This window comes from Janthinobacterium goodfellowi, assembly GCF_051380695.1.
Lineage (GTDB): Bacteria > Pseudomonadota > Gammaproteobacteria > Burkholderiales > Burkholderiaceae_D > Janthinobacterium.
This window is the reverse complement of sequence record NZ_JBNYXN010000001.1, coordinates 652,410-767,752: the sequence shown is the minus strand read 5'-3', so window position 1 is coordinate 767,752 and position 115,343 is coordinate 652,410. Positions and strand designations below refer to the sequence as shown.

Genomic DNA, 115,343 nt, shown 5'->3' with positions numbered 1-115,343 from the left:
CTGTTCCAGCGCGCGGCCGCGGTAATCGACGCCCGCGTCGACGTTGATCACGTCGAGCTTGTCCTTGAGCAGCGCGATGGTCGGCAGCATGCGGTCGCGGTGCAGGCCGTCCGGATACAGCAGGTCCGGATCGTAATTCGAAGTCATGATGAAGGACACGCCATTGGCGAACAGGGCCGACAGCAGGTTGTACAGGATCATCGCGTCGGCGATGTCCGAGACGTGGAATTCATCGAAACAGATGAGCCGGTATTTCTTGGCGATGCGCTTGGCCACCTCGTCGAGCGGGTCGGCCACGCCTTTCAATTCATCGAGCTGCTGGTGCACACCGCGCATGAATTCGTGGAAGTGCAGGCGCGTCTTGCGCACCAGGGGCACGACCGAGTAAAAACTGTCCATCAGGAACGATTTGCCGCGCCCCACCCCACCCCACATGTACACGCCTTTCGGCACGGCGGGACGGTTCAGCAGGCGCTTGAAGGTGCTCGAGCGCTGGCCCTTGTAGGCCACCCACTCGTCATAGCACAGCTGCAGGCGGTCGACCGCGCGCCGTTGGGCGGCATCGGCCTTGAAATCACGCTTCTGCAACGCGTGCTGGTAAAACTCTTCTACGTTCATGGGATTCGCTTTAACGCACAAGGGCGCCGGCGGAAAAAATCCGCGAGCGCCCCTGCTGGACTAACTACAATTAAAAGTTCAACGTACGCTTGTCAACAGCCAGTGCCGCTTCCTTGGTCGCTTCGGACAGCGATGGGTGAGCGTGGCAGATGCGCGCGATGTCTTCGGCCGAAGCCTTGAATTCCATCGCCACGACGGCTTCGGAAATCAGTTCGGACGCCATCGGGCCGACGATGTGCACGCCGAGGATTTCATCGGTCGTCGCATCGGCCAGGAATTTCACCATGCCCGAGGTGTCGCCCAGCGCGCGCGCACGGCCGTTGGCCATGAACGGGAAGGTGCCGGCCTTGTAGGCGATGCCTTCCGCCTTCAGGGTTTGCTCGGTCTTGCCGACCCACGCGATTTCCGGCGAGGTGTAGATCACCCAAGGAATCGTGTTGAAGTTGGTGTGGCCATGCTGGCCGGCGATACGCTCGGCCACGGCAACGCCTTCTTCTTCGGCCTTGTGTGCCAGCATCGGACCGCGCACGACGTCGCCCACTGCCCAGACGTTCGGCAGGTTGGTCTTGCAGTCGCCGTCGACGGCGATGAAGCCGCGCTCGTCCAGCTGCAGGCCGACCTTGTCGGCACCCAGGCCGTTCGTGTTCGGCGTGCGGCCGATCGAGATGATCAGCTTGTCGAACACGGCTTTTTGCGCTTCGCCCTTGGCGTCCACGAATTCCACGGTGACGTCTTTCTTGCCTGGCGTGATCGCACCGATCTTGCAACCGAGGTTGATCTTCAAGCCTTGCTTGGTGAACAGCTTCGACGCTTCCTTGGCGATCTGCTCGTCGACGGCGCCCAGGAAGACCGGCAGGCCTTCCAGCACGGTGACGTCGGAACCCAGGCGGCGCCAGACGCTGCCCATTTCCAGGCCGATCACGCCGGCACCGATGACGCCCAGCTTGGCGGGTACGGCGTCGATGGCCAGCGCGCCCGTGTTCGACAGGATCAGTTTCTCGTCGAATGGTGCGCCCGGCAGTTCGCGTGCGTTCGAACCCGTGGCGATGACCACGTGCTTGGCGCTCAGGGTTTCATTGGCTTCGCCCGTCACGCTGATCTCGTACGCGCCAGCGGCGGCGGCGGCAAAAGCGGCGCGACCGTGGAAGAAGGCGATCTTGTTCTTCTTGAACAGATACAGGATGCCGTCGTTGTTTTGCTTGACGACGGTGTCCTTGCGCTTGAGCATCTGGCCCAGGTTCAGCTTCAGGCCGGCGACGTCGATACCGTGCTCGGCGAAGCTGTGGCCCGCGTGTTCGAAATGCTCGGACGATTGCAGCAGCGCTTTCGACGGGATGCAGCCGACGTTGGTGCAGGTACCGCCAGGAGCGGCGCCGCCCTTGGCGTTCGACCACTCGTCGACGCAAGCGACGGAAAAGCCCAGCTGCGCTGCGCGGATGGCGGCGATGTAGCCGCCAGGGCCCGCGCCGATGACAACTACGTCAAATTGTTTAGTACTCATGTTTTGTTATTCCAATCTCTTCGTCTGGTACGAAAATCCACAATAGAAGGTAAATCACCACGCCGAAGCCGAAGGTCAATGTAAACAGGACGAAGACGAGGCGCCAGATCCACGCTTCCATGCCGGAAGCGCGGCCCAGGCCGCCGCAGACGCCGCCGAGCCAGCGGTCGTTGCGCGAACGGCGCAGGCGGTTGAATTCCTGCACCAGGTCGTTCGACGGGCCGGAGGCGGCACCGGCGCCGGACGTGCTGTCCGGCTTGTCCAGGTTGATACTGCTCAGGAGCTTGGCTTTCGCTTGCGCGAATTCCGCGTCGCTCAGGGCGCCCGCCAGGTGCAACTCGTGCAGACGCTTGATTTCTTCAGAGACGTTCATGGGAATCCTCTTTCATTGAGATCAGCCAGCTGCGTCTTCTGGCAAGGGGTATCAGCTACATTGCCCCGGCGGCTACGCCGGGGGACTACAGTGCTTACAGGTCCAGCAGCAGGCGTGCAGGATCTTCCAGCGCTTCTTTCATCGCCACCAGGCCCAGGACGGCTTCACGGCCGTCGATGATGCGGTGGTCGTAGGACATGGCCAGGTAGTTCATCGGACGTACCACGATCTGGCCGTTTTCGACGACGGCGCGGTCCTTGGTCGCATGCACGCCCAGGATGGCCGATTGCGGCGGGTTGATGATCGGGGTCGACAGCATGGAGCCGAAGGTGCCGCCGTTCGAGATCGAGAACGTGCCGCCCGTCAGGTCGTCCAGGGTCAGCTTGCCTTCCTTGGCTTTCGCGCCGAATTCACCGATTTTTTTCTCGATGTCGGCGATCGACAGCTGGTCCGCGTTGCGGATGATAGGCACGACCAGGCCGCGCGGCGAACCGACAGCGATACCGATGTCGAAGTAGCCGTGGTAGACGATGTCGTTGCCGTCAACGGAGGCATTGATGATCGGGTACTTTTTCAGGGCGGCGACGGCGGCCTTGACGAAGAAGGACATGAAGCCCAGCTTGACGCCGTGCTCTTTCTCGAACTTGTCCTTGTACTTGTTGCGCAGGTCGATGACCGGCTGCATGTTCACTTCATTGAACGTGGTCAGGATGGCGTTCGTCGATTGCGATTGCAGCAGGCGCTCGGCGATACGTGCGCGCAGGCGGCTCATCGGCACGCGCTCTTCAGGGCGGTCGCCCAGGCTGGCGGCCGACGGCGTGGCAACTTGCTGCAGCGCTGGCTTGGCAGCGGCTGGCGCCAGTGGCGCGACAGCTGGCTTGGCGGAAGCGGCCAGGGCGTCGCCCTTGGTCACGCGGCCGTCCTTGCCCGAACCGGCGACGTCGCCAGCGGACAGGCCTTTTTCGGACAGGATCTTGGCGGCGGCAGGCATGGCGACATCGCCTTTGCTCGCAGCGGCTGGCGCCGAAGCGCTGGCGGTATCCTGGGCAGCGGCAGCCAGGGCTGGCGCAGGCACGGCCGACACTTCCATCGGGCTGACCTTGGCCGAGCCGTCGGTGTCGATGATGGCGATGACTTCGCCGGCGACGACGGTGGCGCCGTTATCCTTGATGATCTGCACGATCACGCCAGCGGCGGGCGCCGGCAGTTCCAGCACGACTTTATCGGTTTCGATATCGATCATGTTTTCGTCGCGCGCAACTGCTTCGCCGACTTTCTTGTGCCATGCCAGCAGGGTCGCTTCCGCGACCGATTCCGACAACTGGGGAACTTTGACTTCGATTTGTGCCATGTAAAACTCCGTTTATTTTGTTATTGCGGCGCCGCCCCTGCGTAGCAAAGGCGGCGCTCCGTCATGATGTATGCGAGCAGGCGCCATGCACTCGCATGGCGCCCCTTATCGAGCCAATTACTTGGTCAGGATAAAACCCTTCAGCTTCGAGAATGCCGTTTCCAGCAGGTCTTTTTGCTGGGCGTAGTGCTTGTCATAGTAACCGACAGCAGGCGACGCCGAAGCAGGACGGCCGGCGTAGGCCAGACGCTGACCCGATTCCAGGCCTTCGAAGATGTTGTGCTGGATCTGGAACCAGGCGCCCTGGTTTTGCGGCTCGTCCTGTGCCCAGACGACTTCGACCAGGTTCGGGAACTTCTTCAGTTCGGCAGCGAACGACTTGTGCGGGAACGGATACAGCTGTTCCAGGCGCACGATGGCCGTGTCGGTCTGGCCGCGGGTCTTGCGTGCGTTGACCAGGTCGTAGTAGACCTTGCCCGAGCAGGCGATGACGCGCTTGACCTTCTTGACGTCGATTTTGTCGTCGACTTCGCCGATGACGGTCTGGAAGCCGCCCTTGGCCAGGTCGGTCAGCGGCGAACCGGCATCCTTGTTGCGCAACAGCGACTTCGGCGTCAGGATGACCAGCGGCTTGCGGAACTGGCGCACCATCTGGCGGCGCAGCAAATGGAAGATCTGCGAAGCCGTCGTCGGCTGCACCACTTGCATGTTGTTGTCTGCGCACAGCTGCAGGAAACGCTCGGGACGCGCGGACGAGTGCTCAGGACCCTGGCCTTCGTAACCGTGCGGCAGCATCATGACCAGGCCCGAAGCGCGGCCCCACTTCACTTCGCCGGAGCTGATGAATTGGTCGATCACCACTTGCGCGCCGTTGGCGAAGTCGCCGAACTGGGCTTCCCAGATCGTCAGCGTGTTCGGTTCAGCGGTCGAGTAGCCGTATTCGAAGGCCAGTACGGCTTCTTCGGACAGCACCGAGTCGATGACGGTGAACGGCGCCTGGTTGTCCGACACGTTTTGCAGCGGAATGTAGGTACCTGCATCCCAACGCTCGCGGTTCTGGTCATGCAGCACGGCGTGGCGGTGCACGAAGGTGCCGCGGCCGGCATCCTGGCCCGTCAGGCGGATGGCGTAGCCGGACGATACCAGCGATGCGTAGGCCAGGTGTTCGCCCATGCCCCAGTCCAGGTTCATTTCGCCGCGGCCCATGGTGGCGCGGTCGCCCAGGACTTTTTCCACCAGCGAGTGGACCTTGAAGTCTTCCGGCACGGTGGTGATGCGGGTGGCCAGGCGCTTCAGTTCCGTCATCGGCACGGCGGTGTCGGCCGAATCGGTCCATTTCTTGTTCAGGAACGGCAGCCAGTCGACGGCGTACTTGTTCTTGAAGTTCGAGATGACCGGATCGACGGTGTGCTTGCCGGCGTCCATGGCGTCGCGGAACGCGGCCACCATCTTGTCGCCGCCATCGGCAGGGATCACGCCTTGCGCCACCAGCTTGTCCGCGTACAGCTTGCGGGTGCCTGGATGCTGGCCGATCTTCTTGTACATCAGCGGCTGCGTCAGTGCCGGCGTATCTTGCTCGTTGTGGCCCAGCTTGCGGTAGCAGATGATGTCGAGGACGATGTCCTTCTTGAATTCCATGCGGTAGTCGAGCGCGATCTGCGTCGCCAGCACCACGGCTTCCGGATCATCGGCATTGATGTGCAGGACCGGTGCTTCGATCATCTTGACGACGTCCGAGCAGTACAGGGTCGAGCGTGCATCGCGCGGGTCCGACGTGGTGAAACCGATCTGGTTGTTGATCACGATATGCACCGTGCCGCCGGTATGGTAGCCGCGGGTTTGCGCCAGATTCAGCGTTTCCATGACCACGCCCTGGCCGGCGAAAGCGGCATCGCCGTGCACCAGGATAGGCAGCACTTGCGCGCCCTGCGCGTCGCCGCGGCGGTCCATGCGGGCCTTGACGGAACCTTCGACCACAGGGTTGACGATTTCCAGGTGCGACGGGTTGAACGCCAGCGACAGGTGGACCGGGCCGCCTGCGGTGGAGATGTCCGACGAAAAGCCTTGATGGTATTTCACGTCGCCGGCAGGCAGGTCGTCGCCATGCTTGCCTTCGAATTCTTCGAACAGTTCCTGCGGCGCCTTGCCCAGGGTGTTCACCAGCACGTTCAGGCGGCCGCGGTGGGCCATGCCGATCACGATTTCCTGCACGCCTTTTTCGCCGGCGCGCTGGATGGTTTCATCCATCGAGGCGATGAAGGTTTCGCCGCCTTCCAGGGAGAAGCGCTTCTGGCCCACGTAGCGGGTGTGCAGATAGCGTTCCAGGCCTTCAGCCGCGGTCAGGCGGTCGAGGATGTGGATTTTTTTCTCTGGGGTGAAATTCGGGGTGGAGCGGATCGATTCCAGTTTCTCTTGCAGCCAGCGCTTTTCGGCCGGATCGGAGATGTACATGAATTCGGCGCCGATCGAACGCGTGTAGGTATCGCGCAGATAGTTGAGCAGATCGCGCAGAGTGGCGGTCTCGGGGCCAAAATAGGTATTGCTGATGTTGAACACGGTGTCCATGTCCGCATCGGTGAAACCGTAGAAGCTCGGCTCGAGCTCAGGGATCATCGGACGCTCCTGGCGTTGCAGCGGATCCAGGTTGGCCCAGTGCGAACCGAGGTAGCGGTAAGCGGCGATCAGCTGCGTGGCGGCGACGCGCTTGCGGCCCATTTCAGCATCGAAGGAAGCGGTCACTGTGCGGATCGGACCTGCTTTTGCGCGCTCGGCGAACGAGGCGACGACGGAGGCATGCGCCACGTCAGGCTTGTTGGTGCCATCGACGGCAGGCACGTGCTGCATTGCGTCGAAGTAGGAACGCCAGTTATCGGGTACCGAGCCTGGATTGTTCAGATACGCCTCGTACAGGTCTTCCACGTACGGAGCATTCCCACCGAACAGGTAGGAGTTGGTCGTTAATTGCTGCATATATTGCTCACCTTTCTTCGCGCTTCGCGAGGAATTAGCGGGTTAATCTAACCTTCCGCGACACGGCCTGACCGGTTAGCGGATTGCACATCAAGTTGTGGGGAAGGGCTTTTTTATTGCACCAGCATTCTGCATACCGTCATTTAGAATAGCACGCGGTATTGTAACGCAACAACTGCAAGTTGAATTTTATTTGGCAAGCAAATGTAAGCTGTGTTGTTGATTTTCCCGGGCTTGCAAGCCTGTCACTGTTGTGCTTACGGCACATCGGCGGCCCTGCCGGCATGCCGCTTGCGCCCGACTGGTCTGCCCGGCAACGGCCCCGCCGCGATCGCCGCCAGCCAATCGGGATCGCCGGCAAACCACTCCACCAGAAAGTCGAGCATGGTGCGCAGCAGCGGCGACATGTGCTGGCGCGAAGTGTAGACACCATAGATGCCCATGTCCTGCGGCACGTAGGCAGGCAGCAGTTCCACCAGCTGCCCGCTGGCGATCAGCGGCGCGGCCGAATAGCGCGGCTGCATGGCGATGCCCGCCCCCGCCACCGTGGCCACCAGCAGGACCAGCGACTCATTCGCCGACAAACGGCCGCTGACGGGGACAGTGAGCGCTTCCCCGTCATGCGTAAATTGCCACAGGCTCTTGCCGAAATACGTATAGGTCAGGCAGTTGTGCAGGGCCAGGTCTTGCGCCCGGCGCGGCGTGCCGTGCGCCGCCAGGTACGATGGTGCGGCGCACACCACCGACGCGCAGCTGGCCAACTGGCGCGCGATCAGGTTCGGCTCGAGCGCGTTCGTGATGCGGATCGCCAGGTCGATGCGCTGCTCCACCAGGTTGACGGCGCGGTTCTCCATCTGCAGGTCGACGGCGGCGCGCGGGTAACGCCGCAGGTAAGCGGTCACTGCGCCAGCGAGGGCCGTCTGCGCCAGCGATTGCGAGCAGGTAATGCGCAGCAAGCCATGCGGCGTGTCGAGGCCCTCGGGCGAAGCGACGGCCATGGCGCCGGCCACGTCCAGCATCTGCCGGCAGCGCGCCAGGGTGGCCTCGCCCGCATCCGTCAGGCTCAGCCGGCGCGTGGTGCGATGCAACAGGCGCGCCCCCGCCCACTGCTCCATCTCGGCCAGGTAGCGCGTCACCATCGCGCGCGACATGTCGAGCGCCTCGCTGGCGGCCACCATGCTGCCCCGCTCGGCGATGGCGACGAATACTTGTGCGGCGGTGATACGGTCCATGCGCTACTCCCTCGATTCATCCGATCCATGCAACTAAGTATTGCAATCTACCCTATTTGTCGCGCCTGGTCGAAAGGATAATATGCGACATGAGCATCTAATGCAGAAAGAATAATATGTTTGCACGCGCAGCCCGTCCCTCCCGCACCCTGGAAACCTTCCAGCTGGATGTGCTGGGCTGCGCACCGTCCACCTCTCTGCTGCTGAGCGGCGTGGCCGATGCCATCCTCGTCAATGCCCAGTTCCTGCGCGACGATGCGGCGCAGTTAGTGCGCACCATCGCCGCCAGCGGCAAGCGCCTGACCACCATCTATATCAGCGCGGCCGAACCGCAAGCCTATTTCGGCCTGGGCGTGCTGCGGCAAGCCTTTCCGCAAGCCCGCATCCTCGCCAGCGGCGCCACGGTCGAGGCGATCCGCCGCCAGGCCGGCGCCAGGGTCGCCCACTGGGGCGGCATCCTCAAGCACAATGCGCCGCGCTGCATCGTCATGCCCCAGCCCTATGAGGGCAGCAGCCTGCAGCTGGAGGGGCGGCAGGTCGCGCTGCGCCAGCTGGAAGCGGCCTTGAACTGAGGCCGCACCGGCCGGCTCTACAACGCGGCCAGGAAGCGCTCATACTCTTGCGCGCTGCGCGCCAGCCGCTCGGCATAGCCCGTTTCCTTCGGCCCGTCTTCCGCGCCATAGAAGGCAAAGAAGCGACGGTTATCGGCGCCGATATACGCCAGGGTGACATCGAACGGCGCCAGCAGCTGCGCCAGGGTGACGTTCCACTTGCCTTGCGGCGTGAAGTCTTCCTGGCGGATGCCGGCCGTGACGCCCAGCGCCACCTTGCGGCCCTTGAAGGCATCGCCGCCCGTGCCATAGGCCCAGCCATACGCCAGCACCTCGTCGAGCCATTGCTTGAGCAAGGGCGGGCAGTTGAACCAGTACACGGGGAACTGCAAGACCACGTGGGCGTGCGCCGCCACCAGCGCCTGCTCGCGCGCCACATCGATCTTTCCGTCAGGATAAGCCTGGTACACGTCGTGGATGGTATAGCGGTCCGGATACCGCGCCAGCTCCTGCAGCCAGCGCTTGTTGGCCACCGACGTGGCGATGGAGGGATGGAAGACGATCACAAGGGTTTTCATCATGCTGCTTTCCTGAAAATGAGAGGGACGCACCGGCCCCGCCTTCTCAGGAAAGCAGGCAAGCCGATGCCCTGCCCCATGGCGCGCCGCACGTGGCCGCGCGCTTCCAAGGGCAGAAACAGCATAGCCATGCTGGGTACTTTTCACAAGTACGCACATTAACTGCTCATACCATACAAAAAGTAAGCTACTAGACTATGGAAAAGCGCCTTGCCATGTGCATCGGTATCAGACTGGCTGGTGCCGCTCGCCCCACTCGCACAGGGTATGCAGCACAGGGATCAGCGAGTCACCCTTGCTGGAGAGCGAGTATTCCACCTTGGGCGGCACTTGCGGATATTCCCGGCGGACGATCAGCGCGTCCGCCTCCAGCTCCTTCAGCACGACGCTGAGGGTCTTGAAGGCGATGCCGCCCAGATGGCGCTTGAGTTCGTTATGCCGCAGCACCTTGTTTTCCGCCAGCGCGTACAGGATCAGCATCTTGTATTTCCCGCCGATCAGCGACAAGGTGTAGCCAAATGCAGTATCGCCGAGGGCCACGCCGCTGGGGGCGCAGGTTTCTTCATTCATCGCGTTGTGCTTCCTGTTGGTCAGAGTGCAAGCATAACAGCCCGGCGGCCCCGGCTTGCGTCGAGCACGCGCATAAAAAAACGGGCCGAAGCCCGTTTTTTTGTTTGCGCGATACCGCTCTGGATTAACGCTTGTCCAGGGGCAGTACTTCACGCGTGGTCGAACCGACGAACAGCTGGCGCGGACGGCCGATCTTTTGCTCTGGGTCGGCGATCATTTCGTTCCACTGGGCGATCCAGCCGATCGTACGGGCCATAGCGAAGATACCGGTGAACAGCGACACAGGGATGCCCAGCGCCGATTGCACGATGCCCGAGTAGAAGTCGACGTTCGGGTACAGTTTGCGCGACACGAAGTATTCGTCGTTCAGCGCAATCTTTTCCAGTTCCATCGCCAGCTTGAACAGCGGATCGTCTTGCAGACCCAGTTCTTGCAGCACTTCGTAGCAGGTTTCACGCATCAGCTTGGCGCGTGGATCGAAGTTCTTGTACACGCGGTGGCCAAAGCCCATCAGCTTGACGCCCGAGTTCTTGTCCTTGACTTGCGCGATGAAGGCAGGGATGTTCTCGACGGTGCCGATTTCTTTCAGCATGTTCAGTGCCGCTTCGTTGGCGCCGCCGTGGGCAGGGCCCCACAGGCAGGCGATACCGGCAGCGATACAGGCGAACGGGTTGGCGCCCGACGAACCGGCCAGACGGACGGTCGAAGTCGATGCGTTTTGCTCGTGGTCCGCGTGCAGGATCAGGATGCGGTCCAGGGCGCGCACCAGCACGTCGTTGACCTTGTACTCTTCGCACGGGTTGGCGAACATCATGTGCATGAAGTTGGCGCTGTACGACAGGTCGTTGCGTGGGTACACGAACGGCTGGCCGACCGAGTACTTGTAGGTCATGGCGACCAGGGTCGGCATCTTGGCGATCAGGCGGATGGCCGACACTTCGCGGTGACGCGGGTCGTTGATGTCCAGCGAGTCATGGTAGAACGATGCCAGCGCGCCGACGGTGCCCACCAGGACCGACATCGGATGCGCGTCGCGGCGGAAGCCGCGGAAGAAGAATTGCATCTGTTCGTGCACCATCGTGTGCTTGGTGACGGTGTCGACGAACTTGGCCTTCTGCGCCGCGTTCGGCAGTTCGCCGTTCAGCAGCAGGTAGCACGATTCCATGAAGTCGGCGTTGACGGCCAACTGTTCGATCGGGTAACCACGGTACAGCAGCTCGCCCTTGTCGCCGTCGATGTAGGTGATCGACGAATTGCAGGCGGCCGTCGACATAAAGCCTGGGTCGTAGGTGAACTTGCCGCTACCGGCGTACAGTTTGCGGATGTCGATGACGTCCGGGCCAACCGTGCCTTTGTAGATTGGAAATTCAAGCGATGGGCTGCCATCGGAGAACGACAGGGTAGCTTTTGTGTCAGAGATATTCATGGGCTCTTCCTTCTCGGGAGTGAGTCGAAATTAAAATCAAAAATTCTGGCTGCAATTCGCACCGCATTCGGCAGTGCTACAGCGCGCCACTCGCACCGTTTGCAATATATCGCCCAGGCGTCTAGGCAATGCGCAGTCGTTGCAGCAGTGCGCGCACATGCGGCAGATCGACTTCGCCTTCCGGCTCTTTACGGGCCAGTACCAGATCCATTAACGCATTGTCCGATAAATCCAGCAAACGCGTCAGCGCGTCAACTTCTTCATCGGTCAATTCGGTTTCATACGCATCGAGAAAACGGGTCAGGATAATGTCGTTTTCCAGCAGGCCACGGCGTGAACGCCAGCGCAGGCGGGCGCGGTTGGCCGGGTCGGCCTGATGCGAGGACAAAATTGATTCTGTCATTTGGTTTACCACTTTACGTGTGCCTCGCGGCACGGTGCTGCTTTGCAGGCGCCGCCTGCAGGCAAGAGAGGATACCCTCTTCCGGCAAACGGCGCCCGGCGGACGCGATCAGGAGGATCAGATCGCGCGGCGGACCATCAATTCCTTGATCTTGCCGATCGCCTTGTTCGGGTTCAACCCTTTCGGGCAGACGTCGACGCAGTTCATGATCGAATGGCAACGGAACAGGCGATACGGGTCTTCCAGATTGTCCAGACGCGCGCCGGTGGCTTCGTCGCGCGAATCGGCGATGAAGCGGTAGGCTTGCAGCAGGCCGGCCGGGCCGACGAACTTGTCCGGATTCCACCAGAACGACGGGCACGACGTGGAGCAGCATGCGCACAGGATGCACTCGTACAGGCCATCGAGTTCTTCGCGCTGTTCCGGCGACTGCAGGCGCTCTTTTTCAGGCGGGATCGAATCGTTGATCAGGAAAGGCTTGATCGAATCGTATTGCTTGAAAAATTGCGTCATGTCGACGATCAGGTCGCGGATGACCGGCAAGCCTGGCAACGGGCGCAGCACGATAGGCTCCGACAGTTCGTTCAGGTTGGTGGTGCATGCCAGGCCGTTCTTGCCGTTGATGTTCATCGCGTCCGAACCGCACACGCCTTCGCGGCACGAGCGGCGCAGGGCCAGCGAGTCATCGACGTCCGCCTTGATGCGCTGCAGTGCGTCGAGCAGCATCTTGTCGGTGTCTTTCAGTTCGACCGTCAGGTCTTGCATGTACGGCTTGGCATCCTGGTCAGGATCGTAGCGGTAGATTTTGAATTTAAGAGTGCGTGCCATGGTATAGCCTTAGAAAGTACGTGGTTTCGGTTTGAAGGTATCAACCGTCAGCGGCTTGGTCACGACTGGCTTGTATTCCAGTCGGTTGCCTTCCGAATACCACAGAGTATGCTTCATCCAGTTCTCGTCGTCGCGTTGCGGATGGTCGTCCTGAGCGTGCGCGCCGCGCGATTCCTTGCGGGCCGCTGCCGAAACGATGGTCGCTTTCGCCGTTTCGATCAGGTTGTCCAGCTCCAGCGCTTCCACGCGGGCCGTGTTGAAGACCATCGATTTATCCTTGAAGGAGACGTGCTTGCGGCGCTCGTCGAGCTTCATGATTTCTTCGACGCCCTTGTTCAGCATCTCGTCGGTACGGAACACGCCGCAGTACTTCTGCATCGTTGCGCGGATGTCGTTCGCCACGCCCTGCACGGTTTCCGTGCCGGTCGAGTTTTCCAGGCGCGCCAGGCGGCCCATGGCAAAATCGGCAGCATCGGCTGGCAAAGGCTTGTTTTCCTTGGCTTTCAGGCCGCTGTTGACGATGTGGTTGCCGGCCGCGCGGCCGAAGACCACCAGGTCGAGCAGCGAGTTCGTGCCCAGGCGGTTGGCGCCGTGCACGGAGACGCAGGCGCATTCGCCGATCGCGTACAGGCCGTTGACGACTTTCGCCGAATTGTCCGGACCGGTCGGGGTGACGACCTGGCCGTGGATGTTCGTCGGGATGCCGCCCATCTGGTAGTGAATCGTCGGCACGACAGGGATCGGTTCCTTGGTGGCGTCGACGTTAGCGAACTTGTGGCCGATTTCCAGGATCGACGGCAGGCGCTTGGCGATGGTGTCGGCGCCGATATGGCGCAGGTCCAGCATCACGTGGTCCTTGTTCGGACCGCAGCCGCGGCCTTCCTTGATTTCCTGGTCCATCGAACGCGAGACGAAGTCGCGCGGCGCCAGATCCTTCAGGGTCGGCGCATAGCGCTCCATGAAGCGTTCGCCTTCGCTATTGATCAGGATGCCGCCTTCGCCGCGCACGCCTTCGGTGATCAATACGCCCGCGCCGGCCACGCCGGTCGGGTGGAACTGCCAGAATTCCATGTCCTGCAGCGGCAGGCCGGCGCGTGCCGCCATGCCCATGCCGTCGCCCGTGTTGATGAAGGCGTTGGTCGACGCGGCGAAGATACGGCCTGCGCCGCCCGTTGCCATGACCGTCGTCTTTGCTTCCAGGATCATGCATTCGCCGGTTTCCATTTCCAGCGCAACAACACCGATCACGTCGCCTTCGGCGTCACGGATCAGGTCGAGCGCCATCCATTCGACGAAGAAGTGCGTACGGGCGCGCACGTTGCGCTGGTACAGCGTGTGCAACAGGGCGTGACCGGTACGGTCGGCTGCCGCGCAAGCGCGCTGCACCGGCTTTTCACCGAAGTGGGCCGTGTGGCCGCCGAACGGACGCTGATAGATGGTGCCGTCAGGGTTGCGGTCGAACGGCATGCCGAAGTGTTCCAGTTCGTACACGACCTTCGGTGCTTCGCGGCACATGAATTCGATGGCATCCTGGTCGCCCAGATAGTCGCCGCCCTTGACGGTGTCGAACATGTGCCAGAACCAGTTGTCTTCGGCCATGTTGCCGAGCGACGCGCCGATACCGCCCTGCGCTGCCACGGTGTGCGAGCGGGTCGGGAAGACTTTCGACAGAACTGCGACGTTCAGGCCGGCTTCAGCCAGCTGCAACGACGCGCGCATGCCGGAACCGCCGGCGCCAACGATGACCGCATCAAAGCGGCGGGTAGGGATTGCAGATTTATATGCTGCCACGATTACACACTCCAGAGTATCTGTACCGTCCAGCCGGCACAAGCGATCAACCACAGCATGGTGGCAATTTGCAGGGTCAGACGGAGGCCAGCGCTTTTCACGTAGTCCATCCAGATGTCGCGTACGCCGACCCATGCGTGGTAGAACAGGGCGACGAAGGTCACCAGGCTGAACAATTTAAACCACTGCTGTGCGAACAGACCGGCCCAGCCTTCATAGCTGAAGTTGCTGCCGGTCAGGAAAGAAATAAGCAGGATGGCCACATAAGCCACCATGACGATGGCGGTGACGCGTTGCGCCAGCCAGTCGCGCAAGCCGTAATGGGCACCGACGACGAGGCGTTTCGGTCCGATATTATTGTCTGCCATGTTTAAAATACTCCAAACAGTTTCAAAGCGACCAAGGCCGTCAACACCAGGCTCACGACCAGCACGGACGACGCGGTCTTGCGGGCCGAGTCTTTTTCGATGGCAACGTGCACATCCATGAACAGGTGACGGATACCGGCGCAGAAGTGGTGCAGGAAGGCCCAGACCAGACCCAGGGTGATCAGCTTGACGAACCAGTGCGAGGCGATGCCCTGGAAGTAGGCGTAGGACATTTCGGAACGCAGGCTCAGTTCCAGCATGTACAAGATGCATGGCAGCAAAGCGAAAATGATGAAACCGCTGATGCGATGCAGGATCGAGACGATGGCGCCGACAGCCATGCGATAGTTCGACAATTCGGTAACATGAATGTTACGGAATTGCGGCCGTTCTTTTTTTGGTACTTCTCTTACGGCTTCAGACATAACAAAAACCTCCCCTTTGAATTTCAACTAAATATTGAAGCCGCGATTTTCGCCGATTTTCGCAACCCATACCAATATCTATTGTTACATATAACCAAAATGGTTTTTTACTACAAAATACCGCGCTACTTTCCGTAGTTCACGTAATTTAATTACAGAATCGCCGGCAAAACACGGCCCGCCGGGGCGGGCCATGCTGTCGCTGCGCTTTCCGTTGTCTCCGTTGCCCGCCTTGCGGCAGGCATCTTGCAAGCGATGCACTTCAGCCTTGCCGCTTGTGCGGACACCCGCGGGTGCCCCGCCGCTTCAGCTGAGTTCATTCTGATAATGGTGGCGACTGGTCAGGTACAAGCCCCGGCGCAGTTCGACGGGCTTGTCGCCGTAGGTAAACGACACGCGCTCGGAACTGAGCAAGGGTGTGCCGAGGTCGATATTCAACAGTTGCGCGGCGCCCGCGTCGGCGCACACGGCGCGGATCTGCTCGGACGCGCGTATCATGCGCGTGCCGAATTCCGTTTCGAACAGGCCGTACATGGGGCCCTTGTATTCCACCAGGCGCTCGGCCGTCAGGCCCTTGAAGATCAGGCCCGGCAGCCACAGCTCCTCGACGATGGTCGGCACGCCGTCGAAATACTGCACGCGCTTGATGAAGATGACGGCGTCGCCGGACTTCAGGTCCATCAGGCGCGCCACGTCGGCGGGCGCGCGCACGCGCTTGACTTCGATGAATTTGCTTTCGGGGTAATGCGGCACGCCTTCGTCCGGCACCAGGCGCAGGAAGCGGAAATGCGCGCGCGCCTCATGGTGGGTGGAAACAAAGGTGCCCTTGCCCTGGCGGCGCATGACGAGGTTCTCGGCGGCCAGTTCATCGATGGCCTTGCGCACCGTGCCCTGGCTGACCTTGAAGCGCCCTGCCAGCTCGACTTCGCTGGGAATGAGCTCGCCCGGCTTCCATTCGCCCGATTGCAGGCTTTGCGTGATGAGCGCCTTGATCTGCTGGTACAGGGGACTGAAGGTGGGCGAGGCATTCGCGGCAGGCGCGGCAGTGGTATTCACGCTGGCGCCAGCGGGGGCGGCGGTGCTGGCTGCGGCGGCAACGGGTGTGGCCGGGGTGCCCGCGGTCGGACTGACCGCCCCGCTTGCAGCAGTGGCATTGTTGGTCAGATTGGACGAGGCGGAATTCATAGTCCGACATTTCAACACAAATCACTGCCCGCGTCCAGTAAAACACATGCAGTTATCTGTCTTATATAAGACATAAGATATGATTGACAGATACAGATCGGAGGCCTAAACTGCCTTCGATAAAACTTGTGAGCCAGCGTTTTATGTTGTCGGCCAGCCACTCTGGCCTCGTGCAGCACAAGCGTGACGGCGGCGTACACCAGCAATTCGGTGGCGCGGGCCGGTTTTGGTATCATTATAGTTTTTCCGGATAAGCGTAAGCCCAGCTTCAAGCCCGTTTTCTTTCCCATTTTTGGAGATTCATCATGGCTAAAACCCCAATGCGTGTTGCAGTGACCGGCGCCGCCGGCCAGATCGGCTACGCCCTGTTGTTCCGCATCGCCAATGGCGACATGCTCGGCAAAGACCAGCCTGTCATCTTGCAACTGCTTGAAATCCCGGACGAAAAAGCCCAGAAGGCGCTCAAGGGCGTGATGATGGAAATCGACGACTGCGCCTTCCCGCTGCTGACGGAAATGACCGCCCACTCCGATCCGCTGACCGCCTTCAAGGATGTCGACGTGGCCGTACTGGTTGGCGCGCGCCCACGCGGCCCAGGCATGGAACGCAAGGACCTGCTGGAAGCGAACGCCCAGATCTTCACGGTGCAAGGCAAGGCGCTCGACGCCGTCGCTTCGCGCAATGTCAAAGTGCTGGTGGTCGGCAACCCGGCCAACACCAACGCCTACATCGCCATGAAATCGGCGCCATCGCTGCCGGCGAAAAACTTCACCGCCATGCTGCGCCTGGACCACAACCGCGCGCTGTCGCAAGTCGCTGCCAAAACCGGCACGGCCGTGAAAGACATCGAAAAGCTGACCGTCTGGGGCAACCACTCGCCAACGATGTACGCCGACTACCGCTTCGCCACCGTGAACGGCAAGGCTGTCAAGGACCTGATCAACGACCAGGAATGGAACGCCAACGTGTTCCTGCCAACCGTCGGCAAGCGCGGCGCGGCCATCATCGAAGCGCGCGGCCTGTCGTCGGCAGCGTCGGCAGCGAACGCCGCCATCGACCACATCCATGACTGGATGCTGGGCACGAACGGCAAGTGGACCACCATGGGCGTGCCTTCCGATGGTTCGTACGGCATTCCTGAAGGTACCGTGTTCGGCTTCCCGGTCACCACCGAGAATGGCGAGTACACCATCGTTCAAGGTCTGGAAATCGATGCATTCTCGCAAGAGCGCATCAACCTGACCCTGAAAGAACTGACCGAAGAGCGCGAAGGCGTGAAACACCTGCTGGCATAAAGCCAGTATTGGCGGCGCGGCCAGAGCGCCGCCCGCCAAGAAGGCCGCTCCGCGAGATTCGCGGCGCGGCTGTTTTCTCAAGTAGTTTTTACCTGCAGAAATGCCTTAAGCATGCACCCTTCCGAGGTTTTATTCCAAGGCAAACGCCAGCCGCTGTTGCTCGCCGCTTGCGACCACTACGCCGGCTCTGAAAAGCTGATGCGTAAATCGATTGCTTTGCAACAAGAGCTTGGCCCCCTGTTCGACATCACGTTCGACTGCGAAGACGGCGCCAGCGCCGGCAATGAAGAATCCCACGCCCTGATGATCGCCGGCCTGCTGGCCAGCGACGACAACCAGTTCAACCGCATCGGCGTGCGCGTGCACGACGTCGACAGCCCGTTTTTCGCGCGCGACGTGGAAATCATCTGCACGGCCGCATCGCGCCTGGCCTACATCGCCGTGCCCAAGGTGGCCGGCGTGCAGGACGCCATGCTGGCCATCGACCTGATCAACCTGCACGCGCGCCGCGCCGGCCGCGACAACCTGCCCGTGCATATCCTGATCGAAACGCATGGCGCGCTCCGCGACGCCTATGCGATCGCCGCCCTGCCCCAGGTCGAATGCCTGTCCTTCGGCATCATGGATTTCGTCTCGGCCCACTACGGCGCCATTCCCGCCGCCGCCATGCGCACGCCGGGCCAGTTCACGCACCCGCTGGTGGTGCGCGCCAAGCTCGAAGTGGCCGCCGCCTGCCATGCGCACGGCAAGGTGCCGTCGCACAATGTGACGACCGATGTGCGCGATTCGGCCGTGGTGGCCAATGACGCCCAGCGCGCAACAGCCGAGTTCGGCTACACGCGCATGTGGAGCATCCATCCGGACCAGATCAAGCCCATCATCAAGGCCTTCACGCCGCGCCTGTCCGAAGTCAACGAGGCCAGCAACATCCTCAATGAAGCGCTGCGCGCCAACTGGGGACCGATTGCGCAAAATGGCCGCTTGCACGACCGCGCCAGCTACCGATATTATTGGACCGTTTTGCAACGCGCCAAACTGGCGGGCCTCGGCCTGCCCGAGGCGGCCGCTGCATTACTCAACGCCCCCTCTTCCAGCACCACTGAAAACTGACAGGAATTACACGATGTCCCTCTCCAAATTAGCAATTGCCTGCAGCGTCGCGCTGGGCGCCATGACCCTCACGCTGGCGCCGGCCAGCTTCGCTGCCACGGCAGAGGCAAATCCCAAGGCAGTCAAGGCCAAGCCAAAGGCCAAGGCCAAGACCACCAAGGCGAAACCCGCCGCCAAGGAAGCCCATCCGCTGGCCATGTCGGTCGCCGACAAGGAAGAATCCGACGAGCCGGACACCGCGGGCTCCGCTTCCACCGATTTCAATTGTGAACTTGGTAATAAAATTACCATCTACACCAATGCTACTGACGACAAACACATCGCCCTGCGCTGGAAGAAGCGCCTGCACCGCCTGAGCCGCGTGGGCACCACCACCGGCGCCAACCGCTTCGAGAACCGTTTGTATGGTCTCGTCTGGATCGGTATCCCGGCCAAAGGCATGCTGCTCGATTCCAAGCAGGGCCGCCAGCTGGCCAATGAATGCAAGGATGCGGAGCAAGCCAAGCCGGCGGCAGTGGTGGAAGCCGCGCCATCGCTGGGCGTGCTGCCGGCGACCGGCGGCTGATGTGCGTAGCAAGGGCCTCTTCGGGGGCTCAGTCATGTTTTGTAATTTGAATAATCAATAAGACGATACCCAACAAGGAGAGGTCATGTCCCGCAACACTCTGAACACGCTCAAGGACTTTAATATTTCGGATAGCAAGAAGGGCAAGCTGTACTCCCTGCCTGCGCTGGAAAAAAGCCTGGGCATCAATGTCTCCCGCCTGCCAGTGTCGATTCGCATCGTGCTCGAATCGGTATTGCGCAACTGCGACGGCAAAAAAGTCACCGAAGAACACGTCAAGCAATTGGCGAGCTGGGGCCCGACCGCCGAGCGCACCGACGAGATCCCGTTCGTAGTGGCGCGCGTCGTGCTGCAAGACTTCACCGGCGTACCATTGCTGGCCGACCTGGCCGCGATGCGCAACGTGGCCGCCAAGATGGGCATCAACGCCAAGAAGATCGAACCGCTGGTACCGGTCGACCTGGTGGTCGACCACTCGGTGACCATCGATCACTACCGCGAAAAGAAAGCGCTGGACCTGAACATGAAGCTGGAATTCTCGCGTAACAACGAGCGTTACCAGTTCATGAAATGGGGCATGCAGGCATTCGACACCTTCGGCGTCGTGCCGCCGGGCTTCGGCATCGTCCACCAGGTCAACCTGGAATACCTGGCGCGCGGCGTGCACCACGCAGGCAAGAAAGCCGGCGATGTGTACTACCCTGACACCCTGGTCGGCACCGACTCGCACACCACCATGATCAACGGCATCGGCGTGGTCGGCTGGGGCGTGGGCGGCATCGAGGCGGAAGCCGGCATGCTGGGCCAGCCGGTCTACTTCCTGACGCCTGACGTCATCGGCGTGAACCTGTCGGGCGCGCTGCGCGAAGGCTGCACCGCCACCGACCTGGTACTGACGATTACCGAACTGCTGCGCAAAGAGAAAGTCGTCGGCAAGTTCGTCGAATTCTTCGGCGAAGGCACCGAATCGCTGACCCTGACGGACCGCGCGACGATCGCCAACATGGCACCGGAATACGGCGCGACCATGGGCTTCTTCCCGGTCGACGAAGCGACCATCGATTATTTCAAGGGCACCGGCCGCAGCAAGGCTGAAATCGCCGCGTTCGAAGGCTACTTCAAGGCGCAAAACCTGTTCGGCGTGCCAAAAGCGGGCGACATCGACTACACCCGCGTGGTGGAACTGGACCTGGCATCGGTCGCTCCGTCGCTGGCCGGCCCGAAACGCCCGCAAGACCGTATCGAAATCGGCAACGTCAAGGCCAACTTCGCCGAGCTGTTCGCCAAGCCGACGACCGAAAACGGCTTCAACAAGAATCCTGCCGACCTGGCTGCCGTGTACGAAACGACGAACGGCGTGAAAGTGTCGAACGGCGACGTGCTGATCGCCGCGATCACCTCGTGCACCAACACCTCGAACCCGAGCGTGATGCTGGCTGCAGGCCTGCTGGCCAAGAAAGCCGTGGAAGCTGGCCTGAAGGTCGCTCCGCACATCAAGACCTCGCTGGCTCCCGGCTCGCGCGTCGTCACCGAGTACCTGACCGCTGCCGGCCTGCTGCCGTACCTGGAAAAACTGGGCTTCGGCGTGACCGCCTACGGCTGCACCACCTGTATCGGCAATGCGGGCGACCTGACGCCTGAGCTGAACGCAGCGATTGCCACGCACGACATCGTCGCGTCGGCCGTGCTGTCGGGCAACCGCAACTTCGAAGCGCGCATTCACCCGAACATCCGCTCGAACTTCCTCGCTTCGCCACCGCTGGTCGTCGCCTACGCCATCGCCGGCAACATGACGCGCGACCTGATGACGGAACCTGTCGGCAAGGGCAAGGGCGGCAAGGACGTCTACCTCGGCGACATCTGGCCGACCTCGGCTGAAGTGTCGGCCATGATGAAGTTCGCCATGAATGCCAAGGTATTCAAGGACAACTACGCCGACGTCAAGGGCGCGCCAGGCAAGCTGTGGGAGAAAGTCACCACCGTGTCGGGTCAAGTCTACAACTGGCCGAAATCGACCTACATCGCGGAACCACCGTTCTTCGACAACTTCTCGATGACGCCAGCGGCAGTGGCCACCGGCATCGAAGGCGCGCGCGCACTGGGCGTGTTCGGCGATTCCATCACCACCGACCACATCTCGCCAGCCGGCTCGATCCAGGAAAACGGTCCTGCAGGCAAGTGGCTGAAGGAAAACGGCGTCCTGAAAGCGGACTTCAATTCCTACGGCTCGCGTCGCGGCAACCATGAAATCATGATGCGCGGCACGTTCGCCAACGTGCGTATCAAGAACCGCATGATCCCTGCCAAAGCGGACGGTTCGGCGGTCGAAGGCGGCATCACGATCCACCAGCCTTCCGGCGAACAGATGTCGATCTACGACGCAGCGATGAAATATGTTGCTGAAGGCACGCCAACCATGGTCTTCGGCGGCGAAGAGTACGGTACGGGCTCGTCGCGCGACTGGGCAGCCAAGGGCACCCAGCTGCTGGGCGTGAAAGCCGTGATCACCCGTTCGTTCGAGCGCATCCACCGCTCGAACCTGGTGGGCATGGGCGTGCTGCCGCTGCAATTCATCGGCGACGACAGCGTGCAGACGCTGGGCATCACCGGCAATGAAACCTTCGATCTGAAAGGCCTCGAAGGCGAAATCAAGCCACAACAACTGGCTACCCTGGTGATCCACCGCGCCGACGGCAGCAGCCAGGAAGTCAAAGTCCTGCTGCGCATCGATACGCCGATCGAAGTCGATTACTACAAGCATGGCGGTATCCTGCCATTCGTGCTGCGTCAACTGCTGGCCGAGTAATCAGCCCAGCTGTGAGGCAAGATAAAAGCGCCGGTTCCGACCGGCGCTTTTTTTTCGTCCGCAGCGCCCATTTTTCCTTGAAATTTCGACTATTGGCATGATCTAAGGACAGCTTACGTATTGCGTGCGGCTGAATCCTCTACAATACGGTTATAAGGGTTTATCATTGTTTGACTGATCCATTTTTTTCACTTTCCGAGACTCTTATCCCGCTATGCGTCGTCCTTCCAAAGATTCATCCCATAAACTGACTGCCGACAGCCAGCGCCTGGTCACCTTTGCCCAGGCGATCGTACAGGCAGCCAGCCGTCTCGAAGAGCGGTCCTGGGAACACAGCCTGGATACGCAGCTCCAGAAATTACTCAAAACCGGCCACCAGGACACCATCGACAATACCCTGGGCAGCCTGTTCAAGGAAGACTTGAACGCCTACGACGTGCTGATGGACTGCGTTGAAGCCGTCAGCGAATCGACCGTCATCACGCATGAAGACGTGCGCTACGACGCCCTGCTGGTGGCCGTGCCCATCCTCGCGTGGACGCGCTTTTCCATCGCTTCCGGCCCCATGGCCGGCGACGCGCACGGCGTGCTGTCCGCGCATTTCGCCGCCCACCTGCTGGCCGACGGCACGAAGATGGCCATGGCGCCGACCCTGTATTCGATCGACCAGTTGCCGCGCAGCCACGTCGAAACCTATGCCAAGACGCAGAAGCTGGCGCTGGCCGCCCTGAAAGGCACGGCCGTCAAGCCATCGAGCAAAGAGGCGGAAACGGCACCGTTCCTGGCCGACACGCGCTACCTGCTGGTGGCCGTGGTGGCGCCCGCCGGCGCGCCGCTGTTCCGCTGGCAGACGCCGGCCAGCCAGCTCGACTTCATCGCCGAGCGCAGCGCCGCGCTGGAACAATGGCGCGCGCAGGCCACGCCGACCATCGCCCGCCTGCTGCCTGGCTGCGGCCTGGAATTGCTGCTGCCGGAAGCCTACTACGTGGCTTGCCGCGAAGCGGACAAGCTGATACGCCCCGTCTCCGTGCGCGCGGCCGTGCACTACCTGACGCACACGCTGGCCATCGAGCCGTCGGAATTGCGCGCCGTGATCGCGGGATTCGGCGAGGAAGCGGCCGACGGCCAGGTCGACGAGTACCGCATCGCCTTCACCCTGCGCCAGGCGCCGGACGTCATCTACGGCATCGTCTGGCCCTTGTACGGCCAGGAAGACGAGGATGGCACGCCGATCGAAGGCCTGATCCAGGTCGGCATCGCCGCGCTGGACAAGCAAAAGACGCCCGTCGATGAAATCATCGAACACCTGAACGCCGCCGGCGTGACGCAGATCAAGCGCCACGCGGAACGTTTTGTCGGCGAATACTGCGACGATTGCGGCGCGCCCCTGTTCGCCGACCCGGCCGGCGAGCTGGCGCATGCGGAAATGCCGGAAGATACGCCGCAGGGTACCGAGCATTTCCATTGATCTGATGACACACTCTTCAAACCTACTGCGCAGCCCGCTCTCGGGTCGGCGTTACTCGCTGTACCTTTAGTACAGCTGCGTTACTCAACCCGATATCGGGCTTGCTCGCTACGGTTTGAAGAGGTGTCGATGCAATGGTTGAAAGGCAGGCCGTAGGTCGGATTAGCCGGAACGGCGTAATCCGACAACAGCGTTGGCGCATAAAAAAGGCGGAACTTCGGTTCCGCCTTTTTGCATTGCAAGCCGCGTTTATCGCCTCATCACCACTGCGAGAACGGGTGGCGGATCAGGTTGGCGTTGTAGTAACGCGCATCGCCCGATACTTCCGCGCCTATCCATTCCGGCTTCTCGAAGGGCTGGTCTTCCGAGGCCAGCTCGATCTCGGCCACCACCAGGCCCGCATTGGCGCCGAGGAACTCGTCGACTTCCCACACCATGCCCGCGTGTTCGATGCGGTGGCGGTATTTTTCGATCAGCGGCTGTTCGCACAGGCCGTCGAGCAGTTCGACGGCGTCGGCCAGCGGAATCGGATACTCCCACTCGCCGCGCGTCGCGCCCACGTTGGCGCCCTTGATGGTCAGCATCGCCTGTTCGCCCTCGATGCGCACGCGCACCACGCGCTCGCGCGCGGACGACAGATAGCCCTGGCGCAGCAGCACCGCCTGCCCCAGGCCGCGCCAGGCATCGCCTTGCAGCAGAAATTTACGCTCGATCTCGACGCCCATGATCAACGCCGCTCAATCGAGCGACAGCAGGATAGGCTGCAGCATGGCCGCGCCCAGGGCCGCGCTGCGCGCGCCGTTCCAGCCCACGGCCGGATCCGGCAAGTCGGCATTTTCCTTGAACGGCATTTCCAGCGTCAGTGCCAGGCAGCCGAAGTGGTGGCCGATGTATTTCGACGCCAGGGTCAGCATGTCCGACTTGTACTTGCTGGCCGCATAGCCGAACTTGTCCTGGAAGTCGGGGCTGGCCTGCTTGTAGCGCTCGATGAAGGCTTTCTGGTGCGCCGCTTGCGCCGGCGTGAAGTTTTCCAGCATTTCGTTGCCGGCCACAAAGTTGTACGGCAGCGCTTCGTCGCCGTGGATGTCGAAGAACATGTCGACGCCCGTTTCGTGGATCTTGTTTTTCACGCACAGCACTTCCGGGCTGGACGCCAGCGATGGCGTCATCCATTCGCGGTTCAGGTTGGCGCCTGCCGCATTCGTGCGCAGGTTGCCGCGGATGGAGCCGTCCGGGTTCATGTTCGGCACGATGTGGAACACGGCGCGCTGCAGCAGTTTGCGCGCGATCGGGTTGGCGTCGTCCAGCAGCGCGTCGATGAGGCCTTCGACGAACCATTCGGCCATCGATTCACCCGGATGCTGGCGCGCGATGACCCAGATTTTCTTTTCCGCCTGCGGGTTGCCGATGGTGACCATGTTCATGTCGCGGCCGTCGACCGTGCTGCCCAGGTCGGAGACGCGCGCCAGCGGATGCTCGGCCACTTCGCCCAGCAGGCGCAGATGGCGTTCCCACGAATATGGCTCGAAATAGGCGTAGTACACGCTGTCGAGTTCCGGCGTGTGCGAGATCGTCATGACCTGGCCGTCGAACGTCGTTGGCACGCGGAACCAGTTTTCGCTGTCGTAGCTGGCCACGGCCTGGTAGTCTTCATAGCCGGCGGGATAGGTGGCCTGGCCCGCGTTCAGGAAACGCATCATGCATGCCTGGCCACGCGCGCCCTGCAGGCGGAAGTGGAACCACTGGTGGATGTCGGCGTGGCTATCCTTGCGCAAGTTCAGGTCGATGGCACCGGCGCTGGCCGCGCTCACCACGTCGATGGCGCCCGAGTCGAAGTTCTGGCTGATTTTAATGGTCATGTAATGATCCCGTCCAAATGTAAGTGTTCCGGCGTCGCCTCGCGGGCGGCGGCCGTTGCGCTAAACGCAGTGTAAGCTCTCCCGCTATTTTCCGCCCTTTGGCCCCGTTCGCAAAGCCTGGCCCGGCGATTTATGCACCAATCCGGGGCATCGATGGAAAAGCGGGGGTCAAAAGCGCGAAAAATCGGTCCACTGTCGCATCCACCGGACAAAAAACTGAATTGTAACAATGCCAGACACATTGGCAACGCATCGCCCCCCTATAATTCTTGCTTTCATAGAGTCGCCAGGAAAGAGTCGTGGACAAGAAGCTGACCAATATTCAAGAAAGAAAGTTACGCGAAGCGCAGGCGCGGCGCGAACACATCATCGACGTCGTCAAAGACCTCATCAAGAAGGGCGGCGCGCGCGCCGTCTCCATCCGCAAGGTAGCCGAGGCGGCCGGCTTTTCCACCACCGTCGTGTATGCCCTGTTCCGCGACAAGGCCACGCTGATCGCCCAGGCCATGGACAAGGACTTGCTGGAACTGGTGCGCACCATGCGCACGGCGTGCGCCAGCAGCGATGACCCTTGGCAGCGCATCGGCCTGGTCGGCCGCGCCTACATCGAGTACGGCTTCCAGCATCCCGACGAGTATTCGCTGATCTTCATGGAGTTGCGTCCGCATGCGGAAATCGATGCGGCCCTGGTGGAACACGGCAATATCGAGCAGGACCCGTACGCCTATGCGCTGCACCTGTTCGGCGAACTGGCGCAGGCGGGCCAGGTGCGCCAGGACGAGCCGGCGCTGCACACGATGACGCAAATCTTCTGGCAGTCGCTGCACGGCCTCGTGTCGCTGCGCATCGTCATGGATGCGGGCGACCCGTGGACGCCGCACCCGGAAATGAACGCGCATATCGACGACTTGCTCGCTGTCGTCACGGCAGGCATCCGGCTGCGCTTTGTACCAGCTTCCTGACGTTTGATCCAGCGCAAACTGCGCCAGCAGAAAAGGCGGACAGTGGAGTGAAGCCGCCTGCGCTGGTGCAGCGCGGCCCGCGCGAAGGAGGGCGAGATGAACGAAGCCTATGCCACGGACCTGCTTGACAAACAGCAAAGCGCGAACAATGCTGACCGGATGGAAGCGCGGCTGACAAAACTGGAAACGGACCGGGAGCATGACCGGCTATGGTTCAAGACCCTGGAACAGCATCTTGGCGAAGGCCTGGACAAGGTGCGTATGGAATTGCGCGACGAATCGCAGCTGCTGCGCGCCGACCTGACGCAGTTTCGCGGCGACCTGCGCGGCGACTGCCACGCCCTGCGCACGGAACTGGGCGATATCCGCAAGCACATGCACACCCACTTCCTGTGGTTCATGGGCATCCAGGCCACCACCACGTTTGCCCTGCTGGGCCTGGGCGCCAAGGCGCTGCATATGTACTGAAGAGTGAAAAAGGCAGGCGTGGTGCTGTACCGCCCTGCCCTGTCCTGATGCTGGCGAAGCTTATTCAGCTGCCAGCATGCTCTGCGTTTCCTGGTAGCGCGTATGCCACGACAGCGCCTGTTCCAGGATGTGCGGCGTGTGGCCGCCGCGCTGGCATGCCGCGTCGTAATACGCGCGCAATTGGTCCCGGTAAGCGGGATGGGTGCAGCGCTCGATGATCAGCGGCGCCCGTTCGCGCGGCGCCAAGCCGCGCAAGTCCGCATAGCCCCACTCCGTCACCAGCACGTCGACGTCATGTTCCGTATGGTCCACATGCGACACCATCGGCACGACGCTGGAAATGCGCCCGCCCTTGGCCGCCGATTTCGACACGAACATCGACACTTGCCCATTGCGCGCGAAGTCGCCCGAGCCGCCGATGCCGTTCATCATGTGCGTGCCGCACACGTGCGTGGAATTGACGTTGCCGTAGATATCGAACTCGAGTGCCGTATTCAGGGCGATGATGCCCAGGCGGCGCACGATCTCGGGATGATTGCTGATCTCTTGCGGACGCAGCACGATTTTCGAGCGGTAATGGTCGATATTGTCCATCAGCTTCTGGTGCACGGCGGCCGACAGGGTGATCGACGAGGCCGAAGCAAACGCCAGCTGGCCCGAATCGAGCAACTCGATGGCGCTGTCCTGCAGCACTTCCGAATACATCGTCATGTTCTGGAAGGGCGAACCGATCAGGCCGTGCAGCACGGCGTTGGCGATGGTGCCGATACCCGCCTGCAGCGGCAGCAATTCCGGCCCCATGCGCCCGGCCGCCACTTCGCCTTCGAGGAAGGCAATCACGTGGCCGGCGATCGCCTGTGTTTCCGCGTCGGGCGGCAAGGCGTTCGACGGGCTGTCGGGGCTGTCCGTGATGACGATGGCGGCGATGCGGGCCGGGTCGATGGCGATGGCCGTGCTGCCCAGGCGCTGGTCCACGCGCGTGAGGGGGATCGGCTCGCGGCCCGGCAAGGTTTGCGGAATATAAATGTCGTGCAAGCCTTCCAGCGCCAGCGGCGTGGACAGGTTGATTTCGATGATGACCTGGCTCGCCTGCTGGGCAAAGGCGGCGGAGTTACCTACCGACATGGTCGGGATGATGGCGCCGGCCGCCGTGATGGCCGTCGCTTCGATGACGGCGATGTCGACGGCGGCCAGGTTGCCCGAGCGCAGCTGCTCGGCCGTTTCCGACAGATGCTGGTCGATGAACATGACTTCGCCCTTGTTGATCTTGCCGCGCAGCACAGGGTCGACCTGGAACGGCATGCGGCGCGCCAGCACGCCCGCCTCGGCCATCAAGCCGTCGCTGCCATTGCCCAGCGAAGCGCCCGTGATCAGGGTCAGGCTCAACGGGTCTTGCAAGGCGCGCTCGGCCAGCGCGCGCGGCAGGGCCTTGGCGTCGCCCGCACGGGTGAACCCGCTCATGCCGACACGCATGCCGTTGTGGAACAATTTGGCTGCCTCATCGGCGCTCATGATTTTGCTGAGCAAGCCTGGGTGGCGAATACGGTCCTCGTACATCGTGATGCTCCTGATATTCTTAATATTCTCAAACTGGATGGCTGTCATACACCAGCCCCATAAGTGGTTTCAGTATAAAATCCCGCTTACATGCATGGCATGAATTAATTTCGCCACATCCAGTCGATATTTTCATGTCCTGCCACTGCCGAGCACCCTCTTGGATATCCGTTCCCTGCGCTATTTCGTCGAAACCGTGCGCCTGTCGAGCTTTACGCAGGCGGCCGAATCGCTGCACCTGACCCAGTCGACCATCAGCAAGATGGTGCGCCAGCTGGAAGACGAGGTGGGCGCCCAGTTGCTGGTGCGCGACGGACGCAAGCTGACCCTGACGGACACGGGCCGCATCGTCTACCAGCACGGCCAGGAAATGCTGGCGAACATGCGCCAGCTGACCCTGGAAGTGCGCGACACCCAGGCCTTGCAGCGCGGCAGCCTGACGGTCGGCATCCCGCCCATGATCAATGTGCTGTTTACGCCCGTATTAAAGGCCTTCCGCGCGCGCCATCCCAACATCAGCCTGACCCTGCAGGAAGACACGGGCCAGCAGATCGAGCGCAAGGTGGCGGCCGGCGAACTGGAAATCGGCATGACGGTGCTGCCGGCCGACCCGGAACTCGACCTCGTGGCCGTGGAAGTGGCCAGCTATCCGATCTGGGCCCTGGCCGAGCCGGGCACGTTCCAGAAGCAGCGCACGACACTGCCGTTCAAGGCGCTGGCCGAGCTGCCGCTGGTATTACTCAAGGATGATTTCGCGCTCACGCGCAGCCTGCGCCAGCATTTCGCGCAAGCGGGCTTCGCGCCGACCATCGCGGCGCAGAGCGGCCAGTGGGACTGGCTGGTGGCGATGGCCTCGGCGGGCCTGGGCGTGGCCCTGCTGCCCGAGCCGTTCATCCACCGCCTGGCTGGCGAACCTTTGGCGTCGGTGCGCATCGTCGAGCCCGAGGTGGCGTGGCAGGTGGCGCACGTCTGGAGCGGGCGCTATCTGTCGCACGCGGCGCGCGCCTGGCTCGAAGTGTGCCAGGACGTGCTGGGCACGCAATTCGCGCACTGACGCACGCACTGACATTAAAAAAGGGTGGCCGAGGCCACCCTTTTGATTGATCGCGACAGCGCGGCTTATTTGGCGTCGTCGTTGTACATGCTGGCATACTTCCAGCCGAAGTACAGAATGAAGGTATAGCACAGGGCCGGCACGAGGAAGGACAGCTGCAGGTTGATGTGGTCGGCCAAGAAGCCCTGGATGAACGGCACGATGGCGCCGCCGACGATGGCCATGCACAGGATGCCCGAACCTTGACCCGTTTGCGCGCCCAGCTTGTTCAAGGCCATGCTGAAGATGGTCGGGAACATGATGGAATTGAACAGGCCGACGGCGATCAATGCCCACATGGCCGTGTGGCCGCTGGAGAACACGGCGACGAGGATCAGCGCGATGACGACGGCGGCGTTGAAGGCCAGGGTCTTGCCCGGGCTGACATAGCGCATCACGGCAAAGCCGACGAAGCGGCCCAGCATGGCGCCACCCCAGTAATAGCTGACGAAATAGGCGGCGTCGGCGTGGCTGAGGCCCGCGATATGGCTCTCGCCCAGGAAGTTGATCAGGAAGCTGCCGATGCTCACTTCACCGCCCACATACAGGAAGATGGCCAGCGCGCCCAGCACCAGGTGGCGGTGCGACCAGATCGAGACCTTGTTGCCGTCCTGCGCCAGGGCGGCCGCATCGTCCGCATGCGAAATCTTCGGCAGTTTGGCCAGCGCGAACAGCACGGCCAGGATCACCAAAGTGGCGGCCAGCACCAGGTACGGGCCCTGCACGGAAGCGGCTTCCTTGGCGCGGTAGGCCAGCTGCTCGGCCGCCGGCAGCAGGTCGAACTGCTGCACCGTCAGCACGGTGCCCGACAAAATCAGCATGCCGCCCAAGGCTGGCGCCACGGTGGTGCCCAGCGCATTGAACGCTTGCGTCAGGGTCAATCGGCTCGACGCCGTCTGCGGGTCGCCCAGTTCCGTCACGTAGGGATTGGCCGCTACCTGCAGCACGGTGATGCCGGCCGCCAGAATGAAGAAGGACAAGAGGAACAGCGCATAGCTGCCGGTGGACGCCGGGTAGAACATGGCGCAGCCGGCGGCGGCGATCAGCAAGCCGGCGACGACGCCGCGCTGGTAGCCGATTTTCTTGATCAGCATGCCGGCGGGCAGCGAAACGATGGCGTAGGCGCCAAAGAAGCAGAACTGCACCAGCATCGCCTGGACATAGGTCAAGGTGTAGATCGAGCGCAGATGGGGAATCAGCACATCATTGAGCGAGGTCAGCAGTCCCCACATGAAAAACAGTACCGTGACAATGATCAGGGCGCCTGTATTGTTTTGCGTGCCAGCCTGTGCGGACTGGACGCCCTGGCCTTGCTTTACGTATTCCATACCTTCTCCATTTTTCAATTCCAAGTTGATCTTGCCAGGCATGGAAGCGTTTCCACCCGGGCAGCACCAAGACGCGCAAGCGCCACGCAGATATCAGCGTGGGCCATGACTGCCATCAGCGATACGGGGGCAGGCATGGCGCTTCTTGCGCGCGGCAGGCGCACGGCCGACCGTTTCTCGCCAGAATGATGTCTTGTGAGCGCGGCACGCCTGCGGGCTGCGTCTGAAAACAACATTCGGGGCAAAACAGTCTTGTAGTAAAACTACGATACAGCGCCCGCATTATGCCTTAAAGCCCCGTATTGCGCAGCTTTCCCGCCTGTTATTTCAAAAATGAATAGCTGACATTTGAAATCAAAAGTAGCCTTATAACTTGGAATCGCTATACTTATATTGCAGTGCAGCACAACGCGGCACGCCACTCAAAGGAGTCTGCCATGTCTACCGCATTTACCTACCACACCACGCAAAACAGCAATATCGTCGCCACCCTGGTCCACGCCGCAAAACGCGTCGGCGCCTGGCTGAACCAAAGCAGCGACCGCCGCGAGCGCGCTTACGAAGAAGCCTATCTGGCCGAATCGACCGACCGTTACGATCTGGAATACCGCATGCGCGAACTGGCCCGTGCCAACCCGCAGCCAAGCTGGATGAGCGGTCTGAGCCGTTAAGAGTGCCGCCATACCCGGCCACTCATCGCAGCCCATTATTGGCTGTTGCAACATCGATAGCGCCATCCTGCTCGCCTTGCGCTTGAGCACAGGATGGGCTATACAGGTGGGATGCAAACGCCCATTACCATCCTCGCCATCGCCGGCAGCCTGCGCGCCGCCTCCCTGAACACCGCCCTGCTGCGCGCCATTGCAGGGCTTGCCCCTGCGGACTATGAGATCCGCATCTATCCGGGACTGGGTGAACTGCCGCTGTTCAATCCCGACCTCGACGCCGACAGCCTGCCTGCCGTGACGTCCCTGGGCGACGCCATCCTGGCAGCCGACGTGCTGATCCTGGCCAGCCCCGAGTATGCGCACGGCGTGAGCGGGCCCATGAAGAATGCGCTGGACTGGATGGTGGGAAATGAATCGTTCATCGACAAGCCGCTGGTGCTGCTGAACGCCTCGCCCCGCGCCACGCATGCACAGGCGGCCCTGCGCGAAACGGTGCGTACCATGTCTGCGCGCCTGATCGACGAGGCCTGCATCAGCTTGCCCCTGCTGGGGTCGGGTCTGGATGCGGAAGGCATCGCCGCGGACCCGGCATTGCGCCGGGCCATCCTCGCCATGCTGCAGTGCATCAGGTCATTTTCATGACCGTCTGCACGTTTTACTATCCGTTCATCTAGTTTTACTACGTACTTCTACGGACCGCTCAGTGCGGGATCATGCCGGTGAACACATAGGCCTGCAGCATGGTGATGATGCCGATGATGATGGCAAACAGCAGACTGTGCTTCAAGGTAAAGCGGAACAGGTCCGATTCCTTGCCCACCAGGCCCGTTGCCGCGCAGGCGACGGCGATCGACTGGGGCGAAATCATCTTCGCCGTCACGCCGCCCGTCGTATTGGCCGCCACCAGCAAGGTGTCGGATACGCCGATCTGGTGCGCCGTGGTGTTTTGCAGGGAGCAGAACAAGGCGTTCGAGGACGTGTCGGACCCCGTCAGGAAGACGCCCAGCCAGCCCAGGAAGGGCGAGAAGAACGGGAAGGCGGCGCCGCTGCCGGCCAGCAGCAGGGCCAGGGTGGACGACATGCCCGAGTAGTTGGCGACGAAGGCAAACGCCAGCACCAGGCCGATCGACAGCACGGGACGGCGCAATTCCACCACGGTTTCCACGAAGGCTTTGGCGCCATCGCGCGGCTTCATGCGCAGCATCAGCATCGACAGCACGGCCGTCAGCAGGATCGCCGTGCCCACGGCCGACAGCAGATCGAGCTTGAACACGGCGTCATACGCCTTCGGTTCCGCCACGATGGGCATCGTCTTCATCACCAGTTTATCGAGATAGGGCACGTGAATCTTGATGACCAGGCCAGACAAGGCGCCGCCGGCCGCGAACAGGGCCTTGAAACCGGGCAGGCTCCACACGGTGACGATGGCCGTCAACAGGCCGAACGGCGCCCAGGCGCGCATGGTCTGCGCCGTCGTGTAGGGCGAGGCGGCACGGTTGCCGCCGCCGCGCAGCTCCGTGGCACCGCCCGCGCCGCCGAAACCGGACAGCGCGGCCGTGCCGCCGCCGACGGCATGCGCCACTTTCGCATTCTTCGGCTGCCACACCTTCAGGAACAGGGTCAGCGAGACCAGGCTGACGAGGGCCGAGGTGATGTCCGGCAGTTCAGGGCCGATATGGTTGGACGTGAAGTACTGGGTCACGGCAAAACTCAAGCCCGTCACCAGGGCGGCCGGCCACACTTCGCGCACGCCACGGAAACCATCCATCATGAAGACCAGCCAGAACGGCACCAGCAGCGACAACAGCGGCAGCTGGCGGCCCGCCATGGCGCCGATCAGGAAGGGGTCGATGCCCGTCACCTGGCCCGCCACGATGATGGGAATGCCCATGGCGCCGAAGGCCACGGGCGCCGTATTGGCGATCAGGCACAGGCCCGCCGCATACAGCGGGTTGAAACCCAGGCCCACCAGCAGCGCCGACGTGATGGCCACGGGCGCGCCGAAACCGGCCGCCCCTTCCAGGAAGGCGCCGAAGGCAAAGCCGATCAGCAGCACCTGCAGGCGCTGGTCGTCCGTTACCGACAAGACGGAGGCGCGGATGATCTCGATCTGCCCCGTCTTGACGACGATCTTGTACAGGAAGACGGCCGTGACGATGATCCACGCGATGGGCCACAAGCCATATGCAAAACCGTAGCCGGCCGCCGCCAGCGCCTGCGGCACGGGCATGCCGTACGCGAAAATCGCCACGGCCAGCGCCAGCGCCAGGGTGACGGCAGCCGCCACGTGGCCCTTGATGCGCAGCGCCGCCAGGGCGATGAAGAAGAAAATGATGGGAACGGCTGCCGCCAGCGACGACAGCCACAGGCTGCCGAGCGGGGTGTAAAGTTGGGTCCAGGTTTGCATGTCGGGTCTCCTCCGGTGGATGCGGGTTGAGTGAAAAAAACGGCTTTTGATGTAATTGTGTGTAGCGTGTTTTTTGCGGTGCATCGGTGCTGCCGGGGCGTCGCTATTCTTCCTGCCCGCGTGCGTTGAGCAAGTCGGCCAGGCTGCGCGGCGCCGGCGTCAACGGCTTGCGGTGCTGCGTCCAGCCCAGTTGCGCGCGCGGCGTCAGCATCCGCAGCCGCGTGGCGGCCCAGCGGAACAGGCGGTAGCTGGCGGGGCGCGCAAAGGCGCCGCTCCAGAAGCGCCAGATCAGGCTTTCGCCGCGACTGAACTTGGCGCCCTGGCCGCGCAGCGGATGCGCCACCTGCTCCGCTGGATTGCGGTTCGCCTCCGTGCGCAGGCGCACCAGCAGCTGCGGAATCGGGATGCGCACGGGGCACACTTCGCCGCAGGCGCCGCACAGGCTCGACGCGGTGGCCAGGTCGGCCGTCGCAGCGAGTCCCAGCAAGTGGGGCGAGATGATCTTGCCGATCGGCCCCGGATACGTGGTGCCGTAGGCGTGGCCGCCGATGCGCGTGTAGACGGGGCAGTGGTTCATGCAGGCGCCGCAGCGTATGCATTGCAGGGTGGCGCGCAGCTGTTCGTCGGCATAGGCCTGGCTGCGGCCGTTGTCGAGCAGCACCAGGTGCACTTCGCGCGGGCCATCCTTCTCACCGGCGCGGCGCGGGCCGGAAATCAGGTTGAAATACGTGGTGATGGCCTGCCCCGTCGCCGAGCGCGTCAGGAGGCTCGCCAGCGGCACGATGTGTTCGAGCTTGGCCACCACTTTTTCCATGCCCATGATGGCGATGTGCACGTCCGGCACGGACGTCGTCAGCCGGCCATTGCCCTCGTTTTCCACCAGCCACAGGGTGCCCGTGTCGGCCGCCGCGAAGTTCACGCCCGACAGGCCGATGTCCGCCTCGACGAAGGCCTGGCGCAGGGCGCGCCGGCCCGTCTGGATCAGGCTGTCGACGTCTTCCGTGTAGGGCGCGTCGGGAATGTGCTCGGCGAACAGGCCGGCGATGTCCGCCTTGGTCTTGTGAATCGCCGGCATGACGATGTGCGACGGCTTTTCGCCGGCCAGCTGCACGATGTACTCGCCCATGTCCGACTCCAGGCAGGTCATGCCGCGCGCTTCCAGGTAGTGATTGAGCTCGATTTCCTCGCTGGCCATCGACTTGCCCTTGATGAAGCGCGTCGCCTTGGCCTTTTCCGCGATGGCGTGGATGATGGCGTTGGCCTGCTCGCCATCCTCGGCCCAGTGCACCTGCACGCCGGCCGCCGTCAGCTTGTCTTCCAGTTGCACCAGCAAATCGGGCAGGCGCGCCAGCGCGTGCCGGCGCACGGCTTCGCCGATGTCGCGCAGGCGTTCCAGCTCGTCTCCATCGGGGAACTGGGCGCTGCGCTTGTCCTGTAAAAAATCCATGGCGCCGCGAAAGCTCTGGCGCAGTTTCGGGTCGTCCAGCGCGGCGCGGGCGCGCGCATGGAAGTCCGCCGGCTTGACGAATTGCAGGGGCTTGGCGTTCATGGCTGGCCTCCTTCCTGGACTGACAAGTCATCGATGATCAGCACCCACAACCAGCGCGGGCCGTGCGCGCCATAGGCGAGGGTTTGCTGGATGTCCGACGTTTTCGAGGGCCCCGACACCAGCACCAGATTGGCCGGCATGCCGTCGGCCCAGCGCTCGGCGCGCGCCGCCGCGTGCAAGTCCACGTGCAGGCTGCTCGCATACACGAGGCAGATGTGCAGGGGCGGCGCCAAGGACACCGTGCGCGGCGTGGCCGCGTCGGGCGCGATGACCAGGGTGCCCGTGGCGGCGATGCCCGAACGGGCGACGGTGAAACCGGCGTCGACGGTGTCGAACAGCTCCCCCTTCCACTGCGCCAGCGGACGCGCGAACGCCAGCGCTTCCACGCCCTGTGGCAAGGCGGCGCGCAAGGCCTGCCCTTCGGCGCTGCCCGTATCGAGCAGCAAACGGTGCGCGCCGTGCGCACCGAGGCGCTGCGCCAGCATGGCCGGCCAGGCGTCCGCGCTCACGCAGTCGACCTGCGCGTGCGCGGCGCGCAGGGCGGCCTGCATGGCGGCGATCCTGTCCCGCACCGGCAGCGGGGCTGCGGCGCGGCGCGCCAGGTAGTGATTGTCGATGGCCGTATCGATGAACTCCACCGCTTCGGGCGCCGAAGGCGCGGCGGCGCGCAGGCGTCCCAGCATGCGTTCGCGGGCGGTCAATGCCGTACTCATGCCGCGCCTCCCGTGCGGCGCCACAGGAAGCTGGCCAGGTGCTCGACGGGCAGCGGCGCGCCCTGGTGCTGCGCGGCGTGGCCGATATTGAGCAGGCAGCCGCAGTCGGCCGAGACGAGCCGGTCGCAGCCCGTGGCGCAGGCCGAGGCGATCTTGTCGCTGACCATGGCGCCGGAAATATCCGGGTGTTTCAATGAAAACGTGCCGCCGAAGCCGCAGCATTCCGATTCGCGCTGGTGTTCGATGCGCGTCACGCCGGGCAAGGCGTCGAGCAGCGCCACGCCGTGGGTGCGCGTACCCATTTCGCGGCGCGCCCCGCACGAGGTATGCAGCACCACGTTTTCATCGGCCTGCCCGGGGTTGGCCAGGGCCAGGCCGGCCAGGTCGAGCTGCAGCACGCAGACGAGAAATTCGCTCAGTTCATACACGCGTTCGGCCAGTTCGGCCGCCTTCGGGCCGGCGACGGGATCGTCCTGGAACAGCTGCGGCCAGTGGTGGCGCATCATGCCGGCGCAGGAACCGGACGGCACGATCACGGGCCAGGGCTGCGCAAACAGGTCGAGCTGGGCGCGGGCCACGGCACGCGCCTGTTCCGGGTTGCCGCTGCTGTAGGCGGGCTGGCCGCAGCAGCTCTGGCCGCGCGGATAGTGCACCAGCAAGCCTTCCCGTTCCAGCAGGCGCACCGCGTCGAGCCCCGCCTGCGGCACGAACAGGTCGACCAGGCAGGTGGCGAACAGGTACACCTCGTGTGGTGATGGCGGATAGTGACGTGGCTGGCGCGGGTCTGGCTGCATGAGTGTGTCTCCCCGGCGCTCTGTGTGTTGCTGCGGCGCCGCTGTGTGTTGTTAAGAATGACCGGTTCACGCATAATTCCAGCTTCCGCAAGCCACTTCAAATTGCTCGGACCACTTTAAAACAACACCGGAAGACAGTGATGGCGACAGGCATGCAGACGCGGGGCAGGGTCGAGATGGTGATGCGCAGGCTGGAGACGGCCCTGCTGGACGGCAGCTTGCCGGCGGGCGCGCAATTGCCGGCCGAGCGCCTGCTGGCGCTGCAATATGGGGTCTCGCGCAACACCGTGCGCGAAGCGGTGCAGCGGCTGGCGGCGCGCGGCCTCGTGCGCAGCCGGCGCGGCGCCGGCGTATTTGTGACGGATCAATTACGCACCGGCATGGCGTCGCCGTGGAGCCAGCTGGTGGCCGACCACCCCGCCCTGCGCGACGACATCCTGGAATTTCGCCGCGTACTGGAAGGGGCGACGGCCTACTTTGCCGCGCAGCGGGCCAGCGGCGACGAGCGCGCACAGATCATGGCGCTGCTGGCCGAGCTGGAACAGGCGCGCGCCAGCGACGACAAGCACGGCGAGGCGCAGGCCGACGCGCGCCTGCATGAAACCATCGCGCAGGCCTCGCACAACACCATGTTCTTGCACTTGCACACCAGCATCATCGGCATGCTGCGCGAACACATCACCATCAATGGCACGGGCTTGCGCCAGCAGGACGACGCGACCTCGCTGCAGCTGCTGTCGCAGCACCGTACCCTGTGCGAAGCCATCTGCGCCAGCCAGCCCGAGGAAGCGCGCACGGCCATGCAAAGCCACATCGATTTCGTGCGTACGCGCGTCACCAGCGATGACGATTGAAGCTACTGGTAGGACCAGTGCATGCGCACAGCGGCGGCGAAAACTGCTAACATCGCGCGCCGCCCACTGATCCGTCCTGCCATGACCGTCCTCGCCCACACCCATCCGCTGGTGCTCCAGCTGGAAAACGACTTGCTGCCCCTGTTCCGCGCCGCCCTGCCCGCACTCGCGGCCGCCGCGCCACGGGCGCTCGCCTCCGTATTCGCCTTTTCCAGCGGCACGGCCAGCGCCTTCCACGATTATCATTTCGGTATTTCCTGCCTGCTCGAAGACGTGCCAGACGAGGCGCCGGAAGAAGTCGCGCTGCTGGTCAGCGTCACGGATCTCGATGCCGCCGCCCGTCTCAGCGCCCAGGTCGTCTGGGGCCAGCCATCGGGCCGGGTGGAAATGCAAGCCAACCTGCCTGCGGACGACCTGCAGGCCTTGCATGCTGCCCTGCCCGGCTTGCTGGCCAGCCTGCAACAGGCCGCCTGCCGTGGCGGGCCGCGAATATAACAAGCGCATGTGACAGGCGCATGAAAAAGTGCCGAGAAACAACAACTTACGTTTTCCGTAGCGCAACTTTATTGACTTCCACTAGCGCCAGCCCCTATCCTTTCAGTTACGTTTGGTGAGAATATGTGCCTGTTCCTGCGCGCAGGCAGACAGGTTCGCCTTGCCCCCACAAAAGTCCCTTCCGCATTTTTATCGCAACCATCAGGGCAACGCGCCTGGACGGCCGCTGCCAGCAAATACGGAGCCGACTGCCATGCCATCGCACCACCATTTTCCTGGAATATCCTTGCTGGGCTGCCTCTTCCTGCTGGGCGCCCTGCCCGTGCAGGCGCAGACCGGGGACAGCCCTGCCGCCAGCATCACCGCCAATGCCAGCCTCACCTCGCAATACATTTCGCGCGGCTTTCGCCAGACCTGGGGCAAGCCCGCGCTGCAGGCGGGAGCCGACTACGCGCACCCGAGCGGCTGGTCGCTCGGTACCTGGGCTTCCACCGTCAGCGACCGCTATATCCAGGATGCCACGGTCGAATGGGACCTGTACGGCGGCTACGGCGGCACGGTGGGCGAACTGGGCTACAGCGTGCTCGCGTATTACTACAAGTATCCGGGCGCCGTCTACCGCGCCACTGGCGTCAAGTACGACTATGGCGAACTGTCGCTGGGCCTCAGCTACAAGATGCTGTACGCCAAGTACAACCGTACCGTCACGCGCGACTTCTTCGGCATCACGCATGCGCGCGGCACAGGCTACCTGGACGTGGGCGCGAACGTCGACCTGGGCAATGCCTGGACCTTGAACTTGCACGCCGGCAATGGCCGCGTGGCGGGCACGGGCAATGCGATCTGGAACTGGCGTGACGCCAAGGTGGGCGTCACCCGGGCCTTCGACGGCGGCTGGAGCGCCAGCGCGGCCGTGACGCGCGCCTGGGGCGCCACCGACGCCTACGACCATTACACGCTGGGCATCCCGAATGGGGCCGGCCAGTTCGACACGTCGAACCCGGCCGCGGCCACGCTGGTCGTGGCCATCAGCAAGACGTTCTAGGCGCGCCACCCGCGACGCCCATGGCACCAATACCCATCCCCATCAAGGAACAGCCTCATGCAACTCTCACTGAACAGTAAAATCTGCGTCGCCGCCACCGCGCTCGCCGTCCTCAGCCTCGGCGTCACGGCGGCCGTGATCGGCTACAAGAGCAGCGCCAGCGCCGAAGCGGCCGCTTTGGACCTGGCGCGCACGTCGGCACGCGAAGTGGCGGGAGCGCTGCAGGCGCGCATCGCCAGCAACCTGTCCAGCGTTTCCAGCCTGGCCGGCGCCATGCGCGGCACCAAGAGCGCCAGCCTGCCCCTGCAGCGCGAGCAGATCAATGAACTGACCAAGGCCACCCTGACCAGTTCGGAAGATTTGCTGGGCGCGGCCGTGACCTGGGAGCCGAATGCGCTCGACGGCAAGGATGCGGAGTTCGCCAACCAGAAGCCGAACTACGACGCCAGCGGCCGCTTCATGCCCTACTGGACGCGCGGCGCCGGCGGCAAGCTGCAAGTCGAACCCATCGTCTTCGACCCGAAACCGGGCGCCAACGACTGGTATGACGTGCCCAAGCGCACGGGCAAGACCTACTTTACGGAACCGTACATCTATCCCGTCGATGGCAAGAATGTGCTGATGGCCTCGCTGGTGGCCCCAATCATGATCGACGGCGGCTTCAAGGGCACGGCCAGCGCCGACTTCATGCTCACGCGCCTGGCGAAAATCCTCGCCGACCTGAAGGTGATCGAGGGCGGCAAGCTGGCCCTGATCTCGAACGGCGGCCTGTACGCCAGCCATCCCGTGCCCGAGCGGCTGGGCAAGAAGGCCGACGACGTGCCGGCGGCCGGTCTGGAAAAAGTGCGCCAGGGCCAGCCATACGAGTATGAAGACGGCCAGGGCTACATCCATTTGCTGCAGCCGCTGCAGATCCACCCTGATATCGCGCCGTGGAGCGTGGAACTGAACTTCCCGAAAAGCGTGGCCACCGCCTCGGCGCGCGACCTGATGATCTACACGCTGATCGTCGCCCTGCTGTGCGCGGCGGCCACGGCCGGCATTCTGATCCTCGTCGTCAACCAGCTGACGCGTCCCCTGCGCACCCTGGGCCGCACCATGACGGACCTGTCGAGCGGCGACGCCGACCTGCGCGTCAAGCTCGAAGTCAAGGGCACCGACGAGCTGGCCGTCATCGGCAAGGGTTTCAACGCCTTCGTGGAAAAGATCCACGCCGTGCTGCTGCAAGTACAAGCCAGCGCCGACAACGTGGCCCGTGCCAGCGCGGAAATTGCGCAAGGCAATAACGACCTGTCGGCCCGCACGGAACAGCAAGCCAGTTCGCTGGAAGAAACGGCCGCTTCGGTGGAAGAACTGACGGGCACGGTGAAGGAAAACGCCGACCATGCGCGCCAGGCGAATCAACTGGCCGCTTCCGCATCGAGCGTGGCGCAGAAGAGCGGCGAAGTGGTCGGCAAGGTGATAGCAACGATGACCTCGATCAACGACTCGTCGAACAAGATCGTCGACATCATCAGCGTCATCGACGGCATCGCCTTCCAGACGAATATCCTGGCCCTGAACGCGGCCGTGGAAGCGGCACGCGCGGGCGAACAGGGCCGCGGTTTCGCCGTCGTCGCCACGGAAGTGCGCAACCTGGCGCAGCGCTCGGCGGCGGCCGCCAAGGAAATCAAGCTGCTGATCGACGATTCCGTCGGCAAGGTGGCGGCCGGCAGCAAGCTCGTCGACGAAGCGGGCGCCACCATGGAACAGGTGGTCGACAGCGTGCGCAAGGTGACCGCCATCATGGCCGACATCAGCGTCGCCACCACCGAGCAAAGCGACGGCATCGCCCAGGTCAACCAGGCGCTGGCGCAGATGGATGGCGTGACGCAGCAAAACGCGGCCCTCGTCGAGGAAGCGGCGGCCGCTGCCGAAAGTCTGCAAGACCAGGCCAGCCATCTGGCCGAGGTGGTCAGCGTGTTCAAGCTGGGCGAGCAGGTGCGCCAGACGGCGCCGACAGCAACGCCGGCGGCAGCCGTGGCAACGCCACGCGCCGCGCCGCCAAAGACAGCATCACCGGCCAAGCGCCTGACCGTTGCCAAGCCCCCAGCGGCACAGCACGCGCCGGCCAAGGCACCGGCAGGAGATGACTGGGAAGAGTTTTAAGCCCGCCTTGCCTGGTCATTGCAAGCTATCCTTGATGTAAATCAAGTGGCAAATACATTCGGTGAGAATTGCCCCTGAACCATCCTTTTATACTGTTGCCGCGTCTACGGCACGCATGTTTGCCGGCATAAAAGGATGGGGCATGAAAAAAATCGTGGCAGTATTATTGACATCAAGTACCGCACTGCTGGCTTGCTGCGGCGGTGGCGGCGGCAGCAGTGATACAGGCAATGTCAATGCCGGTTCGACGCTGGCGCCCTACGTCGGCACCTGGCAAGCCCCGTGCGACGAGCATGAACGCCAGACCATGGTCGTCGCAGCCAAGGCCGACGGCAGCGGCGCGATGGAACTGACCTCCACCACCGAAACCTATCTCAAGACGGGCTGCAGCGGCACCTTGCTGGGCACGGAAACCATGAGCGCGAAAATCACGGCGACGCCCGATGGCGTGGCCGACGTTCTCGTCAAGCTGACGGAAAATGGTACCGCGAGCAACGTGCGCATCGACAAGCTGAACCTGTCCATCCCCGCCTATAGCTTCAGCGTCACGGGACCTGGCGTGCAATACGTGAAGAAAGATGGCAAACAGCAATGGTGCATCGAATATGAAGGCGGCTCCACCTGCCTGCTCGACGAAGGCATGCGCCCGGCGCAAACCATCAAGGGCGGCATCCTCTTGCGCGACAACAACCTCTACACCTTCTCGCATAACGGCACCAGCTATGTGCCCGACATGCTGTATGTAAAAAAGTAAGCACATGATTTGCTGCGCGGCCCACGGCCCTGCAGCTTCATGGCCCCGAGTCCGTTAGCGGGGGCAGGTGTAGAATCGGACAGACATTGCAAAAGCACAAAGCCATCCTGTTGAAAAAAGGAGCTTGCCATGTCGATCAATGCCTTCTCCCTGCCGTCCAACGCTGCGCTGGCCACCCTGCTGCAGCCGCAAGACGGCGCTTTTCTTCCCATCGACGGCTTGCGGCGCCTGCGCGACGCGGGACTGGACCAGTTGCCCCTGCCCGGCCACGGCGCCACCCTGCAGCGCTGGCAAATGCTGGCCGCCGTCGCCGCCATCGACCTCTCCCTGCTCAAGCTGTACGAAAGCCATACGGACGCGCTCGCCATCCTGGCGGAAATCGGCGCTCCCGGCGTGCCGGCCGGCAGCCTGTGGGGCGTCTGGAGCGCGGACCTGCCGGGCGCGCGCGTCAGGCTGCGGCAAACGGCCGAGGGCCGCCATGTGCTCGACGGGCGCAAGGCCTGGTGTTCCGGGGCGAAGGGCCTCAGCCATGCCTTGATCAGCTGCTGGAACGACGATCACCAGGCTTGCCTCGCCTCGGTAGCCCTGTCGCAGCCGGGCGTGCACGTCACGGACGAGGGCTGGCAAGCCGTCGGCATGCTCGCCAGCGCCAGCGTCGACGTGACCTTTTCCGCCGCGCGCGCCTTTCCCATGGGCGCACCGGAAACCTATCTGGCCCGCCCCGGCTTCTGGCACGGCGCCGCCGGCATCGCGGCCGCCTGGTATGGCGCCGCCTGCGCCCTCGCCAGCCACCTGCATGCACGCGCGCAGCACGCTGCGCCCGATCCCGTGCGCCTGGCGCAACTGGGGCAGATCGACTGCGCCCTGCGCGCCGTGGCCGCCCTGCTGCGCGAAGGCGCCGCCGAGATCGACCGGCATCCGCAAAGCGATGCGATGGCTCTGGCGCTTCGCCTGCGCCTGGCAACGGAAGACGCGGCCACCCAGGTGCTGCACCTGGCCACGCGCGCGCTGGGGGCCGGCCCCCTGTGCCGCGATGCCCACTTCGCGCGCCTGGCGGCCGACCTGCCCGTGTTCCTGCGCCAGAGCCATGCCGAACGCGACCAGGCCGTGCTGGGCGGCATCGTCGCCGGCGCCGAAGAACATCCGTGGGCGCTGTGACGGCGTGACGGCGCACCGGTAAAAAAAATTGGCTATGTCACCGTCAAATGTGGGAATGCTCCCAGTGTTGCCTTCAATAATGTTTCCGGCGAACAGATGCGCCCGGCGTCGAGTATCCAGCGCCAGCCCAGGTAATTCGGCAGGTAGCGCGTCGCCACGCCGTGAAAGGGGCGTAGCCATTCCCGCAGGCGGCTGTGATAGGCATTGACGTTCTGCACATGCACGGCGCCCTGCACCCGGATGCCTGCGCGCAAATTGACGGCCTGGTGGCTGATCCCCGCTTCACGGGCAAAGGCGCGATAGGCGGCATGGCCATCGGTGACCAACAGGATATCCTTGTCGATCATGGGCAACAAATAATGGCGCACCTGCGCCTTCGTCAGCGCCCCTTTTCCCGTGACGAAATCGAGGGTCTGTCCCGTGCGATCGCGCGCCACCAGGATGCAGACCTGCTCATCGGAAATGCCACGTTTGCTGGCATGACCGCCCCGGCAGCGCGCCGGACGGGTCAGATGTCGCGCTCCCTTTTCCGATTCGAGCACATACAGTTCGTCCGCTTCGGCAATGCCATGCAGGCAATGCGGCCGGTCCGTCTTTGCCAACGATAAAAACCGGTGGCGCCAGCGAAAGGTGGTGTTGCGGTGCACGCCCAGCGCTAACGCCGCCTTGCGCACGGAATCCGATGCCAGCAGGCAATCAGCGTAATCGAGCCACAGTAATTTATGGCGCAAGCGCGCCAGCGGCGTGCCGGTGAGCGCATTGAAAGTGCGGCCGCACGGCACGCAACGGTAGCGCTGCAGTCCGTGCGCATGGCCATGCCGGTGAGCATGATTGCTATTGCAGGCAGGACAGTGCAATCGCTGCCGGGCCACGCTTTCGACTAGTGCCACGGCAGCGTCCTGCGGTGCGCTTCCTCGCAGCAGAGCGATACCCGCCAGACGCTGGCGACGGTTCAGTGCGGCGAACTGGGCGATGAAGGTGTTCCATTGACCGGTCTGCATGGAAGGCTCCCGTTTGTCTGCGATGCACAGTCAGACAGCAAGGACACAGGAAGATTCCCGGACTTCCCCTACTTAGCGGGGACAGAGCCAAAAAAATCGCCGGACCGGAAGTGTTTCCCGGGCCGGCGATCAGGGTTAGCCTGACTGCGTGACTGATTACTTGAGCGGCATGGCGATCCCGAACATCACCGACTGGGTACGACCGCTATCGATATTCAGATTGCTGTTGTAGTCCAGGGTGATGGTCATGCCGTTCGACAGCAGCAATTTGACGCCCAGCCCCGCCGCCCAGTTGCCCGTCTGCTGCGGCACGGTGCGGATCACGTACACGGGGCCGTCGGCCACCAGGTCGGCATATGCTAGGCGCGCATCATCGGCGCCCTGGAACTGGTGACGGTACTCGAGCCGCGCGCGCGGGAACCACGTGCCCAGGCCGCCGACATAGATACCCTCGGCCCGCACGCCCAGCGCGCCGATGCGCGAACGCACGGTCTGCTTGAAGTAGCTCAAGGCATTGATGCCCGTCGCCTTCTCCGTGTACGGGTCGAGCTTGGCCGACATCAGTTCCACGCGGCCATATGGCGACCACATCCAGGTGTCATGGCGCATCTCGATACCGCCCACCAGCGCGCCGAACACCTGTTTGCCGTCGCGTTCGCCCGTGGCGAAACCGCTGCCATCGGACAGGTAGCGCGAAGCGTCGTACTGCAAGGTGCCGTAGCCAAGCACACCGTCGAGGAAGACGCCCTTGCTTGGACGCAGGCTGCCATACACGGCGGCCACGGCGCTGTCGGCCGTGCTGCGGCTGCCGTTCTGGCCCACGTCGCTGCGGTCATGGCTGAAACCGGCGCCCACGCCCAGGGTCGCCAGGTCGCTGAGGCGGTAATCGCCCCCCACGCTGACGCCATTGGTGCGGAAGCGGAAGCCCGTGTCGCGGCCATTCACATAGTGCTGGCCGAAGTCGACCGCGCCACCGAGCCACAACGCCAGCGCCTGCTTCTGCGTGTCCGGCTTCTGCGGCATGTCCGGCAAGCCGCTGGTGGCCTGGCTGACGTCCGCCTGTTGCCGCTCGCTGCTGAAACCACTGTCAGGCTGGCGCAAGGCCGCCTTGCGCATGAACGGTTTCACCGCGGTGCCGAAGACGCGGTCCGCTTCCTGCTCCTGCCAGCGCGCCAGCGCCGCCGTCGGATTGCCGCTGTCGTTCGGCGGCGTCAGGCTCAGGCCAAAGTTCGAGCGTCCCCAGCCATCGCCATGCAGGCTTTCCAGGCGCTGCGTGAAGTTCGACAGCTGCGCGCTGGCAAAGCGCCGCGCCGCATCGGCTTGCGCCGCCTGCAGGCCGACCACTTCCGGATCGACCGACGGGTCGCGGCGCGCCGTCACGGTGACGTTGACCACGCCCGGCTTCGAGGTGGCAAAGGCATTGCTCAGGGTGTAGCTGACGACGGCCGCACCGGAGAACTTGCCCGACGCCGCAAAGCTCAGCTGATACGACGGTTTGCCGGCCGTGCCCGCGTCGCGCACCACCACCTTGCCCGCCTCCGCCGGCGCCACGCTCAGTACATTGGCCGCCGTGAACGGGCCGCCCGTGGCGCCTGCCGTCAGGTCGACCGTCACCGTCAGGCCGGCCACCACCGTGACGCTCTGGCTGACCACTTGCGGCATCGGATTGACGGTGATCGTCGATTTCACCGGCGCCGAGGTGCCGAACACGTTCGACAAGGTGTAGCCGATGCTGACGTCGCCGCTGGTATTGATGCCCGGCGTGTAGACGATGTCCATGCCATTGACGACCGCCGTGCCGCTGGCAGGCGCCGTGGTGATGGCCACTGCCGTGAACGGCCCGCCCGTCGCGCCTTCCGTCACATGCAGGGTCACCGGCGTGCCGGCCAGTACCGTCGCCGTCTTGGCGACAGGTACCGGCACCGGCTGCGGCGCCACCGTCAGGCTGAAGGTGGCCGGCGCCGATACGCCGCCGGGGCCCGTCAGCGTATAGCTGAAGCTGTCAGGACCGAAGTAATCCTTGTTCGGCGTATAGGTGACGATGAAGCGGCTGACAGCAGGGGCTGCTACTGCTGCTGCGACGCCGCGTGCCAGACCTGCCATGCGCGCCGACGAAACGATATCGACCCGTCCATGGCTGGGCGGCGTGACGATGGTCACTGCCGTGATGGGACTGCCGTCGGCCGCATCAATGGTCAGACTCACCTCCTGGTTGGCCGAAGTCGTCCCCGACTCATTGACCACGGGCGGCGGCGCCTGGTTCACCAGCAAGGTCAGCGCTTGCTGCACCGTGAACTGGTGCGCATCTTTCGCTTGCACGGTGAAGCTGAAGCTGCCGAACGCGGTCGGTGTGCCGCTCAGCACGCCACTGGCGGCATCGAGCACGAGGCCGGCCGGCAAGGCGCCGCTGCTCACCGAATACGCATACGGCGCGACGCCGCCGGCCGCCGTGAATGGCTGGCTGTAGGCATCGCCGGCGCGGATGGCGGCCAGGCTGGACGGTGTCAGGCTCAAGGCGGGTGCCGCCACGGCCAGCGTGTAGCTGTTGCTGGCGCTAAACGGCGCCCCCACGCCTGTGCTGCTGTCCGTCACCTTGATGCCGAACGTGAAACTGCCCGCGACATTCGTCGTGCCGGACAGCACGCCGGTGGACGCATTCAGGCTCAGGCCAACTGGCAAGGTACCGCTGCCGACGCTGAACGTGTATGGTGCCGTGCCGCCCGCCGCCGTCAGGGTCGCGCTGTAAGGCGCTTCCGCCGTCGGATTCGGCAAGGTAGCAGGCGTCAGGCTGACCGTGGCCGACGCCACGACCAGGGTATAGCTTTGCGTGCCGGCAAACAGGTGTGCATCTTCCGCCTGCATCGTCACGGTGAAACTGCCGGCCGCCGTCGGCGTGCCACTGAGCAAACCGCTGCTGTTCAAGGTGAGACCGGCAGGCAGGCTGCCGGACGACACGGTGTAGGCATACGGAGCGACGCCGCCGCTGGCCGTCAGTTGCTGGCTGTACGCCGTGGCCACTGTCGCTGCCGGCAAGGTGCCGGGTGTCAGCGCGATGGCCGGTGCGCCGACGCTCAGGGTATAGCTGTTGGTGGCACTGAACGGCGCCCCCGCCCCTGTGCTGCTGTCGGTGACCTTGATGCTGACAGGGAAGCTGCCAGCCACATTCGTCGTGCCGGACAACACGCCGGTGGATGCATTCAGCGTCAAGCCGGCAGGCAGGCTGCCGCTGCTGACGCTGAAGGTGTATGGCGCCGTGCCGCCCGCCGCTGTCAGGGTTGTCGTATAGGCTACCTCAGCCGTGGCATTGGGCAAGGTCGCTGGCGTCAGACCGACATTGGCCGACGACACCACCAGGGTATAGCTTTGCGTGCCGGTGAACTGGTGCGCGTCGGCCGCCTGGACGGTCAAGGTGACGCTGCCGGCCGCCGTTGGCGTACCGCTGAGCAAACCGCTGCCGCTCAAGGTGAGGCCGGCAGGCAGGCTGCCGGACGACACTGTATAGGCATACGGAGCGACACCGCCGCTGGCCGCCAATTGCTGGCTGTACGCCGTGGCCACTTTCGGCGCCGGCAAGGTACCTGGCGTCACCGTGATGGCTGGCGCGCCGACGCTCAGGGTATAGCTGTTGGTGGCGCTGAACGGCGCCCCCGCCCCCGTGCTGCTGTCGGTAACCTTGATGCTGACAGGGAAGCTGCCAGCCACATTCGTCGTGCCGGACAGCACGCCGGTGGACGCATTCAGCGTCAAGCCGGCAGGCAGACTGCCGCTGCTGACGCTGAAGGTGTACGGCGCCGTGCCGCCCGCCGCTGTCAAGGTTGCCGTATAGGCTGCCTCAGCCGTGGCATTGGGCAAAGTCGCTGGCGTCAGACCGACATTGGCCGACGACACCACCAGGGTATAGCTTTGCGTGCCGGTGAACTGGTGCGCGTCGGCCGCCTGCACGGTCAAGGTGACGCTGCCGGCCGCCGTCGGCGTACCGCTGAGCAAACCGCTGCCGCTCAAGGTGAGACCGGCAGGCAGGCTGCCGCCCGATACCGTATAGGCATACGGAGCGACACCGCCGCTGGCCGTCAGTTGCTGGCTGTAAGCCGTGGCCACTTTCGGCGCCGGCAAGGTGCCTGGCGTCAGCGCGATGACGGGGGTAGCGACTGTCAAGGTATAGCTGTTGGTGGCGCTGAACGGCGCCCCAGTCCCCGTGCTGCTGTCGGTGACCTTGATGCTGACAGGGAAGCTGCCAGCCACATTGGTCGTGCCGGACAGCACGCCGGTGGACGCATTCAGCGTCAGGCCGGCAGGCAGGTTGCCGCTGCTGACGCTGAACGTGTACGGCGCCGTACCGCCCGCCGCCGTCAGGGTTGTCGTGTAGGCCGCTTCCGCAGTGGCATTGGGCAAGGTCGCTGGCGTCAGACCGACATTGGCCGACGACACCACCAGAGCGTAGCTTTGCGTGCCGGTGAACTGGTGCGCGTCGGCCGCCTGCACGGTCAAGGTGACGCTGCCGGCCGCCGTTGGCGTACCGCTGAGCAAACCGCTGCCGCTCAAGGTGAGGCCGGCAGGCAGGCTGCCGGACGACACGGTGTAGGCATACGGAGCGACACCGCCGCTGGCCGTCAGTTGCTGGCTGTAAGCCGTGGCCACTGTCGCTGCCGGCAAGGTGCCTGGCGTCACCGTGATGGCCGGCGCGCCGACGCTCAGGGTATAGCTGTTGGTGGCGCTGAACGGCGCCCCCGCCCCCGTGCTGCTGTCGGTGACCTTGATGCCGAACGTGAAACTGCCCGCGACATTCGTCGTGCCGGACAGCACGCCGGTGGACGCATTCAGGCTCAGGCCAACTGGCAAGGTACCGCTGCCGACGCTGAACGTGTATGGTGCCGTGCCGCCCGCCGCTGTCAAGGTTGCCGTATAGGCTGCCTCAGCCGTGGCATTGGGCAAGGTCGCTGGCGTCAGACTGACCGTGGCCGACGCCACGACCAGGGTATAGCTTTGCGTGCCGGCAAACAGGTGCGCATCTTCCGCCTGCATCGTCACGGTGAAACTGCCGGCCGCCGTCGGCGTACCGCTGATCAAGCCGCTGCTGTTCAGCGTGAGGCCGGCAGGCAGGCTGCCGGACGACACGGTGTAGGCATACGGAGCGACACCGCCGCTGGCCGTCAGTTGCTGGCTATACGCCGTGGCCACTGTCGCTGCCGGCAAGGTGCCGGGTGTCACCGCGATGACGGGGGCAGCAACTGTCAAGGTATAGCTGTTGGTGGCGCTGAACGGCGCGCCCGTCCCCGTGCTGCTGTCGGTGACCTTGATGCTGACAGGGAAGCTGCCAGCCACATTCGTCGTGCCGGACAGCACGCCGGTGGATGCATTCAGCGTCAAGCCGGCAGGCAGGCCGCCGCTGCTGATGCTGAAGGTGTATGGCGCCGTGCCGCCCGCCGCCGTCAAGGTTGTCGTGTAAGCCGCTTCCGCTGTCGGATTCGGCAAGGTGGCCGGCGTCAGGCTGATATTGGGGATGCCCACCGTTACCGTCACGGTGGCAGCCGCCGACGTGCCGCTGCCATTGGTGACCGTATAGGTAAAACTATCCGGACCGGCATAGCCGGCCGCTGGCGTGTAAGTGATGCTGGTGCCGTTGGCCGTCGCCGTGCCGTGCGCCGCGGCGGAGGCCACCGCCACCGACGTCGCCGCCCCGCCCGTCAGATTCAGGGGAATCGCAGTGGCGCCGCTGCCGTATGGCACCGTAGCGTTGACATTGCCCGCCACTGGCAGCGCCACCACCACCGTACCGGAATAGGCGCGCGATCCCGTGTAAGGCGAACCCACGCCCGTGCTGCTGTCGGTGGCCGTAACGGTAAAGTTATATGGGCCGACCGCCGTGGGCGTGCCGGACAAGGTGCCGTCCGGCGCCAGGCTCAGGCCCGTGGGCAGGCTGCCGCCGGTGATGGCATAGCTATATGTCGTCGTGCCGCCAGCGGCAGTGATGCCCTGGCTGTAGGCAACGCCGGCTGTCATCGCCGGCAGGGTCGACGGCGCCACCGTAATCGTTGGCGCCCCCACCGTCATCGAGTAAGCGCGCGCACCCACGTACGGGCCATTGCCCGTCGAGCTGTCCGTGGCCCTCACGGTAAAGTTGAAGGTGCCGGCGGCTGTCGGCGTGCCGGACAGCGTACCGCCGCCGGACAGGCTCAGGCCGGCCGGCAAGGCGCCGGCGCTGATCGCATACGTGTACGGCGCCTGGCCGTTCGCGGCGGTGATGCTCTGGCTATAGGCCGCGCCCACGGTAGCGCCGGGCACGGTGGCTGGCGCGACCGTCACGGTCGGCGCACTGACGGTGATCGTCACGGTGGCCGGCGCCGACGTGCCGCTGCCATTGGTGGCCGTGTAGGTAAAGCTGTCGCTGCCGCCATACCCGGCTGTCGGCGTGTAGCTGATGGTGGTGCCGCTGGCCGTCGCCGTGCCATGCGCAGCTGCGGACGCCACGGCCACCGAGGTAGCGGTACCTCCGCTCAAGACCAGGGTGATCGGATTGGCGCTGCTGCCATACGCCACCGTCGCACTGACGGCGCCGGCGACGGGGGCCGCCACATAGGTGAACTGGTCCGCCGCGCTGGTGGCGCTGGTGCCGCCTGCCGTGGTGACGCGCACGTCCACCGTGCCGGCGCTGTGTGCCGGCGCCGTCGCCGTGATCTGCGTGGCGCTGTTGACGGTAAAGCCGGTCGCCGCCGTGGCGCCGAAGGTCACGGCCGTCGTGCCGCTAAAATTCGAACCGGTGATGGTGACGCTGGCGCCGCCGCCTGCAGGACCAAATGTGGGGGAAATACCGCTCACGATCGGTGCGCCCACATACGTGAACTGATCCGCCGCACTGGTAGCGCTGGTGCCGCCTGGCGTGGTGACGCGTACGTCGACCGTGCCGGTGCCGGCAGGCGCCGTCGCCGTGATCTGCGTGGCGCTGTTGACGGTGAAGCCGGTGGCCGCCGTAGCGCCGAAGGTGACCGCCGTAGCGCCGGTAAAGCCCGTGCCGCTGATGGTGACGGTGGTGCCGCCAGTGGCAGGGCCGGCAGTCGGGGAAATGCTCGTCACCGCAGGTGCCGCCACAAAGGTGTACTGGTCCGCCGCGCTGGTGGCGCTGGTGCCGCCCGTCGTGGTGACGCGCACGTCCACCGTGCCAGTGCCGCTTGGTGCCGTCGCCGTGATCTGCGTGGCGCTGTTGACCGTGAAGCCGCTCGCCGCCGTGGCGCCGAAGGTCACCGCCGTCGTGCCGCTAAATCCCGTTCCCGTGATGGTGACCGTGGTGCCGCCGGTTGCCGGACCGGCAGTCGGCGAAATGCTGGTGACCGCCGGTGCCGCGACATAGGTAAATTGGTCGGCGGCGCTGGTGGCACTGGTGCCGCCTGCCGTGGTGACGCGCACGTCCACCGTGCCGGCGCTGTGTGCCGGCGCCGTCGCCGTGATCTGCGTGGCGCTGTTGACGGTAAAGCCGGTCGCCGCCGTGGCGCCGAAGGTCACCGCCGTGGTGCCGCTAAAACCCGTGCCTGTGATGATGACCGTGGTGCCACCAGTGACAGGACCCGAGGTCGGTGAAATGCTGCTCACCGCTGGTGCCGCGACATAGGTAAATTGGTCGGCGGCGCTGGTGGCGCTGGTGCCGCCAATGGTGGTCACGCGTACGTCGACCGTGCCAGTGCCGCTTGGTGCCGTCGCCGTGATCTGCGTGGCGCTGTTGACCGTGAAGCCGGTCGCCGCCGTGGCGCCGAAGGTCACGGCCGTCGTACTGGCAAAACCCGTGCCGGTGATGGTGACGGTGGTGCCGCCAGCGGCCGGGCCGGCAGTCGGGGAAATGCTCGTCACCGTCGGTGACGCCACAAAGGTGTACTGGTCCGCCGCGCTGGTGGCGCTGGTGCCGCCCGTCGTGGTGACGCGCACGTCCACCGTGCCCGTGCCGGCCGGCGCCGTCGCCGTGATCTGCGTGGCGCTGTTGACCGTGAAGCCGCTCGCCGCCGTGGCGCCGAAGGTCACTGCGGTGGCGCCGGTAAAACCAGTGCCCGTGATGGTGACCGTGGTGCCGCCGGCGGAGGGACCCGCCGTGGGAGAAATGCTGGTGACCGTTGGCGCAGGAATGTACGTGAACTGGTTCGCGGCGCCGGTGGCGCTGGTGCCCCCGGTCGCCGTCACGGTCACGTTCACGGTGCCGGCACTACCAGCTGGCGAGGTGGCGGTCATGGTCGTGGAATTGACGACGGTGACGCCGACGCCATTGTTGGCGCCAAACTTCAGCGCCGTGACACCCGTAAAGCCGGTACCCGTGATGGTGACGCTCGTGCCGCCGGCCGTCGGGCCGGACGCGGGCGACACGCCGGTGATGGTCGGCGGCGGCTGGGCGTTGATCACCATCGAATAGCTTCTGGACGTGTTGTACGGCCCATTGCCGCCCGTGACATCCGTCGATTTGATCACAAAGTTATAGGTGTTGATGGCGCTGGGCGTGCCCGATAACAAACCACTGGCCGACAAGGTCACGCCCGGTGGCAAGGACCCCGATTCCACCACATACGTGTAGGGCGCGGTGCCGCCGGAGGTGCTCAGTTGCTGGCTGTAGGGCGCAGACACTCCGCCCGCCGTCAGCGTGGTGGGCGTGATGGACAAGGTGGGTACCGCGATCGACACCGAATAATTCTTGGTAACGGTCAGCGGCGTGCCTGATGTCGAGTCCGTCACCTTGATGGCGAACACATAGGCGCCGGTCGCCGTCACGGTGCCGGAAATCACGCCGCTCGACGACACGGTGATACCTGGCGGCAAGGTGCCGGAATCCAACGCGTAGGTGTAGGGAGCCACGCCGCCGCTGGCCGACATGGCCTGGCTGTACGGCACGCCAATCACGGGCGCCGTCAAACTGCCCGGCGACACGGTAAAGGCCGCCGCGGCAGGCAAGACGGTCACCGTAAACGTCATTGTCTGGCTATCCTCATCCAGCAGGACAAAACTGTCGGACAGCGCCCCGTCGCCATTGTTGATATAGGTCGCGATGCCGGTACCGTTATTGACAAGGCCGGTAATCGTGCCGTGCAACGCCCCCGGGATGTTTTCCGTCAGGCCAAAGCTGCTGCACGCTGACATATCAATCACATAGGAGCCGCCGGAGGCGACGGTAAAACTCTGATTGGGAGGACATTTTATGCTCGGCCCCGCCTGTGCCGGGCCTGCGCCGAACGCCAGCATCAGCAAGCACAGCGAAGCGCACCAGTGCAGGAAACGGCCGGACACTGACGGCCCGTCAGCGGCCCGGTTTGGCAAGCGTTCCTTGTTTTCAGAAAAAAAAGAAAGCAGAAAAGAAAACGCCGGGCGGACGAGGACATCGTTGCTAGTACGCAACATGATTTCTCCAATACACAGTTTTTTAGACAAAAAAGGAACGTGAATTCAGGCTGCAAGCCAGGCCAGTCAAGGCTCTTCTACAGGGCCAACAGATGTTGACGCTTGCCATATGACAACGTATGCTACTCCGAGATTTCAATAAAGTAACTATAACAAAAAGGGTTTTTCAAAAAACAATATTGATTGCAAATGGAAAATATTACCCATTTAGCATTTGATGACATTGCAACCGTGGGAGAGCGACGATGGCTGATGTATATCTGGGACAGATCATGATGAGCGGCTTCAATTTTGCGCCGAGAGGATTTGCAGCATGTAACGGGCAATTGCTGCCCATTACGCAGAATCAGGCGCTGTTTGCACTGTTGGGAACTGCGTATGGCGGCAATGGCACCACCACCTTCGCCTTGCCCAACCTGCAGGGCAGTACTCCTGTCGGTGCAGGCAATTCGGCGGACGGTTCCTGGCAACCCAGTCCCTATCCGATCGGCGCGCGCGCGGGTGCGGAAGCTATCACATTGACATTGACCCAGATTCCCGCGCATACGCATGCACTGAATGCCTCGACCACACCCGGCACCACGAAGAACCCGACCAACACGCTGTACGGCGGCAGCGGCGCGGAAGCCATCTATGGCTCGGCGGGGCCGCAAGTGACCTTGAACAGCCAGACCCTGGCTCAGACAGGCGGCAACCAGGCGCATAACAATATGCAACCATTTCAGGTGCTCAATTTCAGTATCGCCCTGAGCGGTATCTTCCCGTCGCGCAACTAACATGCCAGCCACTTCCCACGGAGCATAGTCATGACCACACCCTATGTCGGCGAAATCCGCCTGTTTTCCTTTCCCCGCATTCCTTCCGGCTGGTTTGCCTGCGACGGCAGCCTGAAACCGATCGCCGATAACGAAGTGCTGTACACCCTGCTGGGTACCACCTACGGCGGCGACGGCGTCAACACCTTTGCCGTACCCGACCTGCGCGGCCAGGTTCCGCTGCACCAGGGCACCGGCCCTGGCCTGTCCAATCGCGTGATGGGGCAAAAAGGCGGCAGCGAAACGGTGACCTTGCAGCAGACCCAGCTGCCCGCGCATACGCACGTGGTCAGTGCGATCAGCTCGCTGGCGACGGTGAATACGCCAGCGGCCAGCACACAACTGGCGGCCCCGGTCAATAACGACAAGATGTACACCAGCAGCCTGGCTGGCCTCACCACCTATGCATTGGCGCCGGCGGCGACGAGTACGATCGGCGGCAGCCAGGCGCATGAAAACACCATGCCAACCCTGACCGCATCATTTTGCATCGCATGGGCAGGCATTTACCCGTCCCAGCCATAGCAGCCGGCACGCAAGCACAGCCCATAAAATCGATCAGGAGAACCTACCGTGACATCACCGTACATTGGCGAAATACAAGTCTTCGGTTTCAATTTCACACCCTACGGGTGGGCCAGCTGTAACGGCGCCACCCTGCAGATACGCCAATACGCCGCGCTGTTTTCATTAATCGGCACGCAATATGGCGGCGATGGGGTCAACACCTTCCAGCTGCCCAACTTCACGGGACGCGCGCCCTGCGGCCAGGGACAAGGACCGGGACTCACCTCGCGCGTGATGGGCGAGACGTTCGGCACCAACACGGTCCAGCTGGACGCCACGCAGATCCCTGCGCACACCCATCAACTGACATTGAGCCGCCAGACCAATGCCAGCCTGCAGCGCAACGTGCCGCAAACGGGCGATGGCCTCACCAGCATCACCGGTACGAACGCCTTCGTGCCGGCGACAACACCCAACGCCACGTTCGCGCCACAGGCCGTCGCTTCGGCGGGCGGCGGGCAGGCGCACGAAAACCGCCAGCCCATGCTGGCGCTGAATTTCTGCATCGCCCTGCAAGGCGAGTTTCCTGCATTTGATTGATACTTGAACGGGTGCATGGGCGGCGCCAGCGTGGCGCCTGCCTGGCCCTGCCTGTCCCCGCGTCTGTGCCCTTCGGCAACACGCTCAGTTGAACACCGCCTGATACAGAAAACCGTCGCTGTCACGCGCCACGGGCACCAGGAAAATGCCCACTTCGCCCAACGCATCATGCTGCAGTTGAAAGATTTTTTGGCTGAAGAGGATGGGGGAACGATTGTGGAACACCAAGCTGAACGGCGCGCGCAGCATGCCCTCCAGCGTGGCGGACTGCAAGGGACGCACCTCCTTCAGGATGAAAGCGGCATTCCCGTCGCTGATCGCGGCAAATGTATCGTTGACGCACGTGGCGAAGTGTTCCAGAGTCAATACATTCATCATTGCAGGTAGTCCATTCCGTGAACGCTGTGATTGAAGCAATGATTTATTCTAATGCAAGCATTGCCGCTCTGGCACAGCTTTTGACATGAACTTCTCCCCACCTGCGCCCGGCAGCAATGCGGCGGCACGGGCCATCAAGCCCGGCCGCCAGCACTGCAACTGCCATGCGGCTTTCGCTACCTAGCGCATCGCCTCCTGCAAGCCCGGCGCAAACTCGGCGCCATGCTTGACCTGCGCGGTGGACGCCTTCAGGGTGGCGCCGATCGGCTCGGCGCGGCCAGCCAGGCATTGGCCCAGGAAGTTTTCCGTCACGGCATTGAAAGCGATATTGTTGACGGGCCGCGCAAAGCCATGGCCCTCGTCGGGGAACAGCACATACGTGACGGGAATATTCTTCGCCGCCATGGCCGCCACGATCTGGTCCGACTCCGCCACGTTGACGCGCGGGTCGTTCGCGCCCTGGCCGATCAGCAGCGGGCGCTGGATGTTCTGCGCAAAGTTCAGCGGCGAGCGTTCCTTCAGCAGCGCCCTGCCCTCTTCCGTGGTCGGGTCGCCCATGCGCTTGTAGAACTGCTGCTTGCCCGCTTCCCAGTACGGCGGTATGGTTTGCAGCAAGGTAAACAGGTTCGACGGGCCGACGATGTCGACGCCGCAGGCAAACGTCGTCGGCGTGAACGCCATGCCAGCCAGGGTGGCGTAGCCGCCGTACGAGCCGCCCATGATGGCCACCTTGTCGGCGCTCGTCACGCCGCTCTGCACGGCCCATTGCACCGCGTCGAGCAAATCGTCATGCATCTTGCGGCCCCACTGCAGGTCGCCGGCCGAGATGAATTGCTTGCCGAAGCCCGTCGAGCCCCGGTAGTTCACCGACAGCACGGCATAGCCGCGATTGGCCAGCCACTGGTGGTAGCCGTTGTAGCCATAGGTGTCGCGCGCCCACGGGCCGCCGTGCACCAGCAGCACCATCGGCACCGCCTGCGTGGCCTTGCCGCCGGCGCCCGCCTTCGACGCCTGCGGCAGGGTCAGGTAAGACACCAGGTTCAGGCCGTCTCGCGCCTTGATCTGCTGCGGATACATGGGCACCAGCGGCGCGCCTTCCAGTTCCGGACGCGTCACGTACAGCTGCGTGAGCTTTTTGGTCTTGCGCTCGTACAGCCAGCTCGATGGCGGCGCCGTGACGGCGTCGACATTCACCAGCCATTTATCGTCGGCATCGGTGCGCGACGTCACCGTGAACTGGCCCTGGGTATTTTTCTTCAGGAAAGCCAGGTCGGCTTTCAGGTCGTCCACCAGCGGCAGATATTCCTGCTGCAGGTAATTGACCGTATAGGCCTGCACCCGGCCCGTGCGCGTGTCGTACAGCGCATCGGCGATGTCGGCGCGCGGGTCTTGCGCCATGACCGTGGTCTTGCCGCTGGCCACGTCCTGCGCCAGCAGCGCCGAGGTATTGCGGCCGCGCGAATCGGTCCAGTACAAGGTCTTGCCGTCGACCGTAAACGCCAGCGGCGCCGTCGTCTGCGAGTCTTCCAGAGCGACTTCGGTCAGCGGCGTGCTCTCGACCTTGCCGTCCGTCAGGCGGAAATACTGCATGCCGCCATCGGCGCGCGCCTTGCTGGCGATACGCAGATTGAGCAATTCATCGGCCAGGTAGCCGCCATAACCATCGTTCTGCTGCACCAGGGTCAGCTTGCCGCTGGCCAGGTCCAGGCTGTACACGTCGTGCCAGCGCGCATCGCGGTTATTGATGCCGACGAGGATGCGGTCCCTGACCTTGCTGCTGATCTGGACGATACGCACGCGCGTCTTCTCGAACGGCGTGTAATTGACCTGCTTGCCGGTCGCCACGTTCACCCCGTACAACAGGAAATTCTCGTCGCCGCCCTTGTCCTGGATGAACAGCAAGGTTGTCGAGTCGGGCGACCAGAAGCTGCCGCGGATGGGCCGTACCTTTTCATCCGTCAGCGGCCGCGCCTGCGCCAGGTCGCCGGCCGGCGCCACCCACACATTGAGCACACCATCGCGCGGCGCGATCCACGACAGCCAACGTCCATCGGGGCTGAGCTTGCCACCGGACTTGCTGGGATTGCCGAACAGCTTGGCCCGCTCGATCAGCGGCGTTTCCTTGACAGGGACTTGGGCATGCGCCGGCAGTACGCTGGCGAACAACAGGGCAGGCAGGACATAGCGAATCATGGACACCTCATGGTTGTTGAATGAAGGGAAAACATAATCATTGTGCACGTGCCAGTCCATCATAGGCGAAAGCCGTGCTGCCAGGTTGACGACAGCGACAGGGGACGACAATCGGGGGACAGGATGGCGAAAACGGGGGATGGCTGGCAGACAGACAAGACCACGGATACCTACATAAGAACGTGATTGCGGATGTTCCAAGATTCCCATGGCATTACCCTTGCTCGGGTATGCCCGCCCTGGACAATCAAACCACAGCAGCGCTGAACGACTCGGGCCGCTGCGCAAGCAAATGAGACAGCCGTTGAAGACCCGCCTGCAAGCGGCCACGGTCCTTGATGCACCCCAAAGAGATCCGGATGGCGTTCACCGATGCACTGCCCGTGGCGAAGGCCTCCGCCGGCGTGACCGCGATGCCGGAGCTGGCGGCTGCGCGCGCGAGCTGCGAGGAGTTCCAATATGCCGGCAACTCGAGCCATACATGCAGGCCGTCGCCACTGCCGCTGTAGCGCCCCGCCAGGATATCGCGCGCCATCCGGTGGCGCAGGCGCGCCTCGTTGCGTACGCCTTCCATCAATCCGTCAGCCGAACCGTCGAGTATCCACTGCGTGGCCAGTGCGGCCGTCAGAGGAGCGACCATCAGCGCAAAGGATCGTAGCGCGACCAGGAAACGTTCGCGTTCAATCGGGTCGCGCATCAGCACGAAGGCGACACGCAAGCCGGGCGTCAGGCATTTCGACAGGGTCGAGATGTAGACCACGTGTTCCGGGGCAAACGTGGCAATGGGCGGCGGCGGGGCATCGGCAAGGAGCCAGTAGGGGTCGTCCTCGACGATGCGTGCATTGCAGCGCTGCGCGACGCCGGCGAGCTCCTTGCGCCGGCGTTCCGGCATGGTGGCGGCGGTCGGGTTCTGCAAGGTCGGATTGAGGTAGATCAGCCCGGGCCGGTGCTGGCGGCACGCTTCCTCGAGCATCCCGGGCAGCATCCCATGCTGATCCGCTTCCACGGCAATGACGTGGCGGCCGAACTGGCTCGCCGCGGCACGCAAGCCGGGATAACTCGTCGGTTCCGCCAGGATCACATCGCCAGGCTCCGTCAGCGCAAGGATCAATGCGGCGATCGCCGCCTGCGCGCCCGGACAGACCACAAGCTGCCGAAAATCCAGGTATCCGAACATCGGTGCCAGCCAATGGGCTCCAGCCTTGCGGTCGGAGTCGCTTCCCCCGCCCAGGTGGTAAGTCATCAGCAATTCATTATCGGCCCGCATCAAGACCTGCGACAAACCTTGTTTCAACATATCGTCGAAGTCCACGCCCTCCGGCGGTGGCGGGGTGTTCATGCTCAGGTCGAGGATAGCGGTCAATTCGACTTTCGGCGCCGCGACATACGTGCCCCGGGCACCGCGTCCCTCCAGCAAGTGGCGGCGCCGGGCTTCGTCGTATGCGCGCGTGATCGTCGTCAGGTCGACGCCCAGCTGTGCTGCCAGCTGGCGCTGCGTCGGCAGGCGCTCACCCGGCTTCACCGATCCGTCTGCCACCGCCGCCTGCAAGGCATCGGCAATCTGCAAGAAACGTGGCCCTTTGTTCCCTGCCAAGCGCGGCAACCAGATAGTCAAATGTTCATCTTGTATGGTTTTCAACTGGGACATTTTGTCTCAATGTATGGAAATTGTTTTCAATTAGTATGCATCATAACGTGCAGCAACACCATCCTTGCATGGCAGTCGCTGACGTTTTCTCCTCTCTCGCGTGCATCATTCGGCAAATCACGGCGCTCGATGCCATGCTTATTTCATAGTAGATATAATGAAAGAGTCAAACAGGATGCCTGGGAGATGGTGTGAACAGAAGCTGCTGAAGCAGCGTGTTGAGGTAGTGCTCCTCACGATAGATAGTGTCAAGTAATAGACTGGAAATACGCAAAATGATCGATTGGACCCCCATAGTCTTCGTGACGTTCAAGGCTCTCGTGCTCGCCACGGGCATGTTCTTCGCCATCAAATGGCATTACGATCAAGGGAAGAAGGATAAGGACAAGGCGAAGCAGAATCGCGCGGTGCTGCGCGCGAGCGGCAAGGTGGTGAGCATCTTCGCGCTATTGCTGCTGGCCCTGGGGATCGTCACCTTCTTCGTCGTCAGGATGGTCGGTCTGGACATGACCCTGCCTTGACGGCAAGGAATACCGGCCGATATCCGCTGATGCGGCAGCAACTCCCCGCTGCGGCTCGGGCAGCTCGCCTGGCGTCCTGACGTCCCGTCATCGCCGCTTCCGCCTTTTGTTTGCCGACACAGCGGCAAGCCGTGGCGATCGCGCGCGCAGTTGGCGTTCTTCAACGCGACAGGCCGATAACGGACATCGGCACGCGGCAATGAAATCATACGTCACGTAAACGGAAAAACCCGGCACCGATATTAGACAATTATCTAATATACAGTGCCGGGTTTTGATACAGCTTGCGCTGTAACTCCTTGAATCTAATGGTCGGGGCGAGAAGATTCGAACTTCCGACCCCATGCACCCCATGCATGTACGCTACCAGGCTGCGCTACGCCCCGACGAGGTGGGAATTATAGCAGACGCTTTTAGGTTTTTGCCATGCTTTGCGCACGATTCATGTCGATCTGCGCAAACTTTTTTGCATGCCCCGCTCAAGCGCCCTATTCGCTCAGCAGCAGCGCCGTCAGGACGATGCGAAAGCCCGCGATCAGCGGTTCGACCTTCACGTCCGGATGATGAATGAAGCGCACGGGCAAACCCTGGTACAGCGCCACCAGGGCATCGAGGCGCCCCTGCAGCATTTCCTCGTCGGCCGGCAAGCCGCGCTTGATGCGCGCGTCGCGGATGATGGAGAGAAATAACTGGCGCGAACGCCGGTCCGAGCACTGCAGCATTTCCGCGATCGCCGGATTGCGCGACGCTTCGGCAAAGATTTCCAGCGGCATCATCCACGTGGTCGGGTCCAGCGCTTCGAGCACATGCTCGCCCGCATTGTCGATCACAGCCTGCAACGGATCTTCGCGCTGCGCCAGGTCCTGCATCAGGTTCGACACCCGCTCCGTATTCTGCATGACGAAGGCGGCGATGATCGCATCCTTGCTGTCAAAATAATTATAGATGTGGCCCGCGCTCATGCCGGCCGCCTTCGATATCTCGGCCATGCTGGCGCCGTGGAAACCGCGGCGGCTGAAGCAGCTTTCGGCCGCATCAAGCACCTGCTTGCGCCGCGTGTTGGCGCGCTCGGGATCCGGATGCTTCTTTTCAACTTGGTTCATGACTTTTCCAGTAGCGCGCCGGCCCTGCCCTTGCGGGCAAGGCCGGCGTCGGCGTCCCCGTGATTATTGGGCGCCGCCAGCCGCCGCGACGGCTGTCTGCTCAGGCTGCCAACCGCCGCCCAGCACCTTATACAAGGTGACCAGGTTGGTCGATTTGGCCAGGCGCGCCGTGATCAGGCTTTGCTGCGCGGTGTACAGCGCGCGCTGGGCCACCAGGGCGTTCAGGTAGGACTCGGCGCCCTGCTTGTAGCGCGCGTCGTGGATGGTGTAGCTCTTCGTCGACGCCTCGACCAGCGAGACCTGCGATTGCAGCCGCTCGTCGATGGTGCCGCGCTGGGCCAGCGCATCGGACACTTCACGGAAGGCGACCTGGATCGCCTTTTCGTATTGCGCCACGGAGATTTCACGCTGCACCTTGGCGATATCGAGGTTGGCGCGGTTCACGCCGCCATCGAAGATCGGCAAGCTGATCTGCGGCAGGAAACTCCAGGTGCCGCTGCCCGCCTTGAACAGGCCGGACAGGTTGTCGCTGACCGAACCGGCCGTGGCCGTCAGCGAAATGCGCGGGAAGAAGGCCGCGCGCGCCGCGCCGATGTTGGCGTTGGCGGCGCGCAAGGTGCGCTCCGCCGCCAGCACGTCGGGACGGCGTTGCAGCACGTCCGACGGCACGCCGGACGGAATGTCCGTCAGCGCCGTCACGGTGCCGAACTCGGCTGGCGGCAGCAGGTCGGCCGGCACGGGGCCGCCCACCAGCAAGACCAGCGCATTTTGATCCAGCGCAACCTGGCTCGTGTAGACAGCCACGTCGGAACGGGCCGACTCGACGCTGGTCTGGGCATCGTACTTGTCCAGGCCCGAGGTGGCGCCCGCGCTGAAGCGGCGCACGGCCAGGTCGTACGACGACTGCTGGCTCTTCAGGGTGTCCTGCGCCACGCGCAGACGCTGCTGGTCGGCCACCAGGTTCAGATAGGTGCTGGCCACTTCGGCCACCAGGCTGATTTGCTGTGCACGGCGTGCTTCTTCCGTGCCCAGGTATTGCTCCAGCGCGCTGTCGGACAGGCTGCGCACGCGGCCGAAGAAGTCCAGCTCGTAGGCCGATACGCCCAGGTTCGCCGTGTACTGGCGGTTGATGGACGCTTCGCCCGTGGGGCTGGCGTTTTTCGAAATGCGCGTGGCCGACTGGCCGCCCGACGCCGACAGGGTCGGGATCAGGGCGGCGCGTTCGATGCCGTACGTGGCGCGCGCCTTCTCGATGTTCAGGATCGAGACGCGCAGGTCGCGGTTGTTGGCCAGCGCCAGTTCCAGTACCTGGCGCAGGCGCGCATCGGCAAAGAACTCGCGCCAGGCGATGTCCGCCACCGGCTTGGCGTCGGCGGCGGCCGTGTCGGCCTTGTAGGAAGGGCCCGTCGGCCAGGCCGTGGGCGCCGGCGCCGCCGGACGCTCGTACGTGGGAGCCAGGCTGCAACCGGCCAGCAAGGCCAGCGCCGCCATGGAGAGTAGTGATTTTTTCATATTAATGTGCATCCTTGGAAAGCGTGACGGCTGGCGAACCAGGCGTCGCCGGCGTGGCGGGCGCGTCCGGCTTCGAGAAGAAGCCGCGCACCAGCACGAAGAACACCGGCACGAAGAAGATACCGAGGAACGTGGCCGTCAACATACCGCCCAGCACGCCGATACCGATGGCGTTCTGGCTGCCGGAACCGGCGCCGCTGGAAATGGCCAGTGGCAACACGCCCAGGCCGAAGGCAATCGAGGTCATCAGAATTGGACGCAGGCGCAGACGCACCGCATGCAAGGTCGCGTCCAGCAGCGACATGCCCGATTCCTGCATTTCCTTGGCAAATTCGACGATCAGAATCGCGTTCTTCGCCGACAGGCCCACCACCGTGAGCAAGCCCACCTGGAAGTACACGTCGTTCGACAGGCCGAACATCCACGTGCCGAGCACGGCGCCGATCACGCCCAGCGGCACGACCAGCAGCACGGAGAACGGAATCGACCAGCTCTCATACAGCGCGGCCAGGCACAGGAACACGATCAGCAGGGACAGCGCGTACAGCTGCGGCGTCTGCGAACCGGATTCGCGCTCTTCCAGCGACACGCCGGTCCAGCTCATGCCGATGCCAGGCGGCAGCTTGGCCACCATTTCTTCCATCGCGTTCATGGCGGCGCCCGTGCTCTGGCCCGGCGCCGGCGTGCCGAGGATCTCGACCGACGGCAAGCCTTCGTAGCGTTCCAGGCGTGGCGAAGCGTAGATCCACTTGCCGGTGGCAAAGGCCGAGAACGGCACCATCTGGCCGGCGGCATTGCGCACGAACCACTTGTTCAAGTCTTCCGGCAGCATGCGCGAACTGGCATCGCCCTGGATGAACACTTTCTTCACGCGACCACGGTCGAGGAAGTCGTTGACATAGGAACTACCCCAGCCCACGCTCAGCACGCGGTTGATTTCCGAGATCTGCAAGCCCAGCGCGGTGGCTTTCTGCTGGTCGATGTCGATCTTGTACTGCGGCGTATCTTCCTGGCCGTTCGGGCGCACGCCCACCATGACGGGGTTTTGCGACGCCATGCCCAGCAGCTGGTTACGTGCCGCCATCAGGGCGTCGTGGCCGACACCGCCGATATCCTGCAGTTGCATGTCGAAACCGGTGGCGTTACCCAGTTCCAGCACGGCGGGCGGCGCAAACGTAAACACCATCGCATCCTTGATCTGCAACAACTTGCCCATGGCGCGACCGGCCACGGCCGGCGCTTTCTGCGACACGTCCTTGCGCAGCGCCCAGTCTTTCAGGCGCACGAAGGCGATACCCGTGTTCTGGCCGTTACCGCCGAAGCTGAAACCGGCCACGGCAAACACGGAAGCGACGTTGTCTTTCTCGCTGTTCATGAAGTGGTCTTCGACCTGCTCGATCACTTTCAGGGTGCGCTCTTGCGTGGCGCCCGTCGGCAACTGAATCTGCGTAAACAGGATGCCCTGGTCTTCTTCCGGCAGGAACGAGGTCGGCAGGCGCATGAAGATGAACACGAGGCCGGCCAGCAACAGCACGTACAGCAGCATCGAGCGGGCGCGGTGCGTGATCATGGCGCCGACCCAGCCCTGGTATTTGTTGCTGCTGCTGTCGAAGCTGCGGTTGAACCAGCCGAAGAAGCCCTTGTTCGTCGCGTGGTGGCCCTTCTCTACCGGTTTCAGCAGGGTGGCGCACAAGGCTGGCGTAAACACCAGCGCGACGATGACCGACAGCACCATCGACGAGACGATCGTGATCGAGAACTGGCGGTAAATCACGCCCGTCGAACCGCCGAAGAAGGCCATCGGCACGAACACGGCCGACAGCACCATGGCGATACCAACCAGCGCGCCCGTGATCTGCGTCATGGACTTGCGCGTCGCTTCCAGCGGCGACAAGCCCTCTTCGCTCATCACGCGCTCGACGTTTTCCACCACCACGATCGCATCATCGACCAAGAGGCCGATGGCCAGCACCATGGCGAACATGGTCAAGGTGTTGATCGAATAACCGAACGCGTTCAGGATGCCGAAGGTACCGAGCAGCACGACCGGCACGGCCATGGTCGGGATCAGGGTGGCGCGGAAGTTTTGCAGGAACAGATACATCACCAGGAATACCAGGATGATCGCCTCGACCAGGGTTTTGACCACTTCTTCGATCGACAGTTTCACGAACGGGGTCGTGTCGAACGCCACCTGGTAGGTCATGCCTTCAGGGAATTGCTTGCTCAGCTTGCTCAGCATGGCTTTCGCCGCGTTGGCCGTGTCGAGCGCGTTGGCGCCCGTCGCCAGCTTGATTGCCACGCCCGTTGCCGCATGGCCGTTGTAGCGGGCCACGGTGTTGTAATTCTCGCGGCCCAGTTCCATGGTAGCCACGTCCTTCAGGTGCACCATGGCGCCGTCGGTGGTGGTTTTCAGCAAGATGGCGCCGAACTGCTCCACCGTTTGCAAACGGCTTTGCGCCGAGACGGTCGCGTTCAGCTGCTGGCCCTTGACGGACGGCGTGCCGCCCAGTTCACCGGCCGATACTTCCGCATTCTGCGCCTGCACGGCCGTGATCACGTCCGCCGGGGTCAGGTTGAAGCTTTGCAGCTTGGCCGGATTGAGCCAGATGCGCATCGCGTACTGCGAACCGAACAGGGTCACATCGCCCACGCCGGCGGCACGGCTGAGCGGATCGACGACGTTGGCGGCCACATAGTCGCTCAAGTCGGTCTGGTCCATCTTGCCGTTTTCGGAAATGAAGCCGAACACCATCAGGAAGTTCTTCGTCGCTTTCGACACGACGAGACCCTGTTGCGTGACAGCCGTCGGCAGCAGCGGCGTGGCCAGCTGCAGCTTGTTCTGTACCTGCACTTGGGCGATGTCAGGATTGGTGCCGCTGGTAAACGTCAAGGTGATGCTGATGCCGCCAGTCGCATCGCTCGACGACGCCATGTAGCGCAAGCCGTCGATACCCTTCATCTTTTGTTCGATGACCTGGGTGACCGCATCTTCCACGGTCTTGGCGGAAGCGCCAGGGTAGGAGCCGCTGATCGAAATCGACGGCGGGGCGATGCTCGGGTACTGCGCAATCGGCAGGCTGAGGATCGAAATCACGCCGGCAAGCATGATGACGATCGCAACCACCCAGGCAAAAATCGGGCGGTCAATGAAAAAACGGGCCATTAATATTCTCCTGAATTAGTGGGCGCTGGCAGCCGATGCGGCGGCAGAAGCGGCAGCGGCGGGCGCGGGCGCAGGAGCAGCTTCGGCCTTGGCCGGCACGGCAACGGCTGGCGCGCCTGGCTTGACTTTTTGCAAGCCTTCCACGATCACGCGGTCGCCTGCGGCCAGGCCGGACGTCACCAGCCAGTTGGTGCCGACGGTGCCGCTGGTGGTCAGCACGCGCTGCTCGACCTTGTTTTCCTTGTTCAGGATCAGGGCGGTGGCCTGGCCCTTCTGGTTGCGCGTCACGCCCACTTGCGGCACGGTGATGGCTTTTTCATCGACGCCCGTTTCCAGCTGCGCACGCACGTACATGCCTGGCAGCAATTCGCCTTTCGGGTTCGGGAACAGCGCGCGCAAGACCACGTTGCCGGTGGTCGGATCGACCGTCACGCCGGCAAACTGCAGCTTGCCCGATGCGCCGTACTTGCTGCCGTCCGGCAGGATCAGGTCGACCTTGGCCTGGCCTTCGCCCACTTTCTTCAGCGAGCCGTCGGCCATCTGGCGTTTCAGGCGCAGCAGGTCGGTGCTCGACTGGGTCACATCGACATAGATCGGATCGAGTTGCTGCACGGTGGTCAGCGCTTCGGCCTGGCCCGCCGTGACCAGCGCGCCGGCCGTCACGGTCGAGCGGCTGGTGCGGCCGCTGATCGGCGCCGTCACGGTGCTGTAGCGCAGGTTGATGTTCGCCGATTCCAGTGCCGCGGTGGCGGACTCGACGTCTGCCTTCGCTTGCTCGAACGCGGCGACAGCATCATCGTACTCTTGACGGCTGACGCCTTCGATGGCCACCAGTTCCTTGTAGCGCGACGCTTTCGGACCGGCCGTCAGCAGGTTGGCCTTGGCTTTCGACAGCGCGGCCTTGGCCGAGTTGTAGGCGGCCTGGTAGGTGGCCGGGTCGATCTGATACAGGGCCGTGCCCGCTTTCACATCGCTACCCTCGACGAACAGGCGCTTCTGGATCAAGCCGCCGACTTGCGGGCGCACATCGGCGACCTGGTAGGCATTCGTGCGGCCGGGCAATTCGGCGCTCATCGGCAACGCGGCCGGATTAACAGTAAACACGACCACCTGCGGCGCTTGCTGCGCGTGAGGTGCTTCCTGTTTTTTACTGCAGCCGGCCATGATTACAGAGGCGCACAGAACGGCAATAGCGCCGCTCGTACGCGGCGACGTCAGGGAAAAGGTTGGTTGCATCTTGGACTTTCTGAAAAAGAAGCTGGCTAGTGTCGTTAGAAATGACTAAATTTATTAACGCAGATCAAAGAATGAACGATCATTCTAAAATCGTCAAGCAGCGTTACAATTGAAACAAAGTAACCTTTAAGCGTTTTTTGTTGCTAATGATGCAATTAAATGGCGACAACAACAGCAGGCGCGCGCCAGCAGGATCCATCGAAATACAGGCTGGCGGCGGCAAAACGGCAAAGCGGGAGAGTTGGATTGAGTGAATACTTTAGCAGGGTAAAGATTTCTTTGCTGAATCTGCCAACAAGTGTGCAACATTGCCGGCCCCCGCTGGCATGGCGGCCGTGATTATTTACCAATGGTATCGAAAAGACATGCTGCGGCGGACGCGCTAATATATTGACCACAGCGTGGCGAAGCGAGGACGCGATGACGACAGCACAGGCGCAAGGAAAGGCGCAAGACGATGGCGCGGGCGGCCTGGACGCGCCGCCACTGCTGTCGACGGGCGTCGCTGGTCTCGACACCATACTGAGTGGAGGCCTGCTACCCGAGCGCCTGTACCTGCTCGAAGGCGTGCCAGGCACAGGCAAGACCACCCTGGCGCTGCAGTTTCTGGCCGAAGGGGCGCGCCACGGCACGCCCGTGCTGTATATCGCCCTGGCCGAATCCGAAATCGAGCTGCGCGGCGCCGCCCTGTCGCATGGCTGGGACCTGGCCGGCATCGCCATCGAAGAGGTGGCGCCCAGCGACGACATGCTCGACCCCGAGCGCCAGTACACGATCTTCCACCCGTCGGAAATCGAACTGGCCTCGACCAACCAGCGCATCCTGGCCGCCATCGAAAAGCACCGCCCGGCCCGCCTCGTGCTCGATTCGCTGTCCGAACTGCAACTGCTGGCGGAAAACCCCTTGCGCTACCGGCGCCAGGTCGTGGCGTTGAAACAATACCTGGCCAGCCGGCACTGCACCACCGTGCTGATCGATGACCGTTCCGCGCTGGACGATGGCTTGCAAGTGCGTAGCGTGGCCCATTGCGTCATTTCGCTGGAGCTGCAAAACCAGGCGTATGGCAATGACCGGCGCCGCGTGCGGGTGGTGAAATACCGGGGCGTGCCGTTTCGCAGCGGCACGCACGATTACAAGATCGCCGCCGAGGGCCTGGTCGTCTATCCGCGCCTGGTGGCGGCCGATACGCGCCGCGACGGCGACCATCGGCGCCTGTCGAGCGGCGTGCCTGAGCTGGACGCCATGATAGGCGGCGGCCTGGAAGAAGGCATGAGCACGCTCATTTCCGGCCCCGCCGGCAGCGGCAAGTCCACCCTGGCGGCGCAATTCGTGCACGCGGCAACAAAGCGCGGCGAACCGTGCGCCATGTTCCTGTTCGAGGAAGCGCGCAGCAAGCTGCTGAACCGGACCGACAACGTGGGCATGCGCCTGCAGGCGGCGCTCGACACCGGGCTGCTTTCGGTGCAGCAAGTCGACCCGGCCGAGCTGACCCCCGGCGAATTCGCCCAGGCCGTGGTCGACGCGGCCGAAAGAGGTGCAAAGGTGATCGTCATCGATAGCCTGAACGGCTACATGCACGCCGTACCCGACGAGCGCTTCCAGAGCACCTATCTGCACGAACTGCTCAATTACCTGAGCCAGCGCGGCGTGGCCACCCTGCTCGTCGGGGTGCAGCAGAACATGCTGGGCACCTCGATGACGACGGCGGCCGACGCCAGCTACCTGGCCGACAGCGTCATCATGCTGCGCTACTACGAAGCGGAAGGCGAGGTGCGGCAAGCCATTTCCGTCTTCAAGAAGCGCGGCAGCGCGCACGAACGCAGCATCCGCCCTTTCCAGATCAGCCCGCAAGGCATCCGCATCGGCCCGCCCCTGGCCGGCTTTCACGGCATCCTGTCGGGCTTGCCCACCATCGGCGGCACGCCTTTCCCCTAGGACTCATCATGGAGCAGCGCATCCTGATCTACGCGCCTGACGGCCAGGATGCCGCCCTGGCCGGCAAGGTACTGGCGGGCAGCGCCATCGCCAGCCATGCCTGCGCCTCCCCGGACGCACTGGCCGAACAGCTGGCGCTGGGCGCCGGCGGCGTGCTGACGGTGGAAGAGGCGCTGCATGCGGGGGTCTACGCCGTGCTCGACGCTTATGCCCGGCAGCAGCCGGACTGGTCCGACTTGCCCATCATCCTGCTGACGCACGCGGGACTCGATTCCCTGCCCGTGCGGCAGGCTATCTCCACCCTGGGCAACCTGACCCTGCTGGAACGCCCCGTGCACATCCTGACCCTGATCACCTCGGCGCACGCCATGCTGCGCGCGCGCCGGCGCCAGTACCAGTTGCGCGAGACGCAGCGGCGCAAGGACGAATTCCTTGCCAGCCTCGGCCATGAACTGCGCAATCCGCTGGCGCCCATCAAGTCGTCGGTGGCCGTGCTCAAGCACCTGTATCCGGCATCGGCGCAGGTCGGCAAGGTGAGCGACGTGATCGAGCGCCAGGTGACGCACCTGACGCGGCTGGTGGACGACTTGCTCGACGTGGCGCGCATCACCAGCGGCAAGGTCCTGCTGCAGCGCAAGGAGTTTAAGTTACAGCAAGTGCTCGAGCATGTCATCGAACTATGCCAGCCCGCGGCCAGCAGCCGGCACATCCGCATCACCGTCGATCTCCCGCCGCATGCCGTGACCTTGCACGCCGACTATGCCCGGGTGGTGCAGATCTTTGCCAATATCGTCTCGAATGCCGTGAAATTCACGCCGGACGGCGGCCGCATCCACATTGCGGCCCAGCTGGCGCAAGGCCAGTTGCAGGTAACGATCGAAGACAATGGCATCGGCATCGCCCCGGATGCCATCGCGCGCATCTTTTCCATGTTTGAACAGGGGCCCACGGTGGCGGGCCAGATGGCCAGCGGCCTGGGCATTGGCTTGAGCCTGGCGCGGCAATTTGCCGAGATGCATGGCGGCAGCATCGAGGCCTGCAGCGACGGCCCCGGGCTGGGCAGCCGCTTCATCGTCACCTTGCCGGCCAGCGCTGGCGGCGCCCCGGCCGCCACGCCGGCCACGCCAGACGCCGCCGGCAGCGACACGCCCGCCAGCACCGGCCCGCCGGTGCAAGTGCTGGTGGTGGACGACAACCGCGACGCGGCCGATGCCTTGCAAAGCCTGTTCCAGCTCGAAGGCTATGCCGCCAGCGTCGCGTATGGCGGCGCGCAGGCGCTGGCGGCCGTCGAATTGGCGTGGCCGCAACTGGTCGTGACGGACCTGGGCATGCCGGACATGGATGGCTACGAAGCGGCGCGCCAGATCCGCCAGCGCGCGCAGGGGCGCGACGTGCTGATGATCGCCTTGACGGGCTGGGGCCAGGGCGAGGCACGCGCGCGCACGGAGCAAGCCGGTTTCGACCATCACCTGACGAAACCCGTGGATTTCGACGCCATCGCCGCCCTGCTGCGCGCGCACCTGGCGCGGCAGAAAGGGACGGCTACGCCAACGCCATAACGCTTATTTCCACTTGCCGCGCAATTCCTGCACCTTTTGCTGCAGCAGTTCCGGCGTGGCGGCCTCGGGCGCCACGGGCATGCCGACAGCCAGCGACAGACGCGAGCGCAAGCCCGCCTTGAAGGCGCGTTCGAACAAATGGCCGTTGCGATGGCTCAACAGGTGGCCCCACAAGCCGCGCAGCGCCAGCGGAATTACGGGCACCTTGCTGCGCTCGACGATCTTGGCGATGCCGCCCTTGAATTCGCTGATCTGGCCCGTGCGCGTCAACTTGCCTTCGGGGAAGATGCAGACGAGTTCGCCTTCATGCAGCGCTTGCGCGATATCGATGAAGGCCTTTTCCATGAGGAATGGATCTTCCTTGGCCGGCGCGATGGGAATCGCCTTGGCCGTGCGGAAAATCCAGCCCATCAGCGGCATCTTGAAGATGCGGTGGTCCATGACGAAGCGGATGGGACGGGGGCTGGCCGCCATGATGACGATGGCGTCCACGTAGCTGACGTGGTTGCAAACCAGCACGGCCGCGCCTTCCGCGGGGATGCGCTCGCCATCGACCACTTTGACCCGGTGCACGGTCTGGATGAGTATCCACGCGAGGAAGCGCATGAGGAATTCCGGCACCAGCGAGAAGATGTAGGCGGCCACCAGCGCATTCAGAATCGCCGTGACGAGGAACAGCTGGGGTATGGTGAAGCCTCGTCCCAGCAGCACGATGGCCACGCCGGCGGCCGCCACCATGAACAGGGCGTTCAGGATATTCATGCCGGCAATGGTGCGCGAAATGTGTTTCGGGTCGCAGCGCGTCTGGATCAGCGCGAACAGGGGCACGATGAAAAAGCCGCCGAACACGCCGATCATGACGATATCGATCAAAATGCGCGGCACGCCCGCCTGGCCCACAAACGCCAGCGCGTCGACCACTTGCGTATTCGCATATGCATTGCTGGCGAAATACAGGTCGATGCCGAACAGCGACAGGCCGATGGAGCCGAACGGCACCAGGCCGATCTCGATCTTGTGGCCCGACAGCCGTTCGCACAGCAGGGAACCCGTGCCGATGCCGACGGAAAACACGGTCAGCAGCAGCACAAACACGCTGTGGTCGCCATGCAGGAAATCCTTCGAATACACGGGGAACTGGGCCAGGATCAGGGCGCCGTAAAACCAGAACCAGGAGTTGCCCAGCATGGCCAGGAAGACGGGACGGTTCTTGCGCGAAAAATTCAGGTTGCGCAACGATTCGGCGACAAAATTCAAACTCACCTTCAAGTCCGGCTCCGGCGCGGGCGTGCGCGGCACGCGGTAGCTGGCGATCAGGCCGAAGACGGCCACGGCGATCGTCGCGCCAGCCACCAGTTCCACGCCCAGCGGCTTGTGGACGATCAAGACGGCGCCGAGGATTTCACCGAGCAAGATGCCGACGAAGGTGCCCATCTCGATCAGGCCATTGCCGCCGACCAATTCCTCGGGTTTGAGCTGCTGCGGCAGATACGCATACTTGACGGGACCGAACAGGGTTGAATGCACGCCCATGCCGACCACGGCGGCCACCAGCAGCCATAGCGTGTGCGTCATCCAGCCGGCGGCGGCCACGGCCATGATGGCCAGCTCCATCCATTTGACGAAACGCGCCAGGCCCGCCTTTTCGAATTTATCTGCCAGCTGGCCCGCCGTGGCCGAAAACACGACGTAGGGCAGGATGAACAGGCCGGGTATCAAATTGGTGATGGTGGACGGGTCGAGCGTGGTCCAGCTTAGCGCATCGTAGGCGAGGATCACCATCAGGGCCGTCTTGAACAGATTGTCGTTGAAGGCGCCAAAGAACTGGGTCCAGAAGAAGGGCCCGAAACGGCGCTGCGACAATAAGGAAAACTGGCTGCTTTGACTCATGGCATGGGGAACCGGCAATTAAGGAATTGCTAAAATACAGCACTATCTTGCGCGCGACAATCTGAATGTCGTCATCTTGCTTGGCGTCAATACGGAAAACAGCCTGCCACGCCATGCTGGCCATGTCTTCCTGATTCCGCCCCGGTACTTGCCCTGACACAACAGAATTCGCCAGTCTCTTGATAATAAGGTAATGTGCGCATACGTCGGGCACCTTCGCCCTGCCCTTCCAGGAAAGCTACTCCATGTTTGGATTGATCACGCTGTTCATCCTAGGCTTGCTGATTACCGCCTTCGTGCTGGCATTGCAATACCGCAGAAAGGTGGCCGATCTGGAGCTGCTGACGGCGCGCCTGCGCAAGGAAGTCAGCGGCATCCAGCAGCGCCTGCAAGCGCTGGAAGGCCTGGCCGACGCGCCATTTGCCCCGCGCGCCGAAGAGAGTGTGTTGCCGGCGCCTGTGCCTGTTCCCGCGCCGACACCGGTGCCGCAAGCGGCCATGATCGAGCCGGTCGAACTGGCAAAGGTCGCGCCGGCGCCAGCCGCCCCCGTGACGCCGAAGCCGGTGGCGCCTGTCGCGCCGGCTCCCGCCAAACCTGTCCCCGCCGCCCCGAATACCCCGTCCTGGATCGCGCGCCCGGATGGCCTGTTTGCCAAGGCGAAGAACTGGTTGTTTACCGGCAACCTGGTCGCCAAGCTGGGCTTGCTGATCCTCTTCCTCGGCGTCAGTTTCCTGCTCAGCTATGTATCGGCGCAGGTGACGGTGCCCATCGAACTGCGTCTGGCCGGCATCGCGCTGGCCGACATCGCCCTGCTGGCCTGGGCCTGGCGCATCCGCATCAGCCGTCCCGGCATCAGCTTGCCGCTGCAGGGCACGGCGCTGGCGATATTGATGCTGGTGACATTCGGCGCCTTCCGCCTGTATGAACTGATCCCGGCCGGCCTGGCGTTTGCCGTGCTGTTCGTGCTGACGGCGTTCACGTGTTTGCTGGCCGTGCTGCAAAACGCCGTCTGGCTGGCCGTCTTCGGCATCGTCGGCGGCTTTGCCGTACCCTTGCTCGTATCGACGGGCAGCGGCAACCATATCGGCCTGTTCAGCTATTACGCGCTGCTCAATGCGGGCGTCTTCGCCATCGCCCTGAAACGCGCCTGGCGCGTGCTGAATGTGCTGAGCTTTGGCTTCACCTTCGTCGTCGCCACCACCTGGGGCCTGCTGCGCTACACCCCGGAGAACTACCTGTCGACGCAACTGTTTTTGATCCTGTTCGTGCTGTTCTATATCGGCATCGCGATCGCCTACTGCGCGCGCCAGGCACCGCGCCTCAAGCATTACGTGGATGGCACGCTCGTGTTCGGCACGCCGCTGGCGGCCATGGGCCTGCAATACGGCCTGGTCCGGCACTTTGAATTTGGCCTGGCGTTTTCCGCGCTGGTCGCCGGTTTGACCTACATGGGGCTGGCCGTGGCCCTGTGGCGCAGGAACGGCTTCAAACTGCTGGCCGAAGCCTTCCTCGCGCTGGGCATCGTCTTCGGCACGCTGGCCATCCCGTTCGCCCTCGACGGCCGCTGGACGTCCGCCGCCTGGGCGCTGGAAGGCGCGGGCATCGTCTGGGTCGGCTTGCGCCAGCGCCAGACCCTGGCCTGGGCCTTCGGCCTGCTGGTGCAGGGGGCCGCGTGGATTGCCTTCCTCATCGCCATGCAGGAACTCAATACGGCATCGGCCCTGCAGGCCAACATCTGGCTCGGCTGCGCGCTGCTGGCCGCCGCCGCGCTGGTGATGGCCTACAATTTCCGCCGCCATGGCAGCCCCTTGCATCCGGAGTTCATGAGCAGCCTGTCGGTGCTGTTCCTGACGGCCGCCACGGCCTGGCTGCTGGGCGGCATCTGGAGCGAAATCCTGCTGCGCACGGATGCCGCCACGCAACTGAACCTGCTGACGATCAGCGCGCTGGCAGTGGCGGCCCTGCTGGCGGCGCTGGCGCGGCGCGAACAATGGCATGCGCCGCGCGCGCTGCTGCTGGCCGTGCAGGTACTGGCCGGCATGGTCATGCTCAGCCACGCCAGCTGGGCCTGGGACCAGCATCCGGCCAGCCTGTTCGGCGGCTCCTTCCTCAGCGCCCTGCTGCTGGGCGCCGCCGCCTTTGCCAGCGCTCGTTTCCTTGCGCTGCGCGCGCGCGGCGGCGACGCGCTGCTAGCCCTGGTGGCGCGCCCCCTGCTGGTCTGGAGCGGCCTGCTGTGGTTTGCCGCCATCCTCATGCCGCTCGTCAGCTGGCTGCTGCGCCTGATCGACGGCGACCTGACCATGCAGCCGCACGCGGGCGAACACTGGCTGGCGCTGTACCTGATCGCCGTGTGCGTGACAACGCCCATGTTCGCCATCCTGTCCCGGCGCCTGGACTGGCCGCAACTGCGCTGGTTGACCGTGGCCGCCTGGCTCGGCCTGGGCCTGTGGAGCGCCAACCTGCTGCTGGCGCTGTATGTGCGCGACTACCTGCCGACGGGCTTGAGCTGGCTGGCGCTGGCCTGCGCGCTGGTGGCCGGCGAATACCTGCTGCGTGCCTGGCCGCAAGCGGGCTGGTCACTCGACGTGCGGGCGCAGCGTCTGCTGCACACGCTGCGCACGGCCGCGCCATGGCTGATGCTCTGGCCCGTGGGCGCCATGCATGTCAGCACCTGGCTGGCGCGGCACGAAGGCAGCGTCAGCCCCGCCTGGGCCCGCTACTTGCCGGCCTGGGCCATGATGCTGGTACTGGCCTGGCTGATCCGCCGCTGCCGCGCTGGCGCCTGGCCGGTGGCGCCGATTTCCGCCTGGTACCAGCGCACCCTGATACCGCTGGGCGCGCTGTGGTCGCTGCTGCTGATCGCCGCATGGAACGTCTTTGACGACGGCGCCATGGCACCGCTGCCCTACTTGCCGCTGCTCAATCCGCTGGACCTGAGCACGGGCTTTGCCGTGCTGCTGGCCATGGCCAGCTACCGTTTATTCCCGGCCGGCCAGATCCCGCTGCCGCCCCTGTGGCAAGCGCGCTTGCCCGTCTTGGCCGCGTGCTTGCTGTATGGCTGGTTCAACCTGATGCTGCTGCGCACGGTGTCGCACTACCTCGGCGTGCCCTACACCTTTGACGCCATGATGGCCTCGCAGTTCGTGCAAGCGATGCTGTCGCTCGTGTGGAGCATCACGGCCCTGCTGCTGATGCGCCATGCGGCCCGCCAGCAGCGGCGCCAGCAATGGAGCATGGGCGCCGTGCTGCTGGGACTGGTTGTCGTGAAACTGTTCCTGATCGACCTGTCGAACGTGGGCGGCATCGAACGCATCGTGTCTTTCGTGGGCGTGGGCTTGCTGATGGTCTTGATCGGCTACCTCGCGCCTTTCCCCAAGGCTGCCGCGCCAGCGCCGGCCGAACCGAACCCGGGAGCCGCATGAAACCCATATTGATCTGTTGCAGCCTGCTGGTGGCAAGCGCCGCGCTGGCCGCGCCTGGCCAGGACCGGCCGCAGGACTATCGCTGGAGCATGCCCGTGCAGGTGCCGGCGGGCGCGGGCATCGTCCAGCTATCGTTGCCCAGGGAAGTCTACCTGCACGCCAGCTCGGCCAGCCTGGCCGACCTGCGCCTGTTCGACGCCGACGGCAAGCGCCTGGCCTATGCCATCGGTGCACCGCCCGCGCCGTCGGCCACGCAGCGCACGAACATTCCAGCCCGTATCTTCCCCGTGACGGGCGCGCCGGCAACGGGCGATGGCTTGCAAGGCATCGATATCCGCACGGCCGACGATGGCCGCTTGCTGTCGGTCAGCACCCGCGCGGGCGCGGCAGCGGCCACGGCGGCGCTGCAGGCGCTGATCCTGGACCTGGGCAAGCAATCGGAAGACAAACGCATCGCCGCCTTGCGCTTCACGCCGCCGGCCCGCACGGACAATTACAGTGCGCAAGTGCTGCTGGAAGTAAGCGATGACCTGAAGCAATGGGACGCCATCGGCACCACCACCCTGAATTGGCTCAGCAACAGCGACACGCAAACCCTGGCCAACGACAGCATCGCCTTTGCGCCGCGCGCGTTTCGTTATGCGCGCCTGAGCTGGCAAGCGGGCGAACCGCTGGCCTTTGCTGCGATCACGGCGCAAGCCGTCAGCGAAACGGACATCGCCGCGCCGCGCGCCAGCGTCGCGCTGCAAGGCTTGCCCGGCAAGCAGGACAATGAATGGCGCTACGCCACGCCTCTCGCCATTCCCGCCGACAGCATCGCCCTGCAATTGACGCAGACCAATACGGTGCTGCCCGTGACCCTGGGCGTGTATCGCCAGAACAGCTATATTCCCCGGCATCGGCTGCACCTGCGCCAGCAGGCGCGTCCCGCGCAAGGCGCGTATTTCGATCCCCTGCTGAGCACGACGTTTTACCGCATCGGCCTCGATGGCAAGGAACGGATCTCGGGCGACCTGGCCATGCCCGTCACGCAGACCGGCGAATGGGTATTGCAGACATCCACGGAACAGCCGCTCGCCGCCGGCAATGCGCCCGCCTTGCGCCTGGGCTGGACACCGGCCACCGTCGTCTTTCTGGCCAGCGGCAAGCCGCCCTATCAGCTGGCGTTCGGCAACAGCAACGCCGCCGCCGTCGCGCAGCCGCTGTCGCAGGTGGCGCCCGGCTTCAAGGCAGACGAATTGCTGGCGCTGAAGGCGGCCAGCGCAGGCCCGCTCCAGCCCAATGCCGGCGCTGAGGCCCCTCCACGCGTCACCAAGGACGGGGCGCCGTGGCGCCTGGCCGCACTGTGGGCTGCGCTTCTGCTGGGCGTGGCCGTGCTGGGCTTTTTTGCCTGGCGCCTGCTGACGCAGATGAAAGAGGAGCAAGGCAGTACGGACAAGCAGGAACATTAGCCGCTTGGCCGCGACATTGCTGCCTCACTGCCGCAGCAGCGCCTTGAACGTCTGCGGCATCCAGGGACGTGCCGCCAGCATGAAGCTGATGGCCAGGCGCTCATCACCAGGCAGACGCGCGTCTTCCTGGTGCTGCTGCGAAAATTCCACCGCCACTTGCTTCAGGCGCTCCAGCAAGGCCGCCGTGGATTTCTTCGACAGCATCACGTTCACCAAGCGCAGCAATTCCGTCTCTCCATCGAACTGCGAATTCAGATAGTCGCCATAGGCTTCCTCTTTGAAATACGTGTGGATGGGACCGTTCGGTATCCACGCAAACGTGCGCGCCACCAGCAGTTTGACCCGGTTATTCGGCAGCAGTTCCAGAAAACCGATCTTGTCGAGACGCAGCAGGTATTTCACGGCTTGCGCTTCGCTGATGTCGTAGATGGCGACGATCTGTTCCAGCGGCAGCAGGTTCAGGGCGGAGACGGCCACCACGAACAGCCGGGTGTCCTCGATGATTTCCTTTTCCTGCGCATACGTCAGGCCCGTGATCAGGGTGGGCGAGGCCTGGGCTGACTGCACGGCCAGCGCCAGCTGCTGGAAATCGCTGCCGATGGCGACCAGGATCTGGTCCAGCCGCTGCAGGGTAAATTGCTTCTGCGAAAACATCCGCTTGACGCTGGCTTCGGACACGCCGATGCGCTGCGCCAGCTCGGCATAGGTGACGGCGCGCGCCTTCAGCAGGCGTTTCAGGGCTTCGATCAGGGCGTGGGTTTGCGGCATGCACTTCCTTTATAAAAATAGCATCGGTTCTGGCGGCAAAAAAGTAGCGCAATACGCTACCTATGGTATGCCTGCCCGCTACGAGTAGCGTTTTCATTGACCAATTGCCCACAGTCTACAATGATGGCGTTGCCACTTGGCACACTTGAAGGAGAAACACATGAAACGCCTGCTGCCCCTCTGCCTGTCCCTGTCGCTGCTGACGCTCTCCATGGCCGCCCCCGGCCTGGTCCACGCCGCCGCCTCGGAGAACCTGTCGAAAGGCTCGCAGAACCTGAGCCAGGGTTCCGCCGTCGTCGTCGCCGGTTCCATGTCGATGCTGGTCGCTTCCGGCCAGGTCGTCGTCGCCAGCGTGGAAACGGTGGGCGAAGGCATCGTCATCGTGCTGAAAGGCGCTTCCGAAGCGGGCGGCGCGTCCATCCAGATGAGCACGCAAGCGGCCCAGGGCCTGTCGCTGGCGGCCGGCACCGTGGTCAATGTGGTGGCGCTGTCCACCGGCCACATGCTGGTCCTGTCCGGCAAGGCCATCGCCTTCATCCCGAACGAACTGGGCAAGGCGCTGCTGCACCACTCCAAAGCGTAATACCGACAACAGGACCTCCATGAAACACATACTCGCCATGACCCTGCTGTGCGCCGCCGCCATGGCGCCGCTGGCCCAGGCCAACTCAGATACCACCAACGCCTCCGACAATGCCAGCATGGCCTCGGCCATCGTGCTGGTCGGCTCCATGTCGGTGCTGGCCGCCGCCGGTGAAATCGTCATCGACAAGGTGGAAGACGCGGCCGACGGCAGCGTGCTCGTGCTCAAAAGCGCGGCCAAGGGCGCATCGTCCGCCGCCACGGCTTCCGTCAAGCTGAGCCAGAAGGCCATGCAAGGCCTGTCGCTGGCGGCCGGCACGGTGGTCAAGGTAGTGGCCGTCTCGACGGGCCATATGCTGATGCTGTCGGGTAAGGCCATCGCCTATGTGCCGAACACGGCCGGCAATGCCATCCTCCACCATTCGAAAGCGTGAACCGCATGAAACGCCTGACCGTCATTGTTCTCAGCCTGGCCCTGGCCGGTGCCGCCCATGCGGGGCGCTCGTGCGAGGAAAAGCAAACGGATGCGACCACCCTCGTCAAATCGATGGACCTGGCGCAAAAGACCCTGCAGGCGCTCGACGCTTCGGGCGCGCAGGTGGCGCTGGTGGCGCGCGCCGGCCAGGACCTGTCGAAATACAATTTGCGCTATTCGCACATGGCGCTGGCCTGGCGCGACCACCCGAAGGGGCGCTGGCTGGTGGTGCATGAACTCAATGAATGCGGCACGGCGCAATCGTCGCTGTACAACGAAGGCTTGGGCAATTTCTTCATGGATGATGTGTTCATGTATGAAACCCTGATCCTGATCCCGGGCCAGGATACGCAGCAGCAACTGGCGCGCCTGCTGGCAAGCAACACGCCCAAGCGTCTGCATGAGCAGCACTACAATATGCTGGCCTACCCGTTTTCCACCAAGTACCAGAACTCGAACCAATGGGTGCTGGAAACCCTGGCCGCCGCCAGCAACGAGCCTGGCAAGATCGAAACGCGCGCCGAAGCGCAAGGCTGGCTGCGCAGCGCCAGCTACGCGCCGCAGACGCTGAGCATACCCGCCGCCACGCGTCTGGGCGCGCGCATGTTCCGCGCCAATATCGCCTTCGACGATCACCCGTTCGAGCGCCGCATGACGCGCCAGATCGACGTCGTCACGGTCGACTCCATCGTGCGCTTCATGCGCCAGCGCGAGCCGCAGGTGCGGGAGATCGTCGTGCGGAACTAAGGACGCTGCAGCAGCCGGAACAGCGGACCTGTCAACAATACCAGCACCACCATGCGCGCCACGTGAAACGCCGTGACGATGGGCACGCCCAGATGCAGGGTCTTGGCCGTCAGCGACATTTCCGCGATGCCGCCGGGCGAGGTGGCCAGGATGGCCGTGCCGGGGTGGATGCCCAGCCAGTGCGACAAGCCCAGTCCGAAAGCGGCCGCCAGCAGCAGCATCAGGACACTGCACAGGGCAACGCCGGCCAGGTAGCGCGGCGCCGCATGCAGGAAGGCGGGGCTGAAGCGCGTGCCCAGGGCGATGCCGATGAACAGCTGGCCCGCGCGTATCATCCATTCGGGCAGGCGCGACAGATGGATGCCGCACGCCGTCAGCAGCAGCGCGGCCAGCAGCGGGCCGATGACCCAGGCGTTGGGCAGCTTGCCCCGCTTGAATGCGAGGGCCGCCAGCACCGTGATGCCGACCAGCAGCGCCAGCCCGCCATAGTCGACCAGCGCGGCGCCCGGCACGAAGCTTTCATGCCCCGCGGCCAGGCCATGGCTGCCCCAGTAGCGCACGCCGAAGGGAATGGTCGCCACCACCAGCATCATGCGCAGACTGTGCGCGGCGGCGACCTTGCCCACGTCGGCGCCATGGCGCTCGCTCTGCACCGCCATCTCAGATGCGCCGCCGACCGCCATGGCAAAGAAGGCGGTGGCATGGTCGACGCCGGAAAGGCGCCGCAGCAGCATGGCGCCAGATACCCCCAGCGCCAGCGCGAACAGCACGGCGCCGGCGATCCACGGCAGATAGACAATGAGGACGGCCAGCACGGGCGCCGTGAAATACAGTCCCAGGGCCGTGCCGATGGCCCACTGGCCCGCCTCGCGCACGCGCACGGGGCAGGCCAGTTCGCGCCCTGCCAGGCGCAGTGCGGCCGTGGCAAACAGGGGACCGATCATCCACGGCAGCGGCGTGTGCAGCCACAGACAGATGACGGCGCCCGCCAGCCCGGCGGCCAGCGCGGCAGCAAAGGCGCGCCAGCGCGGCCACCACGGCACCGTTAAAACACCCAGAGCTTATCTGCCGGCATGTGCAGCCAGTACTTGCCCGCTTCGAGCTTGTGGCGCGAATACGCGCGCAGGCTGATGTTCTCGGCGCCGCCGCGCTCGAACAGGCATTCCCAGCGGTCGCCCAGGTACATGCAGGTCAGCAGCGGCAGCTCGATGGCGTTGTCCACCTGCGTGGCGCTGATCTTCACCTCTTCGACGCGTATCATCGTCGTCACTTCCGTGCCCACGTTGGCGCCGCGCGCCACGCCCTGCATGGAGGCGCCATCGACCAGCAGGCGCACGTGCTGGCCCTCGCGCTGCACCACCTTGCCGGGCAGGCGGTTGTTACTGCCCATGAATTCGGCCGTAAACAGGGTGTCCGGCGTTTCATACATGCTTTGCGGCGTGCCCTGCTGCTCGATCTTGCCGTTATTGAGCAGCAGGATGCGGTCGGAAATGGCCATCGCCTCGCCCTGGTCATGCGTCACCATCAGCGCGGACAGGCCCAGGCGCACGATCAGCTCGCGCAGGAAGGCGCGCGCTTCTTCGCGCAGCTTGGCGTCCAGGTTCGACAGCGGTTCGTCGAGCAGGATCACGGGCGGGTTGTACACCAGCGCACGGGCGATCGCCACGCGCTGCTGCTGGCCGCCGGACAGCTGATGCGGATAGCGTTCGCCCAGGTGCCCCAGGCCCAGCTGCGTCAACACTTCCTTGATGCGCGCGGCGATCTCCGTGCTGCCCATCTTGCGCAATTTGAGGCCATAGGCGACGTTGTCGAACACGGTCTTGTGCGGCCACAGCGCATACGACTGGAACACCAGTCCCAGGTTGCGATGCTCGGCCGGCATCTCGAAGTGCTGCGCGCCGTCGAAGACATTGCGCTCGCCGATCTGGATCGTGCCCGCCTTCGGGCTTTCCAGCCCCGCAACGGCGCGCAGCAAGGTGGTCTTGCCGCTGCCCGAAGGCCCCAGCAGGGCGACCACTTCGCCTTTTTTCAGGTGCATCGAGACACCCTTCAGGATCTGGTTGGCGGCAGCGCCCGTGCCATAGTCCAGGTGCAATTCATTGACGGTCAATTCATTCATGATGTGGTCTCAGTTTCTAATTAGTTATGCAACTTCACGCCGAAGCGCAGCGCGATGCCCAGGCCGATGGCCACCAGGGTGATATTGATGAAGGACAGCGCCGCCACCAGGTCGGTCGAGCCGCCTGCCCACAGCGATACCAGCATGGCGCCGATCACTTCCGTGCCCGGCGAGAGCAGGTACACGCCCGTCGAATATTCGCGCTCGAAGATCAGGAACACCATCAGCCAGGCGCCCAGCAAGCCGTATTTGATCAGCGGCAGGGTCACGTCGCGCGTCACCTGGCCGCGGCTGGCGCCGACGGCGCGCGCTGCCTCTTCCAGTTCCGGTCCCACCTGCAGCAGCGCCGTGGAAATCAGGCGCATGCCGTAGGCCATCCACACCACCGAATACGCGAGCCACAAGGCGAAGATGGTCGAGCGCACTTCACGCAGCACGGGGATCACATGACCGCTCAGCCACAGGGCCACGCCGTTGTCCATGCCTTTCAATATGCCGTCGAGCCAGGCCGGCACGAACAGGAACACCCACAGGAATGACAGGCCGGCCAGCAGGCCCGGCACGGCGCGCGGCACCAGCACGCTGTAATCGAGCAGGCGCGTGATGCCGTCCTGCTTGCGGTGCATGGCCAGCGCGATGAAGCTGTAGCAGGCCACGGCCAGCGCGCCGCCGACGACGCCGATCAGGATGGTGTTGACGATGCCGCGCACCAGCGACGGCTGGTCGAAAATGTCGCGGAAATGCTGCAAGGTCAATACATCGGCCAGGTGCACGCCCTCGCCCCAGTACTGCACGAAGGAGCGCAGCACGATGCCGCTCAAAGGCAGGATGATGGTGAAGATCAGCCAGCCGGCCAGCAAGGCGAACGCCAGCCACTTCCAGCGGCCCAGCGGCATGGCCTTGCTGCGCGCGCCCTTGCCCTTGATCGACACATACTTGTTGGCCGACTTGAGCAGCCAGCGCTGTATCATCACCAGCGGCATGGTCACCATCACCAGGCAGACGGCGACGGCGGCCATCAGGTGGTACGACGGCGTACCGAGCTTGTTCGTCAGCTTGTACAGATAGGTCGGCAGCACCAGATGGCCTTCCGGATCGCCGAGCACCAGCACCAGGCCGAACACTTCGAAGCCGAGGAAGAACACCAGCACGCCCGCATACGCCAGCGCTGGCATGATCATCGGCAGCGACACGTTGAGCATCACCTGGATCGGCGAGGCGCCGGCCACGCGGGCTGCCTCCTCGACGTCCGAGCCCAGGCTTTTCAGGGCCGAGGAGGCGTACAGGTAGACGTGCGGCACGTGCGTCAGGCCGGCGATGATGACGATGCTGGTGAAGGAGTAAATATTCCAGGGCACGAAGCCGAGCAGCTCCTTGGCCCAGATCGAGTAGAAGCCCACGGGGCCCATCGAAACGACGTAGCCGAAGCCCATCACCATCGGCGAGACAAAAATGGGCACCAGCAGCATGGGCGCCACCCAGCCGCGGCCAGGCAGGTCCGTGCGCACCATCAAAAAGGCCAGCATGCCGCCCAGCGGCACGGCGATGACGGTCAGGCCGAAGGCCAGCATCAGGCCATTCTTGAAGGCCATGGCGAAATCGGGATCATCGAAGATGAAACGGTAGGAATCAAAGCCAAATTCGCGCACGGGCATGAAAAACGGCGCGTTCAAAAAGCTCTGGTAAAAAATCAGGAACAGCGGCAGGAAGATGGCGACCAGCGTGATCGCCACGACCACGCCGCGCGGCCAGTTCAGACGCGACAAGGGAGAGCGCGACCGTGCGGGCAGCGGCAAGATAGCAGTTTGCATGATGAATCCAATGAATGAAGGGTGCGGCGTGCGCCCGCAAGCCAGGCTCGCGGGCGGCCAAGACGGCATTGGCTATTTTTACTTCTTGCCGGCGGTCTCTTTCCACTGCTTCAGGAACGCCATGCGCTTGGCAGGTCCCAAAAATTGCAGGATGATCGGATGCACGGGAATCGGCTTGACGTTGGCCGCGCCGATTTCCTTGATCAGTTCAGCCGATGTCGTTTCGCCCGTGACGTCGGCGCGGATGGCGAACAGCTTGGCGCCGTTGGCGATGATGGTCTGGCCGCGGTGCGACAGGATGTAATCGAGCCACAGCTTGCTGGCGTTGACGTTCTTCGCATTCTTGTTGATGAACTGCACGCGCGACAGGATCAGCGTGTAATCCTTGGGCAGCACCACGCCGATCGACGGGTCGGTCTTGGCGCGCACCAGGGCATAGGAACCGAGCACGTTGTAGCCGATCAGGTTTTCACCCGACGAAATGCGCTCCATCATGGTGCCCGTCGACGACTGCACACGCACCTTGGCCGTGCCGAAGGCGTTTTGCAGGGCCAGGAACTGCGGATATTCCTTCGCATCCTGCGCCATGAACATGAAGCCGACGCCCGACTTTTCGATGTCGTAGGTGGTGACCTTGTCCTTGAATTTCGGCGTGGCGATCAGCTTGACAAAGTCGTCATGGTTCTTCGGCACTTCCTTAGGATCGAGCAAACGCTTGTTGTAGACGATGGCGGCCGGCTCGAACGTGGTGCCGTAAGCCTGGTCGTCCCACATGGCCCAGCCGGGAATCTTCGCCGCTTCGACCGACTTGTATTTCAGAGCGTAGCCGTCGGAGGCCAGGCGCATCTGCAGGTCCATCGCCGACGACCACATCACGTCGGCCGTGTTGCCGCCGGCGGCCACTTCGGAAATGAAGCGGTTATATACTTCCGTCGAATTCATGTCGTTGTATTCGACCGAGATGCCCGGATACAAGGCGCTGAAATCCTTGATCAGGGGCGCGGCCGCCTTGCTGTCGGTCGCGCTGTAAATTACCAGCTTGCCTTCCTTCTTGGCCGCGTCGATGATCTTCTGGTAGTCGGCCGGATAGCCGGCTGGCACTTGCGCGAAGGCGGCGCCGGCCAGGCTGGCAAACGCGGTGGCAAGGGCGACTTGAAGCAGGGTCTTGGTTTGCATGGGGTTGTCTCCGTCTGTGAAATAGATATTTTTTAAATGTGACGCCGTTCAGCGCATTAATCCGAGCTCGGTGGCCTGCCGCGCATACTCGTCGACCGCCTTCCTGACATACGCCGTCAGCTTCGGCCCCGTCAGCGCGAACGGGTACAGGCCTGCCTGCGCGCGCCATTCGGCGAACTGCGGCGTGGCCATGGCGCGGTCAAAGGTGGCCACCCAGCGCTGGTAGTCCGCCTCCGGCACCTGCGGCCCCATCCACACGCCGCGGATGATGGGCCAGACCACGTCGATCCCCTGCTCACGCGCCGTCGGCACGCCGGCCAGCACGCCCGGCAGGCGTTTTTCCGACAGCACCGCCAGCACACGGGCGTGATTGGCGCTGGCGTTCAGGGTGGCTTCGGACGTATCGCCCGACACCACCTGCACGTAATCGGCCTGCATCGCCGTAAACACTTCGCCGCCGCCTTCGAGCGCGACGAAGCGCAGTACTTTCGGGTCGATGCCGGCATGGCGCGCCACCAGCGCCATCTTCAGCCAGTCCTGGCTGCCGATGGTGCCGGAGACGCCGATCAATACCTTGTCAGGATGCTGGCGCAATGCCGCGATCAGGTCACCCAGCGTCTTGTAGGGCGAATCGCTGCGCACGGCGATCATGCCGTAGTCGGCGCCCAGCGCCGCCACCCAGCGCACGTCGCCCGCCTTGGCGTTGCCGAACTTGCCCTGCGCCAGATTGAGCAGCGAACCGCCCGAAAAGGCCACCAGGGTGTTCGGCTCCGCGCGGCGGCGCTGCGAGCCCATCGAGTGCCAGGCCACGGCGCCGATGCCGCCGGGCAGATAGCTGATGCGCATCGCATTTGCCACGCTACCAGCCACGCTCTCCTGCGCCAGGCCTTTTTTCGCCAGCTTGCAGGTCAGGTCCATGGCGCCGCCCGGCTTGGACGGCACCACGCACTCGGCCGATGCCGACGCCGCCGCAAGGGCGGGCAACAGGCACAGCAGCGGCAGGAACAGGGAGCGCAGCATCGTCATGCCTTAGAAGCGGTGCTGGATGCCGGCGATCACGCCGCGCTGGGTGTCGCCGAAACCGGCATCGTCGCGCGACAGGCTGACCAGCTGGTTGTGCTTGGCCTTGGCGTAGGCACCCGCCACGTACAGGTCGGTGCGCTTGGACAGGGCATAGCGCACGCGCGCCACGTACATGATCGGATCGGCATCGAGGTTGGCGGCCACGTTTTTCACGTCCTGATAGTAGATCACGCCCGTCAGGGTGATGACCGGCGTGGTCTTGTAGCTGACGCCGCCCCAGTACAGGGTGCCGCGCACGTCGGCCTTGCCGGCTGCAGCCGGATCGAGCTTGTAGTCGCGCGCCGCCGCCTGCACTTTCCACGGGCCGTCGTCATACATGGCGCCCAGGTGGTACACGGTGGTCTTGTCGCGCGCGCCGCCGGCGATGGCATTGCCGTTCACCTGTTCATACGTGGCCAGCAGGCTGACGGGACCCGTCGTATAGGTGACGGCGGTCGACAGCTTGGCGCTGTCCGAATTGCCCGTCGACTGTTCGCCGAAGCCGTACGATGCGCCGTAGCTGAAGCCCCCCGTCTTGCCAGAGTACTTGACCATGTTGTCGAAGGCCGTCGTCATGCCGTATTTGCTCGGGCCCGTCGCGTTGGCCGAGGTGGCCCACGAGTAGAATGGAGCATAGGCCATCGGATCGAACGGCAGCACGAAGTCGTACACGGTAGTGAACGAGCGTCCCAGCACGACGCGGCCGAACGCGCCTTCCAGGCCCACGTTGGCCTGGCGCTTGAACAGCGCGCCATCGGCCGCGCCCGTGTCGACCAGGATGCCGCCTTCCAGATTGAAGACGGCTTTCAGGCCGCCGCCCAGGTCTTCGCTGCCCAGGATGCCCCAGCGCGACGTGTTCATGCCGCCGGAGCTCACCTGCGTCATCGAGCTTTTGTTCGGACCCGCGTTGCTGGTGTTGCTGATGCCGGCGTCCAGGCGGCCGTACAGGGTGACGTTGGATTGGGCGTGGGCGCTGCCGGCAGCGGCGAGTACCGCCATGGCGGCCAGCGAGAATGCAGTTTTCTTCATGTAGAGTGTCTCCCTTAGATATAGTTATTAGTGATATGCCTGATCAATTTCATGAATCAGGATCACACTATATGATCGCGATCCTTTCAATTCGCTTTCAGAATGACAGGTGTCGCCGGACAGCCACAAGGGGAACGAACATATTCATCCCCGCCCCTGTCGGCGCGGCGCCGGCAGGCTTACACTGTATCGTTTCAAACGAATGGCGGAGACCATGCGCATATTATTAGTGGAAGACCATCTGGAGCTGTCGCACTGGCTGGCAAAGGCCCTGCGCGACGCGCACCTGACGGTGGAGACGGCCCACAACGGCGCCGATGCCGACGCCCTGCTGCATACGCAGGAATATTCTTTGGTGCTGCTCGACCTGACCCTGCCGAAGATGGACGGCCTGGACGTGCTGCGCCGCCTGCGCGCGCGCGGCGGCACGCGCGGCAAGACTCCCGTCATGATACTCACGGCGCGCGGCGGCCTCGATGAAAAAGTGCAGGGCCTGAACCTGGGGGCGGACGACTACATGGCCAAGCCGTTCGAACTGGCCGAACTGGAAGCGCGCGTGAAAGCCCTGCTGCGCCGCAGCCAGGGCAACGAAGCGCTGGTGCACACCTGCGGCGCGCTCAGTTTCGACACCGTCACACGCATGTTCAGCTATGGCGGCGCGGCGCTGGCCCTGACGCCGCGCGAACACGCCGTGCTCGAGGCGCTGATCACGCGCTCGGGGCGCGCCGTGTCGAAGGAAAAGCTGTTCGACGAAGTCTTCGCGCTGGCCGACGACGCCAACCTGGACGCCATCGAACTGTATATCCACCGCGTACGCAAGAAACTGGAAAGCGGCGTGGAAAGCGGCTCGCCCGACGGCGCCGTCATCACCACCCTGCGCGGCATCGGCTACCTGCTGCAGCCGCGCAGCGCGATGGCGCCGGCCACGCCAAAATGAGCGCTGTCACGCCGCGCCTGCCCCTGTTCGAGCGCCTGCGCCGGCGCTGGGCGCAGGGCCGGCCGCTGGGCAGCCTGCGCAGCCAGCTGCTGCGCTGGCTGCTCATCCCGCTGGTGATGCTGGTGCTGCTCGATGCCGTTTTTGTCTACCGCAACGCGCTCGACGCGGCCGACATGGCCTACGACCGCTCGCTGCTGGCGTCGACGCGGGCACTGGCCGAACGCGTCTCCATCGTCAACGGCAAGGTCGTGGCCGAAGTGCCTTACGTGGCGCTCGACAGCTTCGAGACCGACACCCTGGGCCGCATCTACTACAAGGTCACGGGCATCAACGGCGAACTGGTGTCGGGCTATGGCGACCTGCCGCCCGTGCCGAAAAACGTGCCCCGTTCGCAGAATTATCCGGCACTGGTGCGCTTCTACCACGCCGACTACCACGGCAAGCCGATCCGCATCGCCGCCCTGCTGCAGCCCGTGTATGACGACTCGATGCGCGGCATCGCCCTGATCCAGGTGGCCGAAACGCTGGACGCACGGCGCGGCCTGTCGAACCAGATCCTGTTCGATACCCTGAGCTGGCAGGCAGCGATGATACTGGTGATGGGTGCGCTCGTGTGGTTTGCCGTGCGCCTGGTGCTGCAGCCGCTGATGCGGCTGAAAACGGAGGTCGAGACGCGCGCCCTGTCCGACCTGTCCGACGTCGACCCCACCTTGGTGCACAAGGAAATGCGTCCGCTGGTGAGCGCCATGAACGGCTCCATGTCGCGCCTGCAGCAGCTGATCGCCAGCCAGCGCCGCTTCATCGCGGACGCCTCGCACCAGCTGCGCACGCCGTTGACGGTACTGAAAACCCAGGCAGAAATGGCCATGCGCGAGTGCGACCGCCAGACGGGCGCGCCGCCGGACATCGCCGCCCTGCGCGACATCGTGCGTTCGATCGCCGCCACCACCGATTCGACCGTGCTGCTGGCCAACCGCCTGCTGACCCTGGCGCGCATCGAGCATGGCGGCGACAGCCTGGCCATGGACACCGTCGCGCTGCGCGACGTGGCGCAGCAGGTGGGACTGGAAATGGCCATGGCCGCCGTCGGCAAGCGTATCGACCTGTCGCTGGAAGCGCCCGACGAGGCGCCCGTGCATGGCCAGGCCCTGCTGCTGCATGAACTGGTGGCCAACCTGGTCGACAATGCCCTGCGCTACACGCCGCAGGGCGGCAGCGTGATCCTGCGCGTGCGCGCGGCGCAGCCAGGGCACGAACACGGCGCCGTGCTGGAGGTGGAGGACAGCGGCAAGGGCATCCCGCCGGCCGAGCGCGAACGGGTATTCACGCCGTTCTACCGCGTCGGCACGGCGCTCGAGAGCAACCCGGGCGGCGCCGGCCTGGGCCTGGCCATCGTGCGCGACATCGCCGCCCTGCACGGCGCGCGGCTGGAACTGGCCACGGCGGCGAATGGACATGGGCTGAAAGTCGGCGTGTATTTCGCCCCGGCGCCAGTCGATGCTAAGATCGCGCCCTGAGATTTTAATGAAGGCCCACTGCCATGATGACCAAAGAAGACGTAACCGAACTGTTTGCCAATATCGCCGAGAACGCGCCGTGGGACCTGTCCCAGCCGCTGCTGTGGGGCTATTACTTCACCAACCCCACGTCCGAACCGCTGGAACAGGCCGCCACCCTGCTGGCGCTGCAGGGCTACCGCCCCGTGGAACTGTACCAGCCGGAACTCGACGACCCGGCCGCCGCCCCCGTGTGGGTGCTGCACGTGGAAAAGGCCGAAGTGCATGGCGTCGACAGCCTGCACGCGCGCAATGGCGAACTGATGGCATTTGCGCAGGACAACCAGCTGGCCAGCTATGACGGCATGGACGTGGGCCCCGTCGGTACGGCGGCGTAATCCGACGACATTACGCATAAAAAAACGGCGCCCGCGGGCGCCGTTTTGCATGGATCGCTGAAAAATCAGCTGAGGTTTTCCAGGCGGATCTTGGTGACCTTGCCCACCACGCTGCTCAAGGCTTCCATCTTTTCGATGGCGGCCGTGACGTTCTTTTCCTGCGTCTGGTGCGTCAGCATGATGATGTCCGTATGCGTCTCGCCCTCGGCCGGCTCTTTTTGCAGCATGGCGTCGATCGAGATGCCCCGTTCGGCCAGGATGCGCGTCAGGTCGGCCAGCACGCCCGGCTGGTCGGCCACGTGCATGCGCAGGTAGTAGCTGGTAGTGATTTCCGACATCGGCAAGATCGCGATATCGGTCATCGCGTTCGGCTGGAACGCCAGGTGCGGCACGCGGTGTTCTGGATCGGCCGTGGCCAGGCGCGTGATGTCGACCAGGTCGGCGATCACCGACGAGGCGGTCGGCTCGGCGCCCGCGCCGCGGCCTGAGTACAGGCTGGCGCCGACGGCGTCGCCGTGCACCAGCACCGCGTTCATGGCGCCTTCCACGTTGGCGATCAGGCGCTTGGCCGGGATCAGGGTCGGATGCACGCGCAGCTCGATGCCTTCCACGCCGTTGACGGTGGCGCGCTTGGTGATGCCCAGCAGCTTGATGCGGTAGCCCAGCTGCTCGGCATAGCGGATGTCGATGGCATTGAGGTTGCTGATGCCTTCCACGTAGGCCTTGTCGAACTGCACCGGGATGCCGAAGGCGATGGCCGACATGATGGTGGCCTTGTGCGCGGCGTCGACGCCTTCGATATCGAAGGTGGGGTCGGCTTCCGCGTAACCGAGTTCCTGCGCCTGTTTCAGCACGGTGGCGAAATCGAGGCCCTTGTCGCGCATTTCGGACAGGATGAAATTGGTGGTGCCGTTGATGATGCCGGCGATCCATTCGATGCGGTTGGCCGTCAAGCCTTCGCGCAACGCCTTGATGATGGGGATGCCGCCGGCGACGGCCGCCTCGAAGGCCACCATCACGCCCTTGTCCTGGGCGGCGGCGAAGATTTCGTTGCCGTGCACGGCCAGCAGGGCCTTGTTGGCCGTGACCACGTGCTTGCCGTTGGCGATGGCCTGCATCACCAGGGTTTTCGACAGGTCGTAGCCGCCGATCAGTTCGACGACGATGTCGATCTCGGGATCGTTGACGATGAGCATCGGGTCATTGACGACCTTGCAGCCGCCGGCGACGAGCGCTTCGGCGCGCGCCACGTCGCGCACGGCGACGGCGACGACTTCGATGCCGCGGCCCGCGCGGCGCTTGATTTCTTCCTGGTTGCGTTTCAGGACGCTGAACGTGCCGTACCCGACATTGCCCAGGCCCAGCAGGCCGATCTTGATGGATTTCATAGTTGTGCTTGACTGCTCATAAGTGGCGCCCCCTTGGGCGGCGCCAGGTTGATCGGTATGGTTGATCGAGATTGCTGCTGCTGGCCGGCTCAGCCCCGGCCGTGACGCTTGCGGTAACCTTCGAGGAAGCGCGCGATGCGCCCCATGGCCTCGGTCAGGTCATCGGAATTGGGCAGGAAGACGACGCGGAAATGGTCGGGCGCGATCCAGTTGAAGCCCGTGCCCTGCACGATCAGGACCTTGGCTTCGGCCAGTAATTCATAGGCAAACTGCTGGTCGTCGGCGATCGGGTAGATCTCCGGGTCCAGGCGCGGGAACATGTACAGCGCGGCCTTCGGCTTGACACAGGTGACGCCCGGAATATCGGTCAGCAGCTTGTGCGCCAGATCGCGCTGTTTCAACAGGCGCCCGCCGGGGCCCACCAGGTCTTGTATGCTCTGGTAGCCGCCTAACGCCGTCTGGATGGCAAACTGCCCCGGCGCGTTGGCGCATAGCCGCATCGAGGCCAGCATGTTGAGGCCCTCGATGTAATCTTTGGCGTGACGCTTTTCGCCCGAGACCACCATCCAGCCGGAACGGTAGCCGCAGGAGCGGTAATTCTTCGACAGGCCGTTCATGGTAATGAACAGCACGTCGTCGGCCAGCGAGGCGATCGACACGTGCTCGGCTTCGTCGTACAGCACCTTGTCGTAGATCTCGTCGGCGAAAATGATCAATTGATGCTGGCGCGCCAGTTCGACGATCTGCAGCAGCACGGAAACCGGGTACAGCGCGCCCGTCGGATTGTTCGGATTGATGACGACGATGGCCTTCGTCTGCGGCGTGATCTTGCGGCGCATGTCCTCGATGTCCGGATACCACTCGTTCTGCTCGTCGCACACATAATGCACGGGATTGCCGCCCGACAGGCTGACGGCGGCCGTCCACAGCGGATAGTCGGGCGCCGGCACCAGCACTTCGTCGCCACTGTTGAGCAAGGCGTTCATCGACATGACGATCAGTTCGGAAGCGCCATTGCCCAGGTAAATGTCATCGATGGTCACGCCGGCGATGTTCTTGCCTTGCGTGTAGTGCATGACGGCCTTGCGCGGCGCGAACATGCCTTTCGAATCCGTATAGCCGGCCGCGTTCTGCAGATTGAGCATCATGTCGCGCACGATCTCGTCGGGCGGATCGAAGCCGAATACGGCCAGATTGCCGATATTGAGCTTGGTGATCTTGTGGCCTTCTTCTTCCATTTGCCTGGATTTTTCCAGGACCGGGCCGCGGATGTCGTAGCAGACATCCGCCAATTTATTCGATTTCTGAATCGGTCGCAAAATAAATCCCTGTCGTGATGCGGCGCGGAGACTTGAGCTTGCAGCGTGGCCGCCGCGCCAGAACTATGAACCCGTGAAACTGCGATGCGAAAGACTGCAAGGCGAAAACAATCATTCTCGCCGAAAACAGGCCATTTTATCAAATTAAACATGGCGAACTGCAGCATTTGACGCCGATTCTGCCACGCCGGCGCAGCGGGACGACAATCCAGGCGCGCGCCATCTTCATCTTCCCTTAATCTTCCGCCATTACCATGGCGCAGGCATGCACCGCCACTGCGGCGCCAAACATTGCAATTTGGAAAGAAATTTGCTTTTCAGTCGCTCTTTTCTGTCATTTATGGCATGCTTACGCCCTTGGCCGCGGCACCCAGTTTGGCCGCGCGCGTACCGATCAACCGACACGACCAGCCCCGATATCGCCATGAAACTCCACGCCAGCAGCACCCAACAATACCAGACTGTCACCGGCTATGACGAAAACGGCGTCGAGATCAATGCCCAGCCATACAACTACAGCCTGATCGTCATGCCGGAAACACCGCCGCGCGCGTGGGAAGTGGACAGTTTCGAACAGCTGAACGAGGCGCATTTCGCGCAGATCCTGGCCGATGCGCCCGACGTGGTCATCCTCGGCACGGGCGAGCGCCAGCGCTTCGTGCACCCGAAGCTGACGGCCGCGCTGACCATGCGCCGCATCGGCGTCGAATGCATGGATAGCCAGGCCGCCTGCCGCACCTACAATATCCTCATGGGCGAAGGCCGCAAAGTCACCCTGGCCCTGATCCTGGCCCCGGCCGCAGGCAAGGTCGCATGAAAATCAATGTCAACGAACTGCACTCGTCCCGGGTGCTGATGTGGTCCCTGCTGGGCATCTTCATCGTCGTCACCCTGTATGCGCTCGGCGTGCGTACCCTGGTGCCGCCCGACGAGGGCCGCTATGCCGAGATGGCGCGCGAGATGTTCGTCACCGGCGACTGGATCACCACGCGCCTGAACGGCATCAAGTACTTTGAAAAACCGCCGCTGCAAACGTGGATGAATGCGCTGACCTTCGCCGCCTTCGGCCTGGGCGAGTGGCAGGCACGCCTGTGGACTGGCCTGTGCGGCATCATCGGCGTGTGCATGACGGCCTATGCGGGCAAGAAAGTCTTCGGTCCGCGCGTGGGCCTGTATGCGGGCCTGGTGCTGGCGTCGAGCCTGTTCTGGCTCGCTTCCGGCCAGATCAATTCGCTGGACATGGGCCTGTCGGGCATGATGACCCTGACCCTGGGCAGCCTGCTGATCGCCCAGCGCGACGACGCCACGGCGATGGAGCGGCGCAACTGGATGCTGGCCTGCTGGGCCGCCATGGCGCTGGCCGTACTGGCCAAGGGGCTGATCGGCATCGTGCTGCCGGGCGCCGTGCTGGTGCTGTATTCGCTGTGCGCGCGCGACTGGCGCATCTGGACGCGTCTGCACCTGGTCAAGGGCTTGCTGGTGTTCTTTGCCATCGCCACGCCGTGGTTCGTGCTGGTCGCCCTGCGCAATCCCGAACAGCCGTATTTCTTCTTTGTCCACGAGCATTTCCAGCGTTTCCTGATGAAGGGGCACAAGCGCGAAGGCGCCTGGTACTACTTCCTCGTGCTGCTCATTCCCGGCATCCTGCCATGGATAGGCCTGCTGCCGCAAAGCCTGGCCGCCGCCTTCCAGCGCCAGCCGGGCGCCTTCCAGCCGCGCCTGATGCTGCTGGTCTGGGCCATCTTCATTTTCTTCTTCTTCAGCTATTCGACCTCGAAGCTGCCCGGCTATATCGTGCCCATCTTCCCGGCGCTGGCATTGCTGGTGGCGCTGTACCTGGAATCGGCATCGCGGCGCCAGCGCCTGTTCGCCGCCGGCCTGCTGTGCGTGCTGGGCGCGGCCATCCTGATCGGCGGACCGATCGCCTTCGGCAAGGCCAGCGCGCGCGATCCGGCCGCCCTGATCGCACTGAAAGGCTATCAGCCATGGCTGATGGCGGCCGGCTTCTTCGCCCTGGCCGGCGGCGCCCTGGCCCTGCTGCATGCGCGCCAGCTGCGCCGCGACATGACCGTGCTGACGATCGCCGGCGCCGGCTTCCTGGCCACGCACTGCATCCTGGCCGGCTCCGAACTGTATGGCCAGAACCGCGCAGGCACCGACATGCTGCCGCAGATCCAGGCCGAACTGACGGCCGACACCAAGCTCTATTCGGTCGGCATCTATGAACAGTCGCTGACGTATTACCTGCAGCGGCCCGTGATCCTCGTCGATTACTGGGATGAATTCACGTTTGGCCTGAAACAGCAGCCGGAACTGTCGATCCCGACCATCGAGCCTTTCATCACGCAGTGGACGAACGACGCCAACGCCGGCGTGCGCGACATGGCCATCATCAGCCTGGACCGCTACAAGGAGTTGCAACAACGTGGCGTACCCATGCGTGTCATTGCCGAGGATGCGCGCCGCATGGTCATTGCCAACAAATAATGTTTAACTGGGGCGCGCGGCAGCACGGATCGCGCCCCCGGCCAGCTTGCCCCGCCCCCGCATCGGCAGGATTTTTCACCGCTGAAGGGGCCGCGCCGCCATACTGACGATATAAAATAGCCATGCCTGCCAGCGGATTTCGACCGCACTGGCAGCCTCGGCGACACCGATACACTGACACCATACCGACCCAAGAACCGCGCCCCATGACCTCTACCCTGCCCTTTTTGCCTTTTTCCAAACCCACCATCGATGAGGCGACCATCGCCGCCGTCGGCGAAGTGCTGCGCTCGGGCTGGATCACCAGCGGCCCGAAAGTGCAGGCATTCGAAGCCCAGCTGTCCGAGTATTTCGGCGGGCGTCCCGTGCGCACCTTCAATTCGGGCACGTGCACCATGGAAATCGCGCTGCGCATCGCCGGCATTGGCCCCGGCGACGAAGTCATCACCACGCCCGTATCGTGGGTCGCGACGGCCAACGTCATCATCGAAGTGGGTGCCACGCCCGTGTTCGCCGACATCGACCCCGTCACCCGGAATATCGACCTCGACAAACTGGAAGCGGCCATCACCCCGCGTACGAAAGCCATCATCCCCGTCTACCTGTCCGGCTTGCCGGTCGACATGGACCGCCTGTACGCGATTGCTGAAAAGTACAAGTTGCGGGTCGTGGAAGACGCGGCGCAAGCGTTCGGCTCCACGTGGAAGGGCAAGCGCATCGGCGCGTTTGGCGACTTCGTCTCGTTCAGCTTCCAGGCCAACAAGAACATCACCACGGGCGAAGGCGGCTGCCTCGTCCTGAACAATCTGGAAGAAGCGAAACTGGCCGAGAAATACCGGCTGCAGGGCGTCACGCGCAGCGGCGTCGACGGTATCGACGTCGACGTGCTGGGCGGCAAATACAACATGAGCGACATCATGGCCGCCATCGGCCTGGGCCAGTTCGCCAATATCGACGCCATCACGGCCCACCGCCGCGCGCTGGCACGCCACTATTTCGCGCAATTCGGCAGCGACTTCGAAGCGCAGAGCGGCGCCCAGCTGCCCGTGCAGGACTTTGAAAACAGCAACTGGCATTTGTTCCAGATCATCCTGCCCGACAATGGCCCCGGCACGCGCGCCGCGTTCATGCAGCAAATGGCGCAGCAAAACGTGGGAACGGGCTATCATTACGCACCGATCCACCTGTTTACCATGTACCGCGAACGCGGCTTTACCGAGGGCATGTTCCCCGTCTCGGAAAAGATCGGCCGCCTGACCGTGACCTTGCCGATGTTCTACGCCATGACGACACAGGACGTGGAACGCGCCGTCGCCACCGTCAAATCCATTCTCATCAAATGAGCAGCGCGCCGATGAAACCTGAACTGTCCATTATCATTCCGATCTACAACGAGCAGGATGGCCTGGCCAGCCTGTTCGCCCGCCTCTATCCGGCCCTCGACGCCTTGCAGACGAGCTACGAGATCATCTTCATCAATGATGGCAGCCGCGACAATTCGGTGGCCATCCTGGCGGAACAGTTCCGCCAGCGCCCCGACGTCACGCGCGTCGTCATATTCAACGGCAATTATGGTCAGCACATGGCCATCCTGGCCGGCTTCGAAGCCTCGCGCGGGCAGATCATGGTCACGCTCGACGCCGACCTGCAGAACCCGCCCGAAGAAATCGGCAACCTGGTGGCAAAGATGCGCGAAGGCTACGATTACGTGGGCTCGATCCGGCGCAAGCGGCAGGATTCCGCCTGGCGCACCCTGGCCTCGAAGATGATGAACCGTTTGCGCGAACGCATCACCAATATCAAGATCACGGACCAGGGCAACATGCTGCGCGCGTATGGCCGCAATGTGATCGACCTGGTCAACCAGTGCGCCGAAGTCAACACCTTCGTGCCGGCGCTCGCCTACACGTTTGCCCGCAAGCCGACGGAAATCACCGTCGAACACGAGGAACGGGCCGCCGGCGAGTCGAAATACTCGCTGTACAGCCTGATCCGCCTCAATTTCGACCTCGTCACGGGCTTTTCGCTGATTCCCCTGCAAATCTTCTCGATGCTGGGCATGCTGCTGTCGGTCAGCTCCGCCCTGCTGGTGATCTATTTGCTGGTGCGCCGCTTCCTGCTGGGCGCCGAGGCGCAGGGCGTGTTCACCCTGTTCGCCATCGCCTTCTTCCTGATGGGCGTGATCCTGTTCGGCATCGGCCTGGTGGGCGAATACGTGGGACGCATCTTCCAGCAAGTGCGTGCACGGCCCCGCTACGTGGTGCAAACCATCCTGCAGGACGGCATGCCCCAGGCGGAAGCCGAGGCGCCATCCTATGTGCGCCTGGAAAAACGCCAGGTAGGCCGCTGATGGGCGCCCCCCGCGCCGTCGTCTTCGGCTACCACAATGTGGGCGTGCGCTGCATCAAGGTGCTGCTGGCCGGCGGCGTCGATATCGCCCTCGTCGTCACGCACGAAGACAGCCCCACGGAAAACCTGTGGTTCGAATCCGTCGCCAGCCTGTGCCAGGCCGAAGGCATCCCCTACATCACGCCTTCGGACGCCCGCGCGCCCGAGCTGCTGGCGCAGGTGCAGGCGGCCAGGCCGGACATGCTGTTCAGCTTTTATTATCGCCACATGCTGCCGGCCAGCATCCTGGAAGTCGCGCCCGCCTACAATATGCACGGTTCGCTGCTGCCGCAGTTCCGCGGCCGCGCGCCCGTCAACTGGGCCGTGCTGCACGGTGCCACGGAGACGGGCGCCACCCTGCATGAAATGACGGTCAAGCCGGACGCCGGCGCCATCGTGGCGCAGACGGCCGTGCCCATCCTGCCCGACGACACGGCATTCGAAGTCTTCGGCAAGGTCACCGTGGCGGCGGAACAAACGCTGTGGGGCGTGCTGCCGGCCTTGCTGGACGGCACGGCGCCGCGCCATCTCAACGATTTGCGCCAGGGCGGCTATTTTGGCGGCCGCACGCCGGAAGACGGCCGCATCGACTGGAAGTTACCCGCGCAGCAGGTGTACAACCTGCACCGGGCCGTCGCGCCCCCGTATCCCGGCGCGTTCACCGAAGTCAACAATGTCGTTTACACCATCGAAAAAGCCCGTTTAAGCAAGCATTCAGCAGGAAGTTTGCCAGCAGGCTTGACGGTAGTGGATAATTGCATCTTTGGCGTCTGCGGAGACGGCCGCATGCTGGCCATTTCCGCGCTGAGGGCTGCCGGGGAGCCGATTTCGGCTCAGCAATTGCAAGCAAGTCTGACCGCCCGCGTCAGCACACACTGATATCACTCAAGAGAATCTCACATGAAAAAAGTCCTCATCTTAGGCGTCAACGGCTTCATCGGCCACCACCTGTCCAAGCGCATCCTGGAAACCACCGACTGGCATGTCTATGGCATGGACATGAACACGGACCGCATCACGGAATTGCTGGAAGATGACAACTACAAGTCGCGCATGCACTTCTTCGAAGGCGACATCACGATCAACAAGGAATGGGTCGAGTACCACGTCAAGAAATGCGACGTGATCCTGCCGCTGGTGGCCATCGCCACGCCATCGACCTACGTCAAGCAGCCGCTGCGCGTGTTCGAACTGGACTTCGAAGCCAACCTGCCTATCGTGCGCTCGGCCGCCAAGTACGGCAAGCACCTGGTCTTTCCGTCGACCTCGGAAGTGTATGGCATGTGCCACGACGAGGAATTCGATCCGGAAAACTCGGAACTGATTTGCGGCCCGATCAACAAGCCGCGCTGGATCTATTCGAACGCCAAGCAGCTGATGGACCGCGTGATCTGGGGCTACGGCATGGAAGGCTTGAACTTCACCCTGTTCCGTCCATTTAACTGGATCGGCGCGGGCCTGGACTCGATCCACACGCCGAAAGAAGGTTCCTCGCGCGTGGTGACGCAATTCTTCGGCCACATCGTGCGCGGCGAGAACATTTCGCTGGTCGATGGCGGCGCGCAGAAACGCGCGTTCACCTACATCGACGACGGCATCGATGCGCTGATCCGCATCATCGCCAACAAGAACGGCATCGCCAGCGGCAAGATCTACAACATTGGCAATCCGACCAATAACTATTCGATCCGCGACCTGGCCGGCATGATGCTGACCCTGGCCGCCGAATACCCGGAATACGCCGAAGGCGCGAAACACGTGAAAATCGTGGAAACGACCTCGGGCGCGTACTACGGCGCCGGCTACCAGGACGTGCAGAACCGCGTGCCGAAAATCACGAATACCTGCGAAGAGCTGGGCTGGGCGCCGACCACCACCATGGCCGATTCCCTGCGCAATATTTTCGACGCCTACCGCAGCCAGGTAGCCCAAGCCAAAGCCTTGATGGATTAATGTTGAGCAAGCCGTTCCTGACCCTGAAAATCGACGTCGATACCTATCGCGGCACCCGTGAAGGCATGGGCAATCTGGTGCGCATGCTGGCCGCGCACCAGGCCAAGGCCACCTTTCTGTTCTCGCTGGGCCCCGACCATACGGGCTGGGCCCTGCGGCGCGCCTTGCGGCCCGGCTTTTTCAGCAAGGTCTCGCGCACCTCGGTGGTCGAGCATTACGGCTTGAAAACATTGATGTACGGCACCTTGCTGCCGGGACCCGATATCGGCAAGCAGTGCGCGGCGCAATTGCGCGCCGTGCGCGATGCCGGTTTCGAGTGCGGCATCCACACCTGGGATCACACCCTGTGGCAAGACAACGTGGCCAAGCGCAACGCCGCCTGGACCATCGCCGTGATGCGCAAGGCCGCCAACCGCTACGAGCAGGTGTTCGGCACCAAGCCGCACACGCACGGCGCGGCCGGCTGGCAAATGAATGTCAGCGCCTTTGTCGAGCACGACACGGCCGGCTACCGCTTTGCCTCCGACGGCCGCGCCATGCTCGACGCGCGCGGCGCCATGGTGCATCCAAGCAATGGCCCGCACCGCGTGCGCAACGGCAACACCCTCCTGCAATGCGTGCAATTGCCCACCACCCTGCCCACCCTGGATGAATTGCTGGGTTGCGAAATCGACGGCAAACTGATCACCACCGGCAATGTTGCCGCGCATATCTTGTCGCTGACGGCGGACAATCCGCGCGACCACGTGTATACCTTGCATGCGGAACTTGAAGGACAGAAACTCGCCCCCATTTTCGAACAACTGCTGGCTGGCTGGAAAGCCCAGGGCTACCAGTTTGCAGCGATGGGCGATTATTATGAAAAGATAAAAAATACGGACTTGCCCGTGTGCCCCATCACCTGGGATGAGTTGCCCGGGCGGTCGGGACGCCTGATTGTGCAGGGCAAAGCGGCCTGAATGCTGTATTGTTGCACCTGGATGCGTTGCCAGATTAAAAACCAGCGCTGATGATCACCGTTCAGGAGAGAACCTGTGGCTGATAGCCAATCCCTCGTTAGCATACCCGACTTTAGCGCCGCGATGACCAGCGGCAAAACCTTTCAGTTGCTGGGCCGTCCGGCCAAGGCCACGGTGCTGTTTTTCTATCCGAAGGACAACACTCCTGGCTGCACCACGGAAAACATCGCTTTCCGTGACGCCTATCCGCAATTTGTTGCCGCCGGCGTGGAAATCTATGGCATCAGCCGCGATTCCCTGCGCTCGCACGAAAGCTTCAAAGCCAAGCTGGAGCTGCCATTCGAGCTCATTTCCGACCCGGACGAAGCCGTTTGCCTGCTGTTTAACGTCATGAAGATGAAACAGATGTACGGCAAGACGGTCCGTGGCGTCGAGCGCAGCACGTTTGTGATTGACGCCCAGGGCCGATTGGTGAAAGAATGGAGAGGCGTGAAGGTCGCAACTCACGTGGAAGAAGTGCTGGAATTCGTAGCGCATCTGAATTGATCGTCCATTCTGATCGCATGCGCGTTGTCGGCTTCCAGCGAGCCCGGTTCAACCGCAGTTCAGTTCACGGTACCTATCGCCATTTTGAGTCAACGAAGCGCCTCCACCCACTCCGCCAGGCGGGCCTGCAGCCCGCCGATGGCGTCCATGACCGGCCATGCTGCCGGCCTTCCGGCAGTTATTCGTCCTGTAGCATTGTTGTTCCCCCCGCATCCACCCGTGAGAAGTGCCGCCAGAAGCTGGCTGCCCATGGGCGATTCATTCCAGAAATTTTTTGATTGAGATCCTGATGCCACTGCCAAAATTACCGAGCAAGCCAGCCACCATCCTGGCCACCCAAGATTACCCAACCGCAGGCGCAGCGCGCCCGGCCACCAAAACCCCGGCAGCCAAGAAAGTGGCTGCACCGATCATTGAAGCGGCGATCGCCGAAGTTGCCAAGCCGGTCCGCAATGCGGCCACGAAGATCAAGCAAGTGGCGGCCCTGATGGTCGCCAAGCCTGCGCCGGTCGCGGCCGCGCCTGCCGCCGTCGCTGCCCCCGCAGCGAAAGCCAAGCCGGCGGCAAAAGGCAAGGTCACGCCGATCAAGTCCGTCAAGCAAGTCGAGCAGCCGCATCCTGCCAAGCACAAGGCGGTGGAAGTGCAGCTCAAGTCGTCCGCCAGCCGCGCCGCCGACCAGCGCGGCATCAGCAAACTGTTCGTGCTCGACACGAACGTGCTGATGCACGATCCATCGTCGCTGTTCCGCTTTGAGGAACACGATGTGTACCTGCCGATGATGACCCTGGAAGAGCTGGACAACCACAAAAAGGGCATGACGGAAGTGGCGCGCAATGCACGCCAGGTCTCGCGCACCCTGGACGCCCTGATCAGTAACACGGATGACGACGCCATCGAGCACGGCATCCTGCTGTCCAAGCTGGGCAACAAGGACGCCAAGGGCCGTCTGTTCTTCCAGACGCGCCTGCAAAGCGCCGACTTGCCGGCTGGCTTGCCAGTAGGCAAGGCCGACAACCAGATCCTGGCCGTCGTGCGCTCGCTCGAGTCGGAGCAGGATGGCCGTCCCGTCGTGCTGGTGTCGAAGGACATCAACATGCGCATCAAGGCGCGCGCCCTGGGCTTGCCGGCCGAAGACTACTTCAACGACCATGTGCTGGAAGACACGGACTTGCTGTACTCGGGCATCGTGCAATTGCCGGACGACTTCTGGAACAAGCACGGCAAGGACATGGAATCGTGGCAGGAAAGCAAGAACGGCTATAGCTCCACCTTCTACCGCGTGACGGGCCCGTTCATTCCATCGTTGCTGGTCAACCAGTTCATCTACCTGGAACCGAAAAACGGCGAAACGCCGTTCTACGGCCAGGTAAAGCAGATCAACGGCAAGACGGCCGTACTGCAAACCCTGCGCGACTTCAGCCACACGAAGAACAATGTGTGGGGCGTGACGGCGCGCAACCGCGAGCAGAACTTCGCGCTGAACCTGCTGATGAATCCGGAATGCGACTTCGTCACCCTGCTGGGCCAGGCCGGTACCGGCAAGACCCTGCTGGCCCTGGCCGCCGGCCTGGCGCAAGTGCTGGAAACCAAGCTCTACAATGAAATCATCGTCACCCGCGTGACGGTGCCCGTCGGCGAAGACATCGGTTTCCTGCCTGGTACGGAAGAGGAAAAGATGTCGCCATGGATGGGCGCTTTCGACGACAACCTGGAAGTGCTGAACAAGTCCGACTCCGATGGCGGCGAATGGGGCCGTGCGGCAACGCAAGACCTGATCCGCTCGCGCATCAAGATCAAGTCGCTCAACTTCATGCGCGGCCGCACCTTCGTCAACAAGTTCCTCATCATCGATGAAGCGCAAAACCTGACGCCGAAACAGGTCAAGACCCTCGTCACGCGCGCCGGTCCCGGCACGAAGATCCTGTGCCTGGGCAACATCGCGCAGATCGACACCCCGTACCTGACGGAAGGCTCGAGCGGCCTGACCTACGTGGTCGACCGCTTCAAGGGCTGGACCCACAGCGGCCATGTCACCCTGGCGCGCGGCGAGCGTTCGCGCCTGGCCGATCACGCCAGCGAAGTGCTGTAAATCGTAGCGGGCGGCGCCAGCTGCCCCAGTCATTCGAAGCCCCGGCTGCAGCGATGCAGGCGGGGCTTTTTTCATGTGCGCAACTTTTTCCTGCGACATGTTCTAATACCGCTCCTTTCTTCCTGGACAACCCGCCCCATGCATCCGGCCCTGCAGTTGCTGCTCTGCTTCATTGTCTTCATATTCATCCACATTTCCGTCATGGCGGCCTGCGCCAGGCTGTTCGGCATCACGGTGCGCAGCATCCGCTACGGCGTGGGTCCCACCCTGCTGACCTGGGGCAAAGTCCACCTCAAGCTGCTGCCGCTGGCCGGCAATCTGGTGCTGAAGGATACGCGCGAGGAAACCTTGTATGACGACGATCCCTGCCTTGACGCCTACAACTTCCAGCCGCTGTGGAAGCAGGTGCTGCTGCCCCTGAGCGGCGTGGCCGTGCTGCTGGCCTTGTCGCTGGGCATCATGGGAGCCTCGGGCTGGGAGCGCTTTATCGCCGCCTTCGGGCAAATCGTCGCTGGCGCGCTGGCGCCGTTGTCGAGGGCGCAGGAATTGCTGGGTGAGGGGGAAACATTTACCCGTACGCATGGCTTTGCGCTGGTGTTCGCCCTGTTCTCGTTGAAACTGTGCGCGTTCAACCTGCTGCCGTTTGCCGGCCTGAATGGCGGACAGGCGCTGCTGGCCATCGCGCGCGGCGGCAAGCCATATGTCGCGTGGGAAGAGCCGGTGGCGAAATGGCTGCTGCTGCCGGGACTGGCGATCGTGCTGGCGTGGCTGGGGGCGTTCGGCTGGTATGGCTGGCAAGCAATGGCGGCGTAGGCCGGCTCGCGCGCAAGCGCCTAGCCGGCCCACACACATCAGTTCACCCTTCTGGCCGGCATGTCCTGCCCTTCCTGGCGCAATACCAGTTGCTCCGTCTTGCCGCTGGCATCCTTGCTGAAGCGGACTTCCGCATCGACTTCATTCGAGAAGAAGGCCGTATCGCTCATCGGCAGCATGGCCAGCTTGCGGAAACCCGTCACCTGGGCAAAGAACTTGTCGCCTTCGCGCGTCACCTCCAGATAGACTTCGGGCGCCAGCGCATACTTGCCCACGTAAGCATCGAAATGCGCTGCCGTCATGGCCACGACGGTACGCGCCGGCCTGGCGGCGCTGGCGCGGTCGTATACCGACTTCGATTCGCCGCCGTCATTGAGGATCAGCTGCGCCTCGCCCTTCGGTCCCCGTTCGAACTCGGCCGTCGTCAATGTATTTTCAATCAGGAAACCATTCGGCGAGTACGCCAGCAGGCGTTGCGCGGGACGGCCTGTGCGTTGCAGCAGCAAGTTGCCCTCGAAGTTGCGGATCGTATAGCCGGCCTTCTCGTTGATGGCGTACACGCCCGCATACGCGTTGAGGATGGCAGGCTTGAGCGTGATGACCTTGATCTCGGGATATGGCCGGCCCACGGCGATGGCGGCCGCCTTGCGGGCCACCACGTCCGGATCGACCAGGCCCGTGTCCGAGTTTTCCAGCACGGCGACGTAGACTTTTTCCTTCGGCAAGCGCATCGCATACGTGGCAAAACCATTGATGCCGCCGCTATGGTGGATGACCGGCGTGCCTTGCCAGGTGCCCACCTTCCAGCCCAAGCCGGAGCGGGTCGCCTTGCCGTCGTTCAGCTTGGCTTGCGTGAACGCCAGCTGCCAGGTGGAAGCCTTGAGCAGCTTGCCATCGGAGATGGCCGCATCCCAGCGCGCCAGGTCGTCCACGGTGGAAACGAGGGCGCCGGCCGCATACGGCTGCGTCATGCTCAGGGGCAAGTTCGGCACGTACGCTGCTCCCGAACGGATATGCCCGGCCGCGCGCCTGGCGGGCTGGCGCTCGTGACCTTCATAGGCCGTATCGTTCATGCCCAACGGCACGAATATCTGCTGTTCCACAAACGTGGCATACGGCTGGCCCGACGCTTTTTCGATGATGGCACCCAGCAGGAAATAGCCGGAGCTGCTGTAACTCCACTGCGTGCCCGGTTCAAAGTCGAGGGGATCGTTCTTGAAGAAATCGATCATCTGCGCCACGCTCACGTCTTTGGTGCTGTTGGGCACGAATTCCGGCTTCCTTGTGTAGTCGTGAATACCGGACGTGTGCGCGAGCAGCTGCGCGATCGTGATTTTCTTGCCGTGCGTCGGATAGTCGGGCAGGAATGTCGTGATGTCATCGGTGACGGCCAGCTTGCCCTGGTCCGCCAGCAGCAGGATGGCGACAGCCGTGAATTGCTTGGAAATCGAACCCAGGCGCAGCGACATGTCCGGCGTCAGCGGCGTGCCTTCCTGCACGCTGGCCAGGCCATACGCCTTGCGCAGCAGCGGCTGGCCATCCTTGACGACGATGACGACGGCGCCCGGTTCCGTGGCCTTGTAATAGGGGGCGATGCTGGCATCGATCTGCGCCGCCAGCGCTTGCTGCTGCTGGCTCAGTGGCGCGGGCTGGCCGGCCCAGCCGGCAGGCGCTTGTAACAGGATCAAGGTAGCGAGGCAGATGCTGGAAACTTTAAACATGCGTATCACTTTCAAAGGAAGGATAAACCAGCTCGACCATACCCCTGGCGGCGGCTACCGGGATGGGATAATTTTTTTAGACAATATTTCCAATTTGCCCACCCAGCCTAGCAGAAGCGTCACGCGTAATTCTCTCCATTTATCACCATGCTAGTTTGTGCCTGCTGACGCTATTATTTTCGGGATACCTATCGTATGCTCGCACCAGTGACTTGATGGCATAGAAAAAAAAGGAGCTGGCATTTTCTCATTCGACACTTGCGGCAAACGCCTGGCCCTGCTGGCCATTCGCGCTTACCAGCGCTACCTGTCGCCCTATAAAGGCTATTCCTGCGCCTACCGCGTGCTGACGCGCCGCGACAGCTGTTCCGCCTATGGCTACAAGGTCATCGCGCGCCACGGCTTGCGCCCGGGGCTGGTGCTGTTGCAACGCCGCCTGCGCGCCTGCGGCGAACGGCATCGCCAGCACCTGGCGCTGCCGCCGCCGGCACGGCGCAGCGCGCGCCGCCGGGCCCAGGCGGGATTTTACGACTGCGACGTGCCGCTGGTCGACTGTGCCTGCGACTGCGCCGACATCACCAGCATGGCCGACTGCACCTGGCTGCGCCGCAACAAGCATCCAGGGTGGTTCCGCAACGACTACACAGCCAGTGCCGCATTGAAACGGCAGCAGGAGGAACACCGCAGGAAAATCCGGCAGGGACGGGAACTCGGCAACTGAAATTCACGCATTAACTTACAAATGAAATATTCATTCATAAAATGAATAATCCCCATTATCACTGTGAATTGGCCGGCAGAGGAACGGCGGCCTATACTCATGCCGTCTCCCCTACACTGCTTCCCATGCACACCCAGCTCAGCCCGCACACGCCGCGGGCTTTTTGTTCCCGGCAATTGCCACTGCATTTTTCCTCTTTTACCGATCACCGGGCGCGCCGTTCCCCGCCAGCCCAGCTCCCGACAGGGAGACCAGCATGATCGTGCGCGAGCGCCCATCGGCGCTACGGCTGTTCCTGGTCGTGCGCGGCTCCGTCCTGCCGCGCATCCGCACCACGCTTATCGTCAATACCCTGATCGCCACCCTGGTCACCTGGTGCCACGGCACCTTGTTCGACCACAAGGTGATCCTCACCACCATCCCGTTTACCCTGATCGGCTTGCCGCTGGCCATCTTCCTGGGCTTCCGCAATACGGCCGCCTATGACCGTTATTGGGAAGCGCGCAAGCTGTGGGGCGAACTGGTCTTGCGCAGCCGTAATTTCTCGCGCCAGTGCCAGACGATGATACGCAGCGACACGCCAGCCCACGCCAGGCTGGGCCTGGAAGATGTGCGCGTGCGCATGATTTACCGCACCATCGCCTTTTGCCACGCCCTGCGCCACCAGTTGCGCGACACGCGCGGACCGGCCGACTTGCAGCCGCTGCTGCGTCAGGCCGAATGGGAAGCGGCCTGCAAGGCGGCGAACCCGTCCGACTACCTGATGCTGCAGATGGGCCACGACCTGGCCGACTGCATCGGGCAAGGCCGCATCGACAGCATCCTGGCCACGCAGATCGATAACACGGTCTCGGCCATGGTGGCAGCGGGCGCTTCGTGCGAACGCATCCGCAGCACGCCGATTCCGTTTTCGTATTCGCTGCTGCTGCACCGCACGGCCTATCTGTACTGTTTCCTGCTGCCCTTCGGCCTCGTCGATTCGCTCGGCTTCATGACGCCCTTCGTCGTCGCCATCGTCGCCTACACCTTCTTTGGCCTCGATGCGCTGGGCGACGAGATCGAGGAACCGTTCGGCGAAGATGCCAACGATCTGCCCTTGTCAGCCATGTGCCGCGCCATCGAAATCAGCTTGCGCGAATCCGTGCAGGACGAGGACGTGCCGCCGCCCATGCAAGCCGTCGACTTCCTTCTCCACTAAAACGCGACAATGCTTCCGCTTGACCTTCCCACCGGGGCAAGGATTACAGTGGAAGCACTTAATCATTCAAGGAGTGCTTGTCATGTATCAGTTACAAGTTGAAAACATGAGCTGCGGCCATTGCGTCGGCTCGGTCACGAAAGCGGTGCAAGCCATCGATCCGCAAGCCCAGGTGCAGATCGACTTGGCCAGCAAGCGTGTCACGGTGGAATCATCGAGCGCACTGGGCGCCATCAGCGCCGCCATCGTCGAGGCGGGCTACCCCGTTACCAGCGCGCAATAAGCGTCAGACACGGACAACAGCCGGCCTTTGCGCCGGCTGTTTTTTTTACCCGTCCAGTTCCGGGTAATGGCGGAAGATGCCTTCCTGATTGAACGCGATTCTGCGCTTCGACTTCAGGTAGCGGGCGATGTTCGGCCGCGCCGCCACCGTATCGTGCAACTCGGACAGGAAGGGATATTCGGGCGCCAGGCGCGCCATGGCTTGTGGAAACGCATAACGCAAGCCGGCCAGCATCTGGAACAGCGACAGGTCGCCGTACGTGAGCTTTGCGCCCACCAGATAATGACCGCGGCTGCGATTATTCAGCAGGACCTGGGTGAAATAATCGAGGAATTTCGGCAGGCGCGTGCTGCGGAAATCCGCGCTGCGCAGCATGGCCGCCTCTTTCTGTTCCTCATAATATTGATTCATCGACAGCGGGTGATGCGTGTCGTGCACTTCCGTCAGCCAGTCGGCCATCGTCAGTTGCAGCTGGTTCAGCCACAAGCGGCCGCTTTCCGCGCGCGGCGCCAGGCCCAGGCGGCGGCCCAGGTAGAGCAGGATATTCGTCGTCTGACCGATCAGCAAGTCGCCGTCGCGCAGCACGGGCGGTGCGTAGGCGGCCTGTGGCGTAGTACCGCCATCGAGGCAGGCCAGCATCGCGGAAATGCCTTGCCCCTTGCGTTCAGGCAAACGGGCGATATCGCGGTAGTCGGCGCCCGCCTCTTCCAGGGCAAGACGGATGAATTCGCCGCGCCCCTGTATCGTAGGCCAATAATACAGTTCATACGCCATACCACCTCCGTTGATTTACCTCAATGGCAGCAAGCCTTCGCGTCCGTTTCACCGGCCAGCCCCAGGCTTTGCAGGATGGGGCAATCGGGCTTATCGTCGCCGTGGCACGATTGCGCCAGGTGAGCCAGGGTATCGCGCATTTCCGTCAATTCGGCGATGCGCTTGTTGAGCTCGGCGACGTGGGCCAGGGCGATGCCTTTCACGTCCGCGCTGGCGCGCTGGTCGTTTTGCCACAGCGACAGCAACTCGCGGATCTGTTCCAGCGAAAAACCCAGCCCCCGCCCGCGCTTGATAAAACGCAGGGCGTGCAAGTCGTTCGGCATGTAGATGCGGTAGCCGGCATCGCTGCGCGCGCTGGGTTTTAGCAATGAAATACTCTCGTAGTAGCGTATCATTTTTGCCGATACGCCCGTTTCGTTTGCCGCCTGGCCGATATTCATCCTTATTGCTCCTTGGTATGCGCGCTGCCTGAATGACTGCGGGCTTTCCAGCGGCGCAGCAACAGGGCATTGCTGATCACGCTGACCGAACTGAAGGCCATCGCCGCGCCCGCCACCATGGGGTTGAGCAGACCGAAGGCGGCCAGCGGAATGCCGATCAGGTTATAAATGAAGGCCCAGAACAGATTCTGCCGTATCTTGCTGTAGGTGCGGCGCGAGATATCGATGGCGTCGGCCACCAGGGCAGGATCGCCACGCATCAGCGTAATGCCTGCCGCATGCATGGCAACGTCCGTGCCCGTCGACATGGCGATGCCCACGTCGGCAGCGGCCAGCGCGGGCGCATCGTTGATGCCGTCGCCCACCATGGCCACTTTCGCGCCCTCGCCTTTCAGCGCGACAATTTTAGCGGTTTTATCGGCCGGCAGCATTTTCGCCGCCACCGTGTCGATGCCCAGCAGCTTGCCGACGGCGTCGGCGCTGCCTTGGTTATCCCCGGTCAGCATCACCGTGCGGATACCCAGGCTGTGCAAATGAGCAATGGCCGCCTGCGCGTTCGGCTTGACCTGGTCGCTGAAGGCGAACAGGCCCAGCAGTTCTGATCCCGAAGCCAGCCACGAGATCGTGTTGCCCGTGTTTTCCAGCGACAAGGCCTGTGCCGCCAGCGGCGTCATGTCGACGTTTAACTCCTGCATCAGACGCGTGCTGCCCAGTTTCAGGTCCAGGCCGTCGACATTCGCCGCCAGGCCGCGGCCCGGCAAGGCCGACAGGCCCGTGGACGGCAAGGGTTCGATGTGGCGCGCGCTGGCCGCATCCAGCACGGCCGTAGCCAGGCTGTGCTCGCTTCCACGCTGGATGCTGGCCGCCAGCTGCAACAGCCGTGCATCGTCGATGCCGTGCGCATGCAGGGCCGCCAGCGCAGGTTTACCGATAGTCAAGGTGCCCGTCTTGTCGAACACGACAGTATTGACGGCGTGCGCCACTTCCAGCGCTTCCGCATCCTTGATCAGGATGCCGTAGCGGGCGGCAACACCCGTACCGGCCATGATGGCCGTCGGCGTGGCCAGGCCCAGCGCGCAGGGGCAGGCGATGACCAGCACGGCCACTGCATTGATGATGGCGTTCTCCAGTTCGCCGGTAGCGAGCCACCAGCCCAGCATGGTCAGCAGCGCCAGCACCAGCACCACGGGCACAAAGATGGCGCTGACCTTGTCGACCAGGTGCTGGATGGGCGCCTTGGCCGCCTGCGCATCTTCCACCAGGCGGATGATGCGCGACAGGGTCGTTTCGCCGCCCACGGCTTGCGTGCGTACCAGCAACAAACCATCGGCATTGATGGCGCCGCCCGTGACCTTGTCGCCCACATGCTTATCGACCGGCAAGCTTTCCCCGGTGATCAGCGACTCGTTGATCTGGCTGGCGCCTTCCACCACCACGCCATCGACGGCCACCCGTTCGCCGGGGCGTATCACCACCAGGTCGCCCACTTTCACCTGTTCCACGGGCAAGTCGAGCTCAACGCCGTCGCGGCGCACGCGGGCCGATTCCGGACGCAAGACCTGCAGCGCACGGATGGCAGAGGCCGTCTGGCGCTTGGCGCGGCTTTCCAGCCATTTTCCCAGCAACACGAGCGTGATGACGACAGCCGAGGCCTCGAAGTACAGGTGCGGCAATATCTCGCCCGCCGTCAGCCATTGATAGACGGACAAGCCATACGCGGCGCTCGTGCCCAGCGCCACCAGCAAATCCATATTGCCGCTGCCGGCGCGGGCCGCCTTCCAGCCCGCCTTGTAGAAGCGCGCGCCAAAGTAAAACTGGACGGGCGTGGCCAGAACGAATTGCATCCAGCCAGGCAGCATCAGGTGGATGCCGGCCCACTCGAGCAGCATGGGCAGCATCAATGGGAAGGCCAGGACGGCAGCGAACGCCACTTTCAGGCCGTCGCGGTTCGGTGCGGCGGTGGGCGCGCTGGCCTGGCTGGCGGCGGGAACTTTGGCTGCATAGCCGGCCTTGTCGATGGCGGCGATCAGGGCGGCGGCATCCGCGCCGCCCGTCACCTTGACACGCGCGCTTTCCGTGGCCAGGTTGACGCTGGCGGCCAGTACGCCCGGCACTTTCAGCAAGGCTTTTTCCACCCGGCCCACGCAGGAGGCGCACGTCATGCCGGCGATGTTCAGGTCGATCTCGCGCTGCGCCACCGTGTAGCCGGCTTTTTCCACAGCCGCCTGCAAGGCGGCCAGGGGAATCGGCGTGTCGGAACTGATTTTGGCCACTTCGGTGGCCAGGTTGACGCTGGCCTGGGTCACGCCCGGCACGGCGGCCAGGGCCTTTTCCACGCGGCCCACGCACGAGGCGCAGCTCATGCCTTCGATGGCCAGCGCCTGCGCATGCGCGGCGGCGGGAGGGGAAGCGGCGGGAGCGAGTGCACTCTGGTTCATGGCAGATCCTGTACGAAAGATTAACTAATATGTACAGGATCTGCTATCCCATGATGGGAAGGTCAAGCCCTATTTGTCATGTGTGCCGGGCTTGCCTGAAAACTTAGCGCACCACGCAGTCGACGGTGGCAGGCTTGCCGCCTGCCGCGCTGCCTGGGCCCGGTGACGACGATGAAAAGACCGGCGGCGGCGTGAACGGGATGCCGGGGTTGACGGGCAAGGGGACGGGCGGCTGCCTGAAGTTGGGCGTATAGCCAAATTGCCCGGCAGCAAAATTACTCGTACCCGCTGGATTCGTCACATGAATCAGGCCATCGAGCACCTGCACATACAAACCGGGTGGCAGCGCCACGGGTGCCGGTGCATTGGGCAGCACTGGCCCGCCAGGTGCCGCTGGCGGCACATAGCTGGCAATGAAAGTCGTGCCGCGAATGCCGATGGTGGCGGCCGGCGTCTTCATCTCGAAGCGCTCCTTGTTGCGTTTGCCCAGCAGCCCCGTGACGGAACGCAAGCCCCCCTTGAGCAGGCTGAAGATGGCATGGTCGCCATCGGGCTGCTCGGCCGTGTAGCTGAATTGCTCGATCACGAAACTGGTATTCGGTTTCAAGGTGATTTCGCTATTGTCGATCAGCTTGATCAAGGCATAGGTCTCCTTTTCCGTCAGCAAGGTGTCGCCCTGCTCGACTTCGGACTTGATGGCCAGGATTTTCACCTTGCCATCGGCCTTTTTCGCCATCAGCGGACCACTCAATTGCATCACGGTACCGGCCACCTGGCCAGCCCAGGCGTGCGCGCCCACGCACATCAGGGCCAGCCACAAGAAGGCCTTAATTGCAGTACATTTTTTTAGCGGCATCATCGTATTTGTATCCTGTCGGTTTATCTGTGGCATCGGCAACATCCTTGCTGTCTTTCTTCTTTTCCTCAGGCTTGGCGGGCGTCGTGGATGCGAGCGGGGTGTTGGCACGGTCGGCCTGCTTGATGATGCGCAAGGCTTCATCGATGGCAGCGCTGGCGCTGGCATCGATGACGGGCTTGTCGATGGTGGTCGCTGGCAGGAAAATGGCCTCCGCCATATTTACCGTGCCGGTCGGCGCCAGCAGGGTCACACCGCTGCGCTGGCGGTTGATGCGCACACCCGAGTCGCCCGTGATGCTGCCCGTTTTCGCCAGCACGGTCATGCTGGCCGCTGCCGGCAAGGTGAAGCTTGCCGTGTCCGCAAAGCGCACATTCGCGCCCGCGCTGGCGCTGAAATTGCCGCCGCTAACGATATTCGCATTGCCGCCGACACGGATGTCGCCGCCTGCCACCAGGCTGATGTCGCGCGCTGCCGCCAGTTGCGCGCCATCGCCCAGCACCACGTCCGTGCTCGCATTGAGCGCGATATCATTGCCCGCGATCTTGCCATTGACGGAGACGGGGCTGTGCGCCTTCACGCTGACGTTGCCGCCATGCGCATCGATATTGCCGGCCGCGATGCCGCCCGTGTTGTCGATGGCGATATTGCCCGCGCCCGTGACGAGCGTTCCCAGCGTCAGGGTGCCCGGCGCCGAGGTATTGTTCAGCACAATGCCGCCCCCTGCGCTATTGCTGGCGCTAAAACTGCCCACCTGGTTGCCCGCATGGCCCAGCACGATGCCATTTTGCGCCCGTGCCGTCAGGCTGCCCGCGAGCAGCGCGCCGTCCTGGCCGATGGCGCCGGTCAAGGCGCTCAGCTGTACATCATTCGCCGCCAGGCTGGCGAAGCGCAGGTCGCCAGCCGCTTGCGTGATGGCCAGCTGGCCCGCCAGCCGGATGGCGCCGGCCACCTGGTTGAAGCTATTGGCGACGAGCAAGTTGCCATTGCCGCTCAACACGCCGCCACCCTGGGCGTAGCGGTCCGCTGACAGGCTGCCGTTCAGCAGCAAGCTGCCGCCGCTGATTTCCAGGCCGGCCAGGCCGCTCAGCACGGAACGGTCCAGCACGCTTTCGCCCAAGGTCAGGTTGCCACCAGTCAACAACAAACCCGTCGCCGAGTGCAGGTTTTTCAGGATGGTGTTGCCTGCCGCCGCGCTGTAGGTGACGATGCCATTGCTGCGGGAGAAATCGACGGCCAGCACGTTCGCGCCTTCCGGCACCACGCCGCCATCCCAGTTGGCGGCATCGCTCCACAAGCCGTTGCCGCTGCCGACCCAGGTCGACAATTGTTTTTGCGCAATCGTTGCCTGCGCCGTGCCGCCCGTCGTCTGCAAGGTATAGTTGCCCGCATCGGCGCCCGCCAGGCGGAAGCCGCCGGCCGTCACCAGCTTGCCCGTGCCCGCGTTCTTGTCGGCAAAGCTGCCGCCGCCGCCCACCACGCTGACCACATCCTGGCCCAGCACGCCATTCGCCGTGGCGCTGACTGTGGCGGAAGTCGTGCCGTCATACACCTTGCCGGCGGCGTTAAGGCCCGCCAGGGTCAGGCTGGCGGGCGTGATGCTGGCCAGCAAGCCCGTCGGCAAGACCATAAAATAATTGCCCGCATCGGCGCCCGTCAGCGCCGCACCGCTCACCTGCACGGCCTTGGCGGCGCCCACGTTCTTGTCCGCGAAGTTGGCCACTGCCGAGACTGTCAAGCTGTCGCCGGCGACACGGTCATCGCCCAGGCTCAGTTGCGCCCCCGTCGTGCCATCGTAGACCTTGCTGCCCGCCACGCCAGACAGATTCAGCGCGCGCGCGCCGATATCGGCCGTGGTGCTGCCAGAGTTGGCGCCCAGCACATAGTTGCCGGCGTCGCCGCCACTCAGGGCCACATTCGTGACATTGACAGCCTTGCCAGTACCCGCGTTCTTGTTGCCGAAGACAGCATTGCCCGCCACCGTCAGGGCGTCGCCCTGGACGCGGTCGTCGCCAAAACTCACTTGTGCGCCCGTCGTGCCATCGTAGGTCTTGTTGAGGCCTGTAAAACTCACGTTCAGGGTGCGCGCCGCGATGTCGGCTGTGGTGCTGCCAGAGTTGGCGCCCAGCACATAGTTGCCAGCGTCGGCACCGCTCACGCCCACATTGGTCACATTGACGGCCTTGGCAGTCCCTGCGTTCTTGTTGCCGAAGGCAGCGTTGCCCGCCACCGTCAGGGCGTCGCCCTGGACGCGGTCGTCGCCAAAGTTCACTTGCGCGCCCGTCGTGCCGTCGTAGGTCTTGTTGACGCCGTTAAAGCTCACGTTCAGGGTACGCGCCGAGATATCGGCCGTGGTGCTGCCAGAGTTGGCGCCCAGCACATAGTTGCCGGCGTCACCGCCGCTCAGTGCCACGTTCGTCACATTGACAGCCTTGCCAGTCCCCGCGTTCTTGTTGCCGAAGGCAGCGCTGCCCGCCACCGTCAGGGCGTCGCCCTGGACCCGGTCATCGCCAAAGTTCACTTGCGCGCCCGTCGTGCCGTCGTAGGTTTTATTGACGCCATTAAAGCTTAGGTTCAAGGTGCGTGCCGCGATATCCGCCGTGGTGCTGCCCGCATTGCTGCCCAGTACATAGTTGCCGGCGTCACCGCCGCTCAGTGCCACGTTCGTCACATTGACGGCCTTACCAGTCCCTGCGTTCTTGTTGCCGAAGGCAGCGTTGCCCGCCAGCGTCAGGACGTCGCCCTGGACCCGGTCATCGCCAAAGTTCACTTGCGCGCCCGTCGTGCCGTCGTAGGTCTTG

Annotated in this window: 92 protein-coding genes and 1 tRNA gene (1 of these 93 only partly in view); 44 read left to right on the top strand and 49 right to left on the bottom strand. The window is 63.4% G+C overall.

The annotated features are described in order from the left end of the window. From zapE to ACQ4WQ_RS03380, 6 genes are all read right to left on the bottom strand, one after another. Positions 1 to 618, bottom strand: the 5' portion of a protein-coding gene (zapE, locus tag ACQ4WQ_RS03405) for a cell division protein ZapE (RefSeq protein WP_436494683.1). The gene continues 480 nt to the left of window position 1, outside the view; 618 of the gene's 1,098 nt are visible here — the first part of the coding sequence; the start codon lies at positions 616 to 618; the stop codon falls past the left edge of the window. 70 nt (positions 619 to 688) lie between these two features. Beyond that, positions 689 to 2,119 carry a dihydrolipoyl dehydrogenase gene (gene lpdA / locus ACQ4WQ_RS03400; RefSeq protein ID WP_035820749.1) on the bottom strand — a complete coding sequence of 477 codons (1,431 nt, stop codon included), beginning with the start codon at positions 2,117 to 2,119 and terminating at the stop codon, positions 689 to 691. Continuing rightward, on the bottom strand, positions 2,109 to 2,492 hold the full coding sequence (locus ACQ4WQ_RS03395; RefSeq protein WP_436494681.1) for a PspC domain-containing protein: 384 nt from the start codon (positions 2,490 to 2,492) through the stop codon (positions 2,109 to 2,111). Before ACQ4WQ_RS03395 ends, lpdA begins: the two co-directional genes overlap by 11 nt. 94 nt (positions 2,493 to 2,586) lie before the next feature. Then, entirely contained in the window at positions 2,587 to 3,843 is a 1,257-nt protein-coding gene (gene odhB / locus ACQ4WQ_RS03390) for a 2-oxoglutarate dehydrogenase complex dihydrolipoyllysine-residue succinyltransferase (protein WP_436494679.1), read from the bottom strand. Positions 3,844 to 3,960: 117 nt separating this feature from the next. Further along, on the bottom strand, positions 3,961 to 6,813 hold the full coding sequence (locus tag ACQ4WQ_RS03385) for a 2-oxoglutarate dehydrogenase E1 component (protein ID WP_326458842.1): 2,853 nt from the start codon (positions 6,811 to 6,813) through the stop codon (positions 3,961 to 3,963). 257 nt (positions 6,814 to 7,070) lie between these two features. Further along, complete coding sequence (locus ACQ4WQ_RS03380; protein ID WP_436494677.1) at positions 7,071 to 8,045, bottom strand: LysR family transcriptional regulator; 975 nt, start codon at positions 8,043 to 8,045, stop codon at positions 7,071 to 7,073. A gap of 116 nt (positions 8,046 to 8,161) precedes the next feature. On the opposite strand from ACQ4WQ_RS03380, the gene ACQ4WQ_RS03375 reads away from it, so the two are divergent. Further along, on the top strand, positions 8,162 to 8,617 hold the full coding sequence (locus tag ACQ4WQ_RS03375) for an MBL fold metallo-hydrolase (protein WP_436494675.1): 456 nt from the start codon (positions 8,162 to 8,164) through the stop codon (positions 8,615 to 8,617). A 17-nt stretch (positions 8,618 to 8,634) separates the two neighbouring features. On the opposite strand, the gene ACQ4WQ_RS03370 is transcribed toward ACQ4WQ_RS03375, so the two are convergent. The 9 genes from ACQ4WQ_RS03370 to ACQ4WQ_RS03330 all read right to left on the bottom strand — a co-directional run bounded on the left by ACQ4WQ_RS03370 (position 8,635) and on the right by ACQ4WQ_RS03330 (position 16,170). After that, on the bottom strand, positions 8,635 to 9,177 hold the full coding sequence (locus ACQ4WQ_RS03370) for an NAD(P)H-dependent oxidoreductase (protein ID WP_436494673.1): 543 nt from the start codon (positions 9,175 to 9,177) through the stop codon (positions 8,635 to 8,637). A 225-nt stretch (positions 9,178 to 9,402) separates the two neighbouring features. Next, positions 9,403 to 9,744, bottom strand: a complete 342-nt coding sequence (locus ACQ4WQ_RS03365; protein ID WP_436494671.1) for a winged helix-turn-helix transcriptional regulator — start codon at positions 9,742 to 9,744, stop codon at positions 9,403 to 9,405. Positions 9,745 to 9,868: 124 nt separating this feature from the next. Continuing rightward, positions 9,869 to 11,170 carry a citrate synthase gene (gene gltA, locus ACQ4WQ_RS03360; RefSeq protein WP_034752071.1) on the bottom strand — a complete coding sequence of 434 codons (1,302 nt, stop codon included), beginning with the start codon at positions 11,168 to 11,170 and terminating at the stop codon, positions 9,869 to 9,871. Positions 11,171 to 11,291: 121 nt separating this feature from the next. Then, positions 11,292 to 11,573, bottom strand: coding sequence for an FAD assembly factor SdhE (locus ACQ4WQ_RS03355; RefSeq protein ID WP_034752073.1), 282 nt, complete (start codon positions 11,571 to 11,573; stop codon positions 11,292 to 11,294). A 117-nt stretch (positions 11,574 to 11,690) separates the two neighbouring features. Continuing rightward, positions 11,691 to 12,401, bottom strand: a complete 711-nt coding sequence (locus ACQ4WQ_RS03350) for a succinate dehydrogenase iron-sulfur subunit (protein WP_034752075.1) — start codon at positions 12,399 to 12,401, stop codon at positions 11,691 to 11,693. Positions 12,402 to 12,410: 9 nt separating this feature from the next. After that, on the bottom strand, positions 12,411 to 14,192 hold the full coding sequence (gene sdhA, locus ACQ4WQ_RS03345; RefSeq protein ID WP_070219191.1) for a succinate dehydrogenase flavoprotein subunit: 1,782 nt from the start codon (positions 14,190 to 14,192) through the stop codon (positions 12,411 to 12,413). 2 nt (positions 14,193 to 14,194) lie between these two features. Then, positions 14,195 to 14,560 carry a succinate dehydrogenase, hydrophobic membrane anchor protein gene (sdhD, locus tag ACQ4WQ_RS03340; RefSeq protein ID WP_034752078.1) on the bottom strand — a complete coding sequence of 122 codons (366 nt, stop codon included), beginning with the start codon at positions 14,558 to 14,560 and terminating at the stop codon, positions 14,195 to 14,197. Between the two features lie 2 nt (positions 14,561 to 14,562). Next, positions 14,563 to 14,985, bottom strand: a complete 423-nt coding sequence (sdhC, locus tag ACQ4WQ_RS03335) for a succinate dehydrogenase, cytochrome b556 subunit (protein ID WP_034752080.1) — start codon at positions 14,983 to 14,985, stop codon at positions 14,563 to 14,565. A 306-nt stretch (positions 14,986 to 15,291) separates the two neighbouring features. Beyond that, a complete protein-coding gene (locus ACQ4WQ_RS03330) occupies positions 15,292 to 16,170 on the bottom strand; it encodes a GntR family transcriptional regulator (RefSeq protein WP_436494667.1) in 879 nt (292 codons plus the stop codon). A 305-nt stretch (positions 16,171 to 16,475) separates the two neighbouring features. On the opposite strand from ACQ4WQ_RS03330, the gene ACQ4WQ_RS03325 reads away from it, so the two are divergent. The 5 genes from ACQ4WQ_RS03325 to ACQ4WQ_RS03305 all read left to right on the top strand — a co-directional run bounded on the left by ACQ4WQ_RS03325 (position 16,476) and on the right by ACQ4WQ_RS03305 (position 23,414). Next, positions 16,476 to 17,465 (top strand): malate dehydrogenase, encoded by a 990-nt coding sequence (locus ACQ4WQ_RS03325; RefSeq protein WP_290600768.1) that lies wholly within the window; start codon positions 16,476 to 16,478, stop codon positions 17,463 to 17,465. A gap of 111 nt (positions 17,466 to 17,576) precedes the next feature. Next, positions 17,577 to 18,575: an HpcH/HpaI aldolase/citrate lyase family protein gene (locus ACQ4WQ_RS03320; RefSeq protein WP_326458836.1), complete on the top strand. Its 999-nt coding sequence runs from the start codon at positions 17,577 to 17,579 to the stop codon at positions 18,573 to 18,575. A 13-nt stretch (positions 18,576 to 18,588) separates the two neighbouring features. After that, complete coding sequence (locus ACQ4WQ_RS03315) at positions 18,589 to 19,140, top strand: hypothetical protein (protein WP_326458835.1); 552 nt, start codon at positions 18,589 to 18,591, stop codon at positions 19,138 to 19,140. 85 nt (positions 19,141 to 19,225) lie between these two features. Then, positions 19,226 to 21,946, top strand: coding sequence for an aconitate hydratase AcnA (acnA, locus tag ACQ4WQ_RS03310; protein WP_121670133.1), 2,721 nt, complete (start codon positions 19,226 to 19,228; stop codon positions 21,944 to 21,946). A gap of 214 nt (positions 21,947 to 22,160) precedes the next feature. Continuing rightward, entirely contained in the window at positions 22,161 to 23,414 is a 1,254-nt protein-coding gene (locus tag ACQ4WQ_RS03305; protein WP_436494664.1) for a DUF2863 family protein, read from the top strand. A 260-nt stretch (positions 23,415 to 23,674) separates the two neighbouring features. On the opposite strand, the gene ACQ4WQ_RS03300 is transcribed toward ACQ4WQ_RS03305, so the two are convergent. Both ACQ4WQ_RS03300 and ACQ4WQ_RS03295 read right to left on the bottom strand, forming a co-directional pair. Next, positions 23,675 to 24,139 carry a CYTH domain-containing protein gene (locus tag ACQ4WQ_RS03300; protein WP_436494662.1) on the bottom strand — a complete coding sequence of 155 codons (465 nt, stop codon included), beginning with the start codon at positions 24,137 to 24,139 and terminating at the stop codon, positions 23,675 to 23,677. Between the two features lie 12 nt (positions 24,140 to 24,151). Continuing rightward, positions 24,152 to 25,273 (bottom strand): M14 family metallopeptidase, encoded by a 1,122-nt coding sequence (locus ACQ4WQ_RS03295; protein ID WP_436494660.1) that lies wholly within the window; start codon positions 25,271 to 25,273, stop codon positions 24,152 to 24,154. A gap of 299 nt (positions 25,274 to 25,572) precedes the next feature. Between ACQ4WQ_RS03295 and ACQ4WQ_RS03290 the strand changes: the two genes are divergently transcribed. Together ACQ4WQ_RS03290 and ACQ4WQ_RS03285 are read left to right on the top strand one after the other, a co-directional pair. Beyond that, a complete protein-coding gene (locus ACQ4WQ_RS03290) occupies positions 25,573 to 26,235 on the top strand; it encodes a TetR/AcrR family transcriptional regulator (RefSeq protein WP_436494658.1) in 663 nt (220 codons plus the stop codon). Positions 26,236 to 26,331: 96 nt separating this feature from the next. Beyond that, on the top strand, positions 26,332 to 26,703 hold the full coding sequence (locus tag ACQ4WQ_RS03285; protein ID WP_436494656.1) for a hypothetical protein: 372 nt from the start codon (positions 26,332 to 26,334) through the stop codon (positions 26,701 to 26,703). A gap of 60 nt (positions 26,704 to 26,763) precedes the next feature. Here the strand turns inward: ACQ4WQ_RS03285 and scpC are convergent, their stop codons facing one another. Beyond that, positions 26,764 to 28,260, bottom strand: a complete 1,497-nt coding sequence (gene scpC, locus ACQ4WQ_RS03280; RefSeq protein WP_436494654.1) for a succinyl-CoA:acetate CoA-transferase ScpC — start codon at positions 28,258 to 28,260, stop codon at positions 26,764 to 26,766. Positions 28,261 to 28,420: 160 nt separating this feature from the next. Between scpC and ACQ4WQ_RS03275 the strand changes: the two genes are divergently transcribed. Then, the gene (locus tag ACQ4WQ_RS03275; RefSeq protein WP_436494652.1) at positions 28,421 to 29,314 is read left to right on the top strand and encodes a LysR substrate-binding domain-containing protein; all 894 of its coding nucleotides are present in this window, start codon (positions 28,421 to 28,423) and stop codon (positions 29,312 to 29,314) included. 65 nt (positions 29,315 to 29,379) lie between these two features. Here ACQ4WQ_RS03275 and fucP read toward each other — a convergent pair whose 3' ends face one another. Then, positions 29,380 to 30,681 carry an L-fucose:H+ symporter permease gene (fucP, locus tag ACQ4WQ_RS03270; RefSeq protein ID WP_326459319.1) on the bottom strand — a complete coding sequence of 434 codons (1,302 nt, stop codon included), beginning with the start codon at positions 30,679 to 30,681 and terminating at the stop codon, positions 29,380 to 29,382. Positions 30,682 to 31,118: 437 nt separating this feature from the next. Here fucP and ACQ4WQ_RS03265 point away from each other — a divergent pair, with 437 nt between their 5' ends. Next, entirely contained in the window at positions 31,119 to 31,352 is a 234-nt protein-coding gene (locus tag ACQ4WQ_RS03265; protein ID WP_080698581.1) for a DUF3563 family protein, read from the top strand. 111 nt (positions 31,353 to 31,463) lie between these two features. Next, a complete protein-coding gene (locus ACQ4WQ_RS03260) occupies positions 31,464 to 31,991 on the top strand; it encodes an NADPH-dependent FMN reductase (protein WP_436494650.1) in 528 nt (175 codons plus the stop codon). 58 nt (positions 31,992 to 32,049) lie between these two features. Here ACQ4WQ_RS03260 and ACQ4WQ_RS03255 read toward each other — a convergent pair whose 3' ends face one another. The 4 genes from ACQ4WQ_RS03255 to ACQ4WQ_RS03240 form a co-directional block, all read right to left on the bottom strand. After that, positions 32,050 to 33,756 carry a lactate permease LctP family transporter gene (locus ACQ4WQ_RS03255; RefSeq protein ID WP_436494648.1) on the bottom strand — a complete coding sequence of 569 codons (1,707 nt, stop codon included), beginning with the start codon at positions 33,754 to 33,756 and terminating at the stop codon, positions 32,050 to 32,052. 103 nt (positions 33,757 to 33,859) lie between these two features. Beyond that, positions 33,860 to 35,305: a LutB/LldF family L-lactate oxidation iron-sulfur protein gene (locus tag ACQ4WQ_RS03250; protein WP_436494646.1), complete on the bottom strand. Its 1,446-nt coding sequence runs from the start codon at positions 35,303 to 35,305 to the stop codon at positions 33,860 to 33,862. Further along, positions 35,302 to 36,018 (bottom strand): LutC/YkgG family protein, encoded by a 717-nt coding sequence (locus ACQ4WQ_RS03245; protein WP_436494644.1) that lies wholly within the window; start codon positions 36,016 to 36,018, stop codon positions 35,302 to 35,304. Before ACQ4WQ_RS03245 ends, ACQ4WQ_RS03250 begins: the two co-directional genes overlap by 4 nt. Beyond that, on the bottom strand, positions 36,015 to 36,812 hold the full coding sequence (locus tag ACQ4WQ_RS03240; RefSeq protein WP_436494642.1) for a (Fe-S)-binding protein: 798 nt from the start codon (positions 36,810 to 36,812) through the stop codon (positions 36,015 to 36,017). The genes ACQ4WQ_RS03245 and ACQ4WQ_RS03240 overlap by 4 nt, the downstream gene beginning before the upstream one ends. A 140-nt stretch (positions 36,813 to 36,952) precedes the next feature. Between ACQ4WQ_RS03240 and ACQ4WQ_RS03235 the strand changes: the two genes are divergently transcribed. From ACQ4WQ_RS03235 to ACQ4WQ_RS03210, 6 genes are all read left to right on the top strand, one after another. After that, positions 36,953 to 37,666 (top strand): FadR/GntR family transcriptional regulator, encoded by a 714-nt coding sequence (locus tag ACQ4WQ_RS03235; protein ID WP_436494640.1) that lies wholly within the window; start codon positions 36,953 to 36,955, stop codon positions 37,664 to 37,666. Between the two features lie 81 nt (positions 37,667 to 37,747). After that, the gene (locus ACQ4WQ_RS03230; RefSeq protein WP_436494638.1) at positions 37,748 to 38,161 is read left to right on the top strand and encodes a hypothetical protein; all 414 of its coding nucleotides are present in this window, start codon (positions 37,748 to 37,750) and stop codon (positions 38,159 to 38,161) included. Positions 38,162 to 38,447: 286 nt separating this feature from the next. After that, positions 38,448 to 39,206: a TorF family putative porin gene (locus ACQ4WQ_RS03225; protein ID WP_436494636.1), complete on the top strand. Its 759-nt coding sequence runs from the start codon at positions 38,448 to 38,450 to the stop codon at positions 39,204 to 39,206. Positions 39,207 to 39,263: 57 nt separating this feature from the next. After that, complete coding sequence (locus tag ACQ4WQ_RS03220; RefSeq protein ID WP_436494634.1) at positions 39,264 to 41,354, top strand: methyl-accepting chemotaxis protein; 2,091 nt, start codon at positions 39,264 to 39,266, stop codon at positions 41,352 to 41,354. A gap of 142 nt (positions 41,355 to 41,496) precedes the next feature. Beyond that, positions 41,497 to 42,108 carry a hypothetical protein gene (locus tag ACQ4WQ_RS03215; RefSeq protein WP_436494632.1) on the top strand — a complete coding sequence of 204 codons (612 nt, stop codon included), beginning with the start codon at positions 41,497 to 41,499 and terminating at the stop codon, positions 42,106 to 42,108. Positions 42,109 to 42,237: 129 nt separating this feature from the next. Then, the gene (locus ACQ4WQ_RS03210) at positions 42,238 to 43,266 is read left to right on the top strand and encodes an acyl-CoA dehydrogenase family protein (RefSeq protein ID WP_436494630.1); all 1,029 of its coding nucleotides are present in this window, start codon (positions 42,238 to 42,240) and stop codon (positions 43,264 to 43,266) included. A gap of 32 nt (positions 43,267 to 43,298) precedes the next feature. Here the strand turns inward: ACQ4WQ_RS03210 and ACQ4WQ_RS03205 are convergent, their stop codons facing one another. Together ACQ4WQ_RS03205 and ACQ4WQ_RS03200 are read right to left on the bottom strand one after the other, a co-directional pair. Then, positions 43,299 to 44,267, bottom strand: a complete 969-nt coding sequence (locus ACQ4WQ_RS03205; protein ID WP_436494628.1) for an IS1595 family transposase — start codon at positions 44,265 to 44,267, stop codon at positions 43,299 to 43,301. A 156-nt stretch (positions 44,268 to 44,423) separates the two neighbouring features. After that, positions 44,424 to 53,375: a putative Ig domain-containing protein gene (locus ACQ4WQ_RS03200; RefSeq protein WP_436494626.1), complete on the bottom strand. Its 8,952-nt coding sequence runs from the start codon at positions 53,373 to 53,375 to the stop codon at positions 44,424 to 44,426. A gap of 530 nt (positions 53,376 to 53,905) precedes the next feature. Here ACQ4WQ_RS03200 and ACQ4WQ_RS03195 point away from each other — a divergent pair. The 3 genes from ACQ4WQ_RS03195 to ACQ4WQ_RS03185 are packed head-to-tail and all read left to right on the top strand — an operon-like array spanning position 53,906 to position 55,555. Then, a complete protein-coding gene (locus tag ACQ4WQ_RS03195) occupies positions 53,906 to 54,409 on the top strand; it encodes a phage tail protein (RefSeq protein WP_436494624.1) in 504 nt (167 codons plus the stop codon). Positions 54,410 to 54,439: 30 nt separating this feature from the next. Continuing rightward, entirely contained in the window at positions 54,440 to 54,973 is a 534-nt protein-coding gene (locus ACQ4WQ_RS03190) for a phage tail protein (protein WP_436494622.1), read from the top strand. Positions 54,974 to 55,021: 48 nt separating this feature from the next. After that, a complete protein-coding gene (locus ACQ4WQ_RS03185; RefSeq protein ID WP_436494620.1) occupies positions 55,022 to 55,555 on the top strand; it encodes a phage tail protein in 534 nt (177 codons plus the stop codon). 84 nt (positions 55,556 to 55,639) lie between these two features. Here ACQ4WQ_RS03185 and ACQ4WQ_RS03180 read toward each other — a convergent pair whose 3' ends face one another. The 3 genes from ACQ4WQ_RS03180 to ACQ4WQ_RS03170 all read right to left on the bottom strand — a co-directional run bounded on the left by ACQ4WQ_RS03180 (position 55,640) and on the right by ACQ4WQ_RS03170 (position 59,774). Further along, positions 55,640 to 55,933: a DUF6916 family protein gene (locus ACQ4WQ_RS03180; protein WP_326459995.1), complete on the bottom strand. Its 294-nt coding sequence runs from the start codon at positions 55,931 to 55,933 to the stop codon at positions 55,640 to 55,642. 180 nt (positions 55,934 to 56,113) lie between these two features. Beyond that, positions 56,114 to 58,126, bottom strand: coding sequence for a S9 family peptidase (locus ACQ4WQ_RS03175; protein ID WP_436494618.1), 2,013 nt, complete (start codon positions 58,124 to 58,126; stop codon positions 56,114 to 56,116). Positions 58,127 to 58,373: 247 nt separating this feature from the next. Beyond that, on the bottom strand, positions 58,374 to 59,774 hold the full coding sequence (locus ACQ4WQ_RS03170) for an aminotransferase-like domain-containing protein (protein ID WP_436494616.1): 1,401 nt from the start codon (positions 59,772 to 59,774) through the stop codon (positions 58,374 to 58,376). A gap of 275 nt (positions 59,775 to 60,049) precedes the next feature. On the opposite strand from ACQ4WQ_RS03170, the gene ACQ4WQ_RS03165 reads away from it, so the two are divergent. Then, on the top strand, positions 60,050 to 60,295 hold the full coding sequence (locus ACQ4WQ_RS03165) for a hypothetical protein (RefSeq protein ID WP_326459998.1): 246 nt from the start codon (positions 60,050 to 60,052) through the stop codon (positions 60,293 to 60,295). 309 nt (positions 60,296 to 60,604) lie between these two features. Here the strand turns inward: ACQ4WQ_RS03165 and ACQ4WQ_RS03160 are convergent. The 5 genes from ACQ4WQ_RS03160 to ACQ4WQ_RS03140 all read right to left on the bottom strand — a co-directional run bounded on the left by ACQ4WQ_RS03160 (position 60,605) and on the right by ACQ4WQ_RS03140 (position 67,312). Beyond that, positions 60,605 to 60,681: transfer RNA gene (locus tag ACQ4WQ_RS03160), tRNA-Pro, on the bottom strand. 102 nt (positions 60,682 to 60,783) lie between these two features. Further along, positions 60,784 to 61,398 (bottom strand): TetR/AcrR family transcriptional regulator, encoded by a 615-nt coding sequence (locus ACQ4WQ_RS03155; protein ID WP_070219162.1) that lies wholly within the window; start codon positions 61,396 to 61,398, stop codon positions 60,784 to 60,786. Positions 61,399 to 61,461: 63 nt separating this feature from the next. Then, a complete protein-coding gene (gene adeC / locus ACQ4WQ_RS03150) occupies positions 61,462 to 62,910 on the bottom strand; it encodes an AdeC/AdeK/OprM family multidrug efflux complex outer membrane factor (protein ID WP_326460000.1) in 1,449 nt (482 codons plus the stop codon). Between the two features lies 1 nt (position 62,911). Next, positions 62,912 to 66,076: an efflux RND transporter permease subunit gene (locus ACQ4WQ_RS03145; protein ID WP_326460001.1), complete on the bottom strand. Its 3,165-nt coding sequence runs from the start codon at positions 66,074 to 66,076 to the stop codon at positions 62,912 to 62,914. 15 nt (positions 66,077 to 66,091) lie between these two features. Further along, positions 66,092 to 67,312: an efflux RND transporter periplasmic adaptor subunit gene (locus tag ACQ4WQ_RS03140; RefSeq protein WP_436494613.1), complete on the bottom strand. Its 1,221-nt coding sequence runs from the start codon at positions 67,310 to 67,312 to the stop codon at positions 66,092 to 66,094. Positions 67,313 to 67,732: 420 nt separating this feature from the next. Between ACQ4WQ_RS03140 and ACQ4WQ_RS03135 the strand changes: the two genes are divergently transcribed. Next, on the top strand, positions 67,733 to 69,247 hold the full coding sequence (locus tag ACQ4WQ_RS03135; RefSeq protein ID WP_436494611.1) for a DUF7125 family protein: 1,515 nt from the start codon (positions 67,733 to 67,735) through the stop codon (positions 69,245 to 69,247). 8 nt (positions 69,248 to 69,255) lie between these two features. Continuing rightward, on the top strand, positions 69,256 to 70,806 hold the full coding sequence (locus ACQ4WQ_RS03130; protein ID WP_436494609.1) for a hybrid sensor histidine kinase/response regulator: 1,551 nt from the start codon (positions 69,256 to 69,258) through the stop codon (positions 70,804 to 70,806). A 3-nt stretch (positions 70,807 to 70,809) separates the two neighbouring features. On the opposite strand, the gene ACQ4WQ_RS03125 is transcribed toward ACQ4WQ_RS03130, so the two are convergent. Continuing rightward, positions 70,810 to 72,696 (bottom strand): MFS transporter, encoded by a 1,887-nt coding sequence (locus tag ACQ4WQ_RS03125; RefSeq protein ID WP_436494607.1) that lies wholly within the window; start codon positions 72,694 to 72,696, stop codon positions 70,810 to 70,812. A 245-nt stretch (positions 72,697 to 72,941) separates the two neighbouring features. Here ACQ4WQ_RS03125 and ACQ4WQ_RS03120 point away from each other — a divergent pair, with 245 nt between their 5' ends. After that, positions 72,942 to 76,118, top strand: coding sequence for a DUF2339 domain-containing protein (locus tag ACQ4WQ_RS03120; RefSeq protein ID WP_436494605.1), 3,177 nt, complete (start codon positions 72,942 to 72,944; stop codon positions 76,116 to 76,118). Next, on the top strand, positions 76,115 to 77,569 hold the full coding sequence (locus ACQ4WQ_RS03115; protein ID WP_436494603.1) for a DUF3999 family protein: 1,455 nt from the start codon (positions 76,115 to 76,117) through the stop codon (positions 77,567 to 77,569). The genes ACQ4WQ_RS03120 and ACQ4WQ_RS03115 overlap by 4 nt, the downstream gene beginning before the upstream one ends. Before the next feature lie 24 nt (positions 77,570 to 77,593). Here the strand turns inward: ACQ4WQ_RS03115 and ACQ4WQ_RS03110 are convergent, their stop codons facing one another. Next, positions 77,594 to 78,337 carry a helix-turn-helix domain-containing protein gene (locus ACQ4WQ_RS03110; protein ID WP_436494601.1) on the bottom strand — a complete coding sequence of 248 codons (744 nt, stop codon included), beginning with the start codon at positions 78,335 to 78,337 and terminating at the stop codon, positions 77,594 to 77,596. 160 nt (positions 78,338 to 78,497) lie between these two features. Between ACQ4WQ_RS03110 and ACQ4WQ_RS03105 the strand changes: the two genes are divergently transcribed. From ACQ4WQ_RS03105 to ACQ4WQ_RS03095, 3 genes are read left to right on the top strand one after another with little or no spacing between them, the layout of a single operon-like run. After that, a complete protein-coding gene (locus tag ACQ4WQ_RS03105; RefSeq protein ID WP_436494599.1) occupies positions 78,498 to 78,920 on the top strand; it encodes a hypothetical protein in 423 nt (140 codons plus the stop codon). A gap of 19 nt (positions 78,921 to 78,939) precedes the next feature. Further along, positions 78,940 to 79,353: a hypothetical protein gene (locus tag ACQ4WQ_RS03100; RefSeq protein WP_436494597.1), complete on the top strand. Its 414-nt coding sequence runs from the start codon at positions 78,940 to 78,942 to the stop codon at positions 79,351 to 79,353. Positions 79,354 to 79,358: 5 nt separating this feature from the next. Next, positions 79,359 to 80,141 (top strand): DUF2145 domain-containing protein, encoded by a 783-nt coding sequence (locus ACQ4WQ_RS03095; RefSeq protein ID WP_436494595.1) that lies wholly within the window; start codon positions 79,359 to 79,361, stop codon positions 80,139 to 80,141. Here the strand turns inward: ACQ4WQ_RS03095 and ACQ4WQ_RS03090 are convergent. The 6 genes from ACQ4WQ_RS03090 to ACQ4WQ_RS03065 form a co-directional block, all read right to left on the bottom strand. Continuing rightward, entirely contained in the window at positions 80,138 to 81,184 is a 1,047-nt protein-coding gene (locus tag ACQ4WQ_RS03090) for an AbrB family transcriptional regulator (protein WP_436494593.1), read from the bottom strand. The two genes, ACQ4WQ_RS03095 and ACQ4WQ_RS03090, sit on opposite strands and share 4 nt — an antisense overlap. A gap of 2 nt (positions 81,185 to 81,186) precedes the next feature. Continuing rightward, complete coding sequence (locus tag ACQ4WQ_RS03085) at positions 81,187 to 82,260, bottom strand: ABC transporter ATP-binding protein (RefSeq protein ID WP_326456813.1); 1,074 nt, start codon at positions 82,258 to 82,260, stop codon at positions 81,187 to 81,189. Positions 82,261 to 82,280: 20 nt separating this feature from the next. Beyond that, positions 82,281 to 84,071 (bottom strand): ABC transporter permease, encoded by a 1,791-nt coding sequence (locus ACQ4WQ_RS03080; protein WP_326456814.1) that lies wholly within the window; start codon positions 84,069 to 84,071, stop codon positions 82,281 to 82,283. 78 nt (positions 84,072 to 84,149) lie between these two features. After that, the gene (locus ACQ4WQ_RS03075) at positions 84,150 to 85,247 is read right to left on the bottom strand and encodes an ABC transporter substrate-binding protein (protein ID WP_326456815.1); all 1,098 of its coding nucleotides are present in this window, start codon (positions 85,245 to 85,247) and stop codon (positions 84,150 to 84,152) included. A gap of 48 nt (positions 85,248 to 85,295) precedes the next feature. Next, positions 85,296 to 86,273, bottom strand: a complete 978-nt coding sequence (locus ACQ4WQ_RS03070; RefSeq protein WP_436494590.1) for a Bug family tripartite tricarboxylate transporter substrate binding protein — start codon at positions 86,271 to 86,273, stop codon at positions 85,296 to 85,298. A 3-nt stretch (positions 86,274 to 86,276) separates the two neighbouring features. Beyond that, positions 86,277 to 87,338 carry a porin gene (locus tag ACQ4WQ_RS03065; RefSeq protein WP_326456817.1) on the bottom strand — a complete coding sequence of 354 codons (1,062 nt, stop codon included), beginning with the start codon at positions 87,336 to 87,338 and terminating at the stop codon, positions 86,277 to 86,279. Between the two features lie 214 nt (positions 87,339 to 87,552). Here ACQ4WQ_RS03065 and ACQ4WQ_RS03060 point away from each other — a divergent pair, with 214 nt between their 5' ends. The 3 genes from ACQ4WQ_RS03060 to ACQ4WQ_RS03050 are packed head-to-tail and all read left to right on the top strand — an operon-like array spanning position 87,553 to position 90,169. Next, entirely contained in the window at positions 87,553 to 88,275 is a 723-nt protein-coding gene (locus ACQ4WQ_RS03060) for a response regulator (RefSeq protein ID WP_436494588.1), read from the top strand. Then, positions 88,272 to 89,792 (top strand): sensor histidine kinase N-terminal domain-containing protein, encoded by a 1,521-nt coding sequence (locus ACQ4WQ_RS03055; protein WP_436494586.1) that lies wholly within the window; start codon positions 88,272 to 88,274, stop codon positions 89,790 to 89,792. Before ACQ4WQ_RS03060 ends, ACQ4WQ_RS03055 begins: the two co-directional genes overlap by 4 nt. Before the next feature lie 23 nt (positions 89,793 to 89,815). After that, entirely contained in the window at positions 89,816 to 90,169 is a 354-nt protein-coding gene (locus ACQ4WQ_RS03050) for a ribonuclease E inhibitor RraB (protein ID WP_298408628.1), read from the top strand. 65 nt (positions 90,170 to 90,234) lie between these two features. On the opposite strand, the gene ACQ4WQ_RS03045 is transcribed toward ACQ4WQ_RS03050, so the two are convergent. Both ACQ4WQ_RS03045 and ACQ4WQ_RS03040 read right to left on the bottom strand, forming a co-directional pair. Continuing rightward, positions 90,235 to 91,557, bottom strand: coding sequence for a homoserine dehydrogenase (locus ACQ4WQ_RS03045; RefSeq protein ID WP_436494584.1), 1,323 nt, complete (start codon positions 91,555 to 91,557; stop codon positions 90,235 to 90,237). 89 nt (positions 91,558 to 91,646) lie between these two features. Next, entirely contained in the window at positions 91,647 to 92,876 is a 1,230-nt protein-coding gene (locus ACQ4WQ_RS03040; RefSeq protein ID WP_034750427.1) for a pyridoxal phosphate-dependent aminotransferase, read from the bottom strand. 424 nt (positions 92,877 to 93,300) lie between these two features. Here ACQ4WQ_RS03040 and ACQ4WQ_RS03035 point away from each other — a divergent pair, with 424 nt between their 5' ends. The 10 genes from ACQ4WQ_RS03035 to ACQ4WQ_RS02990 all read left to right on the top strand — a co-directional run bounded on the left by ACQ4WQ_RS03035 (position 93,301) and on the right by ACQ4WQ_RS02990 (position 104,111). Further along, positions 93,301 to 93,693 (top strand): Mth938-like domain-containing protein, encoded by a 393-nt coding sequence (locus tag ACQ4WQ_RS03035; RefSeq protein ID WP_326456823.1) that lies wholly within the window; start codon positions 93,301 to 93,303, stop codon positions 93,691 to 93,693. After that, positions 93,690 to 95,363: a glycosyltransferase family 39 protein gene (locus tag ACQ4WQ_RS03030; RefSeq protein ID WP_436494582.1), complete on the top strand. Its 1,674-nt coding sequence runs from the start codon at positions 93,690 to 93,692 to the stop codon at positions 95,361 to 95,363. Before ACQ4WQ_RS03035 ends, ACQ4WQ_RS03030 begins: the two co-directional genes overlap by 4 nt. 206 nt (positions 95,364 to 95,569) lie before the next feature. Continuing rightward, positions 95,570 to 96,706: a DegT/DnrJ/EryC1/StrS family aminotransferase gene (locus tag ACQ4WQ_RS03025; RefSeq protein WP_326456825.1), complete on the top strand. Its 1,137-nt coding sequence runs from the start codon at positions 95,570 to 95,572 to the stop codon at positions 96,704 to 96,706. Positions 96,707 to 96,717: 11 nt separating this feature from the next. Further along, complete coding sequence (locus ACQ4WQ_RS03020) at positions 96,718 to 97,713, top strand: glycosyltransferase (protein WP_436494580.1); 996 nt, start codon at positions 96,718 to 96,720, stop codon at positions 97,711 to 97,713. Further along, on the top strand, positions 97,713 to 98,630 hold the full coding sequence (locus ACQ4WQ_RS03015; protein WP_436494578.1) for a formyltransferase: 918 nt from the start codon (positions 97,713 to 97,715) through the stop codon (positions 98,628 to 98,630). Before ACQ4WQ_RS03020 ends, ACQ4WQ_RS03015 begins: the two co-directional genes overlap by 1 nt. A 21-nt stretch (positions 98,631 to 98,651) precedes the next feature. Beyond that, the gene (locus ACQ4WQ_RS03010; protein ID WP_070290550.1) at positions 98,652 to 99,704 is read left to right on the top strand and encodes a bifunctional UDP-4-keto-pentose/UDP-xylose synthase; all 1,053 of its coding nucleotides are present in this window, start codon (positions 98,652 to 98,654) and stop codon (positions 99,702 to 99,704) included. Next, positions 99,704 to 100,663 (top strand): polysaccharide deacetylase family protein, encoded by a 960-nt coding sequence (locus tag ACQ4WQ_RS03005; protein ID WP_436494576.1) that lies wholly within the window; start codon positions 99,704 to 99,706, stop codon positions 100,661 to 100,663. The genes ACQ4WQ_RS03010 and ACQ4WQ_RS03005 overlap by 1 nt, the downstream gene beginning before the upstream one ends. Before the next feature lie 75 nt (positions 100,664 to 100,738). Continuing rightward, positions 100,739 to 101,209, top strand: a complete 471-nt coding sequence (locus tag ACQ4WQ_RS03000; protein WP_034750445.1) for a peroxiredoxin — start codon at positions 100,739 to 100,741, stop codon at positions 101,207 to 101,209. 289 nt (positions 101,210 to 101,498) lie between these two features. Further along, the gene (locus ACQ4WQ_RS02995; protein ID WP_436494574.1) at positions 101,499 to 103,298 is read left to right on the top strand and encodes a PhoH family protein; all 1,800 of its coding nucleotides are present in this window, start codon (positions 101,499 to 101,501) and stop codon (positions 103,296 to 103,298) included. Between the two features lie 138 nt (positions 103,299 to 103,436). Further along, positions 103,437 to 104,111 (top strand): site-2 protease family protein, encoded by a 675-nt coding sequence (locus ACQ4WQ_RS02990; protein ID WP_436494572.1) that lies wholly within the window; start codon positions 103,437 to 103,439, stop codon positions 104,109 to 104,111. Positions 104,112 to 104,149: 38 nt separating this feature from the next. On the opposite strand, the gene ACQ4WQ_RS02985 is transcribed toward ACQ4WQ_RS02990, so the two are convergent. Next, entirely contained in the window at positions 104,150 to 105,832 is a 1,683-nt protein-coding gene (locus ACQ4WQ_RS02985) for a serine hydrolase (protein WP_436494570.1), read from the bottom strand. A gap of 220 nt (positions 105,833 to 106,052) precedes the next feature. On the opposite strand from ACQ4WQ_RS02985, the gene yidD reads away from it, so the two are divergent. The 3 genes from yidD to ACQ4WQ_RS02970 all read left to right on the top strand — a co-directional run bounded on the left by yidD (position 106,053) and on the right by ACQ4WQ_RS02970 (position 108,034). Continuing rightward, a complete protein-coding gene (gene yidD, locus ACQ4WQ_RS02980; protein ID WP_436495948.1) occupies positions 106,053 to 106,553 on the top strand; it encodes a membrane protein insertion efficiency factor YidD in 501 nt (166 codons plus the stop codon). A gap of 256 nt (positions 106,554 to 106,809) precedes the next feature. After that, complete coding sequence (locus ACQ4WQ_RS02975; protein ID WP_436494568.1) at positions 106,810 to 107,751, top strand: bestrophin family protein; 942 nt, start codon at positions 106,810 to 106,812, stop codon at positions 107,749 to 107,751. 82 nt (positions 107,752 to 107,833) lie between these two features. Further along, positions 107,834 to 108,034, top strand: a complete 201-nt coding sequence (locus ACQ4WQ_RS02970) for a heavy-metal-associated domain-containing protein (RefSeq protein WP_436494566.1) — start codon at positions 107,834 to 107,836, stop codon at positions 108,032 to 108,034. A gap of 45 nt (positions 108,035 to 108,079) precedes the next feature. Here the strand turns inward: ACQ4WQ_RS02970 and ACQ4WQ_RS02965 are convergent, their stop codons facing one another. From ACQ4WQ_RS02965 to ACQ4WQ_RS02945, 5 genes are all read right to left on the bottom strand, one after another. Then, positions 108,080 to 108,808 (bottom strand): glutathione S-transferase, encoded by a 729-nt coding sequence (locus ACQ4WQ_RS02965; RefSeq protein WP_436494564.1) that lies wholly within the window; start codon positions 108,806 to 108,808, stop codon positions 108,080 to 108,082. Positions 108,809 to 108,828: 20 nt separating this feature from the next. Continuing rightward, the gene (gene cueR, locus ACQ4WQ_RS02960) at positions 108,829 to 109,248 is read right to left on the bottom strand and encodes a Cu(I)-responsive transcriptional regulator (protein ID WP_436494562.1); all 420 of its coding nucleotides are present in this window, start codon (positions 109,246 to 109,248) and stop codon (positions 108,829 to 108,831) included. Positions 109,249 to 109,250: 2 nt separating this feature from the next. Further along, positions 109,251 to 111,686, bottom strand: coding sequence for a heavy metal translocating P-type ATPase (locus ACQ4WQ_RS02955; protein WP_436494560.1), 2,436 nt, complete (start codon positions 111,684 to 111,686; stop codon positions 109,251 to 109,253). A gap of 103 nt (positions 111,687 to 111,789) precedes the next feature. After that, positions 111,790 to 112,506, bottom strand: coding sequence for a FecR family protein (locus ACQ4WQ_RS02950; protein ID WP_436494558.1), 717 nt, complete (start codon positions 112,504 to 112,506; stop codon positions 111,790 to 111,792). Positions 112,507 to 112,513: 7 nt separating this feature from the next. Beyond that, on the bottom strand, positions 112,514 to 115,343 hold a 2,830-nt coding region (locus tag ACQ4WQ_RS02945; protein WP_436494556.1), incomplete at its 5' end, for a beta strand repeat-containing protein.

Bases quoted from the DNA above. Each gene is read 5' to 3' on its own strand.
- ACQ4WQ_RS03175 (WP_436494618.1), bottom strand. From the start codon at position 58,126: ATGATTCGCTATGTCCTGCCTGCCCTGTTGTTCGCCAGCGTACTGCCG.
- ACQ4WQ_RS03100 (WP_436494597.1), top strand. From the start codon at position 78,940: ATGAAACACATACTCGCCATGACCCTGCTGTGCGCCGCCGCCATGGCG.
- ACQ4WQ_RS03395 (WP_436494681.1), bottom strand. From the start codon at position 2,492: ATGAACGTCTCTGAAGAAATCAAGCGTCTGCACGAGTTGCACCTGGCG.
- ACQ4WQ_RS03145 (WP_326460001.1), bottom strand. From the start codon at position 66,076: ATGGCCCGTTTTTTCATTGACCGCCCGATTTTTGCCTGGGTGGTTGCG.
- ACQ4WQ_RS03215 (WP_436494632.1), top strand. From the start codon at position 41,497: ATGAAAAAAATCGTGGCAGTATTATTGACATCAAGTACCGCACTGCTG.
- ACQ4WQ_RS03085 (WP_326456813.1), bottom strand. From the start codon at position 82,260: ATGAATGAATTGACCGTCAATGAATTGCACCTGGACTATGGCACGGGC.
- ACQ4WQ_RS03385 (WP_326458842.1), bottom strand. From the start codon at position 6,813: ATGCAGCAATTAACGACCAACTCCTACCTGTTCGGTGGGAATGCTCCG.
- ACQ4WQ_RS03065 (WP_326456817.1), bottom strand. From the start codon at position 87,338: ATGAAGAAAACTGCATTCTCGCTGGCCGCCATGGCGGTACTCGCCGCT.
- ACQ4WQ_RS03370 (WP_436494673.1), bottom strand. From the start codon at position 9,177: ATGATGAAAACCCTTGTGATCGTCTTCCATCCCTCCATCGCCACGTCG.
- ACQ4WQ_RS03300 (WP_436494662.1), bottom strand. From the start codon at position 24,139: ATGGGCGTCGAGATCGAGCGTAAATTTCTGCTGCAAGGCGATGCCTGG.
- ACQ4WQ_RS03265 (WP_080698581.1), top strand. From the start codon at position 31,119: ATGTCTACCGCATTTACCTACCACACCACGCAAAACAGCAATATCGTC.
- ACQ4WQ_RS03305 (WP_436494664.1), top strand. From the start codon at position 22,161: ATGCGTCGTCCTTCCAAAGATTCATCCCATAAACTGACTGCCGACAGC.
- ACQ4WQ_RS03115 (WP_436494603.1), top strand. From the start codon at position 76,115: ATGAAACCCATATTGATCTGTTGCAGCCTGCTGGTGGCAAGCGCCGCG.
- ACQ4WQ_RS03120 (WP_436494605.1), top strand. From the start codon at position 72,942: ATGTTTGGATTGATCACGCTGTTCATCCTAGGCTTGCTGATTACCGCC.
- ACQ4WQ_RS03050 (WP_298408628.1), top strand. From the start codon at position 89,816: ATGATGACCAAAGAAGACGTAACCGAACTGTTTGCCAATATCGCCGAG.
- ACQ4WQ_RS03035 (WP_326456823.1), top strand. From the start codon at position 93,301: ATGAAACTCCACGCCAGCAGCACCCAACAATACCAGACTGTCACCGGC.
- ACQ4WQ_RS03220 (WP_436494634.1), top strand. From the start codon at position 39,264: ATGCAACTCTCACTGAACAGTAAAATCTGCGTCGCCGCCACCGCGCTC.
- gltA (WP_034752071.1), bottom strand. From the start codon at position 11,170: ATGAATATCTCTGACACAAAAGCTACCCTGTCGTTCTCCGATGGCAGC.
- ACQ4WQ_RS02995 (WP_436494574.1), top strand. From the start codon at position 101,499: ATGCCACTGCCAAAATTACCGAGCAAGCCAGCCACCATCCTGGCCACC.
- ACQ4WQ_RS03210 (WP_436494630.1), top strand. From the start codon at position 42,238: ATGTCGATCAATGCCTTCTCCCTGCCGTCCAACGCTGCGCTGGCCACC.
- ACQ4WQ_RS03315 (WP_326458835.1), top strand. From the start codon at position 18,589: ATGTCCCTCTCCAAATTAGCAATTGCCTGCAGCGTCGCGCTGGGCGCC.
- ACQ4WQ_RS03180 (WP_326459995.1), bottom strand. From the start codon at position 55,933: ATGATGAATGTATTGACTCTGGAACACTTCGCCACGTGCGTCAACGAT.
- ACQ4WQ_RS03020 (WP_436494580.1), top strand. From the start codon at position 96,718: ATGAAACCTGAACTGTCCATTATCATTCCGATCTACAACGAGCAGGAT.
- ACQ4WQ_RS03060 (WP_436494588.1), top strand. From the start codon at position 87,553: ATGCGCATATTATTAGTGGAAGACCATCTGGAGCTGTCGCACTGGCTG.
- ACQ4WQ_RS03155 (WP_070219162.1), bottom strand. From the start codon at position 61,398: ATGAACCAAGTTGAAAAGAAGCATCCGGATCCCGAGCGCGCCAACACG.
- ACQ4WQ_RS03025 (WP_326456825.1), top strand. From the start codon at position 95,570: ATGACCTCTACCCTGCCCTTTTTGCCTTTTTCCAAACCCACCATCGAT.
- ACQ4WQ_RS03195 (WP_436494624.1), top strand. From the start codon at position 53,906: ATGATGAGCGGCTTCAATTTTGCGCCGAGAGGATTTGCAGCATGTAAC.
- ACQ4WQ_RS03375 (WP_436494675.1), top strand. From the start codon at position 8,162: ATGTTTGCACGCGCAGCCCGTCCCTCCCGCACCCTGGAAACCTTCCAG.
- ACQ4WQ_RS03245 (WP_436494644.1), bottom strand. From the start codon at position 36,018: ATGAGTACGGCATTGACCGCCCGCGAACGCATGCTGGGACGCCTGCGC.
- scpC (WP_436494654.1), bottom strand. From the start codon at position 28,260: ATGTACGAGGACCGTATTCGCCACCCAGGCTTGCTCAGCAAAATCATG.
- ACQ4WQ_RS03230 (WP_436494638.1), top strand. From the start codon at position 37,748: ATGACCGTCCTCGCCCACACCCATCCGCTGGTGCTCCAGCTGGAAAAC.
- sdhC (WP_034752080.1), bottom strand. From the start codon at position 14,985: ATGTCTGAAGCCGTAAGAGAAGTACCAAAAAAAGAACGGCCGCAATTC.
- ACQ4WQ_RS03170 (WP_436494616.1), bottom strand. From the start codon at position 59,774: ATGTCCCAGTTGAAAACCATACAAGATGAACATTTGACTATCTGGTTG.
- ACQ4WQ_RS03075 (WP_326456815.1), bottom strand. From the start codon at position 85,247: ATGCAAACCAAGACCCTGCTTCAAGTCGCCCTTGCCACCGCGTTTGCC.
- ACQ4WQ_RS03135 (WP_436494611.1), top strand. From the start codon at position 67,733: ATGACGACAGCACAGGCGCAAGGAAAGGCGCAAGACGATGGCGCGGGC.
- ACQ4WQ_RS03005 (WP_436494576.1), top strand. From the start codon at position 99,704: ATGTTGAGCAAGCCGTTCCTGACCCTGAAAATCGACGTCGATACCTAT.
- ACQ4WQ_RS03070 (WP_436494590.1), bottom strand. From the start codon at position 86,273: ATGACGATGCTGCGCTCCCTGTTCCTGCCGCTGCTGTGCCTGTTGCCC.
- ACQ4WQ_RS03240 (WP_436494642.1), bottom strand. From the start codon at position 36,812: ATGCAGCCAGACCCGCGCCAGCCACGTCACTATCCGCCATCACCACAC.
- ACQ4WQ_RS03010 (WP_070290550.1), top strand. From the start codon at position 98,652: ATGAAAAAAGTCCTCATCTTAGGCGTCAACGGCTTCATCGGCCACCAC.
- ACQ4WQ_RS03140 (WP_436494613.1), bottom strand. From the start codon at position 67,312: ATGCAACCAACCTTTTCCCTGACGTCGCCGCGTACGAGCGGCGCTATT.
- ACQ4WQ_RS03295 (WP_436494660.1), bottom strand. From the start codon at position 25,273: ATGACCATTAAAATCAGCCAGAACTTCGACTCGGGCGCCATCGACGTG.
- sdhD (WP_034752078.1), bottom strand. From the start codon at position 14,560: ATGGCAGACAATAATATCGGACCGAAACGCCTCGTCGTCGGTGCCCAT.
- ACQ4WQ_RS03325 (WP_290600768.1), top strand. From the start codon at position 16,476: ATGGCTAAAACCCCAATGCGTGTTGCAGTGACCGGCGCCGCCGGCCAG.
- ACQ4WQ_RS02975 (WP_436494568.1), top strand. From the start codon at position 106,810: ATGATCGTGCGCGAGCGCCCATCGGCGCTACGGCTGTTCCTGGTCGTG.
- ACQ4WQ_RS03190 (WP_436494622.1), top strand. From the start codon at position 54,440: ATGACCACACCCTATGTCGGCGAAATCCGCCTGTTTTCCTTTCCCCGC.
- ACQ4WQ_RS03250 (WP_436494646.1), bottom strand. From the start codon at position 35,305: ATGAACGCCAAGCCCCTGCAATTCGTCAAGCCGGCGGACTTCCATGCG.
- ACQ4WQ_RS03320 (WP_326458836.1), top strand. From the start codon at position 17,577: ATGCACCCTTCCGAGGTTTTATTCCAAGGCAAACGCCAGCCGCTGTTG.
- ACQ4WQ_RS03200 (WP_436494626.1), bottom strand. From the start codon at position 53,375: ATGTCAGCGTGCAGCAGCTTTGGCCTGACGGAAAACATCCCGGGGGCG.
- ACQ4WQ_RS03095 (WP_436494595.1), top strand. From the start codon at position 79,359: ATGAAACGCCTGACCGTCATTGTTCTCAGCCTGGCCCTGGCCGGTGCC.
- ACQ4WQ_RS03110 (WP_436494601.1), bottom strand. From the start codon at position 78,337: ATGCCGCAAACCCACGCCCTGATCGAAGCCCTGAAACGCCTGCTGAAG.
- ACQ4WQ_RS03285 (WP_436494656.1), top strand. From the start codon at position 26,332: ATGAACGAAGCCTATGCCACGGACCTGCTTGACAAACAGCAAAGCGCG.
- ACQ4WQ_RS03255 (WP_436494648.1), bottom strand. From the start codon at position 33,756: ATGCAAACCTGGACCCAACTTTACACCCCGCTCGGCAGCCTGTGGCTG.
- ACQ4WQ_RS03030 (WP_436494582.1), top strand. From the start codon at position 93,690: ATGAAAATCAATGTCAACGAACTGCACTCGTCCCGGGTGCTGATGTGG.
- acnA (WP_121670133.1), top strand. From the start codon at position 19,226: ATGTCCCGCAACACTCTGAACACGCTCAAGGACTTTAATATTTCGGAT.
- ACQ4WQ_RS03125 (WP_436494607.1), bottom strand. From the start codon at position 72,696: ATGAGTCAAAGCAGCCAGTTTTCCTTATTGTCGCAGCGCCGTTTCGGG.
- ACQ4WQ_RS03330 (WP_436494667.1), bottom strand. From the start codon at position 16,170: ATGAATTCCGCCTCGTCCAATCTGACCAACAATGCCACTGCTGCAAGC.
- fucP (WP_326459319.1), bottom strand. From the start codon at position 30,681: ATGGAATACGTAAAGCAAGGCCAGGGCGTCCAGTCCGCACAGGCTGGC.
- odhB (WP_436494679.1), bottom strand. From the start codon at position 3,843: ATGGCACAAATCGAAGTCAAAGTTCCCCAGTTGTCGGAATCGGTCGCG.
- ACQ4WQ_RS03365 (WP_436494671.1), bottom strand. From the start codon at position 9,744: ATGAATGAAGAAACCTGCGCCCCCAGCGGCGTGGCCCTCGGCGATACT.
- ACQ4WQ_RS03350 (WP_034752075.1), bottom strand. From the start codon at position 12,401: ATGGCACGCACTCTTAAATTCAAAATCTACCGCTACGATCCTGACCAG.
- ACQ4WQ_RS03055 (WP_436494586.1), top strand. From the start codon at position 88,272: ATGAGCGCTGTCACGCCGCGCCTGCCCCTGTTCGAGCGCCTGCGCCGG.
- ACQ4WQ_RS02955 (WP_436494560.1), bottom strand. From the start codon at position 111,686: ATGAACCAGAGTGCACTCGCTCCCGCCGCTTCCCCTCCCGCCGCCGCG.
- ACQ4WQ_RS02990 (WP_436494572.1), top strand. From the start codon at position 103,437: ATGCATCCGGCCCTGCAGTTGCTGCTCTGCTTCATTGTCTTCATATTC.
- ACQ4WQ_RS03380 (WP_436494677.1), bottom strand. From the start codon at position 8,045: ATGGACCGTATCACCGCCGCACAAGTATTCGTCGCCATCGCCGAGCGG.
- ACQ4WQ_RS02970 (WP_436494566.1), top strand. From the start codon at position 107,834: ATGTATCAGTTACAAGTTGAAAACATGAGCTGCGGCCATTGCGTCGGC.
- ACQ4WQ_RS03045 (WP_436494584.1), bottom strand. From the start codon at position 91,557: ATGAAATCCATCAAGATCGGCCTGCTGGGCCTGGGCAATGTCGGGTAC.
- ACQ4WQ_RS03015 (WP_436494578.1), top strand. From the start codon at position 97,713: ATGGGCGCCCCCCGCGCCGTCGTCTTCGGCTACCACAATGTGGGCGTG.
- ACQ4WQ_RS03205 (WP_436494628.1), bottom strand. From the start codon at position 44,267: ATGCAGACCGGTCAATGGAACACCTTCATCGCCCAGTTCGCCGCACTG.
- ACQ4WQ_RS03235 (WP_436494640.1), top strand. From the start codon at position 36,953: ATGGCGACAGGCATGCAGACGCGGGGCAGGGTCGAGATGGTGATGCGC.
- ACQ4WQ_RS02985 (WP_436494570.1), bottom strand. From the start codon at position 105,832: ATGTTTAAAGTTTCCAGCATCTGCCTCGCTACCTTGATCCTGTTACAA.
- ACQ4WQ_RS03080 (WP_326456814.1), bottom strand. From the start codon at position 84,071: ATGCAAACTGCTATCTTGCCGCTGCCCGCACGGTCGCGCTCTCCCTTG.
- cueR (WP_436494562.1), bottom strand. From the start codon at position 109,248: ATGAATATCGGCCAGGCGGCAAACGAAACGGGCGTATCGGCAAAAATG.
- ACQ4WQ_RS03105 (WP_436494599.1), top strand. From the start codon at position 78,498: ATGAAACGCCTGCTGCCCCTCTGCCTGTCCCTGTCGCTGCTGACGCTC.
- adeC (WP_326460000.1), bottom strand. From the start codon at position 62,910: ATGAAAAAATCACTACTCTCCATGGCGGCGCTGGCCTTGCTGGCCGGT.
- ACQ4WQ_RS03355 (WP_034752073.1), bottom strand. From the start codon at position 11,573: ATGACAGAATCAATTTTGTCCTCGCATCAGGCCGACCCGGCCAACCGC.
- ACQ4WQ_RS03165 (WP_326459998.1), top strand. From the start codon at position 60,050: ATGATCGATTGGACCCCCATAGTCTTCGTGACGTTCAAGGCTCTCGTG.
- ACQ4WQ_RS03260 (WP_436494650.1), top strand. From the start codon at position 31,464: ATGCAAACGCCCATTACCATCCTCGCCATCGCCGGCAGCCTGCGCGCC.
- lpdA (WP_035820749.1), bottom strand. From the start codon at position 2,119: ATGAGTACTAAACAATTTGACGTAGTTGTCATCGGCGCGGGCCCTGGC.
- ACQ4WQ_RS02965 (WP_436494564.1), bottom strand. From the start codon at position 108,808: ATGGCGTATGAACTGTATTATTGGCCTACGATACAGGGGCGCGGCGAA.
- ACQ4WQ_RS03130 (WP_436494609.1), top strand. From the start codon at position 69,256: ATGGAGCAGCGCATCCTGATCTACGCGCCTGACGGCCAGGATGCCGCC.